The following is a 102,782-nucleotide window of genomic DNA, read 5'->3' on the forward strand; positions in this document are numbered from 1 at the left end:
TACACTTTGTTGTCCACTGTCACTTCACCTGGTGTGTAGCTAATTGAATCTCCTTGGGCGTGCTCTCCTTCCACTGGGATCACTTTGGCTTCTCCTAAGTTTTGTCCATTTAATTGTGGTTGGTATTTCACTGCTGTTGAAGCATCTTTTAGTTTATACTCTACTGGTTGCGTTTGTGGTTGATCTGTTAACGTTACACTGTGTCCTTCAGTTGTTACTGGTACATACACTTTGTTGTCCACTGTCACTTCACCTGGTGTGTAGCTAATTGAATCTCCTTGGGCGTGCTCTCCTTCCACTGGAATCACTTTGGCTTCTCCTAAGTTTTGTCCATTTAATTGTGGTTGGTATTTCACATCCTTAGACACCACTCCCACATACACAGTCAACGGGTCACTTTCTTTTCCTTGACTGTCAACAGCTTTAAGAACTACTGTATAACGTCCTGCTGGAGTTGTTCCTGTAGTCGCAGGCAAGCCAGATACAACTTTTACATTTCCTGTTCCAAATGGTTTATTTTCATCTGGTGTCACACTATCTTCTGCATCTGTTACTGTCACTAAATCTTTTAACAAGTCAGCTGTTAATGTTGTTCCTGAATCATAAATTTTTCTATGGTTCGCATCTCGCCCTGTTTCATTTTTCACTACAATATTCGGTGCCGTATTCGTCACACCAACAACTTTCCACTTACCTGTTGCACTTGGTGCTTGCCCCGTTTCTGGTTGGTTATATACGCGAAGTCCTAATCCACTACCATATGATTCAGTATTATCTCCATTTGCATTTTCTTCTTTAATATGAAGTTTTGCCGTTCCACTTTGTTCATTTAGAGCGATACGAATATTATTCTCTGAAGGATTAGTTGTGCTTGGAGTAGAAGTAATTGTTCCGACATATCCATTTGCATTCGTCACTGTTGCTGAATCAGTTCTTGTTGCTTCTGTATGCCATCCATCTGTTCCACGGACAAGTACAATACTGTTTACTTTATCTCCTGTTTCCACACTGTTATGGAATCGTAATTCTACTCGTTTAGCATCATGTGGCACTGTAATATCAATATGTTTGCTACCTGCAACTGCTGACGCTACTGAGTAATCTCCCATTTCAACTGCTTTATTATCACTTCTAGTTGAAACTGTTCCATCTGTGACTGTATTCTCCACTGTAATCGCTGGTGGCATTGTAGTTTCGCCGTTTTTAGCGACTGATTGACGAAGTTTTACAGTAGCAGGAAGCGTAGCTGTCCATGTATTACCATTGATGGTTACTCCGCCATTATTTTCACTAGAAAGAACGGTATTATTCTCATCATTCAAATGAACTTTGACCACTCTATTAGTTGCATCAAATCCGCCTAAAGTACCACTCAATGTACGGCTAGTTGAAGTCACTGTTGCTGTATCAAAGGTTGGTTTTTGAGGAGTAACTTGTTCACTGTTGCTATTATCAGAAACTAAAGAATAAGTAGTTGGAACTTGTCTTGTTCCCGTATCCGTTTTTTCTGTTTTTTGATAAGTTCCTGAGACAACCACATTAGCTGTCAATTGTTGACCTAAAGTAACTGGATTTCTATAGTCAGCTTCAGCAAAAGTTGTACTTTCTGTTCCTGCTGCTACAGTTTTTTCTGCAACCACAGTGCCAGCAGCGTCTTTTAATTGTACTTTTACAGTTAATCCTGTTGTCAACTGTGCAGCTGTTGGTAAATTGTTTACAGTAATCTCAGGTTTAGTGCCTGCCTTACCTTGGAATTGATTTGCAGTTAGTCTTGGTGCTTGTGGTTTAACATCTAACGTTACTTTAATGTTTTGATCACTGTGACGATTCACGTATCTTTCTTCACGAGTGTCCAATACACCATACCCATACCAAACATTAACATTTTCTTCACGTCTTCCAATTTTATCCTGTGGTTTGTTTACTGGGTTAGGAGAATCATACCCATTTCCCCATCCAATAGCAGTACCACTTGGGTTAGCTAATGTACTACTTGGTTTTACATAATCACTAGCACTTGTTTTCGCAAATGCACTACCAACTATTGTTTCTACAGAATCTTTTCCATCCTCATACTTCGGTTCATTTCCATAAGTCTTGAACGTTACTGGTTTTTCAATGGTTCCTGCTTCATTCGGATAAGTTACAACAATCGTTTCAGTCGTTATACCTGCTGTTGTACTTGGACTAGCTGGATTTTTATCTTTACTAGCTGGATTTTTATCTTTAAATTTAATAGTTGTACCCTCTGGTTTAGTTCCGCCTTCAAATTCTACATAGAAATCAGCTGCAACAGGTTTCTCATGTCCACCTGTTCCCCATACACTCGACGTCAATGGTTGCCCAACGATTTCATTGTATTCTTTCACTTCTTTGCCGCCTACCTTACGGTAAGTTACTTTTGGATATATCGTTACTGGGATATCTACATTTATCGCGTTATAACCTTCCGCACTAACCGTTACAGTTTTAGTCGTATTCCCCACTGCCGTTGTTGTAGGTCTAGAATTGTCTTTCCAAGAGGCAGTTAAACCAGCAGGCATTTCCACAAAATTGCTTGCAGTGGCTACATTTGGAATAGTACTATCTTTAATCGCATAAATCGGCTTAACCTTCACAGCAGCTATAGAGATTGTTTTCTCAGCTTTATTCCCATTCTTATCTAGGACTCTTACTGTAATATCATTTTTGGTGACTGAACTTAGTGTTCCTTTGATTGATTTTGTTCTTGCATCGTAAGTTACTCCTTTTGGTACAGTAACCTTGATGTTTGCATCGTCTACACCTACACCTGTTCCATCTGATAAATCAAGAGAAAGGTCAAACGCTTTTCCTACTTCTACAAGCGTATTGTTTAAACCAATTGTCGGCTTATCTTGTTCACCATTATTAGCATTCGCTTGATTACTATCACTTGAAACATCTTGTGCCGAATCAGTTGAACTCACACTTGTTAGATCCTTAACGATATGGTCTTCCAGTGTAATTGCACCTGTATCGCCATTTATAGTAACGCCGACTTTATCACCTTCTGTAATCGTCCATTTATTGTTAGCTCCCTTACTAGCAACAATCTTTGTAGGTGTATGCGTAGTTTTTGAGATATCTCCATTATCTTCTAATCGATTTGTGTCCGCTGGAGTGTATGTCACTTCCACTTTATTGACATTTGTTTCATTCGCTGGAGTTACTGTAACATCACCGTTAGTTGCTGGAGTTACCGTTGGAGCTGTTGGTTTAACATTAACAGTCACATCAATTGTTTTAGACGGTTTTACTTGTGTTGCAGTTGGTTGATCATTGCCTGTTTGTGATGGTGGTAGGGTCACTTTCACCTTATAAGTTCTTACTCCCGGTGTATTTGTGTTTGGATTTTCTACCCATTCATAAGTTGTACCAGTTGGTAAATCTTCTGAACCTTGCGCCTTCATAACCGCATCTTTAGCTTGTGCAGCTGTCAATTGATGACCCTTAGCAACTGTTAATTTGGTAGTATTAGCGGCTATATCAAACACTTTATGAACAAGAGTACCCTCATGTTTTAACCTATCTGCATCGCTTGGATTATCTGTAAATCGACCATAATTATACTTACCAGTGAATGTGTAAGTAGTTGAGCCTACATTAGCAGCATCAGCTTTAAGTTTATCTCTAAAACCTGTAGCAGATTTTTCTACGCCATCACTCGCTTTATAAATCCACGTCATATTATCAGGAATATTTTTCCCAGTATTACGATAAAAATCAGAATCACCATCATTACGTGCGACACCTTTAAAATCATAAATCGTATGAGCAATTGGGAATGTATTTAAAACTTTATAATTTACAGTAACTTTTTTAACAGTGCTATCTGCAAATGTAATTGTAGCTATTGCATTTTTAGTAACAGTTTTTCCATCATTTTCAGACATACTTGTATCTAAATTCTCAAACGTAACTCTCGCATCACTCGGAATATCTACCTTATTCTCACCATCTTGTAATTGTACTAGGCTGCGTTTAACTTCATCAGTCAAAGCTTCTCCATGCTTGAAGTTAATAATAGGTCGTGCTACAACATTATAGTTTTGTGCAACTGGTACAGTCACTTCATCTATAGAACGGTCTGGATAAGTCACCGTTACAGTCACAACTTTTTTGCCATTTTCTTTTGTAATTTCACCATTGTTTTTAAGTGCTTTCCTTACTCCACCTGCATTTGTTGCTTCTTCAGATAAGTTTGGCACATTCACTAGGTCTGTAATTTTCTGCACATCTTCTGCTGATGTCACAGATGTTCCAAGATTATTGAAATTTACTGCATTTGTTGGTGCTGTTGGTGTATATTTTTCTTTTTGTTCCTTCACAACCATTTTGAATTTAACAGTTGTCACGTTTGCTGGGTTAGTCTTGTCTTTCGCTGTTACTGTAACAATTTTTTCTTCGATTCTGTTACCTGTTTCTACAACACCTGTAATCGTATGACTTAGTGGATTTGTTTCTGTAGCATTATCGCTCGTTAACCAAACTTCACTATCTGCATTCGGATTTTTATTAAACCAAATACCATTCGGCATCCCATTTCCACGAAGTTCCTGAATTTTACCTGTATTATCTGAAGCTTTTATCGTAACATTCGCTTTTTCTCCACGATATACCGTTACTTTCGGTAAGTTTGCATCTGCTGTTCCTTCTGTCAACGTAATATCACGACCATCGTCACCAACTAGTTTTACAACTGGTTTAACCGTATCAACAACTTCTACCGTTATTGTTTTTTCATCAGATTGTTTTCCTTGGCTATCTGTAGCCCTATATTTTACTGTGTATCTGCCAAGAGTGTTTGTGTCAACTTGTTTGTTGGTCGTATTATCATTTACAGAAAGAATTTCAAGTGATGTTCCATTACCTCTTGTTAAGTTTTTATCATCTTCCTTATCGCTTGCTCTAACTAGATCATTCAGATTAAGTGATGAGCCATATTCAACGACTTTCTTATCTCCTTGGAAAGTAGCTGCTAATGTTGGTTTTTCATTAGTAACTGAAATCTCTTTCCAACCTGTCGGGCTAGAGTATCCTCTTTCCTTAATATTGGCAATAACGGCTGCTTTCTCTGAATCCTTAGTACTTTCTTTTATATTTTCCTTCATATCGATAGTAACAGTTGTTGTAAATTTACCTTTAACTGGTGTTTCTGTCACATTTCCATATTCTGGTTTAGTAGCTATCCATGGTCCATCGATTGTTTCTCGTTTGAAACCTAGTTCTCTCATTATAGCGGAATCCTGTTCTGATGCGTTTGTTTTTTCTCTATATTTATATTTTACATAAAACATACCTGCATCATGAGGAATTTCCACAGTAAGTTTTTTTGCGCCTGCAAATACACTTGAAACCGTATCATCGGACGGGTGAATTTTACTTTCTCCTAGTACTATTCTAACGTTATTTTCTGAGCTTTCTATCCCAGCTACACTTTGAGTTACTTTGACAATATCTGGGTCCGGGAATTGCCCTAGATTTGAAACATTATTACTATTAAAACCTTTATCAAGTGTTACTGACCATTCGCCATTTGACCCTACCGTAGTTTCTTTTAACACTTTATTATTTACTATCACTTTAATTTTTGCGCCTGCAATACCACTACCTGTTAACGTTTTGTCAGTTGATAATATACGGTTTTCTGTTGTTGTGCTGGTTACTGTTGGCGCTTCTGGTTTCGCCACTCTTTCATGTGAAATGTCTACTGTTGAACCATCTGGGAATGTAGCTACTACAACTTTCGCTTTATCATTTGTTGCACCAGGCACAAATGTTACTCCTGTTGGTAAATTACTATTATTACGGTTCACCTCAGTTAACTTATCTGCAAAAGCTTGTTTGATTGCTGGCTTGAAGTTGCCATTTTCAACATCATTGTTTCCATAAACTACTTTAGCTGTATCAAGTGGATAAGTGATAGATGCTCCTTTTGATTCTGCAAGTGATGAAACAGTAATATTATGTGTTCTCTCAACCCTTGCACCTGCCGCATCTGTTGTTGTATACGTTAAAGTATATTCACCTTTTTTCAGGTAATCATTTCCTGATAAGGTTACATTTTGATTTCCTTTTCTAATTGTAAGGTTAAAGTTGTCACCAACTCTATTTCCTACTGTCTTATCTGCATCATCTTCTCTATCTACTACTGTTACAAGACCTTTCAATCCTGCCATTGTCAGGCTTCCATCAGCTGTGTAATTATGCGTATCTGGTGCGTTGACTGTGATTGTTGGTGCTGTATTGGTTGGTTTGGCAGCAGTAACCCATCCAGCATTTTCACCAGTTGGATCCGACGGATTTCCTGCATTATTATCATAATGCACACGCATTGTAACATCATTAGTTGCAGAAAGCGTAAACGGAATATTGTTCTTTGGATCTTTAATATGGAAAGTCAATACTTTCTCAGAAATATTTTTTCCATCAGTCACTCGTAACTCAGTTAGATTGGCTTTTGCTGTATCAGTTATTTGCCAGCTGTTACCAACTTTTCTAACTCCATATTCGTAAACCGTATTGTTACCATTTTTTACCTGTACATAGAGTAATCCAGCATCATGAGGAACTTTAACAGTAATATCGCGTCCCGCTTGAACTGGAGTATCAATAGAGATTGCTCTAGCTAATTGTACATCTACTGTCGCTGGTCTTGATTCAGCACCATTTTTAGATTGCGTAATAGAAATTCCTCTATCAGCTTTCGTATTTGCATCCTGCTTAGTGTTTTGCGTTAGCTTTTCATTTTGTTTTAAGGTGTACGTCCAGTTCCCTTGATTGTCAACAGTTGTTGTACCAGTTGTACCATCTTGCAATGTTACTGTAATTGTTGAACCAGCTATACCTGTACCTGAAATACTACGGTCAGTTGATACTAGAGTTCCTCCTTGATTTTGAGGAGTAGTAATAGTTGGTGCTACTGGCAGAACTTTGTATTTGAAGTAATACGTCTTATCTCCTGTCACACCATCGCTTACAGTAATCGTACGCGTATATACACCAGGCGCAGTATTAGCTGGGATATTTCCGTTAAATATTGGTTCATATGAGTTGGACTCACTGAAACTATTTGCTTCCTTGAAAGGTGTTCTAAGCGGCGCTGGGAAGTCCACCAATTCGAATTTTTTAATAACACCCAAGTTATCAAATGCTTCTAACCTTGGTGCAAATCGCTCACCTTGAGTTACTTCGTATATAGCTGGTGCATTATCCGCTGGTCTTGTATCTGGAAGTGGATCAGCGCTACCAACCATACGTACTACCGGTGGCGCTCCATCTGTGGCTGCCACTACATTCGATTCGCCAGATCTTAGACCTTCTTCTTGTCTATGAGTGATTCCAGCATAGTCTATATAGTCTTCATTAAGGTCAGCAACTGTTTTAACAACATAATCTCCTACTTCCAAAATTAAAGGTCTTTTGTTGTTATCAAGGGTAAACGTGGCTTCTCCATTTGCGCCTGCTATAGCTTCCGAAACTTTTGTTAATACGTTTCCAACCTTACGATAAAGTTCCATTTTAAAACCATTCGTGCCGTTAGCTGCTTTGATTTCTACATTTTTTCTACCAGCAGCATTTGTTAAATCAGTAACTAGTCTCGGTTCTTTAGGAACTACGATAAACCTCACATGTTCAGATGCCTTAGAGTTGTCAGTAAAAGTCCACTTCCATGTATATTCAAAATCTCCCGGCACATCCGCACCACTATTTCCCATATCATGTTTAGAAATCTCAGTTCCATCAGGTTTATACATTCTAAAGTTTTTATTGAATCCTCTAGCATCAGCTTCATAAAGAATAGTCTCGGATGATTTTCCATTTCTCGCTTCAAAATGATAGTAGTTATTTGCATCAAAGTCAGATTTCGTATAACTCTGATCTCCATAATTTAAGAGTTTATCTGTCCTTTCCGGATGACGGAACCACGCTTCATTATAGCCATATTTTTGGTTTTTATATTCCCCTTGTTTTACAATATAGGCTGGGTAAGTGATAATTGGCGAATATTCGTCAGCATCAGTCTTTTCTAATGCGGTTTTTGCAGACCATTGGTTTGCAATGAAACGAACTCTTACAGGAGGCTGGGCTGTATTATCTACCCTTTCACCTTTCATACCGACTGCGTAGATCAAGTCTTGCTTTTTTGTAATCCCTGTCGTTTCAAAAGAAATGTGATACGCTGTTCGATCAGCACCTTGTTGAAAATAATACAAGTCCCCGTTATTGTTATAGATTGCATTAATCTTCGCACCTTGTAAAGCTTTACCATCGTTGTCATTATTAAGAAGGTCGAATCTGTATGGGTTATTTCCGCTTACTCCACCAGTTGTAGCCAATGCTTTTATATCATTAGAATTCCAATTCTTAGAATAACCAGAATTTCTCTTATCTATTCCAGACGCTTGCGTCGTACCTTTTGTTACCATTAAAAGTCCCGCTTGGCTAAGTGCTGTCTCTAGTCTTCCATCGTTCGGTGAAATTGCATGGTTACCTCCACTGTTAGACCAAGATACCGTTACCGAATTTCCAACGACATTGACACCTTTTGGAAGCGTAAACCATCCCACCGTATCACTTAAGTCGTATCTAGCACGGTTAATATAAATATCCCACTTAAATCCATTACTAGTCGGAGTCACATGGGCATAAATAAAATCTCTACTTTCTTCTACAGATCTTTTGACACCATCCCATGTCACACCCGATTGTCTACTAGTGTAGAATACATAAGTATACCTATCATAAGGAGAAACTCCTTTTCTACCGTCTTCGAAATAGTATTCCCTACTGTTTTTATATTCATTTGATCCATCACGATCTTGACCTGCAGCACGTTCACGACGATTAAGTACTGCTTCAGGTTTAGGTGGTTCTGTTCTACCACCGTTATCTTTATTAGCTAAGAACCCTTCAGTATAGTCACGAGCTTGTTTTAAGTCCGCTAATGCTTTTTTGAAATCTTCTTCAGACAGAACTGCACTGTCATCAGTAAGCCCTAGTTTTTCATTTAACTTGTCATAGTTTTCTTTGATTACAGCTATCTTAGCAGCATCTGCCCCATTATCTTTTAAGTACTTAACGATATTACGCATTTCATCTGCTAATGCATAATTGTCCGTACCATTTGCATACGTTGGTAATGCTTTTGGCGTAGCTTCTTTGTTAGAAGTCGCTGCTTCTAATTTTGGAGTTGCACTTTCGTTAGCTTTTGGTTGAACTTCTGTAGTCCCCCCTCTTCTTCCTCGAACACTTCTAGCTGGTGTTGATGCCTCTCTATTCGAAGCTTCTGCCTCAGTACTACGATCTTTTTCTGATTCTTTAGCTTTCTTTTCTTCTTCAGCTTTTTTATCAGCTTCAGCAACAGTAGCTTTTAATTTCTCAGTGGCTTTTTTTAATTCTTCTACTTGTGTTTTAACTTCTTCTGCTGTTGCGTTTTTATTTTCTAATAATTTCTTAGCATTTTCTAAAACTTTATTAAGATCTTTAGAAATACTGCTGATTTTCTCTGAATCTGCAGATTCGATTGCTGTTTTTAAACCAATCGATAATTTATTTAGTTCTGTTTTATCTACTTTTGTAGTTGGTAATGCGGCTTGTGGCACATCAACTGTAATAGGCTTGCTATCGGCTGTTGCTTGTTTTCCAGAATTCCCACTGGCATTTTTATCACCATTTGCGATATTTCCACTATTTTGGGTATCATGTGATACAGGAATATTTTCTGCCTTAGCCGACATTCCACCACCAAAGAAAATAAGAGATGCTACAGCCACACTAGCAGCACCAAAGTGATATTTTCTTATTGAGAAACGCGTCAGCTTTTCGCCGTCTTTATATTTATATCTCATATGTGTATCTGAATCTCCTTTACATTTTTCTATTATTTTTGGTATTAGACGTTACATAAATACATCTAGATATTTAGGCTATATATACATAAATATCTAGTATATATTTTCAACAATCCTAAACATAATAATTATAATACATCATGAACCTTAAATCAACCAAAAACCTGTATTTATCAACGTTTTAGCTCATAATAAGAGACCTCAAAAAATAAAAAAATGGAAAATATAGTGGTCTTTTAAGTTAACTTAATATTAAGAGACTTCGCGAAACCTTTATTAACAAAGCTTTCCCGTATCAAAAAAAAAAAAAAAAAACATTATGAAAACCATGATTTTTTTATATAATTATTCTTATTTTTAAGATTATAAAAAATTTTTATTTTAAGTATATTTTAAGTAGAATTTTTTAGTCTACTAATTGCCTATAACATACATTATGTAAATGTTTTTATAACCCATAATCCAATGACAAAACTTCCTACTCCAAAGTCATAAAATCATAAAATTCTCGTCTAAAAGTAAAATAATAATTGAATAGTCATAGCTAATAAATCAAAGAAAGTAATTGTATAGTCATAGCTAATAAATCAAAGAAAATAATCGATAGAAAAATACATTCGACTATCAAGCTTTTCATATAACTTTAAAGTCACACAATAACTCACTTACAAGAAAAAATACCAAGATTCATAATACTACTCCTTCCAAAAAAATTCTGCTATTCAAAATATTGTTATGAATAAATACTTAGAACTATTGACTTAAATGTACTTTGTTAGTTTAGAAAACCAACTTTAAATATTTTATCCTCAGCACTCAATTTATTTATTATTAATCACATTTTTAGACTTTTGAAATTATAGCTCCATTATTTTTCTCCTTTAATTTCTTTTATCCTCTTTACAGTTTTTCTATAAATGTATATAATCAATATTCCCCTCCCCGCTCTTACAGATGTATATATGGGAGGAGTTTCCTTATGAATTACTTAAAAATAAAAAATAATATAAAGGTTCCAGTTAGCAAAGAAATTTATTCTCAAATAAATTCTATTCAGAATCGTACAAACTATGTTAATAAAAAACTTAAAGAAAGTGGATTAATTTATTATGAAGATTATTCTTTTGAGAATAATACTGGAGAGAGTAGAATAAAGGACTATTCTGCATTACCTACAGAAATTGTTATTAAAGAACAGTTATATACTGCATTATATGATGCTTTAGCTACTCTTTCTATAGATGATCAGCTACTCTTATACGAGCTATACGTTAATAATTCTTCATTACGCGGGGCAATGAAAAATAACCTTAATCATCCTACAAAGGTCAAACGACATCAAGAAGCATTACTGAAAAAATTAGCTCTTTTGTTAAATGAGTACGAAGAAGATTTTTTTGATAGTATTACTAGATAAAATTTTAATTTTTTTGTGACAAAAGGCTGTTTTTTTCACTTATAATAATGAGGGAGATTTTTTATCTTCTGTAAGAGTGGGAGTCTAGCTATAATTTTTATATTTTTTCACACATTAGAAAAGCAACTATAAATTATCATTATCGTTATAGAATTATTATTCTCAGAAATTATTCCGATACAAACAATAAACATCCATACACATTATCCACGTGTGATTTTTCTATCATAGTTAATTGTTAATATTAAAATTCTTTAATAATCTTTACATTTAAAATAAACCATTTTTTCTCATTTATTATAAAGTTTGTCCTTATTAGGAGATGTTCTACATAGAGGAAAGATTTAGGAGGGTAACTATAATGAAAGGTTTTACAGAATTAAACGAAGATGATACTAAAAGATTTTATGAGTTATTAGAAGCTAAAAAGACTCTTATCAAAAAAGCTCTATACAAGGTACATATTCCTCAACAACTTCATAGTGAATTTTATAGTTTCGGAATGGAAGGACTTCTTGTTAGCTTTCTCATTTTACAAGATGGAGGTATAACACCAAATGATTTTGATAGATTTGCCTTTACGACCATCAAAAGAAAACTTATAGATGAAATTCGCAGAAGAAATAGGAATAAAAGTGTACCTTTAGATATCTTCGACAACAATTCTGATGTCATCAGTAATGATTATGATTTCTTGTACATTGAGCTTATTAGCTATCTGAAAAAGACTTTAAAATTATCTGAATGGAATTATTTCGAAGAATATATAAAAACGTTAAATGTTAAAAAAACAGCTAATGCTTTAGACATATCACTAGCTAGCGCATATAGACTACACAGACATATTAAGGGAGTTTGTGAACAGTTTCTATTAAGTATTTAAAACTTTATTCACTCTATGTAGACATCTACTATTTTCCATTGAATTCATCTTTTTAATTATTTTAGTATAATATTAATACGTGATTTTTTACATTTTTTATGTAAAATACATACTTGAGATAACATAGACAAGTTATATGTATAAAAAATAGAAAATAATGTATAAAAATCACTCTCACTTTATTTTAAAGCTCCAAATACCCCTTCTATCAAAAAAATGTTTTTTTAATCGTTTAACTTTTATCCATGTTTACGCGTAGTAGCTATTTTAGTTCCGAAGACTTTACTTCCTCTACTAACTAAAGCAATTATAAAAAAGGAGTAACTCAAAAATCACGATTTCGAAAAAATCAATTTTTTTGAGCCACCCTGCAAAATTTATAAAATATATATTATTTTTTTATAAAGCGAATTTAGATATTAATAAACCACTGCGTCTATGAGTTTTCATGTAAACTATTTTTAAAATCTAGTACTTTTGGATTAGTGCCCTTATGTCTAAATATTTTTCAATTAAATAATTTCTTAGTAATAACTTATCACAAAACAATAACTTTTCAAAAACACCATTAATTTTCAGAAAAAACATAATATATTTCACGTTTTACAGTTATAGCGGAACTTTTTTATTATTATTTTTTCTCTACGAGTTTCTTCACCTTATTATAACGACGAATAACATTAATACGTTCGAATAAATATGGTAATAATATAATAACAATAATAATAGAATTTATTACTTTATTTAGTGTTTCTCCAAAGAAACCTATCAATAATCCTTTATTAACTATAGAAATAACCAGATAAATACAACACAGAATTGCCACTCCTAGATTTAACATCAAGAATATTTTTGAGTTGGTATTCTTAGTACTAATATACTCTATCTCTTGATCTGATAACTTTGTTAAAAGTATTTTCTCTTTTTTAATTATCTCTCTAGATATTCCAAATATCATCAAGTAAAAAATACAGAATATTAAAGGAAATACTTCTAATAAAATTTCTAATACATTCATAAATATTCACCTCCATTTAAGTTAATTATATCACATTACCTGTACAAAAAATTACCCACATATACAACTTAGAATGGAGAAAGGGAGTTACTCAAAAATCATGATTTCAAAAAAATCATTTTTTTGAGCCACCCTGCAAAATTTATAAAATATATATTTTTTTTATAAAGCGAATTTAGACATCTATAAACCACTGCGTCTATGTATTCTCATATGAACTTTTTAAAAATTTGAGATTTTTGAATCAAACCCTTATTCTCCTAACTTCTCTGCTCTCTCTAACGATGCATCAATATTTTCACATATATTCTCTGCACCTATTTTCTCTATGAAACCTGCTTTTTCCATAACGTGATATGGTTGTTCATTTACATGTGATAATATTAATGTCAATCCTCGTTTTTTACATGTTTCCAATATTTCTTCTAGTACTTCTAATCCCGAAATATCCATAGCTGGAACGTTACGCATTCTTATAATCAGAACATTTTTTCCTTCTCCATGTTCAAAATTAGTAAATACATTAGCGGCTCCGAAGAATAACGCTCCAAAAATTTCATAAACTATAGTATTATCAGGGACATATTTTAAATCAACTTCTTCAGATAACTTTTCATCATCAGATGAACCTTTATATGTCCATTGTCGAACTTCTGCAATATCTGACATACGTTTTAAGAATAGAAACGCGGCTAATACCATACCGAACTCTATCGCAATAACTAAATCGAAGAATAACGTTAATAAGAAAGTAATAATTAATACCGCTATATCACTTTTCGGTGCAGTTTTTAACATGCGTACACAAATACGCCAACCACTCATATTATAACCTACAATAATTAATATTGCGGCTAAACAACTCATTGGTATATACGATGCATATGGCATTAAAAATAATAGTATTAATAATAAAGTAAATGCATGTACCATTCCAGCTACGGGTGTTCTACCACCATTTTTTACATTAGCCGCTGTTCTCGCAATAGCACCTGTTGCAGGAATACCACCAAAAAGTGCCGACATAAAGTTTCCTACACCTTGAGCTACTAACTCAGCATTAGATTTATGCTTACTTCCTGTCATACCATCAGATACTACAGCTGATAATAGCGATTCTATAGCCGCTAATATTGCGATTGTAAATGCTGGTAAAATCATCTCTCTTATTAGAGATAATGAGATTGTAGGCATTGTAAAACTAGGAAGCCCTGCTTTAATCGTATATAGATCACCAATAGTTTTAACTGGCAATTTGAAAATAGCTACTAAAAATGTTGTAACTAGTATTGCAATTAAAGATCCTGGTATTTTCTTAGATACTTTTGGCCAAAATACTTGGATTAATATCGCAAGTACACCTATGCCCAAAGTAACAAAGCTAATACTTTTTATATTTTGTCCATACGCTACTAATTTTCCAACAAACTCTGCCGGAACTGCCCCCATACTTAATCCTAAGAAATCTTTCACTTGTCCGACTACTATTCCCATAGCAATCCCTAGTGTAAATCCAATAGTGATAGTTTTCGGAATAAATTTAATCAAGTCACCAAAGTGAAATAACCCCATTAAAATTAACATGACTCCTGCCATAAGTGTTGCAACAGTCAATCCTGCAATTCCATGTTCAGCTATTATCCCATAAATAATAACGACAAAAGCAGCTGTAGGTCCACCAATTTGAACCCTACTCCCACCTAAAAACGAAATAAAAAAACCTGCTATAATCGCAGTATAAAGACCTTGTTCCGGATTCACTCCAGATGCTATCGCCAAAGCAATTGATAAAGGTAATGCTATAACAGCTACTATTAAACCAGCAATTATATCTTTTAAGCATTGTTCCTTTGTATAATTTTTCATCACACTAAATAATTTCGGCTTAAGATATTTAAATGAATTCATCTTCTCCTCCTACTTCCTGAGAATCTTTAGTATTACTAGTTTAGCACATAACTAACAAAAACTCTAGTTAAATCAGAAATACTCTTAAAATATTTTAAAATTTCATAATATATCTTCTCACAACTAGAGCTTAGCCTATTATATAATAAATTTTATCTTGCTATAAATTTTAAAAAAGGCTTGAAAATTTACTTTTCAAGCCTTAGACAATTACTAATATAATTATAAATTAAATTTCTCTTTGATATCTCTTATTACAACAGCCAATAATTCCTTATTTGCAGTATCGTACCAAGTTCCATCCATTTTATTCCTGAACCATGTCAACTGACGTTTTGCATAACGGCGTGAATTTTGAGAGATAGCTGCAATAGTATCTTCTTTAGAAACATTACCCTTAAGATACGGAATCATCTCCTTATATCCTATCGCTCCTAGAGCTTGGAGTTCCGTACCATACTCATCAATAATCCCTCTTACTTCCTGCTCAAGCCCTTCTTCAAACATCAATTCAACTCGCTTATTTATACGATTGTATAGAACTTCTCTCTCGGTATTAAGAACTATTAAAAATGGATTATAACAATCTAGAACAGTATCTCCATTGTTGTTTGTCGTTACAGATTTCTTTTCATTCATCACATAATTATAAGCATTAATTACACGACGATGATTATCTATATCAATCGCATTATATGTATCTGGATAGTTTTCTTTTAGATACTCTCTTGCCATATCGACATCAATATCATAAGTTTTTTTCTCTAAATCAGTAAACTCATAATTATTTAGAACAGCATTCATATAAAAACCAGTTCCGCCGATTAATAAAGGCATCTTACCTCGACCGTGTATTTCTTCAATTTTCTTACGTGCTAGTTTTTGAAAATCATAGACAGAACAAGTATCAGTAGGCTCTAGTTCGTCTATTAAATGATGAACTACCCCATCCATCTCTTCTTTTTTCACCTTTGCAGAACCAATATCAAACTTTTTGTAAATCTGAACACTATCTATAGAGATTATTTCACAGTTGAACTCTTTCGCAAGTTCAATACTAAGTGCCGTTTTCCCAACTGCAGTAGGACCCACTATTGCTATTAAAGGTATTTTTTCCATCTTACCTCCTACACAATACGCTTAAACATTTTTTCTAAATCTTTTTTCTCCATTTTTGTGATTATCGGACGTCCATGTGGACAAGTAAATGGATTCTTACATTCATAAAGATCACTAATAACTTTCTTCATCTCTACATCTGTAAGTACTTGATTCGCTTTTATAGACATTTTACAACTTGCCATAGCAATTGCATCATTTCTTAATTCGTTGAAAGTTATATTGTTATTTCTTAGAACTTTCTCGACAATAATTTTTATCATTTGTTCTTCGTCTTCTTCTATCCAACCAGGAAATTCACGAACAACATAAGAATTATCTCCAAACTCCTCAAATACAATACCAAGTTCCTCGAATTTTTCTAAATTATTACGAACCTCAGCCGCTTCATCTACAGAAAAATCAAACATAAGAGGAATTAACATCTGTTTTTTATAATTCTTTCTTTCTATAAATTCACGTTGCAATTTCTCATAATTATATCTTTCTGCAGCAGCATGCTGGTCTATAAGGAATAACTTATTATCAGCTTCTGACAAGATATATGTTTTAAAGATTTGTGATAATACTTTTAAGTCTGGTAGAGTTCTAACTTTTGTATCATCATCTTGAACAATTTTCGCATCTTTAATTTCATTAAAATGACTATCATCTTTTACTACATTAGAAACTATTTCTTCTGCACGATTATCATAACTCGAGTTATCTTCTTTTTTAGAAAAATTCATGAAATTTTCTATCTCTTTTTTTGTTGGGTTATCGCCATACTTATTTCTATTGTCACGAGGATGTGAACTGTAGCTTAAATCTGGTAGGTCACTCTTAATTTTTTGGGTTTTACTTCTTTGATTAAACGTATTTTCTTTAGTTTGTACTGATGTTTTTTCTTCAACAGAATTTGTTAACAAATCTCCACCAAAAAGAAACTCATCTTCTTGAATAACATAACTTTCAGATTCTGTTTGATTACTAGAAAAGCTACTTTCATCTCTAGTGCTTCCTAAAAATTCTTTGGGTTCATCTAAGAAACTACTTCCATCTTGAACATTGTCCTCAACTTCGCTTTGCTCCACTGAGAAAATACTCTCATCTTCACCATTTCCAAACTTAGTATCTAGTTCATCTAAGAAATTTATTTTTTCGATCTTCGCTTTTTCTTTTTTCGTAAGAACATTATTCATTCCTTGTGGAATGTATGTATAGTTACTTAATCTTTCAGTGATAACTTCTTTGATTAAGCGTATTAACTCCGCTTCTTTCGATAATCTCACTTCTTGCTTAGTTGGATGCACGTTAACATCTAATAATATCGGATCCATTTCTATATTAATAACACATAGTGGATACCTATTTATCATTAAAAGCGTTCCGTAAGCATCGATTATAGCATTTTGAATTCCATAATTTTTAATATAACGACCATTGATAAAAATATTTATATAATTCTTACTAGCTCTTGTTTCTTCTGGTACAGAGATATAACCGAATACTTTGTAATCATCGTTACTCCCACTGAATTCAATCATGTTTCTAGCGACACCCATATTATAGATTTTAGATAAAATCTTATGAACATCACCATCACCATATGTTTTAAAGCTAATCTTCCCATCTACATGCAATTCAAAAGCTACATTAGGATAAGACAGAGCAAACTTATGAATAATATTAGTAATGTTAGCTTGTTCTGTATGTGGATTACGCAGATATTTCAACCTTGCTGGTGTATTATAAAATAAATTCTCTACACTTAAATCAGTTCCCTTAATAGGTGCGTAATATTCCTCTGAAACTACTTTTCCACCTTCAAGAACTAGCATCTTCCCTTGTGCTTCTCCTGCACAACTTTTTATCGTTACTTTACTCACAGATGAAATACTCGCTAATGCCTCACCTCTAAAACCTAAAGTTTCTATGTGAAATAAATCATAGTCAGCACTTATCTTACTAGTCGCATGTCGTAAAAATGCTCGTGCCAAATCATCATTAGAAATACCACTACCATTATCAATAATTCTAATTTGTTGAATACCAAATTCTTTAATTATAACTTTAATATTAGTACTCCCTGCATCGATAGAGTTTTCTACAAGCTCTTTAACAACAGAAGAAGGTCTTTCGACTACTTCTCCTGCCGCTATTTTATTTGATAATTCTGCAGATAATATATTTATTTTTCCCATTTAATTTATTTCACATCCTCACTTATTTTTCGTTGTAATTCATAAAGAAGATTGAAAGCCTGCATTGGTGTTGTTTCTAAGAAATTTACACTTTCTAATTGCTTTTTGATTTCATCAAATTTCTCATTATCTCCATCGAAATCCAATTGTAATTTCGCATAATTTTTCTTTGATTTCTCTTCAGCTTTTAATTGTTTTCTAATAGTTTTCTCTAATTCTTCTTTAAGTTCTTTTTCTAATTCAGAACGAAGCTGTATTCTTAGAGACTCTTCATCTACATTTACAACTTCTTCTTTAACTACTCTACTGCTATATTCTTGTTCAAGTTCTTGACGTAATTTTTCTCTTAGTTTTTCTTCAGATTCTTGTGATGAATTTTCATTTAATAATACCTTATTATATCTAGCATTATCAACAAGATCCTCACTACCTTTATTCCCACTTTCTAATTCTCTTAATATTTTATTAGCACCTACGATAACATCTTCTGGTAGATGGGCAAGTTGAGCAACATGAATACCATAACTCTTCTCGATAGGTCCTTCATTAATTTTATATAAGAAAATTAGTTTTCCATGATCTTCTTTTGCAGAAACATGGATATTCTTTATTCCCTGGGTAATATTTTCTAACTTTGTAAGCTCATGATAGTGAGTTGAGAATAATGTTTTACATTTAATAGTATTATTAATATATTCTAATATTGATTGAGCTAAGGCAATACCGTCATACGTCGATGTTCCACGACCAATTTCATCAAAAATTAATAATGAATTTGCAGTAGATTCGACTAAAGCATTCTTCGCCTCAATCATCTCAACCATAAACGTCGATTTCCCTCCAGCAAGATCATCACTCGCACCTATTCTCGTAAATATTTTATCAAAAATCGGTAAATTCGCAGAAGTCGCTGGAACAAATGATCCAATTTGTGCAAGAATCACAATAAGAGCGAGTTGTCTCATATAAGTAGATTTACCAGACATATTAGGCCCTGTAATAAGCAAGATATTATTATCTTTGTCTACTTTGCAATCATTACTAATATAACTATCAGCACTTACATTTCTTTCAACAATCGGGTGACGACCATCAACAATATCGATAACATTATTATCATTGAATTCAGGTTTAACATAATCATATTCTTCCGCTACATCAGATAATGAAACGAACACATCAATATCACTTAAAGTATTCGCAACTCTTTGTAATCTTACGATATAATTATGAATCTTCGTCTTAACTTCTTGGAATAATTGTAATTCTAACTCTTCTATTTTCGTTTTAGAATTTACGATGTGTTCTTCAACTTTTTTCAGTTCTTCAGATACGAATCTCTCACAATTAGAAAGTGTTTGTTTCCTATGATAACCTAGTTCAGTTGGATCTATAGTCTTAAGCCCTACTTTAGATACTTCGATAAAGTAACCGAAAATCTTATTGTATCCAACTTTTAGATTTTTAATCCCTGTTCTCTCTTTTTCACGTTCTTCGATTTCTAGTAAAATTCTATTTCCGTTTTTACTAGCATTTTTATAACCATCTAATTCTTCATTAAAGCCTAATTTAATTACATTACCTTCTTTAACAGTCTGACCAGCTTCTTCATGGATTGTTGCTTCAAGATAGTCGTATAAATCTGTTAATTCATCGATGTTCTCTGCAATATCTTTTAATTTATTAGATTTAAATCCTAATAATAATTTCTTGATTTCTGGTATTTGACCCAATGTTTTCTTTAAATTTATTAATTCCTTAGGACTTACAATATTATAAGAAACTTTTGTAGAAATCCTCTCAAGGTCATATACTTCTTTTAAACTAGTTTTAACATCCGCCTTTTCGAAATAATGTTTTGTAAAATCTTCTACGATTTCCTGACGTTTTTTAATTTCTTTAAGATCTAGCAGTGGATTTTCTAACCATTTTTTTAGTTTTCTTGATCCCGCTGCTGTTGATGTTTTATCTACAATGCTAAGAAGAGAGCCTTTCTTTCCACTATTAGCCATATTCTGAGTAACTTCTAAGTTTTTTAACGAATAGTTCGTCATATAAACAAACTTATCTTTAAAATATACTTCAAAATCTTTAAGACTTGAAATATCTTTATTTTGAGTTTTTTCAATGTAATCTAAAAGAACATCACATGCTACACGTAGATTGTTGTCAGTAAGATTACTTGTTTTTTCCTTATTAATATCAGTATTTAATTCAACCTCAGTAATATAAGCACTAATATCCAACTCTTGATCTTTTATGCTAATTACTTCTTTAATATTATTTTTTAGTACTTCATCTTGTAGGTCAGCCATAGTTTTTAGTACAGTACAACGGCTATCACCAGTCATAATATCGCAAAATGCGAAGTATATATTATTATCATTCACATATGCACTACCTAAGTAGTTATTCTCATCGTAGTTTTTGTAGTTCATGTAAGTCCCTGGTGTGATTACCTGAACTACCTTACGCTCTACGATTTTCCCTTGACCAGGTTCAGAAACTTGTTCACATATAGCTACTTTATATCCGTTATTAACTAAAGTATCAATGTAAGTAGCTGATGAATGAAATGGAACTCCGCACATAGGAATTTTTTCAGCTCCTCCATCACGAGCAGTTAAAGTTATTTCTAATATTTTTGACGCTCTAGTCGCATCTTCAAAGAACATCTCATAAAAATCACCAAGACGGTAAAATACGAACGTGTCCTGATAATCTTTTTTTATCTTCAGATATTGTTCTATCATTGGAGTATATTTCATCTTAAAAGTTCCTTTCTCTTTATTTCTTCCATGTATTTATAACATATATAATTTTAGCATAAAACGTTATTTTTTAGTAGTGTGAGATGTGGGAAAACAAATAAAAGCTAAAAATAAGCTATGAAAATAATTTACAATCTTCTCACTATTCCTAAAATTAATCTTTTGATAATTGATTATTAAATTTTTATTTGATATAATCAGGTTGGATAGAGAAGTTATGGAGTGTAATATCTTCTAAATATGGATTGCGGTAGTCGTTTATTTTTCAAAGTCAAAGACTGAAGAAAAATATTACGAATATCGTATGCAACAGGAACTTAAAAAGAAGGTGCTAAAAATTAGCAACTTCTTTTTTCTAGTTCCCACTGCTGTGGCTACTTCAATATGAAAGGGGCTGATGCTTATGCTCATAAGTATCAAAGTCTTGGAGAAAGGAGTAGCAAGTTGTCAGCTTGCGAAATCATACAGACGATTATTGGAATAAATCTTTTAATTGTTTCAGTAGTTAGTGCCTGTATTGTAGCGTTAAAAAAAGACAATAAAAAATAACCATCTTTAACTTTAGCACGTAGATGGTTATTTAAATTAAATTTAACCTAAGCTACCGTCTTTAAAACGGCTCTCTCTTTTATATTTATATTCTAGCATATGTGAAATAAGAATGCAATAATTTTATTACCAGATTAACTTTCCCATAAAATTTTCCTTTTACTTTGCAAACATTATCCATAATAATTGAGCAACACTTATAGACTCACACAGCATGAAAATTAACGTATTTTTACTCGACATACTTTCCCCTCCTAAAAATACTTTATTATAAATTTATCTCATCATATTATCTTTAAAATTTGCATACACTATTAAATTTTTTATATTCCCATACTGTAGTAACTCTTCTGTCAATTGATTATTAAATTTTTATTTGATATAATCAAGTTGGGGAGAGAAGTTAAGGAGAGTAATATCTTCTAATAAGGATGGTGGCTACTTCAATATGAAAGGGGCTGATGCTTATGCTCATAAGTATCGAAATCTTGAAGAAAGGAGTAGCAAATTGTCAGCTTACGAAATCATACAAACAATTATTGGAATAAATCTATTGATTGTTACAATAGTTGGAGTATGTATCTCAGCATTAAAAAAAGACAATAAAAAATAACCATCTTTTAAACTTTGAACAGGTTAAGATGGTTATTTTTTAATAACATTTTAATCAGAGTCACCGTCTTTGAAACGGCTCTCTCTTTCATACTTTTATTCTAACATAAATAAATTTAGAATGCAATATTTTTGATAAACAGTAAATATACATATAAACTATTTATTTTTAAGAATAAGTTGTTCCATTGTATAATTACATCAAAGGAGTTGACTTATGTTAAATTTCATAAAAAATAAAACAAATTTATCAATATTGATATTTTATTTTATATTTAGTTTTTCTAGTTTATTATTTATAATACTAGCTGAATATAACAACAATAAAACACCATCACTATTCCTAAAACAATTTGTTTTTTATTTAATTGGTTTTGGAATAATATATCTACTTCAAAAGATACCAGTAAATTATATCGAAAAATTTTCAATAGCATTTTATTTATTTGCTTTGGTTCTTTTAGTTGGTATATTTTTAGTCCCACCTACTCTTGCCCCAATTGTTAATGGTTCTCGAAGTTGGTATAACTTTAGAATATTTACATTACAGCCCTCAGAATTTAGTAAAATAGCTACTGTAGCAATGGTTAGTATGCTTATTAAAGAAAAGAGTTTTAAAGAAAACACAGATACAATTAAACTTTTAAAAATAGCTTTAATAATTTCTATACCTTTTATACTAGTTTTAAAAGAAAATGACTTAGGAAACGGATTGTTTTTCATCTTTTTATTCCTAGGATTAGTCTTCTTAGTTTGCAACAAAGGTAAAACGTTATTTAGAATTTATTCAGTAGTTATTGCAGGTCTAGCAATTATTATTCTAGCAGCACTATACTTCCCGAGGTTACTTAGCTTAGTTGGTTTAAAATCTTATCAGCTAAATCGTATTTTATCATGGCTAAATCCTGAAGCATATAAGTTAGATTATTCTTACCAGATTACTCAAGTTCTTAGGGAAATTAAACTAGGTGGTTTAACTGGTACATTTGTTAAAAATAAAAACTATATAGACGAACAATTTAATGATTTTATTTTCTCTATAATCGCAAAAAACTTTGGATTTATAGGTGCAGCAATATTCTTATTTATCTTCTTCATCTTTGTTCTGAGACTATTTAATATAATGAAAAAATGTGAACAAGGTAACTATAGCTACTACTTCATTCTTCTTAGTATTTGTAGCTTTTGCTTTTCATTTTTCATCAATATATTCTCAACACTGAGCATTATTCCAGTTATCGGTATTAGTATGCCGTTTATTAGTTACGGCGGAAGTTCACTTATTGCAAATAGTATTCTATTCGGAATAATAGTAAAAATTCATGCGACAATACAAGAAGAATATATGGAAGATGAATACTATGATGACTACGAAGAAGATTATGATGAGGTCCAATATGAAGACGACTATGATCCATTAGAACCTGTATATGAAAATAATAACAATCGATATTATGAGGAAGAACCTCAACAATTTCGTCGAAGTAAAAGAAAAAGATAAAAAATGTGGATAGAAACTTTTCTATCCACATTTTTTTATTTTCTTACATCTTCAATGAACTTATCATCGATAGTTTCAATTAGTTTCCCTAAAATTGCTTTGGCAGCATAATAATCTCGAATATCAAATACCGCATTATGAGTATGAATATAACGAGCACAAATACCAATTACAGTAGTTGGAACTCCATTTAAAGCTTGGTGAATGTTACCAGCATCTGTTCCACCTGGTGAAGTGAAGTATTGATACTTAATTCCATTTTCTTCTGCAAGAGCTACGATTTTTTCTCTCATATTCGCACGAAGAACCATAGTTCTATCTACTAATCTTACTAAGAAACCTTGTCCTAAACGACCATTACTAGTTTCCTTTCCATCCATATCATTTGCTGGACTACAGTCTACAACAAAACATACATCTGGTTTAATCATATTAGCAGCAATAGTTGCACCACGAAGACCCACTTCTTCTTGAACGGTAGCACACACTACTAAATTAAAATCTAACTCTTTTTCTGCAAATTGTTCCAAAATCTCTGTAATAATTACACATCCATAACGATTATCGACAGCCTTACTCATAAATCTGTGTTCAGTAAGTTGTTCAAAAGTTGTTTTTGGAGTAACAAAAGCACCTTCACGAATTCCCATCGCTAATGCTTCTTCTCTTGATGAAGCACCAACATCGATAGTCATATCACTAATTTTTACATTTTGTGCTACACCTGCAGTAAAGTGTTTAGGAATAGATCCAATTACACCTGTGAATTTTTTTCCTTCATATGAAGTTACTGTATATGTTTGAGCTAAAAGAACATCTTCTCTAAAACCACCAAGTGTTTCAAACTTAAGCATACCATTTGGCAGTACCTTAGTTACGATGAAGCCAACTTCATCCATATGCGCTGAAATCATAACAGTTTTAGCATCTTCTTTTTTTGATTTCTTAATAGCATAGATTCCACCAAGATTATCATACTTAATCTCATCAGCATATTTAGATAAATTTTCTTCTAAATATTTTGAAATTTCACTCTCAAATCCTGATGTCCCGTCTAACATTGTTAATTCTCTGAATCTTTCTATTGATTTACTCATTTTCTTATACCTCTTTTATGTACTCTATTATTTCCGTTTCTTTATCATATCGAACTTCGTACTTGATATTGTCGTTATCAAAATAAAACATTAAATATGGATTTTCTTTTAGATTCAATGTATAACTATCAATTACATCATACCCTAATGCGATTAGTTTATTTCTACATCTATCTATATGATCGTTATCTAACTCTTGTTCCTCTGTTTTTTGATAAATACGATATCCAGCATAAGCTGCTGCTAATGGAACTAGTATTTTTCTAAATTTCATATATTACCTCTTATCTGAATTCATCACATAACGAATTAAATAATTCCTCACTAAATTCTAAATTCTGATGAGCAATTGGCTCGTCTCGTTTATAATTACGTAAAGTATCTTCATAATGAGGTTTTTTCTCATTTTTATAAATTACCCCTGTTACAAGGTCATTATACTCTTCTAATACTCTATACGCTTCCAATTTATTAGTATTGTCATAACCTTCGATATCAGAAAGTTTAGTTAAATTTTCCTTATACCAAGCTGGTGTATTTTTGTAGTTGTAAGTTTTACATGGACTAAATACGTTAACTAGTGAGAAACCATCGTGATTAACCGCTTCTTCGAAAATTTGCATCATCTCTTTCATGTCACCAGTAAATGCTTGTGCTAGGAATGTTACTTCACAAGATAAGGCAATTTTCATCGCTGATAATGGTTTTTCCATTACCCCTTCTAAAGTTGTAGTCGTTACTAAACCTTCATCAGACTTAGGAGACATTTGCCCTTTAGTTAAGGCATAAAGTTGATTATCCATTACTACGTAAGTCATGTTTACATTACGTTTCATAGCGTGAACAGCATGCCCTATACCGATAGCATATCCATCACCATCTCCACCCATTGCAAAAACTGTTAAATCTTGGTTCGCCAATTTAATACCTTGTGCAATCGGTAATGAACGACCGTGTAATCCTTGTACACCATATGCTTTTGTATATCCACTAATTTTACCAGAACATCCAATCCCTGCAGAAATTACGACATTCTCTGGTTTAATCCCTAAGTTAACAACAGCTCTATTTATACCCGCAAGTACCGAGAAGTCTCCACAACCGGCACACCAATCGGGCTTAACATCATTTTTATAATCTTTTAATGTTACTTTCAAACTATTTCTCCTCCTCTAGTAATTGTTCAACAAGTTGATGAGTATAGTAAATATCTCCATCATATTTTAGTAAACTACTAATTTTTTCTGAATTATGGTACTTACTAGCAATTACCGTACGTAATTGTTTATTATGGTTATGTTCAACAATATATATTTTTCTATATTTATCAAATGTATTACGAACAGCTTGAGCAACTGGATAAATTTGACGAATATGCATTGTATCAATTTTTAGTCCTTGTTCTTTTAGTTGTTTAGCAGCTTTATTTAGTACTCCATAAGTTGAGTTAACACCAACTAATAAGATATCTTTTTCATCATTGTATTCATTTAATACAAATGGTCTTTCAACTAAAGCTGACTCAATCTTGTTAGCACGTTTTTCTTTTTGACGTTTTGTATTACGTTTCACCTCTGAAGGTAGTCCAACTACTGAGTGTTCATAACTGTTCGCATTATGAATTCCACCTTTTTGACCAGGGATAGTTCTATTTGAAACTAACACATCAGTTGCATAACGTTTGAAGTAGATAATATCTTCTTCTGTAATTTCTTCTTGTTTTAATAAGTTACCACGATCGACTTGAACTTTACTAAAGTCAAAGTTAGGAACTGTTTCTTTGTTCATACCTAATTGTAGATCCATTAAAACAATAACTGGTGTTTGATATTTTTCTGCCATGTTAAATGCATCTATCATAGTGTAGAAACAATCTTCTACAGATGTTGGAGCTAGTACTATACGAGATGCATCTCCTGTTCCACCGTAGACAGCGTGGAAAATATCAGATTGCTCTGTTTTTGTTGGAAGCCCCGAAGAAGGACCACCCCTTTGAACATCTACAATAACAACTGGTTGTTCTGCCATAGCAGCCATACCTAAGAACTCAGTCATAAGTGAAATACCAGGACCAGATGTGGCTGTCATAGCACGTACTCCTGCGAAGTTAGCTCCAATAGCAACACCTAATGCTGCAATTTCATCTTCAGTTTGAATATATGCTCCATTTACTAACGGAAGCTTATCAAATAAATATTCCATGATTTCTGTTGCTGGTGTAATAGGATATCCAGCATACATTCTACAACCTGCTGCTAAAGCACCAAGACCAGCTGCATGGTTACCGATTAACCACATATTTCTATGAGTTGGATTTAATTTTTTAAGGTAATACTTATCTTTAATATCATTTTCTTCCATGAATTCAGTCATGATTTCACGCCCTTTATCAAAGGCTTGGATATTAATATTTACTACTTCTTCACCTTTACTAGAAAATTTTGTTTCAATCATATCGTAGAATAGTTTTGAATCTATATCTAATAATGAAGAACAAATTCCAAGTGTAATTATGTTTTTGATAATCGGATTAGCAATTTCTTTAGCTAATTCTGTAATTGGGAATACCGCAACTAAACCTTTAATTTCTTCTGAAATTTCCGGTTTAATTTTAGAATCCGCAATAATAATACTATTTTCATCTAATTCTGGAATATAGCTATCCAGTGTAGCTTGGTCGAATGCTATAAGAATATCTGTCTTATAATCAATTACATTTATTTTTTCTTCTGAAATACAAATTTTACTATTGCTGTGACCACCTTTAATTCTACTCGCAAAATCTCTTGTAGAATACATGTGGTATCCAAGTGTATTTACTACTGTAGAGAAAATTTCGGCTGTACTTTCAATACCTTCACCTTGTTCTCCACCAATTTTCCATCCTAATTTATTAATCATATAATCTCCTTTAATCTCTTTCATTAGAAATTTACTCGTTGATTTCTCAATACTTTATTCTATCATATTTAAGAAAATTTTTCCATCTAATAATATCTATTATCACTATGAAAAAACTAATAAAAATATTATTATTTCATTATTTTTCATTATTTTTTAAGTGAACTTCATTTTTAAAAATTTGTATAATATTTAGGAACAAATAAATCTTTTAATATTTACTATTTTAAAATAAATATCGATTTATTCGTTCCTAATTTTTTCTTATTATCTTATTAGTTTTTAATTCCTTTATCTGAAGTTAATTCAAGTTCATAAAATTGTTGATCAAAAGTATTATATTTTGTAAGATCTATATTTTTAACTCGTTTATTAACCCATACAATATCTGTACTCCAACTTAAAGGTAACCATGGAGCAGCCTCTGCAAAGTCATTGTCAAATTTATTGAATGCCTCTTTTATTTTGTTGTCATCAAATGAATCTTTCGAATCAATAGCTTCCAAATCTTTTGCTAAAGTATCATCTATATATCTAGGTAAGTTTAATTTAGATGTTCCTCCAGCTATATAGTTAGGATTTGGATTATTGAAGAATCCCCAAGCTCCTTGGAAAATATCTATAGAAGGATCATCAGCTTGTACTCTCGTTGCCCAATCTTTAGGAGACAATAATTTACCATCCACTAATTTAACATCAAGTCCTACTTCTTTCCATGATTTAATGAAGTTATCTGCTAACGCTTGATCTACTTCACTACCTGTATTTCTTGCAGCATAGTTGAATACTAATTTTTCACCATTTTTATTTTCACGTAACCCATCTCCATCAGTATCTTTATATCCCGCTTCGTCTAATAATTTTTTAGCTTTTTCTATATCTTTTTTGAATTTTTTACCATTAGGATTAACTGCTAATTCAATTCTAGGTGGGAAGAAACCTGAACCAGTTGGCGTATATCTTAATCCCTTAAACAGTTTATCGTTAATTTGATCCCAATCTACAGCGTATCCGAATGCTTGTCTTAATTTAGCATCACCTAATTTACCACTTGTATCAGTTAGAACTTTTCCTTCTTTTTTATCAAATTTCCCTAATTTAAATCCTACATAAGACACGTAAAGATCTGTTTGCCCTAGAATATCTCCATTTTTAGAATCTTTTATACCTTCCCAAATATTTGGACTAAGAGAACGAATATAGTCGACATCTCCGTTTTTAATAACTGATGCTGCTTGAGATGGTGACACAGCTTTAAATTCTATTTCTTTTACTTTAACCTTATCTTTATTATAAAAATGAGGGTTTTGTTTTGCTAACACACTTTCTCCATTAATTTGTTTATCTAAGTAATAAGGTCCATATGATAAAGGTTTTGTATTAAGATTTGCTCCAGAGAACTTAGTGAAATCTTTAGATGCTTCTTCTACTTGAGCTTTATTTAAAAATACAGTTATAAATCCATTACCCCAAAGTAATGATGGTCTAACATCTGTATATTTAATTACTACAGTTTTATCATCTTTTTTTACTATACCTTTAATAGATGAAGCTTTCCCTTCATGATACTCCTTCATTCCTTCGATTACTTCGTAATCAGAAGAATATCTAACATTTTCCACATATTTAGGATTTCCCATTAAATTATAAGTAGCAATGATATCATCCGCTGTAACATCTTCTCCATTATTCCATTTCAAATCTTTTCTTAAAGTAATTGTCGCTTCTTTCTTCTCTTTATCTAAATGGAATTTTGCAGGAGCATTTTCATCATCTTGTTTTAATCTATAGTCTTTATCTAATGCAAATGTATATAACATTGTATCTCTCATAATATAATAATCAGTTGCTTGTAAGAAGAATATCGGATTAAACATTCCTGTAAGTGGATCTGCTGATAAAATTCCAACTTTTAGATGGCTATCTGATATAGCATTTCCTTCATTTTGAACTAAAGTTTTAAATTCTACCGATGGTTTTGTAATATCCCCCGTTTTCTTGCTTTGATTTGTAGCACAACCTGCTAATAATAATGTTAAAGCTAAACTTGAACTCACAACTTTTGATATTTTTTTATTATTTTTTTTCATAAATATACCTCACTTTTCTTACACAAAGAAAAAAGTCCCTGTAGAAGTTATTTACTTCTACAAGGACGTATCTATTGACGTGTTACCACCTTGATTTATAGTATTCTCACAAATACTAGCTCATAAAGTACTAAAATATACTTTCAGCTATATCGGGCTATCCCGTAGTAGTTTAACTATTCAACCACTAACACGAAAAGACCATCTTCATAGTATCATCTTTGATCTCCTTTCACCTACCGAGACTCTCTAAGCAAACATCAACTACTACTCTTCTTTTCAAAGTGTAATTTTTTATTGTGATTTAAGTATATCAAGTTAATAAACCCTTGTCAATATTTTTTTATCATTCGTTTTTAACAATTATTACTGAACACTACAATAAAACTTCAAAAATCAAAGAGTACAGAAAATATCCATACTCTTTGATTTTTTTATAATTTATTTACTTAATTATTCAGAAAGTTTACGTCTAACAGCAACTCCTCCTGAAGTTGCGATGGCTAATCCTACAATTGTAGCTGACGCTAACGTGTAATTTTTTTCTTCATAATAACTTTTTTCTCACTTTCATATTTATAATTTATAATTTACATAATATCATAAACGTACGTGTTTTTTCAATACTAAAATATATACAAAATAACGATAACGATTAAAAAACGAATTTTTTTGAAATCAAAACTTTAGAATAAAATTAAAAATCAAGATTAGATTCTTCTAACCTTGATTTATATTTATTCTTTATTATTTAAACATATTTGCTAAAATTCGATCACTTAACCTTGGGAACAATTGACTAATTTTAACACCAACAACTAATTTAAACGGTAAATTTACCTCACGTTTCTTTGTTTCAATTCCTTTTATTATCTTTGTTACAACAAGTTTAGGTGTTAATGTTTTACCACCCATAGCTTTTTGATAACTCTTATCTTCATCAGCTATATTGAAGAAATTTGTAGCTACAGGTCCTGGATTTACTGTCATAACGTGAACATTATCTTTTTTTAGCTCTAAACGTAAAGAATTGAAGTATCCAATTAAAGCGAATTTAGTCGCTGAATATACAGAACTTTTTGGCGTAGAAATCTTACCTGCTAATGAAGCAATAGTAACTATTGTTCCAGATTTTTTTTCTCTCATTCTCTCAGCTATTTCTGTAGTCAATTGAATAGTTCCAATTACATTTGTATCAAACATATTAACTACCTCAGCATCACTAAATTCACTAAAATCTTTCATAATACCATATCCCGCACCATTAATAAGAATATCGATATCACTAACAGAAGAAAGTAAATTATCTACTTGTTCTTGAGAACCAATATCAACGCTATAAACTCTAGTTTTTACATTGTCAAAAGCGCTACACTTTTTAGCGACTTTTTCTAACGCTTCTTTTCTACGAGCAACTAATAACAATTCTACATTTCCTTTTTGTGCGAATTGATGAGCCAATTCACGACCTAAGCCACTTGAAGCTCCTGTAATTAGTATTCTTTGTTTACCAACATCCATCTTACATCCCTCTTTTAACCATGTTTTGCAGCACAACTACATTGCCCTTTTAAACATTTACATGTAATGACATCTGCTGCAGTTTTTCTTTTTTCTTTAAGTAATTCAATAATTTCATCAATATTACTTTTACTCAAATTATCTGTCTCAATTATATTCTTAACAATAATATGTGTTCGTCTCTCACAAATTCTTTCTAAAAAGTTTTGTGTTAATATCTCTAAACACTCATCTTCTACACATTTTGCTGAATATAAAAATTTATTCCCTTGTTTTCTTGTTTCTAAAAATCCTTTTTCTACTAACCTTGAAAGTAAAGTTTTAATAGTTGAAGGAGTCCAAGACTTTTCTTCACCTAGAGTATCTATTACAAATTTACTTGTAGTTTCTTTATTGCTCCAGACTACTCGCATTACTTCCCATTCAGCTTCTGAAATATTAATATCCATTTCCATTCATCCTTTTTTTCTCAGTTACATCTGTAACTATAATACTATGTTAAACATATAATGTCAATTCATAAAAAACTTGATTTTAGCATTGCTAAAATCAAGTTTAAGATTTTTTCTTAATTGGATGTCTTATTACAGTTTTAAGTTTCTCTGGCACTATTTTCCTCACATCTGAAATATAAATTTCATGATGATATCTGCTCTCATTTATATCTAACTCATAACCTTCAGAAATCATATATTCATGCATCTTAGCAACAGTTTCTGGCTCTAAATCATATGAACCTATATGCATGCATTGAACACACTCGCCCTCATCATAGCATAAAAATTCAACCTTAGAAAAATCTTCTTTTTTCTTTTCTGTCACCTGCTCAATAGCCCAAGAAAATACCTCTTTGGTAACAAAATCTGGCATTCTTATTAATGAAATAAATTTAAAATTTTGTTTATTAGTATTATCAACACCCTCTATTCCATCTTGCCACCAAAAACCTTCTAATGGTGGAACAACAAAATCAAAGTAATCAGGAATTTTATACTCTTCCTTTTTATTCATCTTTATCGCATAAGCTACAGGATGGGAGTGACTCAAAAATCGCGATTTCGGAGAAACAAGATTTTGTCGAGTCATCCCCGCACAGTTTATTAGATATCTAAAAAGCTTTTCTAAAGCTAAATTAGATATCAATAAACCACTGCGTCTATAAGTCCTCATATAAACTTTGTAAAATTTTGGGACTTTTGGGGCAACCCCTTATACTCGCTATTCTCATCATTGGGGTCCCCACTCCCTCTAACTGCTATATAATTAGCCTTATCTACATTTACTATACAAGGTTTATTTTTAGGTGCATATAAATGCTTAAGAGTTTTTTTGAAATCTACTGCCATTTTATTTCTCCAAAATAAAGATTATTCGATCCGATTCAGAGTAATTTTTATTATCCTTATCAAAATCACAGAAATAATCTTTCACTTCAAATCCAGTATTTTGAATTTCTCCAAGGACATCATTTATTTCATAAGTTCTTTGTGAATGAAACTGTTCAAGCTTTCTATATAAACCATTCTTTTCTTTAATAAAGAATGACAGTTCACTTTCCACTTCTAGCGAATTTTCTGTCTCATATGTAAACCATAGATAACTAATTTCTTCATCTTCATAACCAAAAACTTGTTTTTCCAACATATCAGTAATTTTTCTTGGAGTGTGGATATCAAAAACAAATTTTCCACCTTCTTTAAGAGATGAATATACTTCTTCTAATCCTTGTTTAAATTCTTCAAAATCCGATAAATAATTAAAAACATCGAATGCACTTAAAATAAAATCAAATTCCATATTTAACGATGAAATTTCTAGTAAATCCATTGCAAAATAATTACAACCCGGAACTTTTTCGCTAGCTATCGCTAACATTTGCTCACTATTATCTACTGCGAATACTTCTCCATATTTTTTTAGTGTTGATAGCATCGTTCCACTACCGCAACCTAAATCAAGAACTAGAAGATTTTTTCTATCTTCTAATTCTTGTTTAATAATATTTTTATAAGCATCGTAGTCAACATCCATTAGTTTATCATAAACAATACTTAAATTCTCATACATATTAGACACCTTTGATAGGGTATTTTTCAAATAATGAATCTAATTCATAGTATTCTCTATCATCACGTGTCATAATATTAACTACAACATCTCCTAAGTCCATAAGAACCCATTTAGCTTCTCTTAGACCTTCTGTACTATGAATTTCTCCACCATTTTCTAATACTTGTTCTCTAACTTCTTGTGCAATTGCTTCTACTTGTCTATTTGTAGGTGCGTGACAGATTACAGAATAATCGTATAATACTCCTGCTTGCGTTAAATCATAAGCAACAATATCATATCCGTGCTTGTCGTCACATGCATCTACAACAATTTTTAATAAGTTTTCTACTTCCATTTTCATCCTCTTTCTTTATTTATTTCTTTATAATATGGAACATTACTACGTATAGTACATCATCTTCTGGATATCTTTTCGCAAGTTTTTCGATTAACTCATCCAAAGTAACTCCGTAATATTTTGCATAACGCTCTGTTAATGTTTCTCTTGTTACAGGCTTAACTAAATCAACTTCTAATGTAGCAAATACTGTGTCTGGATCTTCATAAGTTGTAGCTTCTAATAAATCACCTTTCTTGAAATGAGCTTCACTCTTATTTCTTATTGTAATTGTTTTTTCATCAGTTAAAATTTTATCTTTATTTTTTTCTTTAAATCCAACACGATAGTTTTTAATATTATAGTAATTATAACATTCTAATAATGAAGGATAAATTCTTTCATCATTGTCAATTAAGTAAACTAATGTATATTTTGCAGCAAGTCTAACCGCTTCATCAAGATCATATTCAGATACTTCAGTTACCTCGGCTAAATGCGGGTGTTTTCTTTGTGGTTCAATGTAGTCTGCAATAAAAATTATTTTTTCTAATAATGTCATATACTTTCTACCGAAAGTATGATTCGCAACAGCAAGTTTAACTTCTTCGTCAGCCACACCGAATTCTTCTTCAATATATGCACTTGCTACAGGACCATGTAATACTTCCACTGGATAATCTAATAAATTAACATCTAAATTATGTAAAATTACATATTTTTTCATTAATACTTCATCCATAGGTTTACAAACATCATGAACTAAAGCTGCTAATGCTGCTTTTTCTACACTTGCTCCATGAATCTCTGCTAAGTGTTTCGCCACTTCCACAACTCTTAAAGTGTGTTCGTATCTTTTTTCTGGTAATATTTCTTTTACTCTATTTTGAATTTCTTGATATTCCATATAAACTCAACTCCTCTATATATGACCTACATTCATCAGTGATCATATATTTAATACTTTTCTTATTTTTTAAATTATCTCTAATTAAACTAGAACTTATCTCTATTATTGGAGACTTCATTATCTCATAACTTATAGATTTATAAAATACATCTCCATTTACTACCTCATACAAATCCTCTTCGTCTCGTGCTACGAAAATAAATGTTACAAGTTTAGATAGCTCTTTTATATTATACCATCTTTTTAAATCTTTCGCTCTATCTGTTCCAATAATAAAATAGATTTTTTCATTTTTATATAGTTCACTAAAATACTTAACGGTATTATAACTATAACTTATCCCTTCATTTGAGATTTCATAATCACTAACTTCAAATTTTAAATTATCTTTTACACTCAGCTTAGCCATCTCAAATCTATTCTTATCACTAGCCTCCAATTCTCGACCTTTTAAAGGTGTAATATATGATGGTATAAAGATAATTTTTTCTAAATTATAAGTTTCTAATGCATTTTCGGCTGTAATTAAATGTCCAATATGTATTGGATCAAAACTACCTCCATAAAGTGCAATTGACATTTTACTTCACCAACTCTATTTTTCTATACTTTTCCTTAGAGCTTTGTTTGTATAATACAATTGTGTGTCCAATCACTTGAACTAATTCAGATGAAGTACGTTCAGATAAAATTTTTGCTACTTCATCTTTATCTTCTTCACAGTTTTGTAAAATACTAACTTTTAATAATTCACGTTTTTCTAACGCATCTCTAATTCCTTGGATCATATCACTATTCACACCTGATTTTCCAACTTGGAAAATCGGTGATAAGTGATGTGCTAATGCTCTTAATTGTCTTTTTTGTTTTCCTTTTAACATCTTATCCTCTTTTCTTAATACTATATTATCGATTCACGTACAAATACTTCAATTTCTTCTGGAACATGAATATCAATCTTACATCCACTATCGCTATTAACTGTAATCCAACCTAATCCTGAAATTACAATATCCATCTTTCTACTATCAATAGTGAAACTTTTCTTAACTTGCTTGTTGAAAATTGAAACATTACCTTCAAATGGTGGTTCCAATAAAGTTCCTAAGTGCTTTTCAAATAATGCATCTGCATTACTTAGCTTTGTACGATGAATTTCTACTAAATTTGAAGCGTATAAAGTGAAACTTTGACGCTCACCTTCTACAAAGTCCATTCTAGCCATACCACCAAAGAATAAACTTTGCTCAGCATTCAATTGAAATACACGAGCTTTAATTTCCTTCTTAGGCATTACTAATTTTAAACTTTGAGCATCTAGATAATGTGCTATATCATAATCTAATATAATACCAGGTGTATCATAAATACTAGTAGCTCTATCTAAAGGTATCTCAATCATCCCTAATGTTGTGCCAGGGAAGTGAGATGTTGTAATAACATTTTTATCCCCAGTTGTAAGTTCAATAAGTTTGTTAATAAATGTAGATTTACCAACATTTGTCGCACCTACGATATATACGTCCTTACCATTACGAAGCTCATCTATACGACTAGCTGCTTCTTCCACACCTTGATTTTTTATTGCACTAATTAGAAGAATATCTTTTACTTTAATCCCTTTCACCTTAAGCATCTTAAACAACCATTGTTTCACCTTGTTTTGTTTAACTGATTTCGGCAATAAATCTAGTTTATTAGCTACTAGGACAATATCTTTATTATTTCCTACAATATCTACTACATCTTCAATCCAACTTCCAGAAAAATCAAAGATATCTACAACTTTCACTATTAATGCATCTTTTTTCGATAATGTTTTGATAAGTTGATAGAAATCCTCAGCTCCTAGTTGAACATCAGATACTTCATTATAATTTTTCAATCTGAAACATCTCTTACAAACAAGATTACCATCAATGCTTTTTTCTACAACACTTTTTGGTAAATATCCTTGTTTATTTTGATCTTCACTTTGAATTTCAACACCACAACCTATACAATAAACTTTATTACTCAATATGGCCTCCATTTTTTTCTTTCTTATGTTTTAATCTATAGCCCACTTTTTTCATTTTAGGGAATGCTTTTCTTCTAGTTAAATTATGGATAATCAATGCTTCAAAAAATCTATTAATTCTAGTTTTAAAAGCATCTGTCTTTGAAATTGGCTTAACTAGTACGCTCATAGCTCCAAAACTTTTTGCTCCTAATACGTCAGTTAAAACTTGATCCCCTAAAATAATCGCTTCTTCTGGTTTTCTATTTAATTTTTTTAGTGCTCTTTTAAAACCGATAGTTAAAGGTTTCTTTGCACCCGCAACATATTGAAGGTTTAATTTTTTACAAAACTCTTCAACCCGTTCTTCAGTATTATTAGATACAACAATAATATCGAAACCAGCTTTTTTCATCTTCTTTAGCCATTTATTCAATTCTTTAGTATCTTTTTTACTATCCCATGATATTAAAGTATTATCTAAATCTGAAATAATCACTTTTTTGTTGTGCATATTCATATACTCAACATCAATAAACTCATACTTTTCTACAAAATCATCAGGTGAAAAATATCTTCTTAGTACCATTTTCTTTTACCGATAGCCTATAAAATAGTTGCTATTTTCTCTCCCATCTTGATTTCTTTATTTTCTAAGTTTTCCTCTAAGATTATGTTATCTTTTTCGAACAGTAATACTACTGTTGAACCAAACTCAAAGTACCCTAACTCTTCCCCTTTTTTCACATAAATGCTCTCATATGTAGGAATTATTGAGTTGACATTTTGAGCTCCTACTGGTATTAATGTATAATTAATTTTTCCATTTAATCTATACACTTGTCTGTAGTTATAACTTAGTATATTATCTCCTAATTCCAGTCCAAGGTTATTAACTGGATATGAATATTTACCAAGACTATATGCATCCTTTACCTGGCAATTCATCGGGAAGTGAATACGGTGATAATTCTTTGGGCTAAGATATATTATCATGTATGTACCATCTTTATATTTATCAGCTAACTCACTATCTCCAACTAATGTTTGAACGTTATAAACTTGATTTTTAACAACAAATGTACTATCTTCACCGATAACACCTACTTCAGAAATTACTCCATCTGTTGGGCTTACAAATGAATTTTCATCTTGATTGATTGGTCGAGAATCTGGGCGCAGCTTTCTAATAAAGAATTCATTTAAATTTTTAAAATCATCAATTTCATCTAAAATTTCATCAGTATTAATATCATATACCTTAGCAAAAGGTTGAATCATTAATCGACTTAGATTAGATTTTGTTAATTTTTTTAGAGCTTTAGAACTCATATTTCCATTAGTTAATTCAACACAAAGTTGAAACATTTTCTTTTTTAACATACCCGTCTCCTTATTGAATATCATGTTATATTTTACTATAAAAGTCGTTTAAATACAAATATTGCAAAGAAAAAAGCTAAAAATCATCATCCTAATTATCAAATTTAGCTCAACTTATATTTCATAATAATTATCACATTATAAATTTTATATTTTCTTACACATTTAATTATATAACAATTATTATGCTATACGTTATCATTATACTTACTTTAATATTTGTATATTCAAATTTAAATAAAATTTTTATTATAAAATATTGATTTTAGCAATATAAAATTGTATAATAAAATTATAATAATAATGTAAGGGAGTGAATGACATGACGTTAAATAATAAAGTAAAAGAAAACATTATTTTAACAACTGTCCAAAACGTTTGAACTAAGGGCTATTCTCTGACAAGTGTTCAGGATATAATTAAAAAAGCAAAAGCCCCTAAAGGAAGCGTATACTACTATTTTCCAAAAGGAAAAGATGAAATTTATCTAGAAGCACTAGATAAAATTAACTGTAATGTGAAAAAAGAGTTTAAAACAATTTCTCCTAAATTAGGGACTTTAGAGGAGTATTTAACAACTGTTTTTGATCTTTTTATATCAAAAGGTAAGGCTTGTAAACATAGTGGTTTTTCACTTACATTATTAGCGATGGAGACTGCCGAACTTTCTCCAATTATCGCTGAAAAATGCAGTGATATACTTGAAAATTGGCGTTTATTACTTGCAGATGGTTTATTCGATAGAAATTTACCTGAGGATATTTGCAATCCTGTTAGCGAATGGCTATTCACTAGTATACAAGGTGCATTGACTGCCAATAGAATACATAAAGACGAAGCATTCCTTTTCAATATAAAATCTTCAATTAGATTTGTTTCTACCTCTTCTCCTGAAACACTTAGAGAGATTTTCTCTAGATCAGATGAAGATGAAGTTGTAGCATAATAATTACCCGTTTTACTGAATATGTTATGTATTCAATAAAACGGGTTTATATTTTAAATAATTTAAATTGTATTTATCATTTGCATTGTCAATGAGTTTATTTTTTGACTAAAGAATTTCTTTATAGCTGGGTCTAATTCTAATCTATCCAACGCTAACTCGAAATCTTCTAACCAGTATTTTGCTTCTTTTATTGATATTGGCAATTTCATATGTTTTCTTCTCAAATCAGGTGTTGCGAATACAGAATGACCTGGTTCTCCTAGAAATAATCTAAAAAATCTTTTTTGTTCTATTTTAATTTTATCAAATCCTTCAATAAATAAAAGATTAATTCTATCATCATTAGGTATAATATCATCATACATATACATAACTAACTGATCAATTTTTTCTTCTCCTATTTGGTCATATAAATTCATCATAACCTCCATAATTTGTACATATTTTTTTCACGTTTTGTCCTTATTTATATTAAACTACATATAGTATTATTTTGCAATTAAAATAAACCAAAATTTCTTAAAAATTATCATTAGATAATTAAAGCGTAAAATAGGATAAACCTATTCTACGCTTTAATTTTATTATTTTAATAATTTTCTAAATGCTTCTATTTTGTCAGTTCTTTCCCAAGTAAACTCAACATCTTCTCGTCCAAAGTGACCGTATGCTGCTGTTTTCTTGAAGATTGGTTTTCTTAAGTCTAAAGTTTCGATGATCCCGTTTGGTGTTAAACGGAATTCTTCTTTGATTGTTTTAACAATTTCACCCTCGTCAACTTTTGATGTTCCAAATGTCTCTACAAAAATCGATACTGGATGAGCCACTCCAATTGCGTAAGCTAATTGAACTTCTGCTTTATCACAGATTCCACTAGCAACGATATTTTTAGCGATATATCTAGCCATATATGCTCCTGATCTATCTACTTTAGTCGCATCTTTTCCACTGAATGCACCCCCACCGTGACGTGAGAATCCACCATATGTATCTACGATAATTTTACGTCCTGTAAGCCCGGCATCTCCAACTGGTCCACCGATTACGAATCTTCCTGTTGGATTAATGAAGTACTTAGTATTTTCATCTAATAGGTCTTTATCTAAACATGGTTCGATTACGTATTTTTTAATATCCGCATGAATTTGTTCTTGACTTACATCTGCATCATGTTGAGTTGAAACTACGATTGTATCGATTCTATTTACTTTATGATTCACATCATATTCGATTGTCACTTGCACTTTTCCGTCTGGACCTAAGTATGTAAGAGTACCATTTTTTCTAACTTCTGCTAATTGTTTTGAAAGTTTTTGACTTAGGTAAATTGGTAGTGGCATAAATGTTGGTGTTTCGTTAGTTGCAAATCCAAACATAAGACCTTGGTCTCCAGCACCTACTTCATTCTCTTCTTTTTGTTGTTTTGTTTCTAATGAGTTATCCACTCCTAAAGCGATGTCTGGAGATTGTTTATCTAAACCTACAAGAACTGAAATATGATCTCCTGAATATCCTTTGTTAGGATCGTTATATCCAATTTCATTAATTGTATTACGTACGATTTGTTGGAAGTCTACATTTGCTGTTGTTGAAACTTCTCCTACTAATACTGCTAATCCTGTGTTTACACATGTCTCACAAGCTACACGTCCGTATGGATCTTGTTCTAAAATCGCATCTAAAATCGCATCTGACACTTGGTCAGCGATTTTATCTGGGTGTCCTTCTGTAACTGATTCTGATGTAAATAAATATGTTTTGCTCATTTTTTTCTCCTAAAATATTTTTGTCTGATATTAATACAAATCTTTCTAAGTTCTTAATATCTTTAAATTAAAATTAAAATTAAAAGACCTTATCTTATAGACAAGGTCTTTATGTATACCTCATCGTTCAAAGTAAACTTTGCTAAGGAAAGCACCTTAATCAATTGATTAGGTTGCTGGAGTTCATCGGGCCTTATCCCTCACTCACTCTTGATAAGTATTTATATTTCTTTTATCAGCATATTCGATTTTAATATACTTTCTATCATTTGTCAAATGATAAAGTATAAAATTAATATTCTATATTGTATTTACTTCTTTCTTGAAGGATTTTTTCCTTTAATTTCTCCGTTTCCTCTATTGAAATCGGTATGAATCGTCTTACCGACTTGAATTTTTTCCTTTTCACACTTAACACACAGAAGAAATACTGGAATTATTACTCCATTATCCCTCTTCTATGATATAATTAACTTGTCGTTGATAACAAATCAAATCCTGCGATAGTAGGAGGTGATATTATACTTTTATGGAAATACTTACTCAAATAGTGCTTAACGTTACGGGGCTGATTCAAAAGTACTAGATTTTAAAAATAATTTACATGAAAACTCATAGACGCAGTGGTTTATTGATATCTAAATTCGCTTTATAAAAGCTCTTTAGATACCTAATAAACTGTGCGGGGGTGACTCGACAAAATCGATTTCTCCGAAATCACGATTTTTGAGTCACTCCCAAATGGCTTGACGAAAAGCACTCTAATATACAACGATAAGCCTTATTATGTTTCTTCATAATAAAAACACTAGCATTGTAACGGGTGCTAGTGTTTTACTTTTATGTTTTTACTTACTCTTTATAACTATATTCTAAACTAATATCAGTTAATTGTCAAATAAAACTCCTGAAAAGATATAGTAAAATTAATATTCAATATTATACTTACTTCTCTCTTTGAGAATTTTTTTCTTTAACTTCTCCGCTTCTTCAATAGGCAGACAATCAATCGATAATTTACTATATATTCCCGTTACTTGTATATTAGCTAATTTAAACTTATTTAAAACTGGACCTGTATGTATCGTAACATCTTGAATCGTATTATACGGCAAAGTTTTTTTACTCTTGAAAAATACTCCTTCAACTTCCGACACACCCATCTGGTCTACTTCATAGGAATAATTTCTAATTACTAAAGGAGGAACAGTTAAAGCAACTATAGCGTATATTGTTAATATCACTAATATACCTAGGCCTAAAAATGTATAATTTATTTCAGTTTTAAAATAATCATATACACTTTTACCAATAACTGGTGACAAGAAAACTAGAGCATATATCCCAAAATGTATTCTCACATATTGTATGGATCTTTGTGGTAAATTACTCGATTTTTTTTCAAATATTCTATTCATAATCTACCTCCGAAATTATAAAATCTCTTTCTAATTTTTCTTTATATTCTTTATCATAATATTTCAACTTAATATCTGAGTTTACTCCAATAGAATTTATTGATAAATGAGCAAGATTTCTTTTATTCATAAAATAGTTTGTTCTACTATTTATAGTTCCTACTTTTTTCACCTTAATAAATTCTGTTATTATTGTGAATTGTCTCATAAACGTATTTTTAAAGAAATGTTTATCGTAAGAAAGCTCATTATATTTCAACATATAGTTTTTCACTAAAATACTATATGAAACTAAGACAATATAAAAGACAATCGAACTTAAAACCTTATACTCAAACATCAAATCAATATTAGCAAAATATAAAATCGCACAGACTATTATCGGTAAAAAACTACAATTAAACAAACTCCAACGATACATTGCAAGCCTTGCTCTTCGTTGTATTTTTTCACTCTCTAAATTATCATAATGTTCTAAATCTATTCCTAGATTATTTTTTACAAAATTCTGCGCAAAATCTTTTTTGACTAAAGGTAAGACATCTATTGTAGATTTTTGCTCACTTAAATCTTCTGATACGTTATTAGTCAAGGTTTCAACAGATAACTTCGCTAGTCCAAAGAATCTATAACGTAACGGATATAACAATTTTACACTTTGAATTCTATCAATATCAATGACTAATGATTTTTTAGTTAATAATCCATATTTACACAGTAAATTATGATCTTTTGTCGTAAGGATAAAGTTATAATATTTTACAATCGTATGAATAATTGACGCAATTACTACTAAAATCATAAAAATCCCAATTATTATAAATATGGCTGTTATATTCCCCGCGACTGACTTAGCATTTTTTTGAAGAAGTTCATCAAAATAAGCTTCATTATCGAAAAGATATTTGAATACATCACGAATCTTACCATTTAATGCTAATATTAACCCTAAAGCTGCAAAGAATCTAACCCTAAGCAGCCCATAAAATGCAAGATCTTTAACAGATAATCTTAATATTTCTTTTTGAGACTCCTGCACTTTTTCTTCTTGATCTGAAGCTATATCTTCAGATGCATCTTGTTTTAATTCTCTTAGTATATCAATTAAGTTTAATGCGACTTCCTTCTTCAGAGGTTTTATCCTAATTTTACCTCCAACAAGATTAATATCTACAGAAAGTAGATTAAATACTTGGTACAATACGTTAGAACTCATATCTATCGACTGAATATTCTCAAGATTTATATTTTTTGCTTCTTTATTTATTATTCCTTTTGTATAAATTAGGGCTCCATTGCACACTTCATAACTTTTTAGAAAATAATCAAATATACCTATTACTATTAGTAAAAGAAATCCTACTAAAACTAGTAAATAATATTTCCAATTTTGCTCTTTTAATGCCAGCACCATAAAAATACCAAACAATCTAAATCCAGTAATTACAGAATCCATAATAACCATAGGATGTACTCGACTTTTTTTAATATTATTCATCTTTATACCTCCTATAGTTAAGATTATTTTCTAGTATTGTTAACAGCAGTTTTTCTAACTGTTCTACATCCTTTCTAGAAACATAGAATCCTAATTTTTCCGAACCAGTGTTTATACTAATCTTGTAAATATTGAACTTTTTCGATATTACATTTTGTTTAATTGTGTAATCTAGTATATTTCTAAGTGGGGCTACTTTCTCCAACTTAAAGAATGTATATATTAGTGTTGATGCTAGTTTAAAATATTCATCTGTTATTTCAAAAAATGTATTGTACTCATATTTATCTCTTAGCATTACAACTATGACATGATTTAAAAATACTAATCCTAATATTATCCATAAGATAATATACAAGTCTACACCAAAAACTTCTTCAAAACCAGTAAATTTAAAAATTGCAGAAGCCACAGCAACACACGTTAAACTTATCGCCCAAATATTAAAGAATATATAATCAACATACAATCTTCCTATATACTTTCTCACAAAATCCCTCCCTTTTTTATTAACAACCTATAAGATTTAGATTTCGTTCACGTTCAATTGTAGTCTCATCTCCATGCCCTGGATAAACTATTTTCGCACCATCAAGCTTGAATAATACATTTCCTAATGAATTTTTCAAGGCATCATAATCTGATCCGTATAAATCATAACGACCAAAACCGCTTCTAAATAATGCATCTCCTACAACTATAAATTTTCCAAAGTCGAATGATACTCCACCTGGTGAATGCCCCGGGGTTGGTAGAACTGTAAAACTTAAACCGGCAATTTCGTATTTTTTATTTTCTTCAAACTCAAATTCTGCTGGATCAGTCATTGGTGGTCTTCTTAAACGGAACAAAGTTGATCCATTAAAATCTGGATTTTGTAACCAGTCACGTTCATGTCCCGAAATATATACAGGCACTCCGTAATGTTTTCTACACTCATCTAATGACATAATATGATCAAAATGAGCATGAGTTAATAATATTGCTTCGATTTTCACATTTAATTCATCTACCGCCTTTTGAATTCTATCGAAACCTTCCCCTGGATCTACAATAACTCCGCGCCCATCTTTATAAACTATATAACAGTTTTCATCTACCATATCCATTACTATTCTTCTAATTTCTGCTTTTGTCATTTTCTCAAAACCTTTCCATAATTATTGTTATCTTTATTTTATCCTATTATTATGTTATTAACAAGTCTTGGTTAGTAGTTTTTTTACTTTACTTATATAACCTCTCTTCTCTTGACCTTATTTAATATTTTTTTTATACTTGAATAGTATGGTTTTCATAAGAAACTTAGTTTTTTCCTAACTTTTTCATGAAAAGTCGGGTTTAAATATCTAAGAAAAGGAGATACAAAAATGAAATTAAATTCATTCGCTAAGTTTTCATTACTTAGTATTTCAATATTATTAATGTCACACCTTGCTATTTCTCCAGTAATTCCAAATCTATATAATTTTTATCATACTAATAACCCAAACATAGGTCTGGCTTCTGTAGAGAGTTTAGCAACAATACCAGCTATGATGATTACAATTTTCGTTCTTCTTAGCAATGGTGTTATTAAATTAATCGGAAAGAAAAACACAGTTCTTCTTGGGCTTATACTTATCTTTATCTTTGGTATAGTACCAGCCTTTACAACTAACTTCAAAGTTGTCTTAATCAGTAGATTACTTCTTGGTGCTGGTATCGGATTATTCAACTCACTTTCAATCAGTATGATTAGTGATTTCTTTGATGAAGAACACCGTGGTACTATGATCGGATTAAGAACTGCATTTTTAAATGTAGGTAAAGCTTTAACTACCTTTATTTCAGGATACTTATTAATCTACGGTATTCAATATACATTTTTAGTTTATGCTTTAGCACTTCCTATATTTATAATATTCCTATTATTCGTACCTAATGCTGAAAATGTAAATAATAAAAAAGTAAGTATTAAGTTTCATAAAGAAACTATCGTTCTAACTCTTCTAACATTTCTAGTAGGAATTTCTTACATGGGAGCAACTATTAAAATCCCTACACTACTAGCAGAAAAATATCATTATCAACCAGATATAGCTAGAAATCTACTTACAATCTTAGCTTTAAGTGGTATACTTTCTGGAGTTATCTTTGGTATTCTAGTTAAAAGATTTAAAAATCTAACTTTACCAATTATGTTAAGTTTCATGACTGTTGGAAGTGTATTATTTACTTTAACAAATAATATTATTATCTTCTACATCTCAGCTATTTTTATTGGAATAAGCTTCGTAGGAACTATGTCATTTAACTTCTTCTATATTTCAAACAAGTTAGATAATAAATTTATCAACTTTGCAACAAGTGTAATTTTAGTTGGTGGAAATATTGGTGTTATCCTTACTCCTGTAGTGCTGACAAAAATACCGGAAGCCCTACACTTAGAAAAATATACAACACCATTTTTCATTACTACTGCTTTAATGCTAATTTCTACATTAGTTAGTTATACAGTATTAAGAAATAAAAAATAAAAGGAGAACATCTTTGATACTAATATCTTAGATGTTCTCCTTTTTATTAACTATTAAACAGCTCTTTATTTTTCTCTAAAAATTCTTTTAATTCATTATCTGGTACTTGTCTTGCTAACACTAGTGTTCGTAATGCAACATCGTCTATTCTACAAGTACAGAAAACAGTCATATTATCCTCTCCAGAAATTTTACTATTTTCTAGCCAATTTCTAGCACCTTCTTTAAACAGCTTAATAAATTCTCCTTTTTTATCTGAAGTAGTAGGAATTTGATATAAATTCGTAAATTCATTTACAACTTTCACACCAGTTACTTCATAATAATACTTTCTTTCAGGAGTTTCCATAACAATAACTCTATGACTATCAAAATAATCTTTTTTTGCAAACCAGTTCATATTATTAAACACTCTAGTGTCTAAAGTAATTTTCTTTTCTTCAATTCCAGCTCTTGCATGTCCGAAAACCCATTTAACATCACTCTTAGTTAAATCAGGTTGATTCTCATAATCCATGAAAACTGCTCCTAAAAGAGGTGCTGGTTTGTTATTCAAATCATATTCCAGATATTTTGAATTATTAGTTGTTTGCAACATCGGTTCTTTTAAAGAATCTTTCCCATCACCTAGTACATACATATAACCGATAACCTCTCTATTTATCGCCTTCAACTCATTAAATTTTTTTTCTAAGTATTCTTTCTCCGCTTTATCTACAACATATTTTTCTTCTTGTTTTACATTTTCTTTTTTCTCAACTTGAGTATAAAATTCACTTGAACCTATATTCGAATTAAAGTATGAGTAAGCTCCAAATGAACCACCAATTAAAATTATAACTAGTAGTAGATATTTTACTATATTTCTGAATATTGATTTACTATTTTTCATTAAGTCTTTCCTTTCTATAAATTATCTCTTTTTGTCTAAATCACAAATTAGATTATATCATATTTACATAAATTTCTTCAAAAGACTATATTGCTAGTTTGAAAATTAATTTTGATTTATGTATTATTTAATTTTCATCTAGAATTATTCTTTTAGCATTCAAAAAAAGAGTGATTTAAAATCAGTTGATATTTTAAATCACCCTTATTATGGTTTATTTTATTATTTTAAACTTGTCTAATATTTACAAAGTCAGTAGGTGGAACATTGTCTTTTCCTAAATCTGGTTGTCCTGCTGTGATTAGAATTAAATCTCCTTCTTTTGCTAAACCAGAATCTTTAGAAAAATTCGGTGCACAATTTAGCATTTCTTCCATTGATAGTGTTTTTTCTTCTATGAATGTAGTAACACCTCGTGTTAATGCTAATTTTCTAGCTTTTTGTTTAGTTGGCACTACTGCTAATATTGGAACTTTTGGTCGATATCTTGCGATAAACTTCGCAGTACTTCCTGACTTCGTATAAGTTACGATATTATTTACATCAACAGAATCAAGTAGGTATTTAGTTGATAATGAGATTGCATGCGCAATGTTCATTTTGTGATGTTTATATTCTTCCGAATCATCGTCTTTTACTATATCTTGATTTTCGATGTAGGTAATTATTCTATCAACTGTTTCTAATGCTTCTTTAGGGTAATTCCCTATTGCTGTTTCTTCAATTAACATAATTGCATCAACACCATCTATAATTGCATTAGCTACATCAGACACTTCTGCACGTGTTGGTCTTGGGTTATAAATCATTGAATGAAGCATTTGTGTTGTTAATATTACTTCTTTTGTCGAATCATTAGCTTTTCTAATAATTTCTTTTTGGATACTAGGTAAATTTTGGTAAGGTAATTCCATACCTAGCTCATCCCTATTAATCATTATTGAATCTGCAAATTGAATAATTTCATCAATATTCTCGTACGCTTCTTTACAATCTATTTTTACAATTAATCCAATATCTTTCTTCTCATTAGCTTGAAGTATACTTTTTACTTTTCTAATTTCATCCAAATTACTAACAAATGGGCAGGCAACAAAGTCAACATCATTTTGACAAGCAAAATGAACATTGTTCTCTTCAATTTTTATAAGTTTATACTTACTTTCTGCATATATATGATCTAAATCATAAATTATTGCAGTATTTTTATTTAGTTTTTCTCTTAATTCTTTTATCTTACTAATTCTAAAATCACACTCTTCTGTACATCCATAATAATTATCAATTAATACAGCATCCGCCCCATTTTCTATAATATATTCTAATAGTTCTTCTGTACTGTTTCCTAAAGTTGCGATAATTTTTGCCTTTCTAGTCATAATATACCTACCTTATCTTTAAAACGTTTCCTTTAAAAATTATTATAACACATTAAATTATTATTTTCTAGACAGTTTTATAAATTTGTAATCTTTAGCTCCTATTACTTTTGTGCTCTTTTCTCTATTGAAATTATAATTCATTTTCTTTTAATATTGTAAAAACGTTAATTTTTCAGCTATATTCATTCTTTAGAATCATTAATAAAATTTCTAAGTCTACATATTACAATAATAAAAAAGAAACTATACATTAATACGTACAATTTCTTTTTTCTATATTTTACATTTCAATTAATCAATAATTCAACACATTAAATTATAATTTCTTTTTTAGGTGTTGCTACTCCTGATTCAAGATAATCTAAAAATTCACCAAATAAATTTTCCATCTCTGCATATGAGTTTAAAGTATTTAATTCTTTTTTAACTTTTGCTCCACCTTTAATACCTTTCATGTAATAAGCAGCATGTTTTCTCATTTCATGTACAGCAACTTTCTCAGGCTTAATTTCCATAAGTCTTCTTAAGTGTAATAAACATACATCTATTTTTTCTCTTGGTGTTGGTTCTTCTGTTAATTCCCCAGTTTCAAGATATTTAACTGTGCGATATAACATCCATGGATTTCCTAAAGCTGCACGCCCAATCATAACCGCATCACAGTTAGTATCATCTAACATCTTCTTAGCTAATTCAGGTGTAGTTACATCACCATTACCTATTACAGGAATTTTAAGTTCTTTTTTCACATCACGAATAACATCCCAGTTAGCTTTCCCACTATACATCTGAACTTTTGTTCTACCGTGGATAGCAATTGCACTAGCTCCAGCGCGCTCTGCATTTCTTGCATTATCCATTATATAAATATGCTCATCATCCCATCCCATACGCATTTTTACAGTTACAGGTTTAGACACTGAGTCTACAAGACGGGCAATTACCTCGTATACCTTATCGGGATTAAGAAGTAACTTACTACCAGCATCTACTTTTGTAATTTTTGGAACTGGACATCCCATATTTAAGTCGATAATGTCAGCTTCTGTATTTTTATCAACGTACTTCGCAGCTTCCACTAAAGTATCGATTTCTCCACCAAATATTTGTAAACTTAATGGACGCTCCCTTGGATCAATATATAACATATTCATCGTCTTTTTATTATTAAATAAAATTGCTTTATCACTAACCATTTCAGCACAAACTAATCCAGCACCAAATTCCTTAGCTGTTAAACGAAACGCAGCGTTACACACACCTGCCATTGGTGCTAAAACTACTCTGTTCGGTATTTCAATTTCTCTAATTTTAAACATCTTCTATCCTTTCATTTTACAATTTTTCTTTATACAAACTAATTTTTTCTGTTATTTTGTCTAATGATTGCTTTATACTCTTACCATCAACCTCTATAGCTCCATACATTTCTACTAATGGAGCTAGTACGAAATTTCTTTCATGAATATATTTATGAGGTACAATCAATCTATCATCATTAAAAACTAAATTATTATATGTGATTATATCGATATCTATCGTTCTATTTCCCCAGTGCTCTTTTCTAATACGACCAAGTTCTAACTCTATCTTTTGAATAGTATCTAGTAGTTCATAAGCTTCTATCGAAGTTTCTATTTCTATGCACATATTTAGAAAGTTTTGATCAGCTACTCCACCCCATGCAGGTGTTTCGTAAATACTGCTTAGTTTTATAATTTTAAGATTACTCGCTTCTATTTTTCTTAAAGCATCTTTTAAATATTGTTCTCGTGGCTCTATATTGGTTCCTAATGCCAGTATAATCATTATAATCCAAACTCCTCACGTGTTGTTTCTATAACTACTCCACATTGTTCAAAATGATATTTTATAGGTGCAGATGGTTTATTAATTTCTAGCTTAACATTTTCAATTTGTAGAAACTTTTCAAAAATATTTTTTAAAATTTCTCCAGCTAAGCGTTCTAATAAATTATACGTATTTGAAGTTGCAGTCTCTACTACTACATCTGCAATATCAGCATAACTTATGCTGTCTGTCATCTCATCACTAAACAACGCCTTCTTATAATCAAGCTCACACTCAATACTAAAAATAAATTTCTGACCTAATCTATTTTCTTCTTCAAATAACCCATGATTAGCAAATACTTCAAGATTATTTATAAATAATTTCGTCTTCATGATTAATATACCTCTCAATCATTATTTTGCTTAACTATAAAATTTTAACATATTTCACCTTATTTCTCTAATGATTATACTTACATATCAATAAAAAAAACGACTTAAAATTATGATTTAATAAAATTTCTTTTTAAGCCGTTTAAGTAAAAATCAATTTTTCTTAGTATTTTTACTGTGAAATTTGAATATTTTTATTTAGTTTTTACTTCTTTTTCTTCCTAAAACGAATGCAGCAACTGCACTTAATCCAGCAAATAGAAGTGAACTAGAAGAATTTAATCCAGTTTTTGGTAATATTGTATTTGTAGCATCCGCTTGCGTAGAATTATTCTTTTTAGAAGCTGATGATTTGGTTGCAATAACAAATGTACTAAAGTGAGATGTATTAAAAGTAAGTTTTCCATCTGTATACGAAGTATCTTTTATTTCTTCTAACACATTACCATTAACGTGATATACTTTCAATTGTTGATTTTCATCTTTAGTCACTGCTAAAGTAACAACACGATTTTCTCCTGTAGCTTTTAGCTCGTTACCATCTTTATCTTCAAAATGAAGTTCTAGAGTTCTTACTACATTTAATTCTGAATTAAGTTCTTTAACCAATTCTTTTATTTCTTTAGCTCTTTCTCCTGTAATATCTTGAGCAACAAATTTATCAACGTTGTTGATTTTTGATTCATCATATTCAACTGAGACTGTTACTCCATCAGCTAATGTAACAGTGCGAACAAAATCTTTTCCTGTTTTTTCAGAAGTAGCTAAATTAGCTGAATCTTTTGAACTATTAGGGTTAACTGAATTTACTAATACACCTGGTTGAGTTGATGTAGTTGATACTTCTTTCTTACTAAAGTCAATTTGTACAACTACTGGATCGTGGTCAGAAGCACGCCCATGTTCTTCCATGAATGAAGCGTTAATATGAACTGGAGAGAATACTACTTTATCCTTAATATTTTTAGAAATTAAAATATTGTCTAAACTTTGATTGCTTCCACGGTAGAAGTATGAATATCTATCTCCTTGTTCATGTTCAGCCATTAAGTTAACTAGTTCATTTCCTACGATTGTTCTTACACTATCTGAGAATTCAAAATCATTGAAGTCACCTGTTAGAACAAATTTTAAGTTAGGATTTTGACGTAATCCTTCTTTAATAAATGCATTTAAGATTTTTGCTTCTTCTATACGTTTTGGTCTAGTATTTTCAACTGATGGTTGATTAGAACCATAAATTGCATCATCACCTAATTTTGATTTTAAGTGGTTCGCAATTACTACGATTCTTTCACCTTTAAAATCAAATTCAGCAGCTAATGATTTTCTAACTTTCTCGAAGTGAACACTTGTTGGATCAATTCTAGCTGGGTTTTTCTCAAGGTGTCCATTTACAAAGCGTGCAGCTTCCTCGCTTCCACCTTTTTCTTTACCAATTAGAGTTACTCTCTTAGGATTATATAAATAAGCTACCCTAATGTTCGCGCCCGGTTTACCACCATCTTTTCCGTCAACTGGAGCTATCTCAGTATATTTATAATCGGGACCACCAAGACTCTTAATTCTTTGAGCTAATTTTTCCCCACTCTTAACTCCATCAACAGTTCCATCATTTACTCCACCATTGTTATCTTGAACCTCAATAAGAGTTATGATATCAGGACTGTGAACTTCTTTTATAAATGAATTAGCAATTTTATCAACTTTTTCCTCAGGCGTTTCATCATGACCACTGTTATTTGCTGAGAAGTTTTCAATATTATATGAAGCAATCGTTAATTTATCTTCAGAAGGATAAATTTTAGATACTTCACGTTTTAATCCTCCATCTTGAATTGCTGGTACACTAGATGGATCAATTTTATATGTTTTATTTTTATAAGTAACTACCCCTATAATATTTTCATTAAAGTAATCTTTTGCTTTTGCTACAAATTTATTCCCTACTGTAATAGGTAGTACTTCTGTGTTTTGTACACCAGGACGAAGATTTACTCCACCGATGTTATTAAGTTTTTGACCTTTGTAGTCACCTGGTAATACATAAATATCACCTTTATATTGCGGCCCAGTAACTTTTGGTTTAGTCACCTCTACACGCATCCCCTCTAGACTTTCCCAATAATCTAAAGCTTCAGTTTCTGGATTATATTTAGTTGGTGTATTATCAACTATGTCTTTAGGCATTTTTTCAGAAATGTTTAATGCTTTTGGTAAATCTGCTTTTCCTAATTTTGTTATAGTTGCGTTAATGATTTGAGTAACTGTTAAACTTCCAGCTGGTTTTTTAAAAGTTTGTCCTGGTTTTACAGAATATTCTTCCATATAACCTTCTTTAACAGTTCCTTGAACTTTTAATAAGTCACCTAATTCTACCTTATCTTTTGAAGCAACATATACTGCATCAGAAGTTTTCGGATTATTATCTGATACTTTATCTTGAACATAGAATCCTGTTTTATCTGTCTTAGTTACAACAACATTGTTTATTACTACTTCTTTTCCAACTAAAGGACTTGCATGACTTTCACCTTGTACTTCCCCGATGTTTTTTACTTCTTTTGGAGCAGTAGCTTGAGGGTTTGTTGTAGGCGCTCCAACAGGTGTTACTTCATTTTTTCCTGTTGTAGTTGCTGGTGCTACTACTTCTGTTTTCACCTCAGCCGCAGAAACTTCATTGGCTTCAGCCGATAAATAAGTTGCCCCTACTCCTCCTAATACTGCACTTGCTAATAATATCGATAATTTGTATTTTTTCACAATATGAACTCCTTGTATATAAGTTTATACTAATTATTTTACTATTAATCTACCTAATAAGCAACATCAATTGTTTACCTTTACAAAAAAATCCTCAATATAGATTTTTCTATATTGAAGATTCTTAAAATCAATAATTAAACTATTTAATTCTTCTTTTTTTCAGCTTTACCAACATAAATGATAAAATAATTACTCCTGCCAATGCCATAAATACTAACCATGTATTTTCTATTCCTACTCTATCAGTTAATAATCCATTTACAGATAGTAATATTGCTACAATAATAGATTCAAAAGTATAAAATATAGAAACTGTAGTCGTTCTATTTTCATCACTTTTTACTAGATATTTATGCATAAATACATTGACCTGAATACTCATCATAGTAAAGAAAATTATATACAGCATAAATAATAAAAACTTAGCATAAACATTCTGAATAAAGATAAACATTAATAACGTTCCAATATTAATAACTACAAATAAATACAATACATGTAATTTTGATAATTCATTTGATAGTTTTTCATATATAAGACTCCCTAACATTCCACTAATAGAAATACCTACCCAAATATAACCAATTATATTAGCGTCAAGCTTTTCAAATACCGCTTGCCATTGATTAGATGGTCCAAGATCTAAGATAGACGGAATAACGAAAAGTATCATAAGAAATACACTACTTTTTACATATAATGTTTCCTTCAGTGAGTTTTTAACCGTTCCAAATGATCCTTTTAATTTCTCGATTGATATTTTCTGTGTAATTTCTAAGTTTTTCATAAATAAAAATGTAATAAACAACGAAATAACAAAAACTGTCATACTTAAAATTATCGATAAACTTTTATAATAGACATACACGTACTTTGCACTTATAAATCCTATTATCGCTGAGAAAAATAGTGCATACAGTGAACTTCTTGAAAGAACTTTATCTATATCTATTTCTTCATTGTTTTTATTGTTTACATTGACCAACCAACTTGTTAAAGTTCCCGATTGAAATGACGTTGCAATTGCAGATAATATCGCAGATATGTATAACAAGATTAAACTATTACTAAGCAATAAGATTAAACCTATAACCCTAAAAACTGAACTAAGAAGACTACTATTTTTTGCTCCGATGTTATCAGTGATTGCCCCACAAGGAAGCTCAGTCATAAAAGAAGTCAACCAAAAAATCGATAAATAAAGCCCTACTTCAGCAAAAGAAAAATCTTTTGACAACAAATAAATATATAAAATTGGATTAAAAAATGATAATGCTACCGTAACTAATATATTATACAAATAATAAAATTTAGTATTATTCATCTTTTTCCCCTACAATCTTATACATTCTACCGTAATTATCTCTTTCTAAAAACTTATAATCAACAAGATATCTTCTAATTAGAGAATAATCTGGATAAATCTCCTTAATTGCTTCGTTTAATTCCTTCTCTGTAAACTCTAATGATTTTGCTTTCAACATCTCTAAAACTATTTGAAGAACAAGTATCTTGTTTTTTTCTTTTTTTGGTATCATCATTAATTTATCATTTTTAAAATATTTTATTTTTACTTCTTCCATATTACAATTTCCTTTCAAATTTATTTTTTATATACTATTATATATTATATAAAATAAAAAACAAGTATAAAAATAACCTCTAACTTAGTTTATACCATGTTAGAGGTTTTGCAATCTAGTTTACTTTTTATTTCTATTGTCCTAGAACAAAAACGTCCTCAGCTTCTTTTTCTTCTTTTTTAGATCCTTTAGTTAAAAATGAAATTTTATTAGCTATAATCTTAATTCTATAGTGGGTTACTCCGTCTTTATCTTTATAAACATTATTATTTAAAGTACCTACTATATTAAGCAAACTTCCTTTTTCACAGTATCTAGCTGTATTTTCTGCGATTTTACCAAAAGCAGTAAATTCGAAGAATTCAGTATCATAGTTTCCTTCTTTATTCTTAAAATCAGACTGAACTGCAATAGTAGCTTTAATATAACTTACTTTTTTATCACTTTCTTTTAATTCCGGTTTTTTTACTAATCTTCCTATTAAAATTACTTGATTTAACATAATTTATCCTCCCTTAAAATAGTAATCTAGATTGCTATGAAAACATTAGGAAGATTATCTTAGTCTTATTTATTGATTAAAGTAACAAAAACTTCGCCATCTTTCAAAAATTCTGCATTAATATAATTATCACCATCAAAATGTAATACCTTACCTGGTTCTACGATATGAATTTCTTCATCATTTAAAAATACTTTAACTTCACCTTTGACACAAGTGAATACTACTAAAGCTTCTGGATGATTGTGTTTAGGAATTACATCACCCTGTTTTCCTACTTTTTTTACTAATTTAAATCTATCATGTTTTTTTAATAAACCTGCTTCTTCAAAAATTATTCCTACGCTCATATTAATTCTCCTTTATTTAAAAACTATTTTATATTTATTGCGCTTACACTCTTATTATAGAACTTTTTTATTAACAAAACAAATAAAATTCATATCTTTTTCCAATTTTTTAAAAACTACTCCCATCTTAATAAACTGTGATCTATTTTCTCTCTTAAATCCATTTTTTATTATTTTTAACGTATTTAAAATACCTTCATCATCTACAAGTCCAGATACAGTGAGTAATGTAAGTTTATCATGAAGACTATTAACCGTCTTAAATCCCGCTTCTTCAAATAATGATAGCCAATTTTCTTTCGGTAACGGAGAAACATTCATATTAATTGCATCAGACAATGTCTTTCTCGTTTCTTCATAATTATTCAACAGCAGTATATCGTGAGTTAGAAGTAAGCCCTCTGGTTTTAATACTCTATAATATTCATTTAAGGCTTTAGATTTACTCTTATCACTAAACATAGTTAGCATAGCTTCATTTATAATATAATCAAAACTATTATCGGAGAACGTTAAATGAAATGCATCCGCCCTCATAAACTCGATATTCTTTAGATTATTCCTTACAACTTCAAGTTGTGCTTCTAAAATAGATTCTTTATCTACGTCTATTCCTATAAAGGTAGTCTTAGGATATCGTTTGGCTAAAGATATTAGATTTATTCCTCTATTACATGCAACTTCTAAAACACGATTTCCAGCTTCAAACTTTATATGTGCAATCAGAAAATTAGTTCCTTTAACCCCTCCAGGTCTTAATCTAGTTTTACCTAGTTTTTTTAAAAATTTATGCCCCATTTCTTTTTTCATAATGACCCTCCACGTTTTATATTATACTTTTATTGTACAATATGCTAAAATAAAAATCCAGAAATAACTGATAATAATTATCGATTATTTCTGGATTTCTCGGAATAATATTGTTAATAAATTTTCCCTTGTTTAAAAATCATTATAAGTATATGTTCCTTCACCTTTATTTTCAGTAGCGAAGCGAACTATTACTTTTCCTAATAAACTAGCCTCTATTGGACTATATTTTTTCAATTTTCCTTTTAACAACGCTTTGAAAATCGGTGTTAATTTTAAAAATACTTCCTCAAGAATTCTCTTATCTTCTCTTTTACTAATGAGTAGTGAAGGTCTAAATATTCTAAGAACACCTAAATTCATCTCATTCAATCTGTCCTCTAATTCACCTTTTAATGAAGTATAGAAACTTTTAGATTTGCTATTAGCTCCCATAGCCGAAACCACATTAAAACTTCTAATTTTCCCTTCACAAAGTTTAGCAAAATTCACAGTATAATCTACATCTATTTTTCTTTGATTTTCCTTTGAACCTGCAATTTTTATCGTCGTACCAAGACTAGCAAAAACATCCACATTTTCTAAAATATTCGTATCAAAATTAATATTTTCAAAATCTATAATTATCTTTTCCAACCTACTATCGTCAGGTAATTTACTAATAGAACTTCTCCCTAGAATATAAATTCTATCATAATATTCACCGCTCAGTATCTCATTTAAAATTTCTTTACCTACTACGCCAGTAGCACCAATAATTACCGCTGTGTTTTTCATACGTATACCTCTCTAAAATAATAATGTAATTAAAGCTAAGATTGGTAATCCACCTTGCTTTAATATTATTTTTTTATCACTTGTTAAACCACCATATATAGCAACAAGTATAATATATACCAATAGCATTCCTACTATTTCTTTAGGATTTTTTGAGAAAAATGTTCCATATAGAAGCCCAACTCCTATTAATCCATTATATACACCTTGATTTTTAAATAATATGTTTAAATTCGGTCTTTTCAATTCTTCTTTTGAAATATTAAATACTCTACTTGTACTATCTGAATCTGTTGCAAAAGTTTCTAAGTACATTATATAGAAAAATAATACTGCCACTAACACTGTTAAAATAGTTGATATTATATTCATTTTTACCTCTTCTTAAATTAAACTTTTATTAAATTTATCTAATAATTTAGTCATATTTTTTAGATCTTCATCTGTAAAATCCTCACTTATAATATTTCTGATATCAGTATCTTTAGTACAACTATCAATTTTGTTTTTTGAAGCTTCAGTTATTTCTACATAGATTTCTCTATTGTTTTCTTTATTACGACGCTTATTAATATATCCTGCTTCTTCTAATTTTTTTAAATGTCTAGTTATAGCAGCAGCGTCTATTTCTAAAATCTTAGATAGCTGTTTAGGGGTTGCTACATCAACTTCATATAAATACTTTATAATTTGAAATCTAGTTAAACTTATTCCTAATTTCTTCTCAAATATATTAGCAATCTTTCTCTCTAACACTTTCAAATCATGCAGTAAATTTACATACTCTCTTACGTTCATTCACATAACCTCCTCTTTTATTGACTAGTCAATTATTGATAGTTTTATTATAACTCAATCATAGTTGACTTGTCAATTATAATGCAAAAAAAAAGAATAAAAAAGAAGAAGAGTAATTAAAAATCACTCTTCCTTTTTTATTAATTTAAGTACTTACTAGCTTCTCTTAAACTAAGATTCGCCATTTCACTTCTATTTTTTTCTATAAATTTCCTAACCCATTCTGGATTAACTTTTGAATAATCTCGAAGTGCCCATCCTATAGCTTTGTTAATGAAGAATTCACTATCACACAAATTATCTTCTAGTATTGTTTCTAATAGAAGTTTGTCTACATTTTCTTTGAATGATAATTGATGTAAAATTGCAACTCTTCTTAACCAGATGTCATTTTCTTTTTTAGACCATTCTAACATCAAAGTTTTTAATTCCTTGTTACGGTTCACAACATCACCAATAATCTTAGATAGTAAATCAACTGTATCCCACCAAGATTTAGTAACTACAAGATACTTCAACTTAGAAATATCACCTTTTTTTAAAAACTTTTGCATCGTTTTTAAATAATATACTACGGCATATTGAAATTCTCTTTCCTCTTTATTCCAACATGCTTCAATAAAATTCCAATCTATTGCTTTTGTTTTTCTAGCTGTAGGAAAATATTTCTTATATAATTCTATTCTTTTAGGTCCTCTTATACCAAGAAATCTAAATTTATCCTGCATGTACTTTTCCATAGATTCAGCTAAAAGTTCATTACGATTTTCTTCAAGTTCTGTTATTAAACCTGATAATTCCATATTAAATCTCTATTTCTTATCTTTTATTTTCTAAACTTGCTTTAATGAATCCAGCGAATAATGGGTGCGCTTTTTCTGGACGTGATTTGAATTCTGGGTGGAATTGACCAGCAACGAACCATGGGTGTTCAGGAATTTCAACGATTTCAACTAATTTTCCATCTGGACTCACACCTGATAATACCATTCCTTTATTAGTTAGACGATCACGATAGAAGTTGTTGAATTCATATCTGTGACGGTGACGCTCAGTGATATTGATTTCTCCATATTCTTTGTGTGCTACAGATCCTTCTGTTAATGTACATGGGTAACTTCCTAAACGTAAAGTTCCTCCCATTTCAACAACATTTTCTTGATCTGCTAATAAGTTAATAATTGGGTATGGTGTGTTCGGATCTAATTCTGAAGAATGTGCTCCAGTTAAACCACATACGTTACGTGCAAACTCAACAGCAGCAAGTTGCATACCTAAGCAAATACCAAAGAACGGAACATTGTTTTCACGTGCATATTTAATAGTAGTAATTTTACCTTCTACTCCACGATCACCAAATCCTCCTGGTACTAAAATTCCATCTGCATCTTTTAGATATTCATGTACATTTTCTTCAGTAATATCTTCAGATTGAATCCAATCAATTTTCACTTTAGAATTGTGTTTGTACCCAGCATGTTTAAGTGATTCTACTACTGAAATATAAGCATCGTGAAGTTCTACGTATTTACCTACTAATGCGATTCTTACATTTTCTTTTAAATTATCTACTCTATCTACTAATGATAACCACTCTGTCATGTCAGCTTCTGGCGCTGTTAAACCAAAGTGTTTTAATACGATATCATCAATTTTTTGAGCTTTAAGATTTACTGGTAATTGGTATAAATTACTTACATCGCGACTTTCAATAACGTTTTGTTTTGGAATATCACAGAATAATGAAATTTTAGCACGTAGTTCATCATTTAGAGCAAGCTCGTTTCTAACTACGATAATATCTGGTTGAATACCTAATCCTCGTAACTCTTTTACTGATTGTTGAGTTGGTTTAGTTTTCATTTCTCCAGCAGCTTTAATGTATGGTAATAATGTACAGTGAATGAAACATACATTTTCACGCCCTAAATCACTACGGATTTGACGGATAGCTTCTAAGAATGGTAAAGATTCGATATCTCCTGTTGTTCCACCGATTTCAGTGATAACTACATCCGCATCACTAGATTCTCCTGCTAATAATACACGTGATTTAATTTCGTTTGTTACGTGAGGAATTACTTGAACTGTTCCTCCTAAGTAATCTCCACGACGTTCTTTTTCAATAATTGAAGAATAAACACGTCCTGCAGTTACGTTAGAATATTGTCCTAAGTTAACATCGATAAATCTCTCATAGTGCCCTAAGTCTAAGTCTGTTTCTGCTCCATCTTCTGTAACGAAAACTTCTCCGTGTTGATATGGACTCATTGTTCCTGGGTCAACGTTTAAATATGGATCAAACTTTTGTAAAGTTACTTTTAATCCTCTATTTTTTAATACACGACCTACTGATGCCGCTACAATCCCTTTTCCTAATGATGAAACTACTCCACCTGTTACAAAAATATACTTTGTCATTGTGTTCTCCTTCTATTAAAAATAATAAACCCCCTACGAAATTATCGCAGGGGGTGGTTTCTTAAATCACTCTTTAAGAGTGCCCGTATATTATTCTAGCATAACGCAATATTTTTAGCAACTAAAATAATTCGATATATATAATTTTCTTTATGATTGAATATTAAAAGAATTTGAACGAACTAAATGGATAGTATCTTAAACTTACTTTTCCAATCATCGCTTCTTTTTTAACAAATCCAAATACACGACTGTCCGTACTGTGTTGTCTGTTATCTCCAAGTACAAAGTATGTTCCTTCAGGTACAGTCTTAGATTTCGTACTACTTAAAAATTCAATATTAAAGTCCGGTGTAAATGGTGCTGTTCCTGAAGCCTTAGCCTCTTTTATTTTCTGAGCTAAGTAAGGCTCATCTACTTTTTGACCATTTACATATAATACGTCGTTTCTGTACTCAATAGTATCTCCAGGAACTCCAATAATTCGTTTAATATAATCATCAGTTTCATTAGCGTGGAAAACAACTTCATCTCCACGTTCAAAGTTCTTACTAAATTTATTAACGAAAACTTTATCGTTATCAGCGAATGTATAATCCATTGAGTGACCTTTTACTGTGAAAGGTGCAATAACATATGTGCTTAGAACAAGATAAATAGCTATCGAAACTACAACAACTACTACCCATTCCATAATTTCTCTTAAAATTTTCACTGGTATATCCCTCTTTTATTTTATTTATGATTAATAATTCTATCATATATCAAAAGAAAAATCAAAAATAATTCTTTTATACTATTGTTATTATAATTATTAACTCTATTATAATTTTAAATCTCTACACTACGAATAAATCATTTATGTTCTATTAAATCTATTCATCTCACATAATTCAAAGACTTGCTTATCTATATAATTTATGAAAATAATAATTGAAAGCACTTTTATTGAATTATTTTACCGTTATGCTATAATTATTTATACGGGAGTCTGTGAACAGTCTGAGAGGAAATATCAATATTTCGACCGCGCCTGATCTGGATAATGCCAGCGTAGGTAGACTTAGCTTAAAGACAAAACTTAGACCCCCCTTATATTGTAAGGAGGTTTTTTATTTTGATAAATTGCAGTATTGCATTACAAATTCTTCCACTTGATAACCATGTTGGAAGAATAGAAATTATAGATAAAGTTATCTATTTTCTACAAAATAAACATTCTAATATTAAGGTAACTCCATTTGAAACAGTCATCGAAGGAGAATTTAATGACCTTATGAATACATTAAAAGAATGTTTAGTCCTAGCGGGTGAGGACAGCAAAAATATTTTTGCAAATGTGAAAATTAACTACGGAGATGTTTTAACTATTGATGAGAAAATTAGCAAATTTAATTAATAAATACGCTGCAACTATTTCTATGTTGTGCTTAGTCATAATTTGGCAAGGTGCTGGAAACCTTGGTTTATTACCTAAATACATTATTCCAACACCCATTGAAATAGTAAAAGCATTTATAAAAAACTATCAACTATTAATATTTCACAGCAAAATCACCCTACTCGAAGCTATAATAGGATTATTCCTAGGAATAGTCATAGCTTGGCTTCTTGCTTTAATTATGGATAGTATACCAATATTTAATAAGACCATTTATCCACTTTTAGTACTAACTCAAACCATTCCAACTATAGCCATAGCACCTATCCTTGTTCTTTGGCTTGGATATGGACTAACTCCTAAGATTGTATTGATTGTTTTAACGACAACATTCCCAATAGTTGTTAGTATTCTAGATGGATTTAGAAACTGTGATAAAGATATGATTACTCTATTACGTCTTATGAATGCGAGTAAATTCCAAATACTTTGGCATGTTAAAATTCCTACTAGTCTTAGCTATTTCTATGCAGGGCTTAGAGTCAGCGTCTCTTATGCATTTATCGCTGCAGTGGTAGCTGAATGGCTTGGAGGATTTGAAGGACTTGGAGTATACATGATTAAAGCAAAAAAACTTTTTGAATATGATACTATGTTTGCAATTATCATATTAGTATCAGTTATTAGTTTACTAAGTATTGAACTTGTTAAACTAAGTGAGAAAAAATTTATTAAATGGAAATATATAGGAGAAAATCATGAAAAAGATATTAACTAGCATTTTTGCATTTATCTTAGCAATTTCATTAACTGCATGTAGCACAGTTAATAAAAATGCAGAGAAAAAAGAACTTAAAAAAGTTGACTTCGTTCTTGACTGGGCGATTAATACTAACCATACAGGTCTATATGTAGCGAAGGAAAAAGGATACTTTGCTGAAGAAGGTATCGATCTTGATATTAAACCAGCACCTGAAGACAGTACTTCTGATTTAATTATTAACAATAAAGCACCTTTTGGAATTTATTACCAAGATTCAATGGCTAACAAACTTTCTAAAGGAGCAGGAATCACTGCAGTTGCTGCTATTATCGAACACAACACTTCTGGTATCATTTCACTTAAGAAAAACAACATTAAAGAACCAAAAGATTTACAAGGTAAAAAATACGGAACTTGGAATGATCCAGTAGAATTAGCAATGGTTAAATCACTAATTCAAAAACAAGGAGGAGACGCTAATAAATTAAACTTAGCTCCAAACACAGATACTAATTCTGTTACTCCATTAGAAAACGGTCTTTTCGATGCTGCTTGGATTTACTATGCTTGGGATGGTAAATTAGCAGAAAGTATGAAATTAGATATTAACTACTTCTACTTAAAAGATTTCAATAAAGACTTAGACTACTATTCTCCAGTAATTATTGCTAATAATGATTACCTAAAAGAAAATAAAGAAGAAGCTAAAAAAGTTCTTAAAGCTATTAAGAAAGGATATGTCTATGCTATTGAACATCCTGAAGAAGCTGCAGAGATTTTAATAAAAAATGCTCCAGAATTAAAAGATAAAAAAGATTTCATCGTTGAATCTCAAAAATATTTATCTAAACAATATGCATCAAACAAAGATCACTGGGGTGAATTCGACGCTAACAGATGGAATGCATTCTACCGTTGGGTTAACGACAACAAAATCACTGAAAAACCTCTTGCAGAAAATACTGGATTCAGCAATGACTTTATAAAATAATGAACATATTATCAATAAAAAACTTATCTTTCAATTATCCGAACAATAAAATATTACATGATATAAATATATACGTCGATAAAGGCGAAGTCGTATCAATACTTGGTGGTAGTGGTGTTGGTAAAACTACACTTTTTAATATTATCGCTGGTATTAATCCTCTCCAAAGCGGTGAGATATCAATAAAAGGTAACACAGACTACAAAGGTCGTGTAAGTTATATGCTTCAAAAAGATTTACTACTAGAGCATAAGACTATTATTCAAAATATAACACTTCCGCTTCTAATAAGAAAAATCAGTAAAAAAGAAGCTGAAGAAGAAGCAATAAATAGTCTAAAATTATTTAACCTTTACGAATATAAAGATAAATATCCTAGCGAGTTAAGTGGAGGTATGCGTCAAAGAATCGCGTTACTTCGTACATATATGTTTAAAGAAGAACTATTCTTACTAGATGAACCCTTCAGCGCACTCGATGCTATTACTAAAATTTCACTACACTCTTGGTATTTAGAAATTAAGAATAAACTTGACCTAACTACTCTGCTTATTACACACGATATCAATGAAGCTATTGATCTTAGTGATAGAATTTATATCATAAAAAACAAACCTGGTGAAATAGTATCAGAAATTAAAATAAATCTTGATAAAGAAAATCAAGATGAACAAAAATTAAAATATAAAAAAGAAATACTTAATATACTTGGACTCTAAAAACTAAACCCTAGTGTGATTATTCACACTAGGGTTTCTTCTATATCTTTACTACTTATATATACTATACTTTTTATTTATTAAGTAAATTAAAAATGCAGGTACAATTGCAAAAAACATAAGCTTATAACCAAATACTTCTAAAGCAAGAAGAGTAGGAGCAATGTACGTTTTGGTAGCTGCTGAGAATACAAGGCAATAACCTAGTGCTGCTGTTACTAAAATAGGTAATCCTAAATAAGTTCCTAAAATTACCCCACACGTGGCTCCTATCGCAAATAATGGCGTAACCTCTCCGCCACTAAAACCAATCCCTGCACAAATCGTTGTTAATATAATCTTCAGTATAAAATCATAAATTTGAATTTGTTCAAAGTTTGTAAAAGAAAGGCCAATCAAATTCGTTCCTAACGATGCATATCTATATTCGAAAACAATACTAACTAAAATAAAAACAACTAAAAGAATCCAACTGATTTTATCGTTTAATGCTACTAATTCTTTAATTTTTCTTTGAAGAATAACAAAGAAAATTCCTACAAATACAAAAACTATGCCTATTAAAATTATCTTTATTAATAACTCAATATTTATATTCACCTTACTTGCGTCTATTCCTACAAAGAATTTTTCTAAACCTAATTTATGCGAAACAAATGCACTAATATATGCTCCGATAATATATGTTATATATTCATATACCTTAGTGACTGTTAAATTAAATTTTTCACTAACAACTTCTAAAATAAATACTATCGCAGCAAGTGGTGTCTGAAATAATCCTGCAAAACCGCAAATCATTCCTAATTTAACAAAGAATTGTTTTTTCTCCTTACTGAAATCTTCTCCAGCGAGATTACCTCCAATAGCTCCGCCTAATTGTACAGCAACCCCTTCACGTCCAACACTTACTCCAAAAACATGTGCCAATAAAGTATTTAACGTTAATATAAACGGAAAACTCCATGATACTTTATCTTTTTTATCAGTTGCACCTTCAATAAAATATTTCATTCCTATCATATTAGTTTTTAAATACTTATTACTAAATTTTGTGAAAAGTAATATTATAGGTGTTAATACTATCAAATACTTATAGTAACCACTTGTCATCTCTATTAGTTTTAATAGTATCTGTCCAAATACTGAACAACAAACAGCTATTAATAATATTAAACTTACTAATCTTATATAATAATTTTTAACCATATTATTTTTGATTCTTTCCTCCTTATATTAAATAGCAACGGAGCGACTTAACTTTATGATTAACAAAAATCATTTTTATAAAGTCGCTCCCATACATCCTTTTTTATAATTTATTTTTGAATGATAATCTCGTTTTTTTCGGTTGATCAAAACTAAATCCTTCACCAATAATGTCATGCACTTCGGTGATTGTTACAAATGCCCGTGGATCAATATTATAAACGATAGATTTCACTTTCCCTATTTCATTTCTTGAGACTACACAATATCCTATATTCAAATCTTTCTTAGAATAACTTCCTTGACCTTTAATATATGTCAATCCTCGATTCATATCTTCCTGTATTCGTTTTGTAATTAGCTCAATCTCAGATGAAACAATCATTACTCCTTTTCCAGGAACACCACCTTCAACAACATAGTCAATCATCTTAGTACAAATAAAAATATAAATTAATGTATATAATATCGCAGGAAAACTTTTAACTACTACAAATGTTAAAGCTATAATTACTCCATCAAGAATCTGTATTATTCTCCCAATAGAACTCCCTGTATATAGTTGAACAATCTTAGCAACAATATCTACTCCCCCGGTTGTTCCACCTGCTAAAAAGACTATTCCAAGACCAATTCCAGCTATTATACCTCCAAATACTGAAGCCAGAAGTCTATCTCCCCCTATATCTATAGCTATATGATACTTTTCAAATATTCCAATCCAAAATGTTATCATAAAAATTCCATATACTGTATACAACATAGTTTTTTTATCTAACATTTTATATCCAATAATCAAAAGAGGAATATTTACTAATATAGTCCCGATAGATACTGGTATACCAATAGCATAATAAAATAACAATGCTACCCCCGTTCCTCCACCTTCCGCAAGTTTGTTTGGAACATTAAAATGCATAATAGCAAAAGAATAAATTGCACATCCAAAAGAAATAATAGATAACTCTTTAATAATTTTTATGAAATTTAAATTTTTTAAATTCTTTTCCATAGTGTGCCTCCCAAAATTCGACTGTACATTAATTATAACAGTTTATTACGTGATAAACAACACCGTACTAATATAAATTTTCAAACCTTAATTATTAGAAATTTTATATTTTCTTAGACATTATTTCAAATTTGTACTATAATTATAATATCAATATTGGAGGTTGACTTTTAAAATGAATAAAAACTTCATACCAAATTATCTTACCTTATGTAATATATTTTGTGGATTCATGTCTATTCTGACAACATCTCACGGATATTTCATTTGGGGAACTGTCTTTATTATATTAGCTATGCTTGCAGATAGATACGACGGTATCGTCGCAAGAAAACTTGGTGTTGTTTCTGAAATTGGTCACGACTTAGATTCTCTATGTGACGTAGTTAGTTTTGGAGTAGCACCAGCTATGCTTGTTTTTGAAATATTTGTTACTACTGAAAAACCATCAGCTATTCTAACAACAATAGTTGCAATAATCTGTGGAGCATACGTATGTTGCGGTGCTTATCGTTTAGCCAGATTCAACGTTACAAAAATGAAAAATGGATACTACCAAGGTGTACCTATCACAACTTGCGGAACAATTCTAGCAATTATCGCACCGATAAAATTACCAAGCATTGCTACGTTAATATTAGTAATAATATGTTCTTATCTAATGGTAAGTAATATAAGAATCAAGAAAATATAAAAAAAAGTTGTAAATTGACAAAAATCAGTTTACAACTTTTTCTGTTATCCAAAATAATCATAATAAATTCAATTATATTATTTTCTATAAAAAATTTTCTCATATCTCTATATCAGTATATTACTTTTTTTTTTCTAAAATTTGTTATATAATCGTATGGGTATGTATTAAAAATTTTCTAAGGAGCATATTAATGATATTTACAGAAATTAGCAGTGATGAACTACAAAAGGTTCAAGAAAAAAACAATAGTCGTTTCTACTTACAACAAGCTGCTGTATATAGTAAAATGCAGGATTTCAATAACTTAAAAACAAAAATTCTTGCTGTAAAAGAAAATGACGAAGTGTTAGCATATGCAACATTTATTTACTTCCCTTATAAAAAAATCTTCTATAAAGTAACAGCTCAACATGGTCCAATAATGGATTATTCTAACACAAAGTTAGTAAGATTTTATATGACAGAATTAAAAAAATATTTCTCAAAAGACTTTCGTGTCCTTTGTGTAAGGGTGAATCCATTCTTAAACGAACGTATTTATAAAGATATCGAATATATTGAAACTACTAAAGAATCAATAGAAACAGACAAAATATTAACTTCACTTGGGTATAAACCACTTAATGATGATTTATTCACAAACCCTACTCTAGCTTCTCGTTGTATATATTCAAGAGAACTAGAAGAATCTCTTACAGAAGATAATTTATTAAAAACTGTTTCCACTATGGCTAAACGTTCAATAAACAAAGCTATAAAAGAAGGAATAACTGTAAAAGAAATCGATATTTTCAACGATGAAGATGCTGCAATATTTGATTCAATAAACAAAAGTACAGAAGATAGAATAAATTTCCAAATTAGAACTAGTGAATACTTTAGAAATTTAAAAACTGCATTAGGTAATAAGCTTCATCTTATGGTTTCATATTTAGATTGTGATTCTCTTATTTCTAAGTTAAATAAAGAGATTGAAGATTTTAATACTGAAAAGAATAAACTTAAAGAAAAACTTGAAAGTGGGAAAGTAAATCCTGAAAAAACTATAAACAAAATAACTAGAATAGATGAATCAATTGCTTTTAATAATGATAAAATAGCAAAAATCTCTTCTTTAAAAGAAGAAAATGAAAATATAATTTATCTATCTTGCGCAAGTTTTATCGAGACAAAACAAGATCTTATTTACTTCACTGGCGGCATGAAAAAAGAATTTTCCAGATTCAATGGTTCATATTTAGTAATGTACACAATGATAAAATACGCTATTAAAAATAACTTTAGAATTTTCAACTTCTTTGGAACTTCTAAAGAGTTTACTTCAGAAGATGCTACAGATTATAGTGTTCTTCAATTCAAGCGTCATTTTAACGGAAATGTAGAATACTTTATGGATAATTACGAGTTTCGTAATGCCATTGGGAAAATATGGAAAATATAAAAGGAATCGGGTTACATGCCCAATTCCTTTTTTATTTATTCTGATTTTTTAGCAACCTTTTTCGTAGCTTTTTTTGGTTTCTCTTTTTTTTGTGGTTTATTATTTTCTGGATACATCACTTTATCAACTAATCCATATTCACATGCTTCTTCAGCAGTTAAGTAGTTATCTCTTTCTGTATCACGTTCAATAGCTTTAATAGTTTGTCCAGTTCTATCCGCTAAAATTTTGTTTAATTTTTCGCGAGTTCTTAAAATGTGTTTAGCTGCTATTTCAATTTCAGTTGCTTGACCTTGTGCTCCACCTAATGGTTGGTGAATCATTACCTCAGCATTTGGCAGTGCATAACGTTTACCAATAGTTCCTGCTGCAAGTAAGAATGCTCCCATACTCGCTGCCATTCCCATACAGATAGTTACAACATCACATTTAATATGTTGCATAGTGTCATAGATTGCAAATCCAGCTGTTACACTTCCACCTGGTGAATTTATGTAGAAGTAGATATCCTTTTCACTATCTTGTGCTTCTAAAAATAAAAGTTGACTTGTTATTGAATTAGCTACTTGATCATTAACATCAGACCCTAAAATAATGATTCTATCTTTTAATAATCTTGAATAAATATCATAAGCTCTCTCTCCTTGAGAAGTTTGCTCAATTACTGTAGGAATTAAATTCATTTTCTTACCTCCTAATTTTCTTTTCACTTGTTATTATATATCAAATATGGTCAATTATCAACTTATTTCCCCTTTTTAACTTTTCTTTATTTTCAATAAATTCTCCACTAATTTATAATAAATACGGCTCAAAAACAACTGTTTTCAAACCGTAATTTTATTTATCTTATAACCTATATGAGTGTTCTTTAAAGTTACCAACTATAGTATTAACCGCAGTTACTGTAATAAATGCTTCTGGACAATTTTTTGCTACTAATTGTCTTAAAAGATGCATCTCATTTTGTTGAATAACTACTATAATCATTCTTTTTTTCTTATGAGAATATCCACCTTCAACATCCATTATTGTAGAACCTCTATGCAAGGTAGTATTTATCAGTTCTACCATTTTTTCCGGATTACTACAAATTATTGTACATTGTATATATGCTGAAAAGAATTTTTGAACACCTTTCATCGTTTGATTACGTACAAAACTCATTACAAGTGCATACATTACATATTTAATATCAAAAAATATCCACACTATTGTATATATTGTTATATCTTGTATTAAAAAAACTGTTGGTAAATTATATTTGAACTGCTTAGTAATAAACTTACCTGTTATATCCGTTCCACCAGTTGAAGCTCCAGCAACCAACAGACAACACATGGCTAACCCTGAAATAATTCCACAGAAGATTGCTGCTACAAGAGAATCTCCAAGATTAACAGGAGTTATTATCTTAGGTAAATTATTAATTAAAAATGATGAAATACTAATCACTAATCCTGTTAGTATTACAAATTTTCTTCCTATATACTTATAACCTAAATAAAATAATGGAACATTTAAAACAAATTGTGCTGTCCCTATTTTTATCCCAGTTATTTTATTAATTACTAAACTTAATCCTAATGCACCACCTGCTCCAATATTATTAACAGGTATTAACAATCCAGCATAAATTGAGAATAAAACTGTTCCTAGTATTATTAGAAATATATCTTTTGATTGTTTATGTTGATCAGTCGTATAAATCGTATCCGATAATTTCATGTTATCCTTATCCTTTATTTTTTATCCACTATATATTTTAATACAAATTAAATTTTAAAACAATTAAAAATCAACTATCACTAATGAAATATTAATAAATAATTCATTTTATCAACATTTTGTGTTAAAATTTAAGTAATAGATTTTTCTAATTATTAAAAAATTGAGAATTTTGGGAGTATATCACTTACATATTTGCCCCCAATTAAAAAGGAGCTATTTATGATTAAACTCTATAATACATTGACAAAACAAAAAGAAATTTTAAAAACAATAGAAAAAAATAAAGTCCGAATGTATGTTTGTGGACCAACTGTATACAATTATATTCATATCGGTAATGCACGTCCTATTATCGTCTTTGATGTTGTACGAAAATATTTAGAACATAGTGGATATGAAGTAGATTTCATCTCTAACTTTACTGACGTTGATGACAAAATTATTAAAGCAAGTAATGAAGAAGGAATTTCTACTAGTGAACTTACAGATAAGTACATCAATGCTTTCTTTAAGGATTATGATGCCCTAGGATGTAAAAGAGCAACGAAAAATCCTCGAGTTACAGAATATATGCAAGAAATAATCAAATTCATAGCCAAATTAGTTGAAGAAGGATATGCCTATGAGGCAGACGGTGATGTTTATTTCAGAACTCGTAAAAAAGAGGACTATGGAAAATTAAGTAAACAGTCTATCGATGATTTAATTAGTGGTGCTCGAATCGAAGTTGGAGAACACAAGGAAGATCCACTAGATTTTGCACTATGGAAAAAAGCTAAGCCAGGTGAAGTTAAATGGGATAGTCCATTTGGAGAAGGTCGTCCTGGTTGGCATATCGAATGTTCAGTAATGGCTAAAGAAACTCTAGGTGAGACAATTGATATCCACGCCGGTGGTCAAGATCTAACATTCCCTCATCACGAAAATGAAATTGCACAATCTGAATGCCATAACCATACACCATTTAGTAATTATTGGATGCACAATGCATTTATAAATATTGATAATGTTAAAATGAGTAAAAGTTTAGGAAACTTCCGCTTAGTAAAAGATATTATCGCTGAAATTGACCCTATGGTACTGCGTTTATTCATGTTGACAGTTCACTATAGAACACCTATTAACTACACATTAGAAAATATTGAATTAGCAAAAACAAACTTCGAAAAAATTAAAACTGCATATCAAAATCTACAATTCAGATTAAATAATGAAATGACTGAAGAAAAATTAGATACAGAAGTTGTAGCATTAGTTACAGAAGAACTAAATAAATTTGAAGAATATATGCAAGATGATTTCAATACAGCAAATGCACTTTCTTCATGGTATGAAATTGTAAGAATTTCTAACTCATATACAGCAAAAGAAGCTGTTAACAAAGAAACATTAGAACTAATCAATGCTGCATTCGAAACGTATAGTTCAATTCTAGGAATAAATGTAAAAGAAGACAACACTCTTGATAGTGAACATATCGAAAACTTAATAGCTGAACGTGAAGCCGCTCGTAAAAACCGTGATTTCGCTTTAGCTGATAAAATCCGAGATGACTTAAAAGAACAAGGAATCATCCTAGAAGATACAAAACAAGGTGTACGATGGAAAAAAATATAACATTTAAATTTACTGAAAAAAACTTCGCTAATCCAAATCAAATGCAAGCTTTAACACTTGCCTATATTGGAGATAGTATTTACGATATAATGAGTAGAGAATACGTTATGAAAAATCATTTAGGAAAAATAAATGATCTTCATAAAACAGTTTCTACAATCGTATCTGCTAGAGCCCAAGCAAGTTTTATGGAAAACATACTAAACAATAGTATTTTAACAGATCAAGAAGAAAAGATTTATAACCGTGCAAAAAATCAAAAAAATAACTCTAAAGCAAAAAATGCTAGTATTATGGAATATAAACTAGCTACTGGTTTAGAGGCTGTATTCGGTTATTTATATTTAGAAAAAAACTTTGAAAGATTGGAGGAAATGTTTAACTACATAATAAAATTATATGAAGAAAAACAATAAACACTATAAAGAATTAAGACTAAAAAACAAAGAACAAAAACCTCAAGTTCAAACTGCTGAAGTTGATTTGGATAAAGAAGTAATTGCTGGTCGTAATGCTATACTTGAAGCAATTAAATCAGGACGTGAAATTAATAAAATTCTATTTCAAGAGGGGATTGAAAAAGGAAGATTAAAATCTATTTTTTCTATTGCTAATGAGAAAAAAATCATTTGCCAAGAAGTTCCAAAACGTAAATTAGACAATTCTACTACTGAACGTCACCAAGGAGTTATCGCCTATGTTGCGCCATACTCTTACTTTGAACTTGATGAAGTAGTAAATAACTTAGAAATTAATAAAGATACTACCCTACTTATTTTAGACCATATTGAAGATCCACATAACCTAGGTGCGATAATTCGAACTGCTGAAGCAAGTGGTGTTAAAGCAATAATAATTCCTAAACGTCGTGCCGCTGTAGTTAGCCAAACTGCAGTTAAAGCTTCTGCAGGAGCAATTGAACACATGCCTGTTATCCGTGTATCAAACCTAACTGATGCTATTAAAAAATTAAAAGAAAAAGGGTTCTGGATTGCTGGAACAACATTAGCAGAGCGTTCTGAAGATTACACAAAAATTGCAAAAGATGTACCTTTAGCTATCGTAATCGGTAACGAAGGCGAAGGTATGAGCAAAGTTGTTACTAACGAATGTGATTTCTTATATCACCTACCAATGTTAGGGAAAATCCAAAGCTTAAACGCTTCTGTAGCAGCTGGTATAATAATGTACGAAAGAATTAAGTCTAATGATTAAAATATTAAAATCTAAAGAAGAGCTTAACCTTGGTTTTGCTCTTCGTATTGAAGTATTTGTTAAAGAACAAAAAGTTCCAATCGAACTTGAACTTGATGAAAAAGATCATAGTGAAAATACGATTCATATTGGATATTTTAATGATAATAAACTTATCGGAGTTGCACGACTTATAGATCTTGATAAAGACGTTATTCACATTGGACGCGTTGTTATTGATAAAGAATACCGCGGTCAAGGAATTGGACGTGAACTTATTATTGGATGTGAAAATATCGCACAGCAAATTTTAAAAAGAAAAATAATTATCGAACTTAGTGCTCAAATACAAGCTGAAAACTTCTATAAATCATTAGGTTATAATAGAGTTAATGACATAATATATTTAGATGCAGGAATTGAGCATGTAGATATGATGAAAGAAATTAATTAAATTATCAAAGGAGGACTTTTTATGAAAAAACAATATTTATTTATTGACGGTTATAATTTACTTTTTCGTATGAAAGAATATGACTTAATAAAAAGCTCTACCTTTCCTACCGAACGAGACATTCTAATTGATATGCTTCGCGAATATGCAGGTGGCAATAACTATATCGTTTACTGCGTATTTGACGCTTATCTAACACGTTCAAAAGAATATATTAAAGAAGAACCACCTATCACTATTGTTTATACAAAAACTGGTGAAAGAGCTGATCAATGGATAGAAAGAAAGACTCGAGAATTAAGAATCGATCACTTTATAGACATTATAGTAGTAAGTGACGATCATGATGAACGTGACACCACTCTTGGCTACGGAGCAATTTTACGAGATTGTCACATGTTTATAAAAGAATTAAAAGATAGAAAATATAATGTTTCTAAAATAACAAAAAAACATAATTCACGAGAATTAAAAAATAGGCACATTCGAATGAGTGAAAATGATAGAAGAAAACTAGAAAATTTCATAAAAAATGGAAAATTCTAAATACAATGCTAAAGAGAGTGACTCGACAAAATCTTGTTTCTTTGAAATCACGATTTTTGAGTCACTCTCTTTTTTTATTTTGAAAAATTTTTTTCTAATCTAAATAAAGCTAATTTCAATTTTTCCTTTATCTGAAACTGCTGTTATCTGTTTATCTTTAATGTCCTTTGTATTTTTACTATAATTAATTTGATAATCTTGTTTATTTCCTTTAATTTTTGCGAAAATATCTCCAGATTCTGTTAGCATATTCATAGAATTTACCTTTGTTTGGTCTACTATAATTTTTGTATTATTTTTAGCTTTATTTATAGTATCCTTTGTAATCTGTACCTTTTTATTATCAGTAGCTATTTTAAGATTACCTATCTCTGCTCCATCAACTACAACCTCATCATTACTACTAATGGTTAAATTCTCTACATTTACAAATATTTTAGAAGTTGCATCTCTGTTTTCCAGACTTATATTTTTATATACTTTATTAGGAAGATATACGTTAAAGCTATTATCACCTAATTCCTCTGCGAAAGCAGTAATATTTAATAAATTATTATCTATAAAATACTTATAATTTCCTTTGTACCTTCCTTGTATTAAAATCGTCTCATTATCGTGATAATAAATTTTGACATTGTTTTTCAATGTGTTAATTTTAATACTATCTATCCCTTTCTTCCCAATCCATTCACTAAAGACTTTATTAGAAGATTCTTTTGGAGCATTAGTTTCTTTATCCTCTTTACTGAATCTCGCACAACCTGTTGCAATCGACACAGTTAATATTCCAATAATTATTGTTTTTAAAATTTTTTTCATTATTATCCCCTCCCAACCTCAGAATACTCCTATAAAAATAGAATGTCAAGAAAAAAATGATTGACCTAGGAAAAGGCCAATCATTTTTTTATAAAATTATCTCATTGTTACAAATTCTTCAGAACCTGTTGGGTGAATCGCTACTGTGTTATCGAAATCACGTTTTGTTGCTCCCATTTTAATAGCAACAGCAAAACCTTGAATCATTTCATCTACACCATAACCAATTCCATGTAATCCTACAACTTTCTCCTCTTCACCAAGAGTAATAAGTTTCATAAAACATGGTTGTCTGTGGCTAGTTATTGCTGAATACATTGGAGTAAATGAAGATTTATAAACTTTAATATTTTCTTCACCAAATTCTTTAATAGCTTGCTCTTCTGTATATCCAATAGAACCAATCGCTGGGTGTGAGAATACTACTGTAGCAACGTTAGTGTAATCTAAGTGCTCTTCAGGTTTATTATTAAATAATCTTTCTGATAATCTACGCCCTGCTGCAACTGCAACTGGAGTTAACGCTAAGCGCCCTGTTACATCACCTACTGCATAAATTCCTTCAACATTAGTATTTTGGAATTTATCTGTAGGAATAAATCCACGTTCATCAAGTTCTACACCTGCGGCTTCTAAATTAAGGTTTTCAGTCAACGGTTTTCTACCAATTGCCCAAATTAATAAATCTACTGTTGTTTCGCGTCCATCTTCAAGTACTAAAGTAACACTGTCATCATCATTCTTCACAACTTTTTTAGGAATAGCATTTGTGTGAAGAATTGGACCTTCTTCATTTATAACTTTTACTAAAGTATCTACTATATCTCTGTCAAAAGTTCTTAAAGGACGATCACGTCGTACAAATAAGTGAGTATCAACACCAAGACCGTGGAACACTCCAGCAAGTTCAACCGCGATATATCCGGCACCTACTACTGCAATACGTTTTGGTAATTGTTTTAACGCAAAAACTTCATTAGATGTAACACCATACTCAGCTCCCTCAACATTAGGAATAGTTGGTTGTCCACCAGTTGCTATTAGTATGTGATCAGCAGTATACTGTTCTCCATTTACTTCAACTGTATTTTTGTTAACGAACTTAGCATATCCTCTTACTAAATCAACTTTATTATTATTTAAACCACGTTCATAAGAACCATGAATTCTATCAATATATGCAGAACGATTACCTACTAATTTTGAAAAATCAAATTCTAAATTTTCAAAACTAAATCCATAGTCATTAGCATATGATTTTAAACTCTCAGATATTTGTGATGCATGCCACATAACTTTTTTAGGAACACATCCAACATTTACACATGTTCCACCTAATTCATTTCCCTCTATTAACAATCCTTTTACACTGTACATTGCAGCTCGGTTAATTGAAGCTATTCCTCCGCTTCCTCCACCAATCGCAATATAATCATAATGTTTTGCCATATTTTCACCTCTATAATATTGTATAGCTTTTATCAATTAAAGTTTAGTATTTATATAAATAATTATATCACACAAATCTAATCTCTATATCACATATTATGCAACATTTAGCAATTAAATTCAATATATTTGCTTACATTTGTAATCAAAATTGAAAATGAAAACTTAAAATGAAAATTAGAAACTAAGCATTCTTCATGCTAACAATTAATTTTTGTGATATAATCTTAGTCATAAATGAGGTGATTATATGTTTAATTATATAGAAAAATTAAATTCTATAGAACAATTTAAAGTATTAAAAGAAGATAATGAAAAAATTGTCTTTGTATTTTCTGCGACGTGGTGTCCAGATTGTATCATGTTAGACCGTTACTTAGAAGAAACGATGAACAAGTTTCCTGAAATAAAATTTATCTACGTTAACCGTGATGATTATCCGGAAATAGCTCAAGCTCTTGATATTTTTGGTATTCCTTCTTTTGTAGGTTACAAAAATAATGTAGAAGTTAGTCGATTCGTATCTAGACTAGCTAAAACTCAAAAAGAAGTAGAAGAATTTTTAAAGAAAATTTAGTATCACTAAAAACTCCTATATAGATTTTTCTATATAGGAGTTTAATCGAACCCAAAAATCATTACTATATCATTATAGGCCCTATTTCTTTATCATAGTATATACCCATTCCCCTAGTTCTATTAACTGAATGATTAACTAAATTTAATAGTTATTTTGCATAAAGTTGGAATTTCGAATGAAAAATGATACTCTTAATCCCATACTACTCCTTAAATAACTATATTATTGTATTAATAATTATTCTATATCTTCATTTGATTTGATTAATACTTTTATCTCTTTTCCCGACATTACCGCTTCAAATGCATTTCGAGTGTTCTCTAATGAAAATATTTTAGTAATCATTTTATCTGTAGCAATTTTATTATTTGCTAATAAATCTAACGCTAAATCCCATGACGATGGTTTTTGAGATCTCGAACCAATATAGCGTATTTCTCTTTGAATAATACTTTCCTGATTAAGTTCATTCATTTTTTTAGCAAATAATCCAATTTGAACAAAATCACCTTTTTTCTTAACAAGTGGCAAAGCATTATTTACTGCGAATACAGATCCTGAACAATCAAATATTTTATCAACACCATATCCATCAGTTTCTTTTAATATAACTTCTCTTAAATCTTCAACTAGGCTATCCACCGTCACATCGATTCCTATTTCTTTAGCTAAATCTAATCGTGGTTTATCTTTTGTAATCCCTGTAATTATAACTTTTGCTCCATTAGCTTTTGCCACTTGTGCAGCTAATAACCCTATTGGTCCCGGCCCAATAACAAGAACAGTTTCCCCCTCTTTTATTGATGTTTTTTCCATAACAGAGTGAGTACAACATGCTAATGGCTCAGTTAAAGAAGCTGCTTTCAAGCTCACTGTTTCTGGTAGAACATGACAACTTTCTTCTCTTGACAATACATATTTTGCCATACTACCGTTAGCCTGTGTACCTATTCCTTTTCTATTATCACATAAGTTATAATCTTTCGATTTACAGTATATACATTGTTCACAAGTTTCAAAAGTAGTTTCACTAGTAACTCTATCCCCAACTTTCACATTTTTAACATCTGGTCCTACTTCAACTACAACTCCCGAAAACTCATGACCTAATGTAACTGGTAATCCTTTAGCATTATATTCTCCTTTGAAAGTATGAATATCCGACCCACATATTCCGGTGTATGCTACTTTAATTTTTACCCTATCACCATATACTTGAGGTTCTTCAACATCCAATAATTCTAAATTATCATAACCTACTTTTGTTTTTACTGCTGCTAACATATTATTATCCTCTTTTCTTATAATTCTGGAAGAATAAGGACTTTCCCAAATGGTTCTGTTCTTCCTAATATCATTTCAAAAGCTTTATCAACATCTTTCAATGTAAATTTATGTGTAATTAAGCTTTCTACATCAATTTTATTTTTAGAAATTAATTCTATTGCATTAGTCCATTCTCTACCTGGGAACGGGGCTGAATAAGAATTCCAAGAACCTTTTAAAGTCAACTCTTTTCTAAATATGCTCTCAAATGCTTTTTCTTTAAGTGTTATATCTTTATAAGCAATTCCTAAATAACCAACTTTACCATGCTTCTTAGTTAATAATAAGGCCTGCTCTTGTGTAACAACACTACCCGCACATTCTAAAGAAATATCTGCACCTTTTTCATCAGTATATTCGTTTACTTTCTCTTCTAAATTTTCAGATAATGGATTTATAATCTGAGTAGCTCCCAACTTTCTAGCTAATTCTAATTTTCTATCATCAATATCAACAACTATTACTTTCCCAGCTCCTGCAGCCTTAGTTGCCTGTAAGACTAACATTCCTATAGTTCCAGCCCCTAATACAACAACACTATCTCCTAGATTTATATCTATTCCCATAACTGCATGCATTACAACTGCTAATGGTTCAATGAAGCTTGCCTTAGTATATTCTAAATCTCCTATTTTCAAAAGATTTTCCTCAGGTATAACGGAATATTCTGCAAAACCACCGAATCTATGTGATCCAATCATAGTGTAATTTTCACACATTGAATATAAGGATTGTTTACAATATTCACATTCATTACATGGCATAAAAGGAACACAGACAACTCTATCACCTTTCTTAAATTTTGTGACCTTATCTCCAAATCCAACTACTTCTCCACAGTATTCATGACCAATTACTGCTGGATATCCATATTTCCATTTAGTTTGCATCTTGTGAATATCTGAGCCACATATTCCACAAGAATGAACTTTTATTCTTATATCATTTTCACCTAATTTATGTTCCTCTATTTCTTTATATTCAAATTTTTTATGCTCGTACATAACCGAAGCTTTCATTTTATATACCTCTCTTTTCTAATTAAAACAGCACCATAATCAACTACTTTCTACTAAAGATTATAGAACTATGGTGCCATAGAAATTTATTATTAACAATTATATTTTAATAAAATAATTGTGAGAATTTTAAGATAACCCAGTTAAAGAAGTTACCACCCATGTCTAATGAACTTAAACTTGTATGTCCATGACTATATTGTTCTAATCCTTGCATCATTTGCGTATGAACTCCGATGAAGTCTGTTGCCATAAGTAATGATAAAGCAATTACCACTGTTCCAGCTAATACTGAGTGGAAGATATTCCCTTTTCTACTTGCTACGATGAATGATACGTAGAACGGAATAGTAGCTAAGTCCCCAAATGGTAAAACTTTGTTACCAGGAATAATGATTGCTAATAGTAATGTAATTGGAACTAAGATTAATCCTGTTGAAATGTTAGATGGATGTCCAATTGAAACCGCAGCGTCAAGACCAATGTATAGGTCTCTACCTTTGTAACGCGTTTTCATAAAGTCACGTACAGATTCAGAAATTGGGATTAATCCTTCCATTAATAATTTAACCATACGAGGCATTAATAACATGAATGCTCCCATCGCAATACCTGTTTTTAATACTAAACCAACATCTCTCCAGTTAACTAATGCTTGTAAAATCATACCTAAGAATGTACCTACTACCATTGGTTCACCAAAGATACCAAAACGTTTTTGAATTGTTTCAGAGTCTATATGAATATCTTTAATAACTGGAATTTTAGCTATCAGCCAACCAATTGGAATGCCTACAAATCCGAATGCTGCTGTAGATCCTGTTGGTAATGAGATACCTTTTAGACCATACACATCTTGAACCATTTTTTGAGTTCTATCTGCCATTAATAATACCATTACTTCGTATAGAACAGCACATAAAATACTGAATGACCATGAACCTCCTGATACTATGTATCCTGTTGCTCCAGCTGCAATAAAATGCCAGTAGTTCCAAATATCAATATCCAATGTTCTAGTTAGTTTTAATGCAATCATAATAACGTTAACTAAAGCACATATAGGAATTAAAATTGCTGCTACAGGTGATGCCCAAGAGCCTGCCGCTGCCCCTGGCCAGCCAACATCAATAGTACTTAATGAAATACTATATTTTTCTACTAATTGCTCTGTAATAGGGCCTAAATTAGTAGTTAAAATACCCACAACTAGGTTAATACCTACAAACCCAATCCCTATAGTTAGTGCACTACGAACAGCTTTACCTACAGGTACTCTAAATATAATAGCTAAAATAAAGATTGCTATTGGTAAGATAACAGTAGGTCCTAAACCTAATATATAATTTGTTATATCTAATAATTTTTGCATAACGTTTCTCCTTTATTTATTTTTTAATTATCTTAAGTGACTTAAAATTTCTTCATCTAACTCTTCTTCACCAATCCCCATAATATAATTAGTTGCAATTATACTAGGAATTGAGTAGGTAGTTGGTAAAATTGTAGTTGAAACTATCAAATCCGCCTCATTTTGCAAACTAGCAGCTTCTGCTATTTTAATTTGTTTAATATCTACATCAAGATTATGTTTTTTTATCAATTCTTCAACTCTAGATACAACTATTGTTGATGTCGCTATACCTGCACCACATGCAATTAATACTTTTTTTGTCATTTTCTTAAATCTCCTTATTTTTTATAATATTTAAAATTTGCTTTTTATTATTAATCTGTATGATTTTATTATAAAAATCTTCATCAGAAAATTTTTTTATAACACTTGATAGTGCTTTTACTTGATTTTCATTTTTACTAATTAGCAGTAACAGAAAAACATTTACTTCAAGATCTTTTGAATTCGTAGCCATATCCCTGAATATTACGCTCTGTTTCGGTTTTACTACGGCTATTGCATCTTTTTTTATATATTTGGAATCTGTATGTGGAATAGCTATACAATATTTAGGAAACTCAAGTCCTGTTGGAAATGTTTTTTCTCTTTCTATTACAGATTCTGTATACCCATCATTTATATATTTTTTTTTGTTTAATTCTTTTGAAACATTATTTAAAACTTCCAAAAAGTTATTTCCCTCAACACCCAAATATATATTATCTTCCGAAAACAATTCATCTAACATATAAATACCTCCTTTACACATATTTTGAAATTTCTTCAAATTTTCTTTTATTACTCTTTAATATTATATTTCTTTTATTTTCTATTAAAAGATTTCTTACAATATTTCTAGCTTTATCTTCAGCTTCTTTGTCATTCTCTTTTATCAAAATAAACAATACATCATCTTCAAAATTATCTACTCTTACTACTATATTTTCTTTAATATTATTATTTATTAAATGTGGTAAATAAAAATTTTTATCTACCTTTATACAACCTAATTCTTCTCTTGCTTCCAAATCCTTCAAAAATATTTGCTTTGAAAATATCCATGAATTATTCTCTAAATAACTTGCTACGTCAATATAAATATCTTCTAACCTTACTTTTTTTTCATTATTAAATACTCTAAACTTCATTGCCATTACCATACACCTTTCTGTTAATATTCTGAATATCTTCATCATTTAGCATAACATTTACGAAAACAGCATCTTGTTTATCTTCTAGTTTCACTGTAGATATTATAAAACTAATTTTACTCAAGTCATAAAACTTTATATCTTTAGTAGACACAACATCTACTACTTCTATATTTTTAAGCTTATCTTCTATTCTTTTTTTTAAAAATAGAGATGTACCAAAACCACTATTACAAACTAATACTACTTTTGTTTTTAAATTGTTCAATTTTAATATTGACTCAGTATATACAGTTAAATACGCTATTTCATCCTCACTTATTTCTTCTGATAATATTTTTCTTGCTAATACACTCACATCGGAGAACTGTTTCGAATAGCCTTCTTTTATTTTATTTAACAAAGGATTTTTTATGCTAATTCCATATTTTAATCGTCTCATTAATGCTCTGATATGCAGTATAAATAAATAATAAATATTATCTCTATTTTCATTTGCCTTATTATTTGTATTAGAAACAGCTTCTAGAAATTCATTAACAATGTTTTCAATTTCTTCTTTCACCTCAAAATCAACATCATTATTTAAATTCCCTACTCCCATGCTAACAAGATACTGATAGATGTAATAAATTTCATTGGGTGGTAAACTTATAAAGAATTCATTCTCAATATCAGCAGCAATACTCTCAGCTTCATAATAGAATTTTTTATCAGTTATATTAGGAAATTCATTATTTTCTAAATAATTTTCACTATTTATTCTTTCTATTGCAATAAGTAAATGAACTACTAAATTAATATAATACAAATCACCTATTGTATACGGAAGATTTTTTTCGTGTTTCGATATAATTCTTTCAACTATTTCTATTTTTCTAAAATCAAATTTAGAAGATAGTTCTTTTAATGTATTTTTTTCAATTCTATCGGAATAATATACTTCTGCATTTTCATCTTCTGTAAATGAATAATCTCGAATTAAATTCATTATATTTTTTCTAATATTTTTCTCATCACCAATTATTTTAGTTCCTAATCTCGTTTTTTCTAATTTTATATTCTCATTAGCAAGTCTATCTTCTAAATAATTTAAATCATTTACTATACTCGATTTTCCCACAAAGTTCATTTCGGCTAGTTCTTCAATAGAAGTATAGTTTTTTGAATTTATTAATAAATAATATAATATATTAACTCTACGTTCTTCTAAAGAATACTTAACTAATTGCTTTTGAGGAATTTTTTCAATGAGAAAATTCGAAAACAACATTTTTATTCCACTACCTTGTTTTTTTAATAGTTTAATCTCTTTTACATCCTTAACTATTTTTTCTATATCCCTGTAAACCGTTTTAGTAGATATCCCCATTTTTTCTGCAATAACATGTACAGGTAAGAAATCTTCTGCTTCTTTTAATATCTGTAACAATTCTACTTGGCGATTTTCTAATTTTCTTATCATCCTCATCCCTCCCTGTTTATATTATAATACGTTTTCATAAAAGACAGAATACCATTTAATGTCTATATTAATATGGACATTAAATGATTTTCTACTGATATACACCAATTATTATTGTATTAATATCAAGTAAATAATTATTTTAAAAAGATAATATCATATTATTTATATTATTTTTTTAAAATTTTTAAAATTAACCTTTATACAAAAATAACACTAAATAATTTTTATTATTTTTTAATATAATAAAAAATTAAATAAATAACGTTTAAATAAAAATAAAAGGATGCTTATCTCTGCTCAGCACAGATAAACATCCTTTTATTATCTCATATTTAATAACCATTCTTTTTACCTCAAGTAATACAATGGTCCTAAAATTTTTCTAATATTTTCTGTTGATTCAAATTTTATATCCAATGCATCATCAACAGTTTTTATCTTATTATTTTCTATCATCTCTTCAAGTGTAGATGGTACTACACTCAATTTAAATATTGGTGTGATTTTTAAATCCGAAGTAGGAACAATATTATACAGTTCATTTTCTTTAATTTTCTGATCTGCAAAAATTTCTTTAGTACTTTTATCCATATTTACTTTCACAGTTTTATTCGCTATAAAATGAGATAATGAATAACCAGATCTAGGAACTACTAGTATTTTATTATTTTTTGTAGCATCACCAATACTATTAAACTCATCTACATGTAGTATATTAGATGAATCTTTTGAAAAATTAATATTCCCAGAAAAAGCATTTTCAAATTCAACTTTAAATAATTTTCTATAAACAGCATTAAATTCAATATCTTTCCCTTTTTCAGTTACAACCGCACCTAATTCATTAGTTTGCAAAAGTTTATTTTTAGAAACTCTAATTTTCTCAGAATTTTCTCCAGCAATTAAATAATCACCATTCGCCTGCCAACCTAAAAATTCCTGATCCGTAACTCCTGTAGCCGTAGGTAAATTAGCCATACTATCTATTCTTGAACCAACTAGTACATCTTGACCATCTGATAAAAATTTATCTATTCCTCTTCCTACGAATTTGACATTAACCCATTCACTTTCTACTTTTTTAAAGTAAATTTCTAGAATAGTTTCAGAAGTAATGTATTCATCATCATTTATAACTTTTTTATTAGATCTAAATAGTACTTCGTATCCTGTGCTTGGTTTAATTTTTTTACGTAACTCAGATAATAATTCTCCAATTTTTTTTGTTTCAGGCCATTCTATATCTTTATCTCTAATACTCTCATCAACTTTACCAAAACGTTTATTATAATCATCTTGTCGTATTTTAAGAGTATTAACATTTTCTTTATAATTAGCCTTAATAATGATACTATTATTAACCTTCTCCTCGGACAAGTCCTTTACATCTTTAATCTTAGAATTATCACTTGCATTATAAATAGAATAACTCTCTACATGATACTTCTCTTTACTAAAGAACTTTGTATCTATTTCACTTAATTTTTGACTAGTTAATAAAGTCACTCTTTTTTTTGAACTTCCATTATCTAATACTACCTTAGTATTATATTTAGCTTGAATTTTTATATTATTTCCCAATACCTGTGAACTCACTACCTCTTTATCATCAAGGTAGAAACCAGAAAATTCATACTTATCATCTTTAGATGCAATTTCCTTGATATCATTTTCTTTAACAAAACTTGAAAAAGTTGTTCCTTGTTTTATAAAATATTCTTTATTATCTTTTTTCAACTCAGATGGATATTCCACAGTTACTTTATTCCAATAATCTTTATCTTGAGCTAATTTTACTTCGATTTTCTTAGCTAGATAAGGTAACTCAATATTTTCCGAATTCAACTCTTTTCCATCAATTAAGATAACAGCTTTCTTATAACTATAATATTTATCAGGGTTATAATACTGTTCAATCTCGTATGGATAAACTGCAACCTTATCTTCTTGAGGAATATTTCTAAGTTCAATATTCCTATTTACAACTTCTTTGTTACCTTCACTTACTACTAAATTAATATTCTTCTTAGTAAAATATATTTTACTAGATTTTGAATATTCTAAATTCTTAATACTGCCATTATTGTCAATATCGTAAGTCATTACATTCATTATTATTCTAGTATTCGGAGCGAAAAGTTTTAGTAAACTTTTATCAACTATTTTCCCATTACCACTCTTTTTCAATGGTATTCTAAAAAGCTCATTTGGGATATTGTTACTATCTAACGAATAAAAAATTAAAAAATTATATGAATTTTTTTTATAGCTAAGTAATTCAGCACTATATTCAAGTTCATCCATGTTACTGTGAATAACACTATTTTTTATTACAGGAAGAGAATAATTTCTATTATTATTGAATATATCAAAATTAAATATATTTTCTCTGAAAACGGTGTCTGTTACTGTTGTGTTGTAATCTGTAAAGTAATCAGCTTTGATTTTAGAATCATCAATAGTTGTAATGCCTAAACATAATAAACCTGCAGCTATCAATTTACAATATTTCAATATTTCTCCTCCTTTCACCTTTTTACTATTATCTATTATATCATATTCTTTAATAACCATTATATAAAAAATTGTTTAAATAAAACTAAATACATTTTTATTCAACTAAAAATCATTCGTATTCGTTTCAATAAATTCAGGTAAACTAAAGTTTTAAAATATATAACATCACAAAATCGACCTATAAGTGGAAAAACACTTATAGGTCATTTTTTCATTCTCAATGTTATTTTAAGCTTCGCTTATATTTTCTAACATTATTTGATCATTAGATATACTAACTTCATCATATTCGTAATCTTCTTCAAAATCGTACGAATACTCCTTATACAGGAACATCTCATTAGAGTAATCTAAGAATTCCTCTTCAGGAACAGAAAACTCTACTTCATTGTAGCTTTCATCAGCATAATCTGATAAAATTTCATCTTCATAGTCTATTTCAGTATTGAAGTCCTGGGAATATTCATCATCTTGCCCGTACCTGGGATCCGGCGACTCCAAACTAGATAAGTTCATTGTATACATAATCAATCTCCTTAAATATCTTTTTTTATTATTAATATTATACAAAATAGTATATCATTTTACAAGTAAAAACTATAGTTTTTTCAAAATATTTTTTCTAACTTCTTCAAGGGCTTCTACACTTGTTCTATAGCGAATTAGCTCCCTATCTCCAGTAAATAAACACTCTTTAACACTAATATCACCTTGAGCATAAATCCCTATATAAGTTAAACCAACAGGTTTACCACTTTCATCACTGTTAGGTCCTGCTATTCCTGTTGTCGCTACTGCAAAATCAGCTCCTAATCTTTTTGCTGCTCCTAAAGCCATTTCTTTAGCTACTTCTTCACTAACAGCACCGAATTTTGCTAAAGTTTCTTCATTTACTCCTAAAGTATTAATTTTTGATTTATTTGAATAACAAACTACACCTTCAAGAAATGATTCTGAAATTCCACTTTTTTCTACCAACATAGAAGAAATCTTTCCTCCTGTTAAAGACTCGGCTACTGATATAGTGAAATTATTTTCTATAAGAAGATTAGCAACCACATTATTCATTTCTGTTTGTGTTCCTGATATATCTTCATCTCCTACAAGATATATGTACTCCCCTACTCTTTTCTCAATCTCTTTCAATTGTTCGTTTATAAGTTGTTCACATTCATTCTTATCTTCACTGCTAGCTGTTATACGAAGTAGCACTTCTCCAGTTTTAGCATAAAGTGCTAACGTAGGATTTGTTTGATTATCCATTATATCTTTAATTTTAGTTTCTAATAAAGACTCTCCTATACCATAAAATCTTACGTATTTAGATATAAAATGCTTATTACTAAATTTCTCTAAATATGGTTTTACACTTTTCTCGAACATATCACGCATTTCTCGTGGTGGTCCAGGTAATAAAATTATTCTTTTATTATTTTCCTCAATTATTATACCCGGTGCAGTTCCACAAAAGTTTTCTAATACTATTGCTCCTTCAGGAATCATAGCTTGTTTTTTATTATTTTCTGTTATTATATTTCTACCTGATCTAGTAAGTCTCTCTAGTATTTTTACCCATGAATACTCATGAAAATAAAACTCTCTTCCAAAATATTCTGCCGCGCATTCTTTTGTAATATCATCATCAGTAGGCCCTAAACCACCAGTAATAATAACCGTGTCATTCTCTAAGAATGCACTCTCTAATGTCTTAAGTAATCTCTCTCTATTATCTCCTACAGTTGTTTGTCGAAAAACTCCAAGCCCCAGAGCAGCAAGTTCTTTTGATAGATATGCTGTGTTTGTATTAACTATATCTCCTAATAATAATTCAGTCCCTACCGAAACTAATTCAACTCTCATAATAATCTCCTTACAATATTCACATTATTTCTTTCAATTATATTCTACATCAAAACTATAAAAAAATAAATTATATAATCTCTTCAAATACTAACTTGCAATAATTATTAAAATAAAAAAAGTCAGTTATAAGAATTCTAATATTTAAAATTCTTATAACTGAGCTCTTCTCTATTCTCTATTAGTATATGATTGATGAAGTTCTAATTGATCACCCATAAGTTCTTCAACTGTTACCATTTCAAATCCTTGTTCAGTTAGATATTGTAATACCGATGGTAATGCATCAATTGATGTTTGATGAATATCATGCATTAAGATAATTGATCCTGGTTGAGCTTTTCTAACTTCTTTCATTATAGAAGCAGTATTACGGTTTTTCCAATCTAGTGTATCAATATCCCATAAAATGAATGATTGATCAACCGCTGCTTGAATAGCCCCATTGATAGCTCCATAAGGAGGTCTCATAATGTGAACATCTTGTCCACTTGCTTTTTTCAATGCTTCAGTTGTATCATTAATTTGTTTTTTCGCTTGTTCTAAACTAATACTTGTTAAAACAGGATGATCCCAAGAGTGGTTACCAATTTGATGACCTTCTGCAATAACTTGTTTAATAAGATCTTCATTTCCTTCCACTGCATGACCTACCATAAAGAATGTACCTTTAGCTTTATATTTTTTCAATAATTCTAATGCTACAGGAGTAGTCTGTGGATTTGGTCCATCATCGAATGTTAATGCCACAGCTTTTCTATTTCTTTTCTTAACATATTCTTTATATTTTTCTAAATCTGCACCTTTTAAATAACTTTCTGTTATATACTTATATAAATCAGTTATCGGAACTTCTACTGAACTAACTTCTCCAACTTTATCAATATTTATGTTAAATTTAGATTCTCCATAAGTGAATTTCCAGTCAGCCATATCTTGATCACGAAGCTTAACTATAGCATCTTTTCCTTCTGCTTCAGATACTCCACGAACTTCTAATTGTTTTTGTATTTTAAATAAAAACTTTTTCTTAGCATCATCTGGAGAAGCAAATAAACTAGATAAAGTAAATGGTTTCCCTTCATTTGTTAAGAAAATACTAGATAAATTAGACTCTGTTGCCGCTTCTACATTCTTATCAGATATCTTATGAGTAACTTTCTCAACACTTAATTCTGATACATTGGCAAAATTACTTTCTTTTTCTTTACTTCCATAGAAAACAATTTCTTTAATATCTTTGTTAAAATCTAGCTCCCCTTCAGCTAATCCTTTTGTTTCCTCATCTAAACGAGATTTTATTTCATCTGCATTAGAAGAGTTTGAGTTTGGATAATAAACTTTTACAAATTTATCACCTAACCAACCGGTTTTTGAACTGCTATCTTTTGCGAAATCCGATTTATCAGCAGCTTCTACCGTATCTTTAACCTGCGATTTAAAATTATACTCTTGCCATTTTTGGTAAGCAGGTTCACCATAGAATAATAAGAATGCACAAATTGCTATAAATAATACACCTAAAAAGACACCTAATTTTTTCATTATTCTTATTCCCTTCATTAAGTTTTTTATCACATTTTAAAAGATATAGAGAATTTATCTTTTTAAAAAGAGCTCGCTATATCCTTCTAAATTAATAAAAATTACACATTACTATTATACCTTAAACTACAGAATTTCTCCAGTATATTCATTAAAAATTACATTAATAATTTTATATAACAAAAAGACATCAATCAACAGATTGACATCTTTTCCTTATTATTTGTTTTGCATTCTACGACCTTTTTTGTCGAAGAATTTCTTATCTGTTCCCCTACGTTCATTACGATTTTTCTTATCTCTATTATCTGAACGACGGCGTCTATCATTTCCTCTATTTGATCGTCTTCCACGCTCTTGTTTACGAGGTAGAGGTTTTTCAAATGATAGTTCTACGTCAACATCTTTTTTATCATTAATTAATTTGCTTAGTAGAATAGTGATTACTTTTTCTGCATTTGTTTCAGCTAACAATTTATTAGCTAGGCTATTAAATTCAACATGGTTATTATCCATTTCCGAAACAACTTCGTCAAATAATCTGTTGTGACGAGCTTTCTTCACTTCATCTTGTGAATAAGGACGTAACATTTTCATTCTTTCACCACGAGAATTCTCAATATCTTTCAGATAAGGCATCTCAACTGGATTTAAGAATGTAATTGCCACTCCAGACTTACCTGCTCGACCAGTTCTTCCAATTCTATGAGTATAACTTTCTACATCTTGTGGGATATCAAAGTTATATACATGAGTCACATCACTAATATCAATACCACGAGCTGCAACATCTGTTGCAACAAGGATTTGTAATGAGTTATTTTTAAATTTACGTAAAATTTCTAAACGCTTAGATTGAGTGATATCTCCGTGTAATCCTTCAGCTAAATATCCTTTAGCAATTAAAGCACTTGCTAATTCATCAACACGACGCTTAGTTCTACCGAATACAATTGCTAGGTTAGGATTTTGAACATCTAAAAATCCAATTAGCGTCTCTAGTTTTTCATTCTCTCTAGCGATTGTAGCATATTCAGTAATATCTGGTTTAAGATCTTCATCACTCATAGTTTTAATTAGTTTATAATCTCTCATGAAGTCTTTTGAAAGTTCCATTATTGTTTTAGGCATTGTCGCAGAGAACAATAGTGTTTGATGTCTTGAAGTTATTTTCGATAAAATAAATCTAACATCCTCTATGAATCCCATATTTAACATTTCATCGGCTTCGTCTAATACTAGATGTGTTAATGAATCTAATTTAATTGTTCTTCTATTAATATGATCGATAACACGACCTGGTGTTCCCACTATAATTTGAGGATGTTTTTTCAAGTCTTGAATTTGTCTTTCAATACTTGTTCCGCCAAATACAATACTTACTTTTAATCCTTTAGCTCTTGACATTAAGCGAAGTTGTTCCCCAACTTGCTGAGCTAATTCTCTTGTTGGCGCTAAGATTAATGATTGTAATTGATCATTACGCCTTACTGTATCTACTAACGGTATTCCAAAAGCACCTGTTTTTCCTGATCCTGTTTGTGCTTGTGCTAAAATATCAATTCCCGATAATACGTATGGGATTGTCTCTGTTTGAATACCAGTTGGAGATATGAAATTCATGTTGGTTAGTGATTGAACTGTCTCTTGACTAACCCCTAATTCTTCAAATGTTGTCATTTGTTTCTCCTTAATTTATCCAATTTTATATACTGTCTTATTTATATAACCTGTTAATTATAGCATGAAAATAAAAATTAATAAAGGGATATGAGTAACCTTAATATTTGACTAACAATCTATTTAACTTTATGTATTAAAAATATCACAAAAAAATTAGATAGGTCTCTTATTTCCTATCTAATTCTTTTATTACATATTGTTATTTGTAATTTCATCAATTTTTTTAGCAATTTCTTTTATTGCTTGTTTTGACTTATTCAGTTTATTTGTATAAATTAACAACATATAATCCTTATCACCAAATATTATAGCTGTTTCATGATAATTAGAACCCAAAGCACCGTACTTACTAGCTATTTTTTTATTCGGTATTCCATCTTTTATTACTTCTCCAGCTTCAGAATCTTCTAGGTACTTAATTAATTTTGGATACTTATCACGTTCATTGTAAAGTTTTGTCCAAACAACCTCCATCATTGCTGGCGTTATTCTATTCTTTTGAGCTTCCTCCATTGATAAATTCACACCTAAACTATCCAAATACTTCACCAATAGGTCTGCTGCTGTGGCACTATCTCCCACAAGCATGTTTGTAGCTGTATTATCAGAGTACTGTAGCATATTTTGAATAACATAATCTAATTTATAGCTATTTTTCTTCTTACTATTAGTGATTTGTCCATTTCCTTCTTCTAAATGGTTCTCATTATAATATATATCGGCATCTTCTGATACTTCACCATTTCTTATGCGGTCATATATTCTCATTGCATACACTACTTTTATTGTACTTGCAGCTGTAAAGTATTTGTTTTCTTCTTGTCCATATTTATATCCTGTAGAAAAGTTCTTGTAGACAACTCCTATCTCATTGTCTCCCTTATATTGCTCTACTATGTTATCAAAAGCTTCATTAAGTTCTGTCTCACTAAGTTTCGTATTTTCAGATGTTGATTCTTCTCGTTGATTTTCTTTATTTTGTTCTTGTTGTTGAGCTAATTCTTGCTGCTTAGCAGCATCCTTCTTTGCTTTAAGATGTCCACCCGCAGAAAATACTCCATATACAACCAAAATAACAGCCATCGATTCTATAATAAACTTTAAAAATCTCTTAAATTTTCTCTTCACTACAATAATCACATCCTTTTTCCACATATTTTCTACGTTTCTTCTACTAGTTTACTACATATTAACTATTTTCTCAACAGGAAACATGGAACTTCAACATCCCTAATAATGTTTATAAAAAAGATACGACTCAAGTAATCTAATTTCGAGGAAATCATGATCTATGAGTCGTTCACTCTCTTTACTAATTATATTTTCGTTTTTAAATAAAAATCCTGTTCTGAAATTTTTGAAAATCCAATATTTTCATACATATACTTAGGTGTATCATTAGCATCAGCTACTAAAAGAACATTCTCTTTACGTTCACTCTTTATAGCGTGAGTAATAATATGCTTAGCTATTCCACGATTTCTATACTCAGGTGCTATATATAAATTATCTATCTCAAAGAAATTACTCTTAACTATAATATTAGCTGATCCTACTATTTTTTCTCCATCTTTAGCTACAAGTTGTTTGATATTTTCTGATCTAATATTTTCATACAATAAAGTTTGATTGTGTTCTGCCCACTCTTCATTACTAGCCTCTACATCTATTTTATACTGAAACTCCAAATATCTGTTTAAATCAACTTTTTGAAGATATTCTACCTGAAATTCGCTTAGTTTTGGTTCTACAAAATTTTTGATATTTAAGTAATATAAAAGTAAATTAATTTCGCTAAAACCTTCTTTCTTTAAATATCTTTTAAGCTTCCAAGATAGTTTTATATTTTCTAACGCAGCCAAATGAATAAAATTAACACCTTTATCTCTAAAAAAGTTTCTACAAGACGCAATGTAGTATTCCAGTTCATCTATAGAAATTGGTTCTTTTTTCATTAATAAGTAATTTCCGCTAAAGTATAATTTTGACTTTAACGTTTGGTAAATTACATAACTATCAGTTTCAACTACCGACTTAGCTCTAGTATATATATCTTTAAAACTATAATTCATAACTAACACCTCCTATCCTATCCCTAATTTTTTCTTGATTCTAATGATGATGACCATGTGGTCCATGATGTTGCTCGAAATGACTGATTATATCTCGTACTCTCGCACTTCCTGTTAAGTCATAAACATTTCTTAAAGTTTCTAAATATGTTGGTTCATCATGTAAAACTTCAAAATAAGTAACAACTTCTTCCTCAACAAAGTCAATATAATCCTCTTCTTCAGATAAAGCATTTAAAGTAGCACCAAGAAGGATTGGATCATCTTTTATTAGTGAGTTTTCATTATATAAGTCATAGATTTTTTCATATTCAAATAGTGATTTAAGAGCATTAATAGTAATAAATAAAGTTTGCTCTGAAATTCCTTGAGAAGATAATACTTCTTGCATAAGTGTACGAATGTTATCATATTGTTGATCATCTTTATATAAAGAAATTAAATGTAAGTATGCACTAATCGCCATACCTTGTAATTCAATATATTTCTCTAAATATTTCTTAGCTTCATCACCTTTAGACATATGTCCTAAATGTAAATATGCTTCAGTGAAATCAGGATCTAAAGCGATAGTTTTTAATAAGTGCATTTTTGATTTTTCTAAATTTTGAATTTGATTATAGGCAAAAGCTAATGAGAATAATATACTTGCGTCTTCATAACCTCTACCATTTTGGTTATAAAAATCTATAGCTTCTTCAAATAATCCCAATGCAAATAAATTGTCAAATGCTGTTTGGAAATTTTCTAAAGATGGCTCTTCATAGAAAATTCTTTCACTTAAATTTTTTGCTTTATCTTCTCTACCAGTTGCTAAATAAATACCAACTAACTCTTTATCGATAGCACGAATTGCTTCATTAAAGTCTGTCCCAGCTCTTGCAGCTAAGAATTTATCCTCAGCAATTTCGTATAATTCATCTTCTAAATATATTAAACCTTCTTGATATAAAATTGATGGAGTTTTTGGTGAATTATATAATACTACCAAAGCATCATCTTTTCTATCTAAGTATAATAAATTGTGAACATAACCTTCGATAGCTGTATCATCTTCTCTATTTTGTTCATAAATAACTTTAGACAGTTCTAAACACTCATCAAATAATCCATAATCTAAAAGTATTGTACGAAATTCTTCTTGTTGTTCTCTATCTAATGCAGTAAAATCAATATCTTTTAATTCTTCTAAAAATTGTTGTAAATTCATTTAATTATCTCTCCTTGCTAACTTATTCATTATAAAAGTCAATTCATTTTTTACTGAAATTTCTATTTTATCTATACTATTTTGTGCTTTTAGCAAATAACGTCTACTTATATCGAGTGCCTCTGATAAAATTTTCTCATTATTTTTTATATAATCAATAATTTCCGTTTTCTCTTCAGTAATCGTTTCATTTGTGAAATTATTAAATAATTCAGGTTTTTCTTCTCTTGCAAGTAATGCTGGTAATGTGATATTACCATTCATTAAATCCTGTCCCACTTCTTTCCCAAGATTCTCAGCTCCACCAGCGAAATCTAAGTAATCATCAATAATTTGATAACTCATTCCTAGGTAATAACCATACGAAAATGCACTTTTAATGTTTTCATCAGAAGCTTTAGAAACAATACTACCAGCAACACAAGCAAATGCAATTAAAATCGCTGTTTTTCTCTTAATTTTCTTTAAGTAATCTATTCGTCTAGTTTTAATATTGTATAAACCATCGGCTTGAATAAGCTCACCAATACAAAGTTCCTTAAGAGTCTCAGCTAAATAACTATGAATTCTCTCATCACTAAACTTCGCAACCTTATTTAAAACTATCGCAAATAAGTAATCACCTACATGTAGAGCAAATTCATTAGTATACTCTTTATTCATTGTAATACTACCGCGTCTCGTATCAGCATTATCAATAATATCATCATGAATAAGACTTGCAGTATGAATTATTTCAACTATACTAGCCATTCGAATTATATCTCTTCTATTCAATTCAAAATTTCCTAATTTAGCACATATAAGTAAAAGAAGGACTCTTACCCTCTTTCCACCATTTAAAAAATATCTTTTAATAATCTCATTTAATCTATCATCATCACATTTTGTGATATCTAAGATATCTTCTAAAACATCATGTACCAACGTATCATACTGTTTTAACATTTTATTCTCCATCATTTTTATACAAAGACCACAGTTTCACTATCAATTTCCTGGAATTCAATACCATAAAAATCAAACCACGTCTTTATTATACTTAAATAAAATTCTTCCTCACTCATCCTTTTAGTAACAAGTTGAAAATAACCAACCTTCATAGTATCCGTTAAAATACTTAACTTATCCAACTCATCTTTCAATATACTATAATACTCAAAACTATAATAATCCCCAAGTAATATCGATTTTGATTCGATATGATCATAATTAAATTTATGATTATATATTGAACTTAACGCACAAAAAATAGCAGTATTGTATTTTTCATTATTAAATTTATATTTTTCTATAAAAGGAATAATATTTAATTTTTCTATTAATCTCTCATTATAATTATATTTTATCATAATAAATCCTTCATTATTTGTCTTTATAAATTATACCACAATATCCCAATTTATTGAAATTTGATAGTCTAAATTTCAGATGAAAAATTTAATATTTTAGTTATCTACTAAAATATTAAAAAAAGAGTAACTTTAAAGGCATGATTAAAGTATCACTACCATAAAGTTACTCTGAAATTTATTAATTTTTAAAACTAAAATATTATGACTATCTATATCTTTTCAACAATTAAATCTGTATCATTATTTTTTAATATTTTTATTATATTTAATTCATTAATTAAAATTAAAAACATTACTAATGTAAGAATTGCTTTAGTAGATATATTATCCGTATTATTGCTAATCATACCTAGAAATACATAACAAATTATACTATTATGCCAATTAGATTGTTTCATATACTTCGAATTTTTAAAGCTTATATAAAGACTATATAAACTTATTAATATTTGACAAAACAATAAAATATTACTTAACATACACATTCACCTTTTTTAAAATATAGTAACCTAAAGCATTCTCAAATTTATTCTTACAGATAATTAACCGTTTCTTGATATTCCTGTGGGATTTCTTTTCTAACAAATAGCATAATCGCTACGATAAAGTAGAATAGATATACTGGAATTAATACTCCTACTGTTCCAATAGCTATTACTATCGCTAATAATAAGAAAAGTATTCCAGATAAAATACGTTTTTTCATTAAAAACGTCGCTAATAACGCCACAACAACTAATACGATTAACAGAACTGAATACATTTTTAAACCTTGAATTGTGTAATCAATTATTTGTTCAGCTGATAAGTTAACCCCATTTAAGTTAGCCCCATTAGGATTTTTTTCTAGTTCTGACTTAAATAAATTTAAAAACTTAGGATTATCTTTTAAAACTGAAATTTTAAAGAATGAGCTATACGCTAAGAACCCCGTTAAAACTATTAAAATGACATTAGCAATCCATGCTAACACTTTCTCCACTGTTCTTTTGAATGGTTTCATAATAAACCCCTCCTCCTATAAAATTAAAGGATTTCCCTTTTTCTAATTATAACATAAAACGTTATCAAAACATATAATAAATTACCTGAATTAGCAAATTTTATACCTTAAATGATGTTCTTAAAATTTAACTAATTAGAAATCTTTATTTTTTATATTTTCATCTTCAAGTGAATTTCTATTTTTTTAAAAGATATTTTTTATAAAATGATATATAGCATATCGATACAAAAATGAACAAACCGAATAAATATAAAATACTCTTTGTAATTTGATAGTCATCCATCGTTAATATAGCAATAGCTAAAAGAATTATTATCTCAACACAGTAAAAAATAACCGCTATAATTCTGTGAACTCTATCTAACTTTTTAGTGATTTTTTCGCATCACCGACAATCCCAATTAAGTAGTCAAAAAATGCGTCAAACATCATTTCTTCCCCTTTATTTTCCTCTATAAAAACTTATTTTTTTAATCTTATGAACCATTAATATATTTTTATTAATTATGTAGATTATAGCATTTTTATTTTATAATTACAAATTTTCTGTAATATTTATTATATACTCACCTATTAATTTCAAAACAAAAAATAATCTCCCAAACCAATAAGCTTGGAAGATTACCTTTTATTAAAATCTTTCATCAAGTGTAAAACGCATTTCTATTTTGAAGGTTCCATCTTCTGGTGCATAAGCACGAATTGTTTCTTTATGTTTTTCAGCAATAAGTTGTGCCATAGATAATCCTATACCATATCCCTTTATTGAACTATTTCTTGACTCATCTAAACGATAGAAACGATCAAAAACCTTACCTAAATCCCCTTTTTTAACATCAGCTTTATTAGAAACCTTCAAGATAGCATATTTCCTATTTTTCTTAAGATAAACTAGTATGTCACTTCCTTCTGGTGCATATTTAATGGCATTTTCTAATAATATGTCTATAAGTTGAACTATTGATGCTTGTTCTCCATAATAGTTTAATTTGTCATGAATTTCCGTAATAATATACCGTTTTTGAAAATCTGCTAATTCTCTGAACTCTTCAATTCTTGACTTCAAAGTCTCTGTTAAGTCAAAACGAGTACGTTCAACAGTATCCTTTTCTTCCATTCTACTAAATACTACCAAGCTATTTACTAGACTTGTTAGACGATCTACTTGATTATGAATATTGTTTGTCCATTTAGAATCACCATTCTCCATTTCTAATACATCAGCATTAGAACTAATAATAGCTAATGGAGTCTTTAACTCGTGACTAGCATCCGTTATAAATTGTCGTTGTTTCGTATAACTCTGCTGTATTGGTGCTATAACTCTTTTAGATATTAAAATAATAAGTAACAACACAGATACTATTACAACCATAGATATTAAGACGCTATTTTTCACGAATGATTCATACGAATCCAATTCACGCTGACAGTTTAGAAATAGAATTAAGTTTCCTACTTCTGATTCAACTTTTAAATACCTATAACTACCGATGAATCCACTAGCACCACCTTTTTCTAGAGCTTTAACTACCTTATTTTGTAAATCATCATGATTTGGTATTAATGTATCATCACGATATGCCTTTATTATTCTACCAACATCATCGACTTTAGCAATAGAAAAACCATTATAGTCTGTCGGATTTGATGAATTTTTCGTAATTACCAAGTCATCTCCATCTTCTGTGAAAATTTTTATTAAAGCCTGCGACTTAGAGGCATCTAATAGCGTTGTATCTATTCTTTCTTCAAGTTTATTAAAATTAATAAAATTTAGTGCAACTGCTAAAACAGTTATTACCACAGCTACACTACCTACTGCTGTTATTATAAATTTTCTTCTAAGACTCTTAAACATCTAGCATCTCCAGAGTATAACCTACATTCCTTGTAGCTTTAATGTGAATGTTTGCTTCTAATGCTTTTAATTTTTTTCTTAAATACGAAATATTGACCCATACTACATTAATTTCAGAATCACTATCATAACCCCAAACTCTCTCTAAAAATTGTTCTGTTTGTATTACATTACCCGGATTCCTCATTAGTAATTCCATCATTTGATACTCTTTATTTGACAATCTAACCTTATCTCTTTCTGTAGATAATTCAAATGTATTCTTATTTAGACTCACATTCCCTAGTTCTAATACATTACTAGTAAATGTTGCTTGTCTTCTTGTCATAGAACGAACTCTTGCTAGTAATTCTCTTGTGACAAAAGGTTTAGTTAAGTAATCGTCTGCACCACTATCTAAACCATAAACCTTATCTTCAATTTCTGATTTTGCCGTAAGTAACAATACAGGCGTACTTTTTTTATTTTTTCTTAATTTTTTTACAACTGTTACCCCATCCATTTGTGGCATCATAACATCAAGAATAGCTCCATCATATTCGTCTAGCATTAGATAATCTAGTGCATCTTGTCCATTATTCACCACATCAACTGAGTAATGATTATGTTTTAACATTGCTTCGAGAGCATCTGCTAAATCTTTTTCGTCCTCGGCTAATAATAACCTCATTGACTTTCACCCCTAACTAAATTTTTATGTTATTTCCCTAATAATAAGTCTATTATATATACACAAACTAAAATTAAGTTTAAACAATTTTTTAATTTTAAAAATATATTCCTCTTAACTTACAGTCTTCCTTATAAAAACTTAATATATTAAACTTCAATAATAAATAAACCTCAATACATAGAGTCTCTAGCATTTAAATCTATAACTTCACTTTCCTCTGTATACCTACATTTTACTTCATTTAGCAAAGTTGTGTCAAAAAAATGAAATCATTTTATTTTTTTATTATATAAAAATTATTTTAAATATATTTATATATAATAAATATATTTCTTATATATAATCTCAAAAATAGGAATTAAAATTTCTTTTAATATTCAAATTCAAATATATTTTTCTTGTACAGCTATAATAAAATAATTATTTTCTTCCGATAAGCAGTCCACTTTGTATGTAATCTTTCATACCTTTTCCATATCCCCATTTTTCTGCATACTCATCTGTTACATCAGAATTTATAATTTGGAACTTATTGAATCCTGCTTTTTTAATAATATCTACCATCTCTTCTTCCAGAAGAGCACCAGCCACTCAAGTGCAGTGCATCTGTTGGGAATTTTTCCACTCTAATGGCAATTCCTTTTTCAAGATGATATCTGATATTACAAACATACCATCTTCTTTTAAAATACGATATATTTCATCATATACTTTTTGTTTATCTGGCTCCAAATTTATAACACAGTTACTAATAACTCTATCAACTGATTTATCTTCTAAAGGAATATTTATTAGTTCGCCTTTAATAAATTCAACATTATCAAACTTCTTGTTATCTCTAACCTTTTTCGCTTTTTCTAACATTGAATCTAATCTATCTAAACCATATAGTGTTCCTACTTTTGGATTTTTCATCTTTGTTATGAAAATATCCATTCCAGCTCCACATCCTAAATCAATTAAAGACTGACCTTCTTTTATTTTTAAGTGATTAATTGGATTTCCACAAGACAGCCCCATGTTTATTTCATCAGGAAATTCATTTATTATTTTTTCATCATAACCTAACGATTTACTTAGTTGTTTTGGATCAATTTTTGTCTTTTGTTTATTTTTAGAAATATTATCATAGAAGTTATCAACTGATAATCTTATTTTGATATTATTATTCATTTTATCACCATCCCTTTATATTAAATAGTTGCTTGAATCATTTGATTCAAGCAACTAGCACTTATTCTTTATTCTATCATAGAAGACTATTTTTTTCTATAATTATAGTTTAACGATTTCTCTGTATCTAAATGTTGGATTTGGACGTCCAGGGATTAAAGCATTTAAAGTTTCTTCTTTATATCCTACTACATTAAATACACGTTCAACTTCTTCTTTTACAATCTCAACTAGTTTATCTGGGTGAACTTCTACACGTGCATTGACTGTAAGAAATACTTTATCACTAGCATTGTCTAATTTACGTAGCGTTGCAGTTTCTTTCTTACCTACAATATTACCTACTAAACCTTCCTCTTTACCTTGTAACAAGAATTTAACGTGACCTACATTTAGATTTAATAAATCGAATCTTTCACCTAAGTTAGCTAAGAATGCAGTAGCTAATGTTTCAAAAGATTCTTCTTTTTCGATAGCATAAGTTCCATTTAACCATCCGAATAGTGCCTCTCCATCAGCATATGTATCGTAGTCTACTTCTACAATTCTTCTTCCTACTTCTTTTTCACTGTTGATAATGTAATCAAACCACTCGTCTAAACCTTCTCCAGTTTTAACACTTGCAGTTAGAACATTTTCGTTATTAAATTCTTTTTTAGTTTTTTCTACTAAATCAGCTAATTCTTCTTCTGATAATAATTCAACTTTATTAATTAAGATAACATCCGCTTCTTCAAATTGTTTATAAATAATATAATCTCCAGGATTTGAATGATCTTTTAATACAGCTTTTAAACGAGTTGGATCAGCTAAAGCTGTAAGTTGTTTTAAATTAACTTGTTCTTTGTATTTTTCTTTTAAAGGTTGCATAATAGTCGCTGATAAATCAGTACAACTTCCTACTGGTTCTGCTAAAATAATATCACTGTTATTTGCTTCTTGTAGATGAGCAATTGCATTAGCAAATCCACCAAAGTTACAACAGAAACAACTCCCACTTACTTCCTCAACAATGTCATTATTAGTTTCTAAAAATGTAGTATCAACTAATTCACTTGCTTGGTCGTTTGTAATTAATCCTACTTTACGTCCTTTTTCATTTAAACGTTTCGCAACTTCCCATAGAAGACTAGTTTTCCCAGCTCCTAAAAATCCACCTACTAAAATTAAATCTATTTTGTTTGTCATAATTCTTTTCTCCTCTAACTTTATTATATTATTTGTTTAATTCATTTTGTCTTTTTAATGCTGGTTCTAACACTTTAGTAAATAAGTATCCAGCTAATACTCCACCTACTATTGGCCCTAGTATATAAACCCAGAAAAAGCCACCACTAGCATCTGGAAATGCTGCTGATTTCCAACCAAATACCCACGCTACTAAACGAGGTGCGAAATCACGCGTTGGATTCATACCAGCTTGAGTAATTGGCGCTAGTAAACACAATAATGATCCAACAGTTAAACCTATTTGTACAGGAGCCATATTATCATTTGGTCTTCCTACATTAGCACCTTCTGTAAATAAGAATATAATTAAAACTAATAAAAACGTTCCTAGTGCTTCTACAACAAATGCCACTGGCATAGAAATGTTATAACCACCTGGTTGATTATAATACTCTCCGAACATTTTCGCTGTAGCAACTGATTCAAATGTTCCACGTACTATGTTCTTTTTGACCTCAAACTGTGCTATCGATGAACTATAAATTCCATACATTACTAATGAACCTAGTAATGCTCCGATAAATTGTCCTGCAATATACGTTGGTAATCTCTTAACACTCATTCTACCTGTAAGGACCATTGCTACTGACACCGCTGGATTAAAATGTGCATTACTTAAATTTCTAGTCATATATATACCAAAAGTTACGGCAAATGCCCATAACATACCAATTTGGAACAAACTTTGATGTGCATCATATAATACCGCTGCTGCTACAGAACCTGTCCCAAAAAGAACTAATATAAACGAACCAATAACTTCCCCCAAGAAGTCATTTCTTAATGAATATTTCTCCATGAATATCCCCCTTAATTTATTTATATAAACATATTATATCAAAATTAAGACTATATTTTAATAATTATTTTTTATTTTACAATGTATATACA

Annotated in this window: 96 protein-coding genes, 1 pseudogene and 1 riboswitch; of the genes and pseudogenes, 20 read left to right on the forward strand and 77 right to left on the reverse strand. The window is 30.1% G+C overall.

The annotated features are described in order from the left end of the window. The coding region (locus JX287_RS06500; protein WP_204643839.1) for a YSIRK-type signal peptide-containing protein at positions 1–9,872 on the reverse strand (9,872 nt) is incomplete at its 3' end. A 982-nt stretch (positions 9,873–10,854) separates the two neighbouring features. Here JX287_RS06500 and JX287_RS06505 point away from each other — a divergent pair. After that, entirely contained in the window at positions 10,855–11,292 is a 438-nt protein-coding gene (locus JX287_RS06505) for a hypothetical protein (RefSeq protein ID WP_204643841.1), read from the forward strand. A gap of 361 nt (positions 11,293–11,653) precedes the next feature. Then, on the forward strand, positions 11,654–12,175 hold the full coding sequence (locus tag JX287_RS06510; protein ID WP_204643843.1) for a sigma-70 family RNA polymerase sigma factor: 522 nt from the start codon (positions 11,654–11,656) through the stop codon (positions 12,173–12,175). 631 nt (positions 12,176–12,806) lie between these two features. Here the strand turns inward: JX287_RS06510 and JX287_RS06515 are convergent. From JX287_RS06515 to mutS, 5 genes are all read right to left on the reverse strand, one after another. Continuing rightward, positions 12,807–13,193 (reverse strand): hypothetical protein, encoded by a 387-nt coding sequence (locus JX287_RS06515; RefSeq protein ID WP_204643845.1) that lies wholly within the window; start codon positions 13,191–13,193, stop codon positions 12,807–12,809. A gap of 252 nt (positions 13,194–13,445) precedes the next feature. Next, a complete protein-coding gene (locus JX287_RS06520; protein ID WP_204643854.1) occupies positions 13,446–15,101 on the reverse strand; it encodes a SulP family inorganic anion transporter in 1,656 nt (551 codons plus the stop codon). Between the two features lie 222 nt (positions 15,102–15,323). Continuing rightward, a complete protein-coding gene (gene miaA / locus JX287_RS06525) occupies positions 15,324–16,220 on the reverse strand; it encodes a tRNA (adenosine(37)-N6)-dimethylallyltransferase MiaA (RefSeq protein ID WP_204643862.1) in 897 nt (298 codons plus the stop codon). Between the two features lie 8 nt (positions 16,221–16,228). Further along, the gene (gene mutL / locus JX287_RS06530) at positions 16,229–18,403 is read right to left on the reverse strand and encodes a DNA mismatch repair endonuclease MutL (protein WP_204643870.1); all 2,175 of its coding nucleotides are present in this window, start codon (positions 18,401–18,403) and stop codon (positions 16,229–16,231) included. 5 nt (positions 18,404–18,408) lie between these two features. Continuing rightward, complete coding sequence (mutS, locus tag JX287_RS06535; RefSeq protein ID WP_204643880.1) at positions 18,409–21,171, reverse strand: DNA mismatch repair protein MutS; 2,763 nt, start codon at positions 21,169–21,171, stop codon at positions 18,409–18,411. A gap of 387 nt (positions 21,172–21,558) precedes the next feature. Here mutS and JX287_RS06540 point away from each other — a divergent pair, with 387 nt between their 5' ends. From JX287_RS06540 to JX287_RS06550, 3 genes are all read left to right on the forward strand, one after another. After that, the gene (locus JX287_RS06540) at positions 21,559–21,723 is read left to right on the forward strand and encodes a hypothetical protein (protein ID WP_204643882.1); all 165 of its coding nucleotides are present in this window, start codon (positions 21,559–21,561) and stop codon (positions 21,721–21,723) included. Between the two features lie 448 nt (positions 21,724–22,171). Further along, on the forward strand, positions 22,172–22,336 hold the full coding sequence (locus JX287_RS06545) for a putative holin-like toxin (protein ID WP_204643884.1): 165 nt from the start codon (positions 22,172–22,174) through the stop codon (positions 22,334–22,336). Between the two features lie 216 nt (positions 22,337–22,552). Further along, positions 22,553–23,836: an FtsW/RodA/SpoVE family cell cycle protein gene (locus tag JX287_RS06550; protein WP_204643886.1), complete on the forward strand. Its 1,284-nt coding sequence runs from the start codon at positions 22,553–22,555 to the stop codon at positions 23,834–23,836. A gap of 35 nt (positions 23,837–23,871) precedes the next feature. Here the strand turns inward: JX287_RS06550 and JX287_RS06555 are convergent, their stop codons facing one another. From JX287_RS06555 to JX287_RS06635, 17 genes are all read right to left on the reverse strand, one after another. Beyond that, positions 23,872–24,933 (reverse strand): M42 family metallopeptidase, encoded by a 1,062-nt coding sequence (locus tag JX287_RS06555; RefSeq protein ID WP_204643888.1) that lies wholly within the window; start codon positions 24,931–24,933, stop codon positions 23,872–23,874. Positions 24,934–24,937: 4 nt separating this feature from the next. Next, positions 24,938–25,207 carry a hypothetical protein gene (locus tag JX287_RS06560; protein ID WP_048802304.1) on the reverse strand — a complete coding sequence of 90 codons (270 nt, stop codon included), beginning with the start codon at positions 25,205–25,207 and terminating at the stop codon, positions 24,938–24,940. A gap of 10 nt (positions 25,208–25,217) precedes the next feature. Further along, positions 25,218–26,090, reverse strand: coding sequence for a 2-oxoacid:ferredoxin oxidoreductase subunit beta (locus JX287_RS06565; RefSeq protein WP_204643890.1), 873 nt, complete (start codon positions 26,088–26,090; stop codon positions 25,218–25,220). Between the two features lies 1 nt (position 26,091). Then, positions 26,092–27,834: a 2-oxoacid:acceptor oxidoreductase subunit alpha gene (locus JX287_RS06570; RefSeq protein ID WP_204643892.1), complete on the reverse strand. Its 1,743-nt coding sequence runs from the start codon at positions 27,832–27,834 to the stop codon at positions 26,092–26,094. A gap of 275 nt (positions 27,835–28,109) precedes the next feature. Next, complete coding sequence (locus tag JX287_RS06575) at positions 28,110–29,924, reverse strand: ABC transporter substrate-binding protein (protein WP_204643894.1); 1,815 nt, start codon at positions 29,922–29,924, stop codon at positions 28,110–28,112. Positions 29,925–30,671: 747 nt separating this feature from the next. Then, positions 30,672–31,445, reverse strand: coding sequence for an SDR family NAD(P)-dependent oxidoreductase (locus JX287_RS06580; RefSeq protein ID WP_204643896.1), 774 nt, complete (start codon positions 31,443–31,445; stop codon positions 30,672–30,674). Positions 31,446–31,459: 14 nt separating this feature from the next. Then, positions 31,460–31,894: a CopY/TcrY family copper transport repressor gene (locus tag JX287_RS06585; RefSeq protein WP_204643898.1), complete on the reverse strand. Its 435-nt coding sequence runs from the start codon at positions 31,892–31,894 to the stop codon at positions 31,460–31,462. Between the two features lie 106 nt (positions 31,895–32,000). Then, positions 32,001–32,615 (reverse strand): GyrI-like domain-containing protein, encoded by a 615-nt coding sequence (locus tag JX287_RS06590; protein ID WP_239650355.1) that lies wholly within the window; start codon positions 32,613–32,615, stop codon positions 32,001–32,003. Continuing rightward, positions 32,612–32,791, reverse strand: coding sequence for a hypothetical protein (locus tag JX287_RS06595; RefSeq protein ID WP_239650356.1), 180 nt, complete (start codon positions 32,789–32,791; stop codon positions 32,612–32,614). The genes JX287_RS06590 and JX287_RS06595 overlap by 4 nt, the downstream gene beginning before the upstream one ends. Before the next feature lies 1 nt (position 32,792). After that, the gene (locus JX287_RS06600; protein WP_204643900.1) at positions 32,793–33,512 is read right to left on the reverse strand and encodes a class I SAM-dependent DNA methyltransferase; all 720 of its coding nucleotides are present in this window, start codon (positions 33,510–33,512) and stop codon (positions 32,793–32,795) included. A gap of 1 nt (position 33,513) precedes the next feature. Continuing rightward, positions 33,514–33,852, reverse strand: coding sequence for a ribosome silencing factor (gene rsfS / locus JX287_RS06605; RefSeq protein WP_204643909.1), 339 nt, complete (start codon positions 33,850–33,852; stop codon positions 33,514–33,516). A gap of 19 nt (positions 33,853–33,871) precedes the next feature. Beyond that, positions 33,872–34,741: a bis(5'-nucleosyl)-tetraphosphatase (symmetrical) YqeK gene (gene yqeK / locus JX287_RS06610; protein ID WP_204643911.1), complete on the reverse strand. Its 870-nt coding sequence runs from the start codon at positions 34,739–34,741 to the stop codon at positions 33,872–33,874. Further along, positions 34,716–35,324 (reverse strand): nicotinate (nicotinamide) nucleotide adenylyltransferase, encoded by a 609-nt coding sequence (gene nadD / locus JX287_RS06615; protein WP_204643912.1) that lies wholly within the window; start codon positions 35,322–35,324, stop codon positions 34,716–34,718. The genes yqeK and nadD overlap by 26 nt, the downstream gene beginning before the upstream one ends. Before the next feature lies 1 nt (position 35,325). After that, complete coding sequence (gene yhbY, locus JX287_RS06620) at positions 35,326–35,625, reverse strand: ribosome assembly RNA-binding protein YhbY (protein ID WP_003147122.1); 300 nt, start codon at positions 35,623–35,625, stop codon at positions 35,326–35,328. Positions 35,626–35,645: 20 nt separating this feature from the next. Further along, positions 35,646–36,764 (reverse strand): ribosome biogenesis GTPase YqeH, encoded by a 1,119-nt coding sequence (yqeH, locus tag JX287_RS06625; RefSeq protein WP_204643914.1) that lies wholly within the window; start codon positions 36,762–36,764, stop codon positions 35,646–35,648. After that, entirely contained in the window at positions 36,757–37,332 is a 576-nt protein-coding gene (locus JX287_RS06630; RefSeq protein ID WP_204643916.1) for a YqeG family HAD IIIA-type phosphatase, read from the reverse strand. Before JX287_RS06630 ends, yqeH begins: the two co-directional genes overlap by 8 nt. A 17-nt stretch (positions 37,333–37,349) precedes the next feature. Beyond that, positions 37,350–38,126 carry a phosphatidylserine decarboxylase gene (locus JX287_RS06635; protein ID WP_204643918.1) on the reverse strand — a complete coding sequence of 259 codons (777 nt, stop codon included), beginning with the start codon at positions 38,124–38,126 and terminating at the stop codon, positions 37,350–37,352. A 397-nt stretch (positions 38,127–38,523) separates the two neighbouring features. Here JX287_RS06635 and JX287_RS09130 point away from each other — a divergent pair. Both JX287_RS09130 and JX287_RS06645 read left to right on the forward strand, forming a co-directional pair. Beyond that, positions 38,524–38,610: pseudogene (locus tag JX287_RS09130) on the forward strand (TetR family transcriptional regulator); the annotation flags it as partial. Positions 38,611–38,643: 33 nt separating this feature from the next. Beyond that, complete coding sequence (locus tag JX287_RS06645) at positions 38,644–39,072, forward strand: hypothetical protein (protein WP_239650357.1); 429 nt, start codon at positions 38,644–38,646, stop codon at positions 39,070–39,072. A 62-nt stretch (positions 39,073–39,134) separates the two neighbouring features. Here the strand turns inward: JX287_RS06645 and JX287_RS06650 are convergent, their stop codons facing one another. The 6 genes from JX287_RS06650 to JX287_RS06675 form a co-directional block, all read right to left on the reverse strand. Then, entirely contained in the window at positions 39,135–39,494 is a 360-nt protein-coding gene (locus tag JX287_RS06650; protein ID WP_204643927.1) for a truncated hemoglobin, read from the reverse strand. A gap of 165 nt (positions 39,495–39,659) precedes the next feature. Continuing rightward, a complete protein-coding gene (gene metK, locus JX287_RS06655) occupies positions 39,660–40,841 on the reverse strand; it encodes a methionine adenosyltransferase (RefSeq protein WP_204643929.1) in 1,182 nt (393 codons plus the stop codon). A 117-nt stretch (positions 40,842–40,958) separates the two neighbouring features. Next, positions 40,959–41,061, reverse strand: a riboswitch (SAM riboswitch). A 706-nt stretch (positions 41,062–41,767) separates the two neighbouring features. After that, positions 41,768–42,259 carry a PH domain-containing protein gene (locus tag JX287_RS06660; protein ID WP_204643937.1) on the reverse strand — a complete coding sequence of 164 codons (492 nt, stop codon included), beginning with the start codon at positions 42,257–42,259 and terminating at the stop codon, positions 41,768–41,770. Continuing rightward, positions 42,252–43,757, reverse strand: a complete 1,506-nt coding sequence (locus JX287_RS06665) for a PH domain-containing protein (RefSeq protein ID WP_204643945.1) — start codon at positions 43,755–43,757, stop codon at positions 42,252–42,254. The genes JX287_RS06660 and JX287_RS06665 overlap by 8 nt, the downstream gene beginning before the upstream one ends. Continuing rightward, positions 43,750–44,247 carry a hypothetical protein gene (locus JX287_RS06670; protein ID WP_204643947.1) on the reverse strand — a complete coding sequence of 166 codons (498 nt, stop codon included), beginning with the start codon at positions 44,245–44,247 and terminating at the stop codon, positions 43,750–43,752. The genes JX287_RS06665 and JX287_RS06670 overlap by 8 nt, the downstream gene beginning before the upstream one ends. 19 nt (positions 44,248–44,266) lie before the next feature. Next, complete coding sequence (locus JX287_RS06675; protein ID WP_204643949.1) at positions 44,267–44,896, reverse strand: MBL fold metallo-hydrolase; 630 nt, start codon at positions 44,894–44,896, stop codon at positions 44,267–44,269. Positions 44,897–45,127: 231 nt separating this feature from the next. Here JX287_RS06675 and JX287_RS06680 point away from each other — a divergent pair, with 231 nt between their 5' ends. Next, positions 45,128–46,276 (forward strand): MFS transporter, encoded by a 1,149-nt coding sequence (locus tag JX287_RS06680; protein ID WP_204643951.1) that lies wholly within the window; start codon positions 45,128–45,130, stop codon positions 46,274–46,276. A 46-nt stretch (positions 46,277–46,322) separates the two neighbouring features. Here the strand turns inward: JX287_RS06680 and srtB are convergent, their stop codons facing one another. From srtB to lepB, 17 genes are all read right to left on the reverse strand, one after another. Continuing rightward, positions 46,323–47,168, reverse strand: a complete 846-nt coding sequence (gene srtB / locus JX287_RS06685; protein WP_204643959.1) for a class B sortase, LPKTxAVK-specific — start codon at positions 47,166–47,168, stop codon at positions 46,323–46,325. Between the two features lie 227 nt (positions 47,169–47,395). Continuing rightward, positions 47,396–48,547, reverse strand: coding sequence for a pyruvate kinase (locus tag JX287_RS06690; protein ID WP_204643961.1), 1,152 nt, complete (start codon positions 48,545–48,547; stop codon positions 47,396–47,398). Between the two features lie 314 nt (positions 48,548–48,861). Further along, entirely contained in the window at positions 48,862–49,869 is a 1,008-nt protein-coding gene (dusB, locus tag JX287_RS06695) for a tRNA dihydrouridine synthase DusB (protein WP_204643963.1), read from the reverse strand. Positions 49,870–49,885: 16 nt separating this feature from the next. Continuing rightward, positions 49,886–50,359: a 2-amino-4-hydroxy-6-hydroxymethyldihydropteridine diphosphokinase gene (gene folK / locus JX287_RS06700; RefSeq protein WP_204643965.1), complete on the reverse strand. Its 474-nt coding sequence runs from the start codon at positions 50,357–50,359 to the stop codon at positions 49,886–49,888. Further along, entirely contained in the window at positions 50,359–50,736 is a 378-nt protein-coding gene (gene folB, locus JX287_RS06705; RefSeq protein ID WP_204643967.1) for a dihydroneopterin aldolase, read from the reverse strand. The genes folK and folB overlap by 1 nt, the downstream gene beginning before the upstream one ends. A 198-nt stretch (positions 50,737–50,934) precedes the next feature. After that, positions 50,935–53,499 (reverse strand): endonuclease/exonuclease/phosphatase family protein, encoded by a 2,565-nt coding sequence (locus JX287_RS06710; RefSeq protein WP_204643969.1) that lies wholly within the window; start codon positions 53,497–53,499, stop codon positions 50,935–50,937. 142 nt (positions 53,500–53,641) lie between these two features. Beyond that, the gene (locus tag JX287_RS06715; RefSeq protein ID WP_204643971.1) at positions 53,642–54,826 is read right to left on the reverse strand and encodes an MFS transporter; all 1,185 of its coding nucleotides are present in this window, start codon (positions 54,824–54,826) and stop codon (positions 53,642–53,644) included. Further along, complete coding sequence (locus JX287_RS06720) at positions 54,819–55,085, reverse strand: DUF2087 domain-containing protein (RefSeq protein ID WP_204643973.1); 267 nt, start codon at positions 55,083–55,085, stop codon at positions 54,819–54,821. Before JX287_RS06720 ends, JX287_RS06715 begins: the two co-directional genes overlap by 8 nt. A 133-nt stretch (positions 55,086–55,218) precedes the next feature. Beyond that, positions 55,219–55,587 carry a single-stranded DNA-binding protein gene (locus JX287_RS06725; protein WP_048802277.1) on the reverse strand — a complete coding sequence of 123 codons (369 nt, stop codon included), beginning with the start codon at positions 55,585–55,587 and terminating at the stop codon, positions 55,219–55,221. A 65-nt stretch (positions 55,588–55,652) separates the two neighbouring features. Beyond that, on the reverse strand, positions 55,653–55,937 hold the full coding sequence (locus tag JX287_RS06730) for a cupin domain-containing protein (RefSeq protein WP_048802276.1): 285 nt from the start codon (positions 55,935–55,937) through the stop codon (positions 55,653–55,655). A 54-nt stretch (positions 55,938–55,991) separates the two neighbouring features. Further along, positions 55,992–56,747, reverse strand: coding sequence for a class I SAM-dependent methyltransferase (locus tag JX287_RS06735; RefSeq protein WP_204643975.1), 756 nt, complete (start codon positions 56,745–56,747; stop codon positions 55,992–55,994). A 132-nt stretch (positions 56,748–56,879) separates the two neighbouring features. Beyond that, positions 56,880–57,524, reverse strand: coding sequence for an epimerase (locus JX287_RS06740; RefSeq protein ID WP_204643977.1), 645 nt, complete (start codon positions 57,522–57,524; stop codon positions 56,880–56,882). Positions 57,525–57,536: 12 nt separating this feature from the next. Continuing rightward, positions 57,537–57,896: a DUF1304 domain-containing protein gene (locus tag JX287_RS06745; RefSeq protein WP_204643979.1), complete on the reverse strand. Its 360-nt coding sequence runs from the start codon at positions 57,894–57,896 to the stop codon at positions 57,537–57,539. A gap of 12 nt (positions 57,897–57,908) precedes the next feature. Continuing rightward, complete coding sequence (locus JX287_RS06750; protein ID WP_204643989.1) at positions 57,909–58,322, reverse strand: MarR family winged helix-turn-helix transcriptional regulator; 414 nt, start codon at positions 58,320–58,322, stop codon at positions 57,909–57,911. A gap of 140 nt (positions 58,323–58,462) precedes the next feature. Further along, on the reverse strand, positions 58,463–59,125 hold the full coding sequence (locus JX287_RS06755) for a DNA alkylation repair protein (protein ID WP_204643991.1): 663 nt from the start codon (positions 59,123–59,125) through the stop codon (positions 58,463–58,465). Between the two features lie 16 nt (positions 59,126–59,141). Next, positions 59,142–60,743, reverse strand: a complete 1,602-nt coding sequence (locus tag JX287_RS06760; RefSeq protein ID WP_204643993.1) for a CTP synthase — start codon at positions 60,741–60,743, stop codon at positions 59,142–59,144. 163 nt (positions 60,744–60,906) lie between these two features. Continuing rightward, positions 60,907–61,458 carry a signal peptidase I gene (gene lepB / locus JX287_RS06765; protein WP_048803307.1) on the reverse strand — a complete coding sequence of 184 codons (552 nt, stop codon included), beginning with the start codon at positions 61,456–61,458 and terminating at the stop codon, positions 60,907–60,909. Positions 61,459–61,860: 402 nt separating this feature from the next. On the opposite strand from lepB, the gene JX287_RS06770 reads away from it, so the two are divergent. The 4 genes from JX287_RS06770 to JX287_RS06785 are packed head-to-tail and all read left to right on the forward strand — an operon-like array spanning position 61,861 to position 64,597. After that, positions 61,861–62,142 (forward strand): thiamine-binding protein, encoded by a 282-nt coding sequence (locus JX287_RS06770; RefSeq protein ID WP_204644002.1) that lies wholly within the window; start codon positions 61,861–61,863, stop codon positions 62,140–62,142. Further along, the gene (locus tag JX287_RS06775; protein WP_204644004.1) at positions 62,117–62,902 is read left to right on the forward strand and encodes an ABC transporter permease; all 786 of its coding nucleotides are present in this window, start codon (positions 62,117–62,119) and stop codon (positions 62,900–62,902) included. Before JX287_RS06770 ends, JX287_RS06775 begins: the two co-directional genes overlap by 26 nt. After that, a complete protein-coding gene (locus JX287_RS06780; RefSeq protein ID WP_204644006.1) occupies positions 62,883–63,878 on the forward strand; it encodes an ABC transporter substrate-binding protein in 996 nt (331 codons plus the stop codon). Before JX287_RS06775 ends, JX287_RS06780 begins: the two co-directional genes overlap by 20 nt. Next, positions 63,878–64,597, forward strand: a complete 720-nt coding sequence (locus JX287_RS06785; RefSeq protein WP_204644008.1) for an ABC transporter ATP-binding protein — start codon at positions 63,878–63,880, stop codon at positions 64,595–64,597. Before JX287_RS06780 ends, JX287_RS06785 begins: the two co-directional genes overlap by 1 nt. A 51-nt stretch (positions 64,598–64,648) precedes the next feature. Here the strand turns inward: JX287_RS06785 and JX287_RS06790 are convergent, their stop codons facing one another. Both JX287_RS06790 and JX287_RS06795 read right to left on the reverse strand, forming a co-directional pair. Further along, complete coding sequence (locus JX287_RS06790) at positions 64,649–65,806, reverse strand: chloride channel protein (RefSeq protein WP_204644016.1); 1,158 nt, start codon at positions 65,804–65,806, stop codon at positions 64,649–64,651. A gap of 103 nt (positions 65,807–65,909) precedes the next feature. After that, complete coding sequence (locus tag JX287_RS06795; RefSeq protein ID WP_204644018.1) at positions 65,910–66,818, reverse strand: YitT family protein; 909 nt, start codon at positions 66,816–66,818, stop codon at positions 65,910–65,912. A gap of 175 nt (positions 66,819–66,993) precedes the next feature. Here JX287_RS06795 and pssA point away from each other — a divergent pair, with 175 nt between their 5' ends. Further along, on the forward strand, positions 66,994–67,512 hold the full coding sequence (pssA, locus tag JX287_RS06800) for a CDP-diacylglycerol--serine O-phosphatidyltransferase (RefSeq protein ID WP_204644021.1): 519 nt from the start codon (positions 66,994–66,996) through the stop codon (positions 67,510–67,512). Positions 67,513–67,705: 193 nt separating this feature from the next. Next, a complete protein-coding gene (locus tag JX287_RS06805; RefSeq protein ID WP_204644033.1) occupies positions 67,706–68,956 on the forward strand; it encodes a peptidoglycan bridge formation glycyltransferase FemA/FemB family protein in 1,251 nt (416 codons plus the stop codon). A gap of 35 nt (positions 68,957–68,991) precedes the next feature. Here the strand turns inward: JX287_RS06805 and clpP are convergent, their stop codons facing one another. Together clpP and JX287_RS06815 are read right to left on the reverse strand one after the other, a co-directional pair. Then, on the reverse strand, positions 68,992–69,639 hold the full coding sequence (gene clpP / locus JX287_RS06810) for an ATP-dependent Clp endopeptidase proteolytic subunit ClpP (RefSeq protein ID WP_102169953.1): 648 nt from the start codon (positions 69,637–69,639) through the stop codon (positions 68,992–68,994). 166 nt (positions 69,640–69,805) lie between these two features. Beyond that, positions 69,806–70,684: a YitT family protein gene (locus tag JX287_RS06815; protein ID WP_003147170.1), complete on the reverse strand. Its 879-nt coding sequence runs from the start codon at positions 70,682–70,684 to the stop codon at positions 69,806–69,808. Between the two features lie 222 nt (positions 70,685–70,906). Between JX287_RS06815 and cysS the strand changes: the two genes are divergently transcribed. From cysS to JX287_RS06840, 5 genes are read left to right on the forward strand one after another with little or no spacing between them, the layout of a single operon-like run. Continuing rightward, a complete protein-coding gene (cysS, locus tag JX287_RS06820) occupies positions 70,907–72,304 on the forward strand; it encodes a cysteine--tRNA ligase (protein ID WP_204644035.1) in 1,398 nt (465 codons plus the stop codon). After that, the gene (locus JX287_RS06825; RefSeq protein WP_204644037.1) at positions 72,289–72,720 is read left to right on the forward strand and encodes a Mini-ribonuclease 3; all 432 of its coding nucleotides are present in this window, start codon (positions 72,289–72,291) and stop codon (positions 72,718–72,720) included. Before cysS ends, JX287_RS06825 begins: the two co-directional genes overlap by 16 nt. After that, positions 72,704–73,519, forward strand: coding sequence for a 23S rRNA (guanosine(2251)-2'-O)-methyltransferase RlmB (rlmB, locus tag JX287_RS06830; protein WP_204644039.1), 816 nt, complete (start codon positions 72,704–72,706; stop codon positions 73,517–73,519). Before JX287_RS06825 ends, rlmB begins: the two co-directional genes overlap by 17 nt. Beyond that, positions 73,512–73,952, forward strand: a complete 441-nt coding sequence (locus JX287_RS06835; protein ID WP_204644042.1) for a GNAT family N-acetyltransferase — start codon at positions 73,512–73,514, stop codon at positions 73,950–73,952. Before rlmB ends, JX287_RS06835 begins: the two co-directional genes overlap by 8 nt. A 21-nt stretch (positions 73,953–73,973) precedes the next feature. After that, positions 73,974–74,498, forward strand: a complete 525-nt coding sequence (locus JX287_RS06840) for an NYN domain-containing protein (RefSeq protein ID WP_204644044.1) — start codon at positions 73,974–73,976, stop codon at positions 74,496–74,498. A gap of 99 nt (positions 74,499–74,597) precedes the next feature. Here JX287_RS06840 and JX287_RS06845 read toward each other — a convergent pair whose 3' ends face one another. Continuing rightward, complete coding sequence (locus JX287_RS06845) at positions 74,598–75,317, reverse strand: hypothetical protein (RefSeq protein ID WP_204644046.1); 720 nt, start codon at positions 75,315–75,317, stop codon at positions 74,598–74,600. 96 nt (positions 75,318–75,413) lie between these two features. Further along, entirely contained in the window at positions 75,414–76,766 is a 1,353-nt protein-coding gene (gene gorA / locus JX287_RS06850; protein ID WP_204644048.1) for a glutathione-disulfide reductase, read from the reverse strand. 250 nt (positions 76,767–77,016) lie between these two features. Between gorA and JX287_RS06855 the strand changes: the two genes are divergently transcribed. Next, positions 77,017–77,343: a thioredoxin family protein gene (locus tag JX287_RS06855; RefSeq protein ID WP_204644050.1), complete on the forward strand. Its 327-nt coding sequence runs from the start codon at positions 77,017–77,019 to the stop codon at positions 77,341–77,343. Between the two features lie 240 nt (positions 77,344–77,583). Here the strand turns inward: JX287_RS06855 and JX287_RS06860 are convergent, their stop codons facing one another. The 25 genes from JX287_RS06860 to JX287_RS06980 all read right to left on the reverse strand — a co-directional run bounded on the left by JX287_RS06860 (position 77,584) and on the right by JX287_RS06980 (position 102,690). After that, complete coding sequence (locus JX287_RS06860; protein ID WP_204644052.1) at positions 77,584–78,630, reverse strand: zinc-binding dehydrogenase; 1,047 nt, start codon at positions 78,628–78,630, stop codon at positions 77,584–77,586. 17 nt (positions 78,631–78,647) lie between these two features. Next, on the reverse strand, positions 78,648–79,691 hold the full coding sequence (locus tag JX287_RS06865) for a galactitol-1-phosphate 5-dehydrogenase (RefSeq protein WP_204644054.1): 1,044 nt from the start codon (positions 79,689–79,691) through the stop codon (positions 78,648–78,650). Positions 79,692–79,797: 106 nt separating this feature from the next. After that, positions 79,798–81,063, reverse strand: a complete 1,266-nt coding sequence (locus JX287_RS06870; RefSeq protein WP_003147182.1) for a PTS galactitol transporter subunit IIC — start codon at positions 81,061–81,063, stop codon at positions 79,798–79,800. A 27-nt stretch (positions 81,064–81,090) separates the two neighbouring features. Then, positions 81,091–81,369, reverse strand: coding sequence for a PTS sugar transporter subunit IIB (locus JX287_RS06875; RefSeq protein WP_003147183.1), 279 nt, complete (start codon positions 81,367–81,369; stop codon positions 81,091–81,093). A 4-nt stretch (positions 81,370–81,373) separates the two neighbouring features. After that, positions 81,374–81,835 carry a PTS sugar transporter subunit IIA gene (locus tag JX287_RS06880; RefSeq protein ID WP_204644056.1) on the reverse strand — a complete coding sequence of 154 codons (462 nt, stop codon included), beginning with the start codon at positions 81,833–81,835 and terminating at the stop codon, positions 81,374–81,376. 13 nt (positions 81,836–81,848) lie between these two features. After that, positions 81,849–82,241 (reverse strand): hypothetical protein, encoded by a 393-nt coding sequence (locus tag JX287_RS06885; RefSeq protein WP_204644058.1) that lies wholly within the window; start codon positions 82,239–82,241, stop codon positions 81,849–81,851. Further along, entirely contained in the window at positions 82,225–83,703 is a 1,479-nt protein-coding gene (locus tag JX287_RS06890; protein ID WP_204644059.1) for a BglG family transcription antiterminator, read from the reverse strand. Before JX287_RS06890 ends, JX287_RS06885 begins: the two co-directional genes overlap by 17 nt. Before the next feature lie 351 nt (positions 83,704–84,054). After that, positions 84,055–86,220 carry a hypothetical protein gene (locus JX287_RS06895; protein WP_239650358.1) on the reverse strand — a complete coding sequence of 722 codons (2,166 nt, stop codon included), beginning with the start codon at positions 86,218–86,220 and terminating at the stop codon, positions 84,055–84,057. Positions 86,221–86,451: 231 nt separating this feature from the next. After that, positions 86,452–86,748 carry a DNA topoisomerase IV gene (locus JX287_RS06900; RefSeq protein WP_204644061.1) on the reverse strand — a complete coding sequence of 99 codons (297 nt, stop codon included), beginning with the start codon at positions 86,746–86,748 and terminating at the stop codon, positions 86,452–86,454. 72 nt (positions 86,749–86,820) lie between these two features. Further along, a complete protein-coding gene (locus JX287_RS06905) occupies positions 86,821–88,083 on the reverse strand; it encodes a competence/damage-inducible protein A (RefSeq protein ID WP_204644063.1) in 1,263 nt (420 codons plus the stop codon). A gap of 171 nt (positions 88,084–88,254) precedes the next feature. Then, positions 88,255–89,628 carry a polysaccharide deacetylase family protein gene (locus tag JX287_RS06910; RefSeq protein ID WP_204644071.1) on the reverse strand — a complete coding sequence of 458 codons (1,374 nt, stop codon included), beginning with the start codon at positions 89,626–89,628 and terminating at the stop codon, positions 88,255–88,257. A gap of 219 nt (positions 89,629–89,847) precedes the next feature. Continuing rightward, a complete protein-coding gene (locus JX287_RS06915; protein ID WP_204644073.1) occupies positions 89,848–91,308 on the reverse strand; it encodes a DEAD/DEAH box helicase in 1,461 nt (486 codons plus the stop codon). 192 nt (positions 91,309–91,500) lie between these two features. Beyond that, positions 91,501–92,394, reverse strand: a complete 894-nt coding sequence (locus JX287_RS06920) for a serine hydrolase (RefSeq protein WP_239650359.1) — start codon at positions 92,392–92,394, stop codon at positions 91,501–91,503. Between the two features lie 233 nt (positions 92,395–92,627). Beyond that, complete coding sequence (locus JX287_RS06925) at positions 92,628–93,383, reverse strand: GNAT family N-acetyltransferase (protein WP_204644077.1); 756 nt, start codon at positions 93,381–93,383, stop codon at positions 92,628–92,630. Positions 93,384–93,423: 40 nt separating this feature from the next. Beyond that, positions 93,424–94,593, reverse strand: coding sequence for a tetratricopeptide repeat protein (locus JX287_RS06930; RefSeq protein ID WP_204644079.1), 1,170 nt, complete (start codon positions 94,591–94,593; stop codon positions 93,424–93,426). Further along, on the reverse strand, positions 94,594–95,541 hold the full coding sequence (locus JX287_RS06935) for a polyprenyl synthetase family protein (protein WP_204644081.1): 948 nt from the start codon (positions 95,539–95,541) through the stop codon (positions 94,594–94,596). A 17-nt stretch (positions 95,542–95,558) separates the two neighbouring features. Next, the gene (locus JX287_RS06940; RefSeq protein WP_204644083.1) at positions 95,559–95,945 is read right to left on the reverse strand and encodes a hypothetical protein; all 387 of its coding nucleotides are present in this window, start codon (positions 95,943–95,945) and stop codon (positions 95,559–95,561) included. 212 nt (positions 95,946–96,157) lie between these two features. Further along, positions 96,158–96,346, reverse strand: coding sequence for a hypothetical protein (locus tag JX287_RS06945; protein ID WP_204644085.1), 189 nt, complete (start codon positions 96,344–96,346; stop codon positions 96,158–96,160). Positions 96,347–96,480: 134 nt separating this feature from the next. After that, positions 96,481–96,951, reverse strand: a complete 471-nt coding sequence (locus JX287_RS06950) for a DUF4064 domain-containing protein (protein WP_204644087.1) — start codon at positions 96,949–96,951, stop codon at positions 96,481–96,483. A gap of 634 nt (positions 96,952–97,585) precedes the next feature. After that, complete coding sequence (locus JX287_RS06955; protein ID WP_204644089.1) at positions 97,586–98,815, reverse strand: sensor histidine kinase; 1,230 nt, start codon at positions 98,813–98,815, stop codon at positions 97,586–97,588. After that, entirely contained in the window at positions 98,808–99,485 is a 678-nt protein-coding gene (locus tag JX287_RS06960) for a response regulator transcription factor (RefSeq protein ID WP_204644091.1), read from the reverse strand. The genes JX287_RS06955 and JX287_RS06960 overlap by 8 nt, the downstream gene beginning before the upstream one ends. A gap of 423 nt (positions 99,486–99,908) precedes the next feature. Beyond that, positions 99,909–100,052 carry a hypothetical protein gene (locus JX287_RS06965; RefSeq protein WP_048803311.1) on the reverse strand — a complete coding sequence of 48 codons (144 nt, stop codon included), beginning with the start codon at positions 100,050–100,052 and terminating at the stop codon, positions 99,909–99,911. A 27-nt stretch (positions 100,053–100,079) separates the two neighbouring features. After that, on the reverse strand, positions 100,080–100,661 hold the full coding sequence (locus JX287_RS06970) for a methyltransferase domain-containing protein (RefSeq protein WP_204644093.1): 582 nt from the start codon (positions 100,659–100,661) through the stop codon (positions 100,080–100,082). 102 nt (positions 100,662–100,763) lie between these two features. After that, positions 100,764–101,849 carry a GTP-binding protein gene (locus JX287_RS06975; protein WP_204644095.1) on the reverse strand — a complete coding sequence of 362 codons (1,086 nt, stop codon included), beginning with the start codon at positions 101,847–101,849 and terminating at the stop codon, positions 100,764–100,766. A gap of 28 nt (positions 101,850–101,877) precedes the next feature. Next, the gene (locus JX287_RS06980) at positions 101,878–102,690 is read right to left on the reverse strand and encodes an MIP/aquaporin family protein (RefSeq protein WP_204644097.1); all 813 of its coding nucleotides are present in this window, start codon (positions 102,688–102,690) and stop codon (positions 101,878–101,880) included. Positions 102,691–102,782 lie beyond the last annotated feature (92 nt).

Source organism: Gemella haemolysans, from assembly GCF_901873445.1.
GTDB lineage: Bacteria > Bacillota > Bacilli > Staphylococcales > Gemellaceae > Gemella > Gemella haemolysans_C.

What these genes read in the sequence shown, in the direction of transcription:
- JX287_RS06505 (WP_204643841.1), top strand. Translation starts at nt 10,855, where the DNA reads ATGAATTACTTAAAAATAAAAAATAATATAAAGGTTCCAGTTAGCAAA.
- JX287_RS06510 (WP_204643843.1), top strand. Translation starts at nt 11,654, where the DNA reads ATGAAAGGTTTTACAGAATTAAACGAAGATGATACTAAAAGATTTTAT.
- JX287_RS06515 (WP_204643845.1), bottom strand. Translation starts at nt 13,193, where the DNA reads ATGAATGTATTAGAAATTTTATTAGAAGTATTTCCTTTAATATTCTGT.
- JX287_RS06520 (WP_204643854.1), bottom strand. Translation starts at nt 15,101, where the DNA reads ATGAATTCATTTAAATATCTTAAGCCGAAATTATTTAGTGTGATGAAA.
- miaA (WP_204643862.1), bottom strand. Translation starts at nt 16,220, where the DNA reads ATGGAAAAAATACCTTTAATAGCAATAGTGGGTCCTACTGCAGTTGGG.
- mutL (WP_204643870.1), bottom strand. Translation starts at nt 18,403, where the DNA reads ATGGGAAAAATAAATATATTATCTGCAGAATTATCAAATAAAATAGCG.
- mutS (WP_204643880.1), bottom strand. Translation starts at nt 21,171, where the DNA reads ATGAAATATACTCCAATGATAGAACAATATCTGAAGATAAAAAAAGAT.
- JX287_RS06540 (WP_204643882.1), top strand. Translation starts at nt 21,559, where the DNA reads ATGAAAGGGGCTGATGCTTATGCTCATAAGTATCAAAGTCTTGGAGAA.
- JX287_RS06545 (WP_204643884.1), top strand. Translation starts at nt 22,172, where the DNA reads ATGAAAGGGGCTGATGCTTATGCTCATAAGTATCGAAATCTTGAAGAA.
- JX287_RS06550 (WP_204643886.1), top strand. Translation starts at nt 22,553, where the DNA reads ATGTTAAATTTCATAAAAAATAAAACAAATTTATCAATATTGATATTT.
- JX287_RS06555 (WP_204643888.1), bottom strand. Translation starts at nt 24,933, where the DNA reads ATGAGTAAATCAATAGAAAGATTCAGAGAATTAACAATGTTAGACGGG.
- JX287_RS06560 (WP_048802304.1), bottom strand. Translation starts at nt 25,207, where the DNA reads ATGAAATTTAGAAAAATACTAGTTCCATTAGCAGCAGCTTATGCTGGA.
- JX287_RS06570 (WP_204643892.1), bottom strand. Translation starts at nt 27,834, where the DNA reads ATGATTAATAAATTAGGATGGAAAATTGGTGGAGAACAAGGTGAAGGT.
- JX287_RS06575 (WP_204643894.1), bottom strand. Translation starts at nt 29,924, where the DNA reads ATGAAAAAAAATAATAAAAAAATATCAAAAGTTGTGAGTTCAAGTTTA.
- JX287_RS06580 (WP_204643896.1), bottom strand. Translation starts at nt 31,445, where the DNA reads ATGGATGTTGGTAAACAAAGAATACTAATTACAGGAGCTTCAAGTGGC.
- JX287_RS06585 (WP_204643898.1), bottom strand. Translation starts at nt 31,894, where the DNA reads ATGGATATTAATATTTCAGAAGCTGAATGGGAAGTAATGCGAGTAGTC.
- JX287_RS06590 (WP_239650355.1), bottom strand. Translation starts at nt 32,615, where the DNA reads ATGAGGACTTATAGACGCAGTGGTTTATTGATATCTAATTTAGCTTTA.
- JX287_RS06595 (WP_239650356.1), bottom strand. Translation starts at nt 32,791, where the DNA reads ATGGCAGTAGATTTCAAAAAAACTCTTAAGCATTTATATGCACCTAAA.
- JX287_RS06600 (WP_204643900.1), bottom strand. Translation starts at nt 33,512, where the DNA reads ATGTATGAGAATTTAAGTATTGTTTATGATAAACTAATGGATGTTGAC.
- rsfS (WP_204643909.1), bottom strand. Translation starts at nt 33,852, where the DNA reads ATGGAAGTAGAAAACTTATTAAAAATTGTTGTAGATGCATGTGACGAC.
- yqeK (WP_204643911.1), bottom strand. Translation starts at nt 34,741, where the DNA reads ATGGAATATCAAGAAATTCAAAATAGAGTAAAAGAAATATTACCAGAA.
- nadD (WP_204643912.1), bottom strand. Translation starts at nt 35,324, where the DNA reads ATGTCAATTGCACTTTATGGAGGTAGTTTTGATCCAATACATATTGGA.
- yhbY (WP_003147122.1), bottom strand. Translation starts at nt 35,625, where the DNA reads ATGTTAAAAGGAAAACAAAAAAGACAATTAAGAGCATTAGCACATCAC.
- JX287_RS06630 (WP_204643916.1), bottom strand. Translation starts at nt 37,332, where the DNA reads ATGGTACTAAGAAGATATTTTTCACCTGATGATTTTGTAGAAAAGTAT.
- JX287_RS06635 (WP_204643918.1), bottom strand. Translation starts at nt 38,126, where the DNA reads ATGTTAAAAAAGAAAATGTTTCAACTTTGTGTTGAATTAACTAATGGA.
- JX287_RS06650 (WP_204643927.1), bottom strand. Translation starts at nt 39,494, where the DNA reads ATGAATTTATATGACCAAATAGGAGAAGAAAAAATTGATCAGTTAGTT.
- metK (WP_204643929.1), bottom strand. Translation starts at nt 40,841, where the DNA reads ATGAGCAAAACATATTTATTTACATCAGAATCAGTTACAGAAGGACAC.
- JX287_RS06660 (WP_204643937.1), bottom strand. Translation starts at nt 42,259, where the DNA reads ATGAATAGAATATTTGAAAAAAAATCGAGTAATTTACCACAAAGATCC.
- JX287_RS06665 (WP_204643945.1), bottom strand. Translation starts at nt 43,757, where the DNA reads ATGAATAATATTAAAAAAAGTCGAGTACATCCTATGGTTATTATGGAT.
- JX287_RS06675 (WP_204643949.1), bottom strand. Translation starts at nt 44,896, where the DNA reads ATGACAAAAGCAGAAATTAGAAGAATAGTAATGGATATGGTAGATGAA.
- JX287_RS06680 (WP_204643951.1), top strand. Translation starts at nt 45,128, where the DNA reads ATGAAATTAAATTCATTCGCTAAGTTTTCATTACTTAGTATTTCAATA.
- srtB (WP_204643959.1), bottom strand. Translation starts at nt 47,168, where the DNA reads ATGAAAAATAGTAAATCAATATTCAGAAATATAGTAAAATATCTACTA.
- JX287_RS06690 (WP_204643961.1), bottom strand. Translation starts at nt 48,547, where the DNA reads ATGACTAGAAAGGCAAAAATTATCGCAACTTTAGGAAACAGTACAGAA.
- dusB (WP_204643963.1), bottom strand. Translation starts at nt 49,869, where the DNA reads ATGTTTAAAATTAGAGAAATTGAAATACCGAACAGAGTAGTTTTAGCA.
- folK (WP_204643965.1), bottom strand. Translation starts at nt 50,359, where the DNA reads ATGATTATACTGGCATTAGGAACCAATATAGAGCCACGAGAACAATAT.
- folB (WP_204643967.1), bottom strand. Translation starts at nt 50,736, where the DNA reads ATGAAGACGAAATTATTTATAAATAATCTTGAAGTATTTGCTAATCAT.
- JX287_RS06715 (WP_204643971.1), bottom strand. Translation starts at nt 54,826, where the DNA reads ATGAATAATACTAAATTTTATTATTTGTATAATATATTAGTTACGGTA.
- JX287_RS06720 (WP_204643973.1), bottom strand. Translation starts at nt 55,085, where the DNA reads ATGGAAGAAGTAAAAATAAAATATTTTAAAAATGATAAATTAATGATG.
- JX287_RS06725 (WP_048802277.1), bottom strand. Translation starts at nt 55,587, where the DNA reads ATGTTAAATCAAGTAATTTTAATAGGAAGATTAGTAAAAAAACCGGAA.
- JX287_RS06730 (WP_048802276.1), bottom strand. Translation starts at nt 55,937, where the DNA reads ATGAGCGTAGGAATAATTTTTGAAGAAGCAGGTTTATTAAAAAAACAT.
- JX287_RS06735 (WP_204643975.1), bottom strand. Translation starts at nt 56,747, where the DNA reads ATGAAAAAAGAAATGGGGCATAAATTTTTAAAAAAACTAGGTAAAACT.
- JX287_RS06740 (WP_204643977.1), bottom strand. Translation starts at nt 57,524, where the DNA reads ATGAAAAACACAGCGGTAATTATTGGTGCTACTGGCGTAGTAGGTAAA.
- JX287_RS06745 (WP_204643979.1), bottom strand. Translation starts at nt 57,896, where the DNA reads ATGAATATAATATCAACTATTTTAACAGTGTTAGTGGCAGTATTATTT.
- JX287_RS06750 (WP_204643989.1), bottom strand. Translation starts at nt 58,322, where the DNA reads ATGAACGTAAGAGAGTATGTAAATTTACTGCATGATTTGAAAGTGTTA.
- JX287_RS06755 (WP_204643991.1), bottom strand. Translation starts at nt 59,125, where the DNA reads ATGGAATTATCAGGTTTAATAACAGAACTTGAAGAAAATCGTAATGAA.
- JX287_RS06760 (WP_204643993.1), bottom strand. Translation starts at nt 60,743, where the DNA reads ATGACAAAGTATATTTTTGTAACAGGTGGAGTAGTTTCATCATTAGGA.
- JX287_RS06775 (WP_204644004.1), top strand. Translation starts at nt 62,117, where the DNA reads ATGAGAAAATTAGCAAATTTAATTAATAAATACGCTGCAACTATTTCT.
- JX287_RS06780 (WP_204644006.1), top strand. Translation starts at nt 62,883, where the DNA reads ATGAAAAAGATATTAACTAGCATTTTTGCATTTATCTTAGCAATTTCA.
- JX287_RS06785 (WP_204644008.1), top strand. Translation starts at nt 63,878, where the DNA reads ATGAACATATTATCAATAAAAAACTTATCTTTCAATTATCCGAACAAT.
- JX287_RS06790 (WP_204644016.1), bottom strand. Translation starts at nt 65,806, where the DNA reads ATGGTTAAAAATTATTATATAAGATTAGTAAGTTTAATATTATTAATA.
- JX287_RS06795 (WP_204644018.1), bottom strand. Translation starts at nt 66,818, where the DNA reads ATGGAAAAGAATTTAAAAAATTTAAATTTCATAAAAATTATTAAAGAG.
- pssA (WP_204644021.1), top strand. Translation starts at nt 66,994, where the DNA reads ATGAATAAAAACTTCATACCAAATTATCTTACCTTATGTAATATATTT.
- JX287_RS06805 (WP_204644033.1), top strand. Translation starts at nt 67,706, where the DNA reads ATGATATTTACAGAAATTAGCAGTGATGAACTACAAAAGGTTCAAGAA.
- clpP (WP_102169953.1), bottom strand. Translation starts at nt 69,639, where the DNA reads ATGAATTTAATTCCTACAGTAATTGAGCAAACTTCTCAAGGAGAGAGA.
- JX287_RS06815 (WP_003147170.1), bottom strand. Translation starts at nt 70,684, where the DNA reads ATGAAATTATCGGATACGATTTATACGACTGATCAACATAAACAATCA.
- cysS (WP_204644035.1), top strand. Translation starts at nt 70,907, where the DNA reads ATGATTAAACTCTATAATACATTGACAAAACAAAAAGAAATTTTAAAA.
- JX287_RS06825 (WP_204644037.1), top strand. Translation starts at nt 72,289, where the DNA reads ATGGAAAAAAATATAACATTTAAATTTACTGAAAAAAACTTCGCTAAT.
- rlmB (WP_204644039.1), top strand. Translation starts at nt 72,704, where the DNA reads ATGAAGAAAAACAATAAACACTATAAAGAATTAAGACTAAAAAACAAA.
- JX287_RS06835 (WP_204644042.1), top strand. Translation starts at nt 73,512, where the DNA reads ATGATTAAAATATTAAAATCTAAAGAAGAGCTTAACCTTGGTTTTGCT.
- JX287_RS06840 (WP_204644044.1), top strand. Translation starts at nt 73,974, where the DNA reads ATGAAAAAACAATATTTATTTATTGACGGTTATAATTTACTTTTTCGT.
- JX287_RS06845 (WP_204644046.1), bottom strand. Translation starts at nt 75,317, where the DNA reads ATGAAAAAAATTTTAAAAACAATAATTATTGGAATATTAACTGTGTCG.
- gorA (WP_204644048.1), bottom strand. Translation starts at nt 76,766, where the DNA reads ATGGCAAAACATTATGATTATATTGCGATTGGTGGAGGAAGCGGAGGA.
- JX287_RS06855 (WP_204644050.1), top strand. Translation starts at nt 77,017, where the DNA reads ATGTTTAATTATATAGAAAAATTAAATTCTATAGAACAATTTAAAGTA.
- JX287_RS06860 (WP_204644052.1), bottom strand. Translation starts at nt 78,630, where the DNA reads ATGTTAGCAGCAGTAAAAACAAAAGTAGGTTATGATAATTTAGAATTA.
- JX287_RS06865 (WP_204644054.1), bottom strand. Translation starts at nt 79,691, where the DNA reads ATGAAAGCTTCGGTTATGTACGAGCATAAAAAATTTGAATATAAAGAA.
- JX287_RS06870 (WP_003147182.1), bottom strand. Translation starts at nt 81,063, where the DNA reads ATGCAAAAATTATTAGATATAACAAATTATATATTAGGTTTAGGACCT.
- JX287_RS06875 (WP_003147183.1), bottom strand. Translation starts at nt 81,369, where the DNA reads ATGACAAAAAAAGTATTAATTGCATGTGGTGCAGGTATAGCGACATCA.
- JX287_RS06880 (WP_204644056.1), bottom strand. Translation starts at nt 81,835, where the DNA reads ATGTTAGATGAATTGTTTTCGGAAGATAATATATATTTGGGTGTTGAG.
- JX287_RS06885 (WP_204644058.1), bottom strand. Translation starts at nt 82,241, where the DNA reads ATGGCAATGAAGTTTAGAGTATTTAATAATGAAAAAAAAGTAAGGTTA.
- JX287_RS06890 (WP_204644059.1), bottom strand. Translation starts at nt 83,703, where the DNA reads ATGATAAGAAAATTAGAAAATCGCCAAGTAGAATTGTTACAGATATTA.
- JX287_RS06900 (WP_204644061.1), bottom strand. Translation starts at nt 86,748, where the DNA reads ATGTATACAATGAACTTATCTAGTTTGGAGTCGCCGGATCCCAGGTAC.
- JX287_RS06905 (WP_204644063.1), bottom strand. Translation starts at nt 88,083, where the DNA reads ATGAGAGTTGAATTAGTTTCGGTAGGGACTGAATTATTATTAGGAGAT.
- JX287_RS06910 (WP_204644071.1), bottom strand. Translation starts at nt 89,628, where the DNA reads ATGAAAAAATTAGGTGTCTTTTTAGGTGTATTATTTATAGCAATTTGT.
- JX287_RS06915 (WP_204644073.1), bottom strand. Translation starts at nt 91,308, where the DNA reads ATGACAACATTTGAAGAATTAGGGGTTAGTCAAGAGACAGTTCAATCA.
- JX287_RS06920 (WP_239650359.1), bottom strand. Translation starts at nt 92,394, where the DNA reads ATGGCTGTTATTTTGGTTGTATATGGAGTATTTTCTGCGGGTGGACAT.
- JX287_RS06925 (WP_204644077.1), bottom strand. Translation starts at nt 93,383, where the DNA reads ATGAATTATAGTTTTAAAGATATATATACTAGAGCTAAGTCGGTAGTT.
- JX287_RS06930 (WP_204644079.1), bottom strand. Translation starts at nt 94,593, where the DNA reads ATGAATTTACAACAATTTTTAGAAGAATTAAAAGATATTGATTTTACT.
- JX287_RS06935 (WP_204644081.1), bottom strand. Translation starts at nt 95,541, where the DNA reads ATGTTAAAACAGTATGATACGTTGGTACATGATGTTTTAGAAGATATC.
- JX287_RS06940 (WP_204644083.1), bottom strand. Translation starts at nt 95,945, where the DNA reads ATGATAAAATATAATTATAATGAGAGATTAATAGAAAAATTAAATATT.
- JX287_RS06945 (WP_204644085.1), bottom strand. Translation starts at nt 96,346, where the DNA reads ATGAAACAATCTAATTGGCATAATAGTATAATTTGTTATGTATTTCTA.
- JX287_RS06950 (WP_204644087.1), bottom strand. Translation starts at nt 96,951, where the DNA reads ATGAAACCATTCAAAAGAACAGTGGAGAAAGTGTTAGCATGGATTGCT.
- JX287_RS06955 (WP_204644089.1), bottom strand. Translation starts at nt 98,815, where the DNA reads ATGTTTAAGAGTCTTAGAAGAAAATTTATAATAACAGCAGTAGGTAGT.
- JX287_RS06960 (WP_204644091.1), bottom strand. Translation starts at nt 99,485, where the DNA reads ATGAGGTTATTATTAGCCGAGGACGAAAAAGATTTAGCAGATGCTCTC.
- JX287_RS06965 (WP_048803311.1), bottom strand. Translation starts at nt 100,052, where the DNA reads ATGGTAGATATTATTAAAAAAGCAGGATTCAATAAGTTCCAAATTATA.
- JX287_RS06970 (WP_204644093.1), bottom strand. Translation starts at nt 100,661, where the DNA reads ATGAATAATAATATCAAAATAAGATTATCAGTTGATAACTTCTATGAT.
- JX287_RS06975 (WP_204644095.1), bottom strand. Translation starts at nt 101,849, where the DNA reads ATGACAAACAAAATAGATTTAATTTTAGTAGGTGGATTTTTAGGAGCT.
- JX287_RS06980 (WP_204644097.1), bottom strand. Translation starts at nt 102,690, where the DNA reads ATGGAGAAATATTCATTAAGAAATGACTTCTTGGGGGAAGTTATTGGT.